The 115,343-nt window shown below is 41.2% G+C and carries 103 protein-coding genes, 4 pseudogenes and 1 riboswitch (1 of these 108 running past the window's edge); of the genes and pseudogenes, 88 read left to right on the plus strand and 19 right to left on the minus strand.

Annotated elements, in window-relative coordinates; translation table 11 throughout:
• A pseudogene (locus AC4ME5_RS04035) lies at positions 1–573 on the plus strand (IS3 family transposase); the annotation flags it as partial.
• Between the two features lie 251 nt (positions 574–824).
• Here AC4ME5_RS04035 and cysK read toward each other — a convergent pair.
• From cysK to AC4ME5_RS04050, 3 genes and pseudogenes are all read right to left on the minus strand, one after another.
• Positions 825–1,751 (minus strand): cysteine synthase A, encoded by a 927-nt coding sequence (cysK, locus tag AC4ME5_RS04040; protein ID WP_491800084.1) that lies wholly within the window; start codon positions 1,749–1,751, stop codon positions 825–827.
• A 96-nt stretch (positions 1,752–1,847) separates the two neighbouring features.
• Positions 1,848–2,291 (minus strand): annotated as a pseudogene (locus tag AC4ME5_RS04045) (PH domain-containing protein).
• Between the two features lie 14 nt (positions 2,292–2,305).
• Positions 2,306–2,941 carry a YigZ family protein gene (locus AC4ME5_RS04050; RefSeq protein ID WP_491800085.1) on the minus strand — a complete coding sequence of 212 codons (636 nt, stop codon included), beginning with the start codon at positions 2,939–2,941 and terminating at the stop codon, positions 2,306–2,308.
• A gap of 56 nt (positions 2,942–2,997) precedes the next feature.
• Between AC4ME5_RS04050 and AC4ME5_RS04055 the strand changes: the two genes are divergently transcribed.
• The 30 genes from AC4ME5_RS04055 (at position 2,998) to AC4ME5_RS04200 (ending at position 34,671) form a co-directional block, all read left to right on the plus strand.
• Positions 2,998–4,296, plus strand: a complete 1,299-nt coding sequence (locus tag AC4ME5_RS04055; protein WP_007520942.1) for an ATP-dependent helicase ComFA — start codon at positions 2,998–3,000, stop codon at positions 4,294–4,296.
• The gene (locus AC4ME5_RS04060) at positions 4,293–4,955 is read left to right on the plus strand and encodes a ComF family protein (protein WP_007520941.1); all 663 of its coding nucleotides are present in this window, start codon (positions 4,293–4,295) and stop codon (positions 4,953–4,955) included. Before AC4ME5_RS04055 ends, AC4ME5_RS04060 begins: the two co-directional genes overlap by 4 nt.
• A 79-nt stretch (positions 4,956–5,034) precedes the next feature.
• Positions 5,035–5,583 carry a ribosome hibernation-promoting factor, HPF/YfiA family gene (hpf, locus tag AC4ME5_RS04065; RefSeq protein ID WP_000599111.1) on the plus strand — a complete coding sequence of 183 codons (549 nt, stop codon included), beginning with the start codon at positions 5,035–5,037 and terminating at the stop codon, positions 5,581–5,583.
• Between the two features lie 244 nt (positions 5,584–5,827).
• Positions 5,828–7,036, plus strand: coding sequence for an acyl-CoA dehydrogenase FadE (gene fadE / locus AC4ME5_RS04070; RefSeq protein ID WP_000201479.1), 1,209 nt, complete (start codon positions 5,828–5,830; stop codon positions 7,034–7,036).
• A gap of 80 nt (positions 7,037–7,116) precedes the next feature.
• Positions 7,117–7,965 (plus strand): 3-hydroxybutyryl-CoA dehydrogenase, encoded by an 849-nt coding sequence (locus tag AC4ME5_RS04075; protein ID WP_025171502.1) that lies wholly within the window; start codon positions 7,117–7,119, stop codon positions 7,963–7,965.
• An 18-nt stretch (positions 7,966–7,983) separates the two neighbouring features.
• Positions 7,984–9,162 carry an acetyl-CoA C-acetyltransferase gene (locus AC4ME5_RS04080; protein ID WP_007520939.1) on the plus strand — a complete coding sequence of 393 codons (1,179 nt, stop codon included), beginning with the start codon at positions 7,984–7,986 and terminating at the stop codon, positions 9,160–9,162.
• Between the two features lie 320 nt (positions 9,163–9,482).
• On the plus strand, positions 9,483–10,262 hold the full coding sequence (locus tag AC4ME5_RS04085) for an enoyl-CoA hydratase-related protein (protein WP_007520938.1): 780 nt from the start codon (positions 9,483–9,485) through the stop codon (positions 10,260–10,262).
• Positions 10,263–10,279: 17 nt separating this feature from the next.
• On the plus strand, positions 10,280–11,002 hold the full coding sequence (locus AC4ME5_RS04090) for a CoA transferase subunit A (protein ID WP_007520937.1): 723 nt from the start codon (positions 10,280–10,282) through the stop codon (positions 11,000–11,002).
• Position 11,003: 1 nt separating this feature from the next.
• Complete coding sequence (locus tag AC4ME5_RS04095) at positions 11,004–11,657, plus strand: 3-oxoacid CoA-transferase subunit B (RefSeq protein ID WP_007520936.1); 654 nt, start codon at positions 11,004–11,006, stop codon at positions 11,655–11,657.
• A gap of 193 nt (positions 11,658–11,850) precedes the next feature.
• Complete coding sequence (locus tag AC4ME5_RS04100; protein WP_158084714.1) at positions 11,851–12,759, plus strand: LysR family transcriptional regulator; 909 nt, start codon at positions 11,851–11,853, stop codon at positions 12,757–12,759.
• Between the two features lie 15 nt (positions 12,760–12,774).
• Positions 12,775–13,887: an acyl-CoA dehydrogenase family protein gene (locus AC4ME5_RS04105; RefSeq protein ID WP_491800090.1), complete on the plus strand. Its 1,113-nt coding sequence runs from the start codon at positions 12,775–12,777 to the stop codon at positions 13,885–13,887.
• Between the two features lie 3 nt (positions 13,888–13,890).
• Positions 13,891–14,808 (plus strand): MBL fold metallo-hydrolase, encoded by a 918-nt coding sequence (locus AC4ME5_RS04110; protein ID WP_084939483.1) that lies wholly within the window; start codon positions 13,891–13,893, stop codon positions 14,806–14,808.
• 46 nt (positions 14,809–14,854) lie between these two features.
• Entirely contained in the window at positions 14,855–15,853 is a 999-nt protein-coding gene (locus AC4ME5_RS04115; RefSeq protein WP_269139764.1) for a nitronate monooxygenase, read from the plus strand.
• Positions 15,854–16,026: 173 nt separating this feature from the next.
• On the plus strand, positions 16,027–18,000 hold the full coding sequence (locus AC4ME5_RS04120) for a GGDEF domain-containing protein (RefSeq protein WP_491800093.1): 1,974 nt from the start codon (positions 16,027–16,029) through the stop codon (positions 17,998–18,000).
• On the plus strand, positions 17,997–18,449 hold the full coding sequence (gene rplI / locus AC4ME5_RS04125; protein WP_000864211.1) for a 50S ribosomal protein L9: 453 nt from the start codon (positions 17,997–17,999) through the stop codon (positions 18,447–18,449). Before AC4ME5_RS04120 ends, rplI begins: the two co-directional genes overlap by 4 nt.
• Before the next feature lie 43 nt (positions 18,450–18,492).
• Entirely contained in the window at positions 18,493–19,845 is a 1,353-nt protein-coding gene (dnaB, locus tag AC4ME5_RS04130) for a replicative DNA helicase (RefSeq protein ID WP_491800095.1), read from the plus strand.
• 1 nt (position 19,846) lies between these two features.
• Positions 19,847–20,122, plus strand: a complete 276-nt coding sequence (locus AC4ME5_RS04135) for a Veg family protein (protein WP_045617919.1) — start codon at positions 19,847–19,849, stop codon at positions 20,120–20,122.
• Between the two features lie 90 nt (positions 20,123–20,212).
• Positions 20,213–21,322, plus strand: coding sequence for an SH3 domain-containing protein (locus AC4ME5_RS04140; protein WP_491800098.1), 1,110 nt, complete (start codon positions 20,213–20,215; stop codon positions 21,320–21,322).
• A gap of 84 nt (positions 21,323–21,406) precedes the next feature.
• Complete coding sequence (polA, locus tag AC4ME5_RS04145; RefSeq protein ID WP_223326768.1) at positions 21,407–24,040, plus strand: DNA polymerase I; 2,634 nt, start codon at positions 21,407–21,409, stop codon at positions 24,038–24,040.
• 103 nt (positions 24,041–24,143) lie between these two features.
• Positions 24,144–24,246, plus strand: a riboswitch (TPP riboswitch).
• 73 nt (positions 24,247–24,319) lie between these two features.
• The gene (locus AC4ME5_RS04150) at positions 24,320–24,610 is read left to right on the plus strand and encodes a thiamine-binding protein (protein ID WP_000647686.1); all 291 of its coding nucleotides are present in this window, start codon (positions 24,320–24,322) and stop codon (positions 24,608–24,610) included.
• The gene (locus tag AC4ME5_RS04155) at positions 24,573–25,331 is read left to right on the plus strand and encodes an ABC transporter permease (protein ID WP_491800100.1); all 759 of its coding nucleotides are present in this window, start codon (positions 24,573–24,575) and stop codon (positions 25,329–25,331) included. The genes AC4ME5_RS04150 and AC4ME5_RS04155 overlap by 38 nt, the downstream gene beginning before the upstream one ends.
• A gap of 37 nt (positions 25,332–25,368) precedes the next feature.
• Positions 25,369–26,376 (plus strand): ABC transporter substrate-binding protein, encoded by a 1,008-nt coding sequence (locus AC4ME5_RS04160; protein ID WP_000754552.1) that lies wholly within the window; start codon positions 25,369–25,371, stop codon positions 26,374–26,376.
• A complete protein-coding gene (locus tag AC4ME5_RS04165) occupies positions 26,376–27,104 on the plus strand; it encodes an ABC transporter ATP-binding protein (RefSeq protein WP_000136202.1) in 729 nt (242 codons plus the stop codon). The genes AC4ME5_RS04160 and AC4ME5_RS04165 overlap by 1 nt, the downstream gene beginning before the upstream one ends.
• A 118-nt stretch (positions 27,105–27,222) precedes the next feature.
• Positions 27,223–27,681: a CtsR family transcriptional regulator gene (locus tag AC4ME5_RS04170; RefSeq protein WP_001211263.1), complete on the plus strand. Its 459-nt coding sequence runs from the start codon at positions 27,223–27,225 to the stop codon at positions 27,679–27,681.
• A 1-nt stretch (position 27,682) separates the two neighbouring features.
• A complete protein-coding gene (locus AC4ME5_RS04175; protein WP_096421479.1) occupies positions 27,683–30,115 on the plus strand; it encodes an ATP-dependent Clp protease ATP-binding subunit in 2,433 nt (810 codons plus the stop codon).
• 143 nt (positions 30,116–30,258) lie between these two features.
• Entirely contained in the window at positions 30,259–31,317 is a 1,059-nt protein-coding gene (locus AC4ME5_RS04180) for an AAA family ATPase (protein WP_491800102.1), read from the plus strand.
• Between the two features lie 9 nt (positions 31,318–31,326).
• Entirely contained in the window at positions 31,327–32,106 is a 780-nt protein-coding gene (gene pnuC / locus AC4ME5_RS04185) for a nicotinamide riboside transporter PnuC (RefSeq protein WP_084939475.1), read from the plus strand.
• Between the two features lies 1 nt (position 32,107).
• Positions 32,108–32,881, plus strand: coding sequence for an NUDIX domain-containing protein (locus AC4ME5_RS04190; RefSeq protein ID WP_491800104.1), 774 nt, complete (start codon positions 32,108–32,110; stop codon positions 32,879–32,881).
• A 293-nt stretch (positions 32,882–33,174) separates the two neighbouring features.
• Positions 33,175–33,858 carry a hypothetical protein gene (locus AC4ME5_RS04195; RefSeq protein WP_084939474.1) on the plus strand — a complete coding sequence of 228 codons (684 nt, stop codon included), beginning with the start codon at positions 33,175–33,177 and terminating at the stop codon, positions 33,856–33,858.
• Between the two features lie 126 nt (positions 33,859–33,984).
• Positions 33,985–34,671, plus strand: coding sequence for a YoaK family protein (locus AC4ME5_RS04200; RefSeq protein WP_045617903.1), 687 nt, complete (start codon positions 33,985–33,987; stop codon positions 34,669–34,671).
• A gap of 56 nt (positions 34,672–34,727) precedes the next feature.
• On the opposite strand, the gene dusB is transcribed toward AC4ME5_RS04200, so the two are convergent.
• Together dusB and hslO are read right to left on the minus strand one after the other, a co-directional pair.
• The gene (gene dusB, locus AC4ME5_RS04205) at positions 34,728–35,708 is read right to left on the minus strand and encodes a tRNA dihydrouridine synthase DusB (protein ID WP_000183314.1); all 981 of its coding nucleotides are present in this window, start codon (positions 35,706–35,708) and stop codon (positions 34,728–34,730) included.
• Positions 35,695–36,567, minus strand: coding sequence for an Hsp33 family molecular chaperone HslO (gene hslO / locus AC4ME5_RS04210; RefSeq protein ID WP_248025533.1), 873 nt, complete (start codon positions 36,565–36,567; stop codon positions 35,695–35,697). The genes dusB and hslO overlap by 14 nt, the downstream gene beginning before the upstream one ends.
• A 286-nt stretch (positions 36,568–36,853) precedes the next feature.
• Here hslO and AC4ME5_RS04215 point away from each other — a divergent pair, with 286 nt between their 5' ends.
• The 11 genes and pseudogenes from AC4ME5_RS04215 to AC4ME5_RS04265 all read left to right on the plus strand — a co-directional run bounded on the left by AC4ME5_RS04215 (position 36,854) and on the right by AC4ME5_RS04265 (position 49,342).
• Positions 36,854–36,985, plus strand: coding sequence for a teichoic acid D-Ala incorporation-associated protein DltX (locus AC4ME5_RS04215; RefSeq protein WP_029692964.1), 132 nt, complete (start codon positions 36,854–36,856; stop codon positions 36,983–36,985).
• A 20-nt stretch (positions 36,986–37,005) separates the two neighbouring features.
• Complete coding sequence (gene dltA / locus AC4ME5_RS04220; RefSeq protein ID WP_491800108.1) at positions 37,006–38,556, plus strand: D-alanine--poly(phosphoribitol) ligase subunit DltA; 1,551 nt, start codon at positions 37,006–37,008, stop codon at positions 38,554–38,556.
• Positions 38,553–39,797 (plus strand): D-alanyl-lipoteichoic acid biosynthesis protein DltB, encoded by a 1,245-nt coding sequence (gene dltB / locus AC4ME5_RS04225; RefSeq protein ID WP_076984234.1) that lies wholly within the window; start codon positions 38,553–38,555, stop codon positions 39,795–39,797. The genes dltA and dltB (AC4ME5_RS04225) overlap by 4 nt, the downstream gene beginning before the upstream one ends.
• A 13-nt stretch (positions 39,798–39,810) precedes the next feature.
• Complete coding sequence (gene dltC, locus AC4ME5_RS04230) at positions 39,811–40,050, plus strand: D-alanine--poly(phosphoribitol) ligase subunit DltC (RefSeq protein ID WP_061588543.1); 240 nt, start codon at positions 39,811–39,813, stop codon at positions 40,048–40,050.
• Entirely contained in the window at positions 40,043–41,311 is a 1,269-nt protein-coding gene (gene dltD, locus AC4ME5_RS04235) for a D-alanyl-lipoteichoic acid biosynthesis protein DltD (protein ID WP_084939465.1), read from the plus strand. Before dltC ends, dltD (AC4ME5_RS04235) begins: the two co-directional genes overlap by 8 nt.
• A 141-nt stretch (positions 41,312–41,452) precedes the next feature.
• A pseudogene (gene nt5e, locus AC4ME5_RS04240) lies at positions 41,453–43,516 on the plus strand (cell surface ecto-5'-nucleotidase Nt5e).
• 148 nt (positions 43,517–43,664) lie between these two features.
• Positions 43,665–44,105, plus strand: coding sequence for a zinc-dependent transcriptional regulator AdcR (gene adcR, locus AC4ME5_RS04245; protein WP_084939464.1), 441 nt, complete (start codon positions 43,665–43,667; stop codon positions 44,103–44,105).
• Entirely contained in the window at positions 44,105–44,809 is a 705-nt protein-coding gene (locus AC4ME5_RS04250; RefSeq protein WP_491800112.1) for a metal ABC transporter ATP-binding protein, read from the plus strand. Before adcR ends, AC4ME5_RS04250 begins: the two co-directional genes overlap by 1 nt.
• A complete protein-coding gene (locus AC4ME5_RS04255) occupies positions 44,802–45,608 on the plus strand; it encodes a metal ABC transporter permease (protein WP_061588547.1) in 807 nt (268 codons plus the stop codon). Before AC4ME5_RS04250 ends, AC4ME5_RS04255 begins: the two co-directional genes overlap by 8 nt.
• Before the next feature lie 9 nt (positions 45,609–45,617).
• Positions 45,618–47,123 carry a zinc ABC transporter substrate-binding lipoprotein AdcA gene (gene adcA / locus AC4ME5_RS04260; RefSeq protein ID WP_061588548.1) on the plus strand — a complete coding sequence of 502 codons (1,506 nt, stop codon included), beginning with the start codon at positions 45,618–45,620 and terminating at the stop codon, positions 47,121–47,123.
• Between the two features lie 539 nt (positions 47,124–47,662).
• Positions 47,663–49,342 (plus strand): alpha-L-fucosidase, encoded by a 1,680-nt coding sequence (locus AC4ME5_RS04265; RefSeq protein ID WP_491800430.1) that lies wholly within the window; start codon positions 47,663–47,665, stop codon positions 49,340–49,342.
• Positions 49,343–49,378: 36 nt separating this feature from the next.
• Here AC4ME5_RS04265 and AC4ME5_RS04270 read toward each other — a convergent pair whose 3' ends face one another.
• Positions 49,379–51,466, minus strand: a complete 2,088-nt coding sequence (locus AC4ME5_RS04270) for a GH92 family glycosyl hydrolase (RefSeq protein ID WP_061588549.1) — start codon at positions 51,464–51,466, stop codon at positions 49,379–49,381.
• Positions 51,467–51,636: 170 nt separating this feature from the next.
• Here AC4ME5_RS04270 and AC4ME5_RS04275 point away from each other — a divergent pair, with 170 nt between their 5' ends.
• The 18 genes and pseudogenes from AC4ME5_RS04275 (at position 51,637) to AC4ME5_RS04360 (ending at position 72,151) form a co-directional block, all read left to right on the plus strand.
• The gene (locus AC4ME5_RS04275; RefSeq protein ID WP_491800114.1) at positions 51,637–52,917 is read left to right on the plus strand and encodes a glycoside hydrolase family 125 protein; all 1,281 of its coding nucleotides are present in this window, start codon (positions 51,637–51,639) and stop codon (positions 52,915–52,917) included.
• Between the two features lie 97 nt (positions 52,918–53,014).
• Complete coding sequence (locus tag AC4ME5_RS04280) at positions 53,015–55,660, plus strand: alpha-mannosidase (protein WP_491800116.1); 2,646 nt, start codon at positions 53,015–53,017, stop codon at positions 55,658–55,660.
• Between the two features lie 99 nt (positions 55,661–55,759).
• Positions 55,760–56,629, plus strand: coding sequence for an ROK family protein (locus AC4ME5_RS04285; RefSeq protein ID WP_491800118.1), 870 nt, complete (start codon positions 55,760–55,762; stop codon positions 56,627–56,629).
• Positions 56,623–58,503 carry a beta-N-acetylhexosaminidase gene (locus AC4ME5_RS04290; RefSeq protein WP_491800119.1) on the plus strand — a complete coding sequence of 627 codons (1,881 nt, stop codon included), beginning with the start codon at positions 56,623–56,625 and terminating at the stop codon, positions 58,501–58,503. The genes AC4ME5_RS04285 and AC4ME5_RS04290 overlap by 7 nt, the downstream gene beginning before the upstream one ends.
• A gap of 200 nt (positions 58,504–58,703) precedes the next feature.
• Positions 58,704–59,633: an ABC transporter permease gene (locus tag AC4ME5_RS04295; protein WP_000714584.1), complete on the plus strand. Its 930-nt coding sequence runs from the start codon at positions 58,704–58,706 to the stop codon at positions 59,631–59,633.
• A gap of 13 nt (positions 59,634–59,646) precedes the next feature.
• Positions 59,647–60,570 carry a carbohydrate ABC transporter permease gene (locus tag AC4ME5_RS04300; RefSeq protein WP_000818344.1) on the plus strand — a complete coding sequence of 308 codons (924 nt, stop codon included), beginning with the start codon at positions 59,647–59,649 and terminating at the stop codon, positions 60,568–60,570.
• 107 nt (positions 60,571–60,677) lie between these two features.
• Complete coding sequence (locus tag AC4ME5_RS04305) at positions 60,678–62,162, plus strand: ABC transporter substrate-binding protein (protein WP_221160302.1); 1,485 nt, start codon at positions 60,678–60,680, stop codon at positions 62,160–62,162.
• Positions 62,163–62,322: 160 nt separating this feature from the next.
• Positions 62,323–62,990: pseudogene (locus AC4ME5_RS04310) on the plus strand (CPBP family intramembrane glutamic endopeptidase).
• Positions 62,991–63,058: 68 nt separating this feature from the next.
• Positions 63,059–63,355: a bacteriocin immunity protein gene (locus AC4ME5_RS04315; RefSeq protein ID WP_491800123.1), complete on the plus strand. Its 297-nt coding sequence runs from the start codon at positions 63,059–63,061 to the stop codon at positions 63,353–63,355.
• A gap of 131 nt (positions 63,356–63,486) precedes the next feature.
• Entirely contained in the window at positions 63,487–64,473 is a 987-nt protein-coding gene (gene trhO, locus AC4ME5_RS04320) for an oxygen-dependent tRNA uridine(34) hydroxylase TrhO (protein WP_020899966.1), read from the plus strand.
• Positions 64,474–64,593: 120 nt separating this feature from the next.
• On the plus strand, positions 64,594–65,454 hold the full coding sequence (locus tag AC4ME5_RS04325) for a DUF4299 family protein (protein WP_491800125.1): 861 nt from the start codon (positions 64,594–64,596) through the stop codon (positions 65,452–65,454).
• 154 nt (positions 65,455–65,608) lie between these two features.
• Positions 65,609–66,532, plus strand: a complete 924-nt coding sequence (locus AC4ME5_RS04330; RefSeq protein ID WP_109289559.1) for a helix-turn-helix domain-containing protein — start codon at positions 65,609–65,611, stop codon at positions 66,530–66,532.
• Positions 66,533–66,674: 142 nt separating this feature from the next.
• On the plus strand, positions 66,675–66,896 hold the full coding sequence (locus AC4ME5_RS04335; RefSeq protein ID WP_109289560.1) for a hypothetical protein: 222 nt from the start codon (positions 66,675–66,677) through the stop codon (positions 66,894–66,896).
• Complete coding sequence (locus AC4ME5_RS04340) at positions 66,893–67,486, plus strand: TlpA family protein disulfide reductase (RefSeq protein WP_109289561.1); 594 nt, start codon at positions 66,893–66,895, stop codon at positions 67,484–67,486. Before AC4ME5_RS04335 ends, AC4ME5_RS04340 begins: the two co-directional genes overlap by 4 nt.
• Before the next feature lie 472 nt (positions 67,487–67,958).
• On the plus strand, positions 67,959–68,822 hold the full coding sequence (locus AC4ME5_RS04345) for an ATP-binding cassette domain-containing protein (protein WP_084939961.1): 864 nt from the start codon (positions 67,959–67,961) through the stop codon (positions 68,820–68,822).
• A gap of 23 nt (positions 68,823–68,845) precedes the next feature.
• Positions 68,846–69,538: an ABC transporter permease gene (locus AC4ME5_RS04350; protein WP_084939962.1), complete on the plus strand. Its 693-nt coding sequence runs from the start codon at positions 68,846–68,848 to the stop codon at positions 69,536–69,538.
• Between the two features lie 11 nt (positions 69,539–69,549).
• Positions 69,550–70,128 carry a hypothetical protein gene (locus tag AC4ME5_RS04355; RefSeq protein WP_491800129.1) on the plus strand — a complete coding sequence of 193 codons (579 nt, stop codon included), beginning with the start codon at positions 69,550–69,552 and terminating at the stop codon, positions 70,126–70,128.
• Positions 70,121–72,151, plus strand: coding sequence for an ATP-binding cassette domain-containing protein (locus AC4ME5_RS04360; protein WP_491800130.1), 2,031 nt, complete (start codon positions 70,121–70,123; stop codon positions 72,149–72,151). Before AC4ME5_RS04355 ends, AC4ME5_RS04360 begins: the two co-directional genes overlap by 8 nt.
• A 228-nt stretch (positions 72,152–72,379) precedes the next feature.
• On the opposite strand, the gene AC4ME5_RS04365 is transcribed toward AC4ME5_RS04360, so the two are convergent.
• The 6 genes from AC4ME5_RS04365 to AC4ME5_RS04390 form a co-directional block, all read right to left on the minus strand.
• Complete coding sequence (locus AC4ME5_RS04365) at positions 72,380–73,342, minus strand: DUF6574 domain-containing protein (RefSeq protein WP_491800132.1); 963 nt, start codon at positions 73,340–73,342, stop codon at positions 72,380–72,382.
• A gap of 62 nt (positions 73,343–73,404) precedes the next feature.
• Positions 73,405–74,334: a DUF4097 family beta strand repeat-containing protein gene (locus AC4ME5_RS04370; protein WP_216733729.1), complete on the minus strand. Its 930-nt coding sequence runs from the start codon at positions 74,332–74,334 to the stop codon at positions 73,405–73,407.
• Positions 74,327–74,920, minus strand: a complete 594-nt coding sequence (locus AC4ME5_RS04375) for a DUF1700 domain-containing protein (RefSeq protein ID WP_033630476.1) — start codon at positions 74,918–74,920, stop codon at positions 74,327–74,329. The genes AC4ME5_RS04370 and AC4ME5_RS04375 overlap by 8 nt, the downstream gene beginning before the upstream one ends.
• Positions 74,907–75,233 (minus strand): PadR family transcriptional regulator, encoded by a 327-nt coding sequence (locus AC4ME5_RS04380; RefSeq protein WP_084852814.1) that lies wholly within the window; start codon positions 75,231–75,233, stop codon positions 74,907–74,909. The genes AC4ME5_RS04375 and AC4ME5_RS04380 overlap by 14 nt, the downstream gene beginning before the upstream one ends.
• Before the next feature lie 187 nt (positions 75,234–75,420).
• Positions 75,421–77,472 (minus strand): retron Ec67 family RNA-directed DNA polymerase/endonuclease, encoded by a 2,052-nt coding sequence (locus tag AC4ME5_RS04385; RefSeq protein WP_084853147.1) that lies wholly within the window; start codon positions 77,470–77,472, stop codon positions 75,421–75,423.
• Between the two features lie 299 nt (positions 77,473–77,771).
• Positions 77,772–78,938: a CynX/NimT family MFS transporter gene (locus tag AC4ME5_RS04390; RefSeq protein ID WP_491800136.1), complete on the minus strand. Its 1,167-nt coding sequence runs from the start codon at positions 78,936–78,938 to the stop codon at positions 77,772–77,774.
• 221 nt (positions 78,939–79,159) lie between these two features.
• Between AC4ME5_RS04390 and AC4ME5_RS04395 the strand changes: the two genes are divergently transcribed.
• Positions 79,160–79,990: a glycosyltransferase gene (locus tag AC4ME5_RS04395; protein ID WP_096421523.1), complete on the plus strand. Its 831-nt coding sequence runs from the start codon at positions 79,160–79,162 to the stop codon at positions 79,988–79,990.
• A 75-nt stretch (positions 79,991–80,065) separates the two neighbouring features.
• Positions 80,066–81,916, plus strand: a complete 1,851-nt coding sequence (locus AC4ME5_RS04400) for a nucleoside-diphosphate sugar epimerase/dehydratase (RefSeq protein WP_061588568.1) — start codon at positions 80,066–80,068, stop codon at positions 81,914–81,916.
• Positions 81,917–82,011: 95 nt separating this feature from the next.
• On the opposite strand, the gene AC4ME5_RS04405 is transcribed toward AC4ME5_RS04400, so the two are convergent.
• From AC4ME5_RS04405 to sdaAB, 3 genes are read right to left on the minus strand one after another with little or no spacing between them, the layout of a single operon-like run.
• Entirely contained in the window at positions 82,012–82,641 is a 630-nt protein-coding gene (locus AC4ME5_RS04405; protein ID WP_491800138.1) for an HAD-IA family hydrolase, read from the minus strand.
• A gap of 27 nt (positions 82,642–82,668) precedes the next feature.
• Complete coding sequence (sdaAA, locus tag AC4ME5_RS04410; protein WP_491800140.1) at positions 82,669–83,541, minus strand: L-serine ammonia-lyase, iron-sulfur-dependent, subunit alpha; 873 nt, start codon at positions 83,539–83,541, stop codon at positions 82,669–82,671.
• An 8-nt stretch (positions 83,542–83,549) separates the two neighbouring features.
• Complete coding sequence (sdaAB, locus tag AC4ME5_RS04415) at positions 83,550–84,221, minus strand: L-serine ammonia-lyase, iron-sulfur-dependent subunit beta (protein ID WP_001191177.1); 672 nt, start codon at positions 84,219–84,221, stop codon at positions 83,550–83,552.
• 241 nt (positions 84,222–84,462) lie between these two features.
• On the opposite strand from sdaAB, the gene apf reads away from it, so the two are divergent.
• Positions 84,463–85,095, plus strand: coding sequence for an aggregation-promoting factor (gene apf / locus AC4ME5_RS04420; RefSeq protein WP_270747181.1), 633 nt, complete (start codon positions 84,463–84,465; stop codon positions 85,093–85,095).
• Between the two features lie 51 nt (positions 85,096–85,146).
• Here the strand turns inward: apf and AC4ME5_RS04425 are convergent, their stop codons facing one another.
• Positions 85,147–86,010: a helix-turn-helix domain-containing protein gene (locus AC4ME5_RS04425; RefSeq protein WP_491800143.1), complete on the minus strand. Its 864-nt coding sequence runs from the start codon at positions 86,008–86,010 to the stop codon at positions 85,147–85,149.
• A 385-nt stretch (positions 86,011–86,395) separates the two neighbouring features.
• Between AC4ME5_RS04425 and AC4ME5_RS04430 the strand changes: the two genes are divergently transcribed.
• From AC4ME5_RS04430 to mnmG, 9 genes are all read left to right on the plus strand, one after another.
• A complete protein-coding gene (locus tag AC4ME5_RS04430) occupies positions 86,396–86,680 on the plus strand; it encodes a lactococcin 972 family bacteriocin (RefSeq protein ID WP_084939443.1) in 285 nt (94 codons plus the stop codon).
• 54 nt (positions 86,681–86,734) lie between these two features.
• The gene (locus AC4ME5_RS04435) at positions 86,735–88,843 is read left to right on the plus strand and encodes a bacteriocin-associated integral membrane family protein (RefSeq protein WP_491800145.1); all 2,109 of its coding nucleotides are present in this window, start codon (positions 86,735–86,737) and stop codon (positions 88,841–88,843) included.
• Positions 88,840–89,469 (plus strand): ABC transporter ATP-binding protein, encoded by a 630-nt coding sequence (locus AC4ME5_RS04440; protein ID WP_491800147.1) that lies wholly within the window; start codon positions 88,840–88,842, stop codon positions 89,467–89,469. The genes AC4ME5_RS04435 and AC4ME5_RS04440 overlap by 4 nt, the downstream gene beginning before the upstream one ends.
• 227 nt (positions 89,470–89,696) lie before the next feature.
• Positions 89,697–90,503 carry an ABC transporter substrate-binding protein gene (locus AC4ME5_RS04445; RefSeq protein ID WP_491800149.1) on the plus strand — a complete coding sequence of 269 codons (807 nt, stop codon included), beginning with the start codon at positions 89,697–89,699 and terminating at the stop codon, positions 90,501–90,503.
• 15 nt (positions 90,504–90,518) lie between these two features.
• Positions 90,519–91,715, plus strand: coding sequence for an argininosuccinate synthase (locus AC4ME5_RS04450; protein WP_000031908.1), 1,197 nt, complete (start codon positions 90,519–90,521; stop codon positions 91,713–91,715).
• Positions 91,716–91,742: 27 nt separating this feature from the next.
• Complete coding sequence (gene argH, locus AC4ME5_RS04455) at positions 91,743–93,134, plus strand: argininosuccinate lyase (RefSeq protein WP_491800151.1); 1,392 nt, start codon at positions 91,743–91,745, stop codon at positions 93,132–93,134.
• 318 nt (positions 93,135–93,452) lie between these two features.
• Positions 93,453–94,574: a tRNA 2-thiouridine(34) synthase MnmA gene (gene mnmA / locus AC4ME5_RS04460; RefSeq protein ID WP_491800153.1), complete on the plus strand. Its 1,122-nt coding sequence runs from the start codon at positions 93,453–93,455 to the stop codon at positions 94,572–94,574.
• A gap of 140 nt (positions 94,575–94,714) precedes the next feature.
• A complete protein-coding gene (locus AC4ME5_RS04465; RefSeq protein WP_491800155.1) occupies positions 94,715–95,170 on the plus strand; it encodes an NUDIX hydrolase in 456 nt (151 codons plus the stop codon).
• Positions 95,171–95,178: 8 nt separating this feature from the next.
• On the plus strand, positions 95,179–97,092 hold the full coding sequence (gene mnmG / locus AC4ME5_RS04470) for a tRNA uridine-5-carboxymethylaminomethyl(34) synthesis enzyme MnmG (protein ID WP_491800157.1): 1,914 nt from the start codon (positions 95,179–95,181) through the stop codon (positions 97,090–97,092).
• Between the two features lie 37 nt (positions 97,093–97,129).
• On the opposite strand, the gene rnjA is transcribed toward mnmG, so the two are convergent.
• Both rnjA and AC4ME5_RS04480 read right to left on the minus strand, forming a co-directional pair.
• The gene (gene rnjA, locus AC4ME5_RS04475; protein WP_070569451.1) at positions 97,130–98,809 is read right to left on the minus strand and encodes a ribonuclease J1; all 1,680 of its coding nucleotides are present in this window, start codon (positions 98,807–98,809) and stop codon (positions 97,130–97,132) included.
• 1 nt (position 98,810) lies between these two features.
• Complete coding sequence (locus AC4ME5_RS04480) at positions 98,811–99,044, minus strand: DNA-dependent RNA polymerase subunit epsilon (protein WP_000639585.1); 234 nt, start codon at positions 99,042–99,044, stop codon at positions 98,811–98,813.
• An 802-nt stretch (positions 99,045–99,846) separates the two neighbouring features.
• Here AC4ME5_RS04480 and tsaB point away from each other — a divergent pair.
• From tsaB to dltD (AC4ME5_RS04555), 15 genes are all read left to right on the plus strand, one after another.
• Entirely contained in the window at positions 99,847–100,530 is a 684-nt protein-coding gene (gene tsaB / locus AC4ME5_RS04485; RefSeq protein ID WP_386704984.1) for a tRNA (adenosine(37)-N6)-threonylcarbamoyltransferase complex dimerization subunit type 1 TsaB, read from the plus strand.
• Positions 100,527–100,964 (plus strand): ribosomal protein S18-alanine N-acetyltransferase, encoded by a 438-nt coding sequence (gene rimI / locus AC4ME5_RS04490; protein WP_491800161.1) that lies wholly within the window; start codon positions 100,527–100,529, stop codon positions 100,962–100,964. The genes tsaB and rimI overlap by 4 nt, the downstream gene beginning before the upstream one ends.
• Positions 100,954–101,964: a tRNA (adenosine(37)-N6)-threonylcarbamoyltransferase complex transferase subunit TsaD gene (gene tsaD, locus AC4ME5_RS04495; protein WP_491800162.1), complete on the plus strand. Its 1,011-nt coding sequence runs from the start codon at positions 100,954–100,956 to the stop codon at positions 101,962–101,964. Before rimI ends, tsaD begins: the two co-directional genes overlap by 11 nt.
• Positions 101,965–102,067: 103 nt before the next feature.
• Positions 102,068–102,931 carry an XRE/MutR family transcriptional regulator gene (locus tag AC4ME5_RS04500; protein WP_491800164.1) on the plus strand — a complete coding sequence of 288 codons (864 nt, stop codon included), beginning with the start codon at positions 102,068–102,070 and terminating at the stop codon, positions 102,929–102,931.
• A 115-nt stretch (positions 102,932–103,046) separates the two neighbouring features.
• Positions 103,047–103,712, plus strand: a complete 666-nt coding sequence (locus tag AC4ME5_RS04505; protein ID WP_491800166.1) for a CPBP family intramembrane glutamic endopeptidase — start codon at positions 103,047–103,049, stop codon at positions 103,710–103,712.
• A gap of 70 nt (positions 103,713–103,782) precedes the next feature.
• A complete protein-coding gene (locus tag AC4ME5_RS04510; protein WP_491800168.1) occupies positions 103,783–105,009 on the plus strand; it encodes an MFS transporter in 1,227 nt (408 codons plus the stop codon).
• Positions 105,010–105,167: 158 nt separating this feature from the next.
• The gene (locus tag AC4ME5_RS04515; RefSeq protein ID WP_081730819.1) at positions 105,168–105,863 is read left to right on the plus strand and encodes an AzlC family ABC transporter permease; all 696 of its coding nucleotides are present in this window, start codon (positions 105,168–105,170) and stop codon (positions 105,861–105,863) included.
• Positions 105,853–106,176, plus strand: a complete 324-nt coding sequence (locus tag AC4ME5_RS04520) for an AzlD domain-containing protein (protein WP_000253936.1) — start codon at positions 105,853–105,855, stop codon at positions 106,174–106,176. The genes AC4ME5_RS04515 and AC4ME5_RS04520 overlap by 11 nt, the downstream gene beginning before the upstream one ends.
• Before the next feature lie 103 nt (positions 106,177–106,279).
• Positions 106,280–107,110, plus strand: a complete 831-nt coding sequence (locus tag AC4ME5_RS04525) for an amino acid ABC transporter substrate-binding protein (RefSeq protein WP_000724973.1) — start codon at positions 106,280–106,282, stop codon at positions 107,108–107,110.
• Between the two features lie 154 nt (positions 107,111–107,264).
• Entirely contained in the window at positions 107,265–108,119 is an 855-nt protein-coding gene (locus AC4ME5_RS04530; protein ID WP_007520850.1) for a MetQ/NlpA family ABC transporter substrate-binding protein, read from the plus strand.
• Between the two features lie 118 nt (positions 108,120–108,237).
• Positions 108,238–109,611, plus strand: a complete 1,374-nt coding sequence (locus AC4ME5_RS04535; protein WP_491800172.1) for a M20 family metallopeptidase — start codon at positions 108,238–108,240, stop codon at positions 109,609–109,611.
• Positions 109,604–110,665 carry a methionine ABC transporter ATP-binding protein gene (locus AC4ME5_RS04540; protein ID WP_096421553.1) on the plus strand — a complete coding sequence of 354 codons (1,062 nt, stop codon included), beginning with the start codon at positions 109,604–109,606 and terminating at the stop codon, positions 110,663–110,665. Before AC4ME5_RS04535 ends, AC4ME5_RS04540 begins: the two co-directional genes overlap by 8 nt.
• 1 nt (position 110,666) lies before the next feature.
• Positions 110,667–111,359 carry a methionine ABC transporter permease gene (locus tag AC4ME5_RS04545; protein ID WP_000137507.1) on the plus strand — a complete coding sequence of 231 codons (693 nt, stop codon included), beginning with the start codon at positions 110,667–110,669 and terminating at the stop codon, positions 111,357–111,359.
• A 160-nt stretch (positions 111,360–111,519) separates the two neighbouring features.
• Positions 111,520–112,674 (plus strand): D-alanyl-lipoteichoic acid biosynthesis protein DltB, encoded by a 1,155-nt coding sequence (gene dltB / locus AC4ME5_RS04550; RefSeq protein ID WP_491800174.1) that lies wholly within the window; start codon positions 111,520–111,522, stop codon positions 112,672–112,674.
• Between the two features lie 47 nt (positions 112,675–112,721).
• Positions 112,722–113,894: a D-alanyl-lipoteichoic acid biosynthesis protein DltD gene (dltD, locus tag AC4ME5_RS04555; RefSeq protein WP_000593504.1), complete on the plus strand. Its 1,173-nt coding sequence runs from the start codon at positions 112,722–112,724 to the stop codon at positions 113,892–113,894.
• 174 nt (positions 113,895–114,068) lie between these two features.
• Here dltD (AC4ME5_RS04555) and AC4ME5_RS04560 read toward each other — a convergent pair whose 3' ends face one another.
• Positions 114,069–114,638, minus strand: a complete 570-nt coding sequence (locus AC4ME5_RS04560; RefSeq protein WP_007520842.1) for an MptD family putative ECF transporter S component — start codon at positions 114,636–114,638, stop codon at positions 114,069–114,071.
• Between the two features lie 133 nt (positions 114,639–114,771).
• Here AC4ME5_RS04560 and AC4ME5_RS04565 point away from each other — a divergent pair, with 133 nt between their 5' ends.
• Positions 114,772–115,343: the 5' portion of a YesL family protein gene (locus AC4ME5_RS04565; RefSeq protein ID WP_000514462.1), read on the plus strand. 43 nt of this gene lie beyond the right edge of the window; the window shows 572 of its 615 coding nt (coding positions 1–572); its start codon is at positions 114,772–114,774; the stop codon falls past the right edge of the window.

Raw genomic sequence — 115,343 nt, forward strand, 5'->3', positions numbered from 1 at the left:
AAACGGAAGTATTCTTCCTACCGAGGAGAGATTGGCAAGAAAGCAGATAATCTCATTCAACTCCAGTTTGAAGCAACCAAACCAATGGAAAAGTGCTATACAGATGTAACGGAGTTTGCCATTCCAGCAAGTACTCAAAAGCTTTACTTATCACCAGTTTTAGATGGCTTTAATAGCGAAATTATCGCCTATAATCTTTCAACTTCACCAAACTTAGAACAAGTGAAGAGTATGTTAGAACAGGCATTCACAGAGAAACACTATGAAAATACCATTTTACACAGCGACCAGGGCTGGCAACACTAACACGATTTTTATCACAGGTTTTTAGAGAGTAAGGGAATTCAGCCATCTATGTCACGTAAAGGTAACAGCCCAGACAACGGCATGATGGAGTCCTTCTTTGGCATCTTGAAATCGGAAATGTTTTGTGGCTATGAGAAGCACTTTAGGTCTTTAGAGGACCTTGAATAAGCCATTGTAGACTATATTGATTATTACAACAACAAACGAATTAAGGTAAAACTAAAAGGACTCAGTCCTGTGCAATACAGAACTAAATCCTTTCAATAATTATTTGTCTAACTTTTTGGGGTCAGTACAAACTCTAGCTTTTTAATTTTGCCCCCTTTTCTTATTGTATTTTAAGAGGTTATTGGCCATGAGTATGAATCCCATGTTAATTCTCACTTGACGCTTACCTCTCAGATCACATCTCTTGTAACTCCAACAAGCCTTTATCTGCCCCAAAACTTTATTTTAAGAATAGGCTCTATATGAGTATATAAAAAGCCCTTTAATAAGGGCTAAGTGTATTTAGGAGGTTACACTTCAAATTCATAGAGTGCTGTAGACAAATAACGTTCGCCGTTATCTGGTGCTAAAGCAAGGACTTTCTTACCTGTACCTAATTTCTTAGCAACCTCAATTGCCCCGTAAATTGCTGCAGCTGAAGAAATCCCAACCAGGAAGCCTTCTTTTCCACCAATTTCACGGCCAAGCGCTAGAGCATCATCTGACGTTACGCGGACGATACCATCATAGGCTTTTGTATCAAGTGTTTCAGGAATAAATCCAGCTGAGATGCCTTGAATTTTGTGAGGTCCTGGTTTTTCACCAGACAAGATAGCTGACTCGTCTGCCTCAACTGCATAAACTTGAATGTTTGAATTTGCTGCTTTAAGAGCGTGAGAAACACCTGAGATCGTTCCACCGGTGCCAACACCACCTACAAAAGCATCTAGTCCATCAGAACCGAAAGCAGCCAGTATTTCAGCTCCTGTTGTTCTTTCGTGTACTTCTGGATTAGCTGGATTATTAAATTGGAGTGGAAGGAAGCCGTCTCGTTCAGCGGCGATTTTCTGAGCTTTGGCAATAGCCCCTTTCATTCCTTCGCTACCAGGAGTAAGGACGAGTTCAGCACCATAGGCTTGGATAATCTTGCGTCGTTCCACACTCATCGTTTCAGGCATGACGATAACAACTTTATATCCTTTAGCGGCACCAACCCATGAAAGACCGATACCAGTGTTTCCACTCGTTGCTTCAACAATAGTAGCTCCCGGTTTTAGAATACCATCTTGTTCTGCTTTTTCAATCATGCTAAGGGCAATACGGTCTTTTACTGACGATCCAGGGTTAAAAGCTTCTAGTTTAACATAGACATCTGCAGCACCCTCTGGAATAATATTGTTAAGTTTAACAATCGGTGTTTGTCCAATTAGTTCAGTGATATTATTATAAATAGTCATAGATATACCTCTTTGTATAAGATGATACTAGTATAACGCGCTCAAGGCTATTTGTAAAATATAGAAATCCTATCAAAGTGATAGGATTTTTTTATATCAAAGGTCTAAGCTATTAATTTTTAATCGATTGTGATAAGCCAATTCTAATAAATAGGTGTAAAGAGGGAGGATGTCTGTTTTTTTAGGAAATTCAAATTTATGGAAACTCAGATGCTCATTATGTGCTTTTAGAAAGACATTTTATAAATAAGTGATTGTAATCTCACTATCATCTATACCTGCTCTAGCAGTTTCCATTTTAAGGTTTACAATGTTCATCAAAAAGAGTGACTTAACAGATACCTTGCGACCAGTGGCATCTTGCTTATCTGTAAAAATAATACGGATATTTGTAAAGATGATTGAATCTCGAATAAGTTTATACCCGCTTTGAATTTCTTCATTCTCTAGTAGATATTGTCCATATTCTTTAATAAGAGTCTCTTTGTTTTCCTCGCTAAAATTTCCAGCAAGTCCTTGAATAAATTTTCCAAAAGCCATAATTTTTCCTTCATTTACACTAAGTTTACAGGAACTTCAACTTCTCGTAAACCTTGATCTGTTAAAGTAACCTTTCCATTAAAAAACTCTACAAGAGCAGACTTGATATTTTCTTTCTCTTCCTTATCAACATAAATCATTGTATCAACTTGATCTGTAAAGTTTGTATCCAGCTCCATGAGATGATGTTCTTTAAGAAAATTGCCATATTCTTGATACTGAGCGTAAGACATCTGAAGGGCTATGCCAGCCTGTTCTTTGATTTCAATAATGCCCATTTCTTTGACAGCCAAGGCTACACTTCCTGCGTAAGCACGAATCAAACCTCCAGCGCCTAACTTAATTCCACCAAAGTAACGAGTAACTACTACGCAGACATTGGTAAGATTATGATTTTCTAAGACGCCAAGCATAGGGACTCCAGCAGTACCACTAGGTTCGCCATCATCACTCGTACGCTTGATCTCACTGCGTTCCCCTACAATAAAAGCAGAGCAGTTATGGGTGGCTTTGTAGTGTTCTTTTTTGATAGCAGTGATAAAGTCACGAGCTTCTTCTTCACTATAGACACGCTTGGCATGACAGATAAAGCGTGATTTTTTGATTTCTTCTTGGACCTGCCCATCCTCTTTAATTGTTCTAAATTCCATGATTTAATTGTACTAAAAAATTACCTAAAGCGCTATATTTTTACGAATATTAAAGTATGAAAGTAAATCCAAATTATCTCGGTCGCTTGTTTACTGAGAAAGAATTAACGGAAGAAGAACGACAGGAAGCAGTGAGACTGCCAGCAATGAGAAAAGAGAAGGGGAAACTGTTTTGTCAACGTTGTAATAGTTTGATTCTAGAAGAATGGTATTTGCCTATCGGCGCTTACTATTGTAGGGAGTGTTTACTGATGAAGAGAGTCAGGAGTGATCAAGCTTTATACTATTTTCCTCAAGAGGATTTTCCTAAGCAAGACGTCCTCAAATGGCGTGGTCAGTTAACACCTTTTCAAGAAAAAGTGTCAGAGGGACTGCTTCAGGCGGTAGACAAGCAAGAGCCAACCTTGGTTCACGCTGTGACAGGAGCTGGAAAGACAGAGATGATTTATCAAGTTGTGGCTAAAGTGATTGATGATGGTGGTGCAGTTTGTTTGGCCAGTCCTCGAATTGATGTGTGTTTAGAACTGTATAAGCGACTGCAGAATGACTTTGCTTGCGATATAGCGCTACTCCATGGCGAATCAGAGCCCTATTTTCGAACTCCCTTAGTAGTTGCAACAACTCATCAGTTATTAAAATTTTATCATGCTTTTGATTTGTTGATAGTGGATGAGGTAGATGCCTTTCCTTATGTTGACAACACTATGCTTTACTATGCTGTAAAGAATAGTGTAAAGGAGGATGGATTGAGGATATTCCTTACGGCAACTTCTACAGATGAGTTAGATAGGAAGGTTCGCACAGGGGAATTAAAACGATTAAGCTTGCCAAGACGGTTTCATGGAAATCCATTGATTATTCCAAAGCCAGTTTGGTTATCAGACTTTAATCGCTGTTTAGAGAAAAATCAATTGTCAACCAAGTTAAAGACTTATATTGAGAAACAGAGAAGAACAGGTTATCCCTTACTGATTTTTGCATCAGAGATTAAGAAAGGCGAAAAACTAAAAGAAATCTTGAAGGAGCAGTACCCGAATGAGAATATCGGCTTTGTGTCTTCTGTGACAGAAGACCGATTAGAGCAGGTGCAAGCTTTTCGAGATGGAGAACTAACAATACTGATCAGTACGACAATCTTGGAACGCGGGGTTACCTTCCCTTGTGTGGATGTTTTCGTAGTAGAAGCTAATCATCGACTCTTTACCAAGTCTAGCTTGATTCAGATTGGAGGGCGAGTTGGACGCAGTATGGACAGACCAACTGGTGAGTTGCTCTTCTTTCATGATGGATTAAATGCTTCCATCAAAAAGGCAATCAAGGAAATCAAGAATATGAATAAGGAGGCAGGGTTATGAACTGTTTATTATGTGGCCAGACTACAAAGAGTGAGCTGACATTTAGCAGTCTCTTCCTTTTGAAGGATGATTGCAGTTATCTTTGCTCAGCTTGTGCTTCTAGTTTTGAGAGGATTGGTGAGAATTATTGCCCAAACTGTATGAAAACAGGCATGTCAACTAAGTGTCAAGATTGTAAACTTTGGTGTAAAGAAGGAATTCAGGTTGATCATAAGGCAATCTTTACCTATAATCAAGCTATGAAAGACTTTTTCAGTCGATATAAGTTTGATGGTGATTTTTTGCTTAGAAAAGTTTTTGCTTCCGTTCTTGCTGAGGAACTGAAAAAGTATAGAGGTTATCAATTTGTTATCATTCCCCTAAGTCCTGAAAGATTGCTTGAGAGGGGGTTTAACCAAGTCGAGGGTTTGGTTGAGGCAGCAGGCTTTTCTTTTAAAGATATACTAGGAAAAAGAGAAGAGAGTGCTAGTTCTTCTAAAAGCCGTTTAGAAAGGTTGGCTACTGAAATTCCATTTTTTATTAAAGATGGAATCTCACTTCCTAAGAAGATTTTGCTGATTGATGACATCTATACAACAGGGGCTACTGTGAATCGTGTGAAACGACTTTTGGCAGAAGCAGGTGCTTTGGAAGTTAAAACTTTTTCCCTTGTAAGATGAGGAAAAAATTTGCAAAATGAAAATGAAAGCGTTATAATATAGTTAGAAAAACAAAAATGTTTAGAAAGAAGGTACTTATATGATTAAATATAGTATCCGTGGTGAAAACCTAGAAGTAACAGAAGCAATTCGTGATTATGTAGTTTCTAAACTCGAAAAGATCGAAAAGTATTTCCAACCTGAGCAGGAGTTGGATGCACGTGTGAACTTGAAAGTTTACCGTGAAAAAACAGCAAAGGTTGAGGTAACAATTCCACTTGGATCTATCACTCTTCGTGCTGAAGATATTTCTCAAGATATGTATGGTTCTATCGATCTTGTAACAGATAAAATTGAACGTCAGATTCGTAAAAATAAGACTAAAATCGAACGTAAGAATAAAAATAAAGTTGCGACAAGTCAACTCTTTACAGATGCTCTAGTTGAGGATGCAAATGTTGTGCAACCAAAAGTTGTTCGTTCAAAACAAATTGATTTGAAGCCAATGGATTTAGAAGAAGCCCTTCTTCAAATGGATTTGTTGGGACATGATTTCTTTATCTATGTAGACGTAGAAGATCAAACAACAAATGTTTTGTATCGTCGTGAAGATGGTGAAGTTGGTTTGCTCGAAGTAAAAGAATCATAAAATTGAAATAACTAACAAAAGTGGTTTACTGATTTGTAAACCACTTTTTCTTGTGCCTAAGTAAGTAGAAAAACGAGGAAATCCTTGATAAACAGTCAGAATCAGCCCCTATAATCTGAACTTATAGGGGTGTTTATATTTATTAAGTAGACAAAATAATACCCTAAGGGATAGAATGGTGTTGTCAACAAATAGCGAATACAAAAATGTAAGCGCTCTTATAACAAATAAAGGAGTCATAACTATGGCAACAAAAGAAGAAATTTTACGCGAACTATATCCTGAAGACCTTTTTCACTATGCGGATGGTCTAACTTTGGGAGAAGCAGAGGTTTTACAAGAAACTCGCCGTTTGATTGAGAAACATCTCCGTCCGGTTATTAATGAATACTGGGAAAAACCTGATTTTCCTTTTGAAGAATTCTATGCTGTAGCTAAGGGCGCTCAAATTATGAACAATCCAAAATTGTTTGAGGGACGTGAGGGTAGCTGGAAACCTTCTGAACTTTATATTGCTTTCTTGTATCTTGAACTTGCTCGCTTCGATGCTTCTATTGCAACATTCTACACCGTTCATGGCGGACTTTGCTACAACACAATTCTCTTGGGTGGTGATGAGCGTCAACAAAAAGAATTTCTTCCAAAACTAGCTGCATTTGATTGGCAAGGTTGCTTCGCTTTAACTGAACCTCTTTCAGGTTCTGATATTGCTGGAGGACTTGCGACTACTGCAGAACGTGTTGGAGACAAGTGGATTCTAAATGGTGAAAAACGCTGGATTGGTGGTTCAGATACTGCGGATGTTGTTCCTGTATTTGCTCGTGATGTTGCGGATGGCAAGGTGAAATGCTTTATCGTTCGTAAGGGAGCTCCTGGATATCATGCAGAACCAATCCCACACAAGATTGCTCTTCGTTGTATCCGCAATGGCCATATTACCATGAAGAATGTAGAGGTTCCAGATTCAGACCGTTTGGTAAATATCAATGGTTTTGGTGATGTAGCCCGTATCTTGACCTTCACTCGCGCGGACGTTGCTCACATTGCTATGGGAGTGACTTGTGGATCGTATGTTGCAGCTCTTAAATATGCTAAAGATCGTGAACAGTTCAAACGTCCAATTGCTAAATTCCAAATTGTTCAAGAAAAATTGGCTCGTATGCAAGCGAATGCTGTAGCAGTTATTGCGTATTCAACTCGTATTGCTGAGATGCAAGAGAAAGGTAATGAATTGATGCTTAACTCTGCTCTTGCTAAAATGCACAATTCCTTGGTGATGCGCGAAACAGTTGCCCTTGCTCGTGAAACTTGCGGAGGTAATGGTATTACACTTGAGACAGACGTTGCTCGTTTCTTTGCAGATGCTGAATCAATCTATACCTATGAAGGTTCACACGAAGTGAATGCCTTGATTGTTGGTCGTGAGATTACTGGATTAGGTGCCTTTGTTTAATGTCAGAAAGGCGATTGAAGGATTTCTGTTCAATCGTCCTTGCTTCATGCACTGGATTTTTGTAAAATAAGAAGGAGAAAATAATGATATCTAAGGTGATGATTATTGGTTCTGGTCAAATGGGAAGCGGAATTGCTCAAGTATTTGCTCAGGCTGGTTTTACAGTTTACTTAAACGATATTAAAGAAGAATTTGTTCAAAGAGGTTTGAACAATATCACAAAACAATTGGAACGTTCAGTTGAAAAAGGACGGATGTCTGCGGATGAGAAGAATCAGGTATTGGCCAATTTGCTTCCATCTGTTTCATATGAAGATGCGAAACAAGTCCAATTGGTGATTGAAGCTGCAACTGAGAATCGTGAGATTAAGTTGAATATTTTCAAACAATTGGATGAATTGACTGATCCTAAAACTATCTTAGCATCAAACACATCCTCTTTGTCAATCACGGATATAGCTGCTGCTACTAAACATCAGGAGCGCGTGATTGGAATGCACTTTTTTAATCCTGCCCCAATCATGAAACTTGTAGAGGTTATTAAGGCCTTGCAGACTTCAGAAGAAGTGGTTCAGGCGGTTCGTGAACTGACAGTGAAAATTGGTAAAACACCAGTTGATGTTAAAGATTCTTATGGTTTTGTTGTGAACAGAATTTTGATTCCTATGATCAATGAAGCCATTTACATTCTAGGTGAAGGAGTGGCTAGTGCCGAGGAAATCGATGAAGCGATGAAACTTGGTGCAAATCATCCTATTGGACCTTTGGCTCTTGCTGACTTGATTGGATTGGATGTTTGTTTGGCTATTATGGGCGTCCTAAACCAAGGGTTTGGCGATCAAAAATACCGTCCTGCCCCTCTTCTTAAGAAAATGGTCGAAGCAGGAAAATTGGGACGGAAGACAAAAGAAGGCTTCTTTACTTACTAGACACTGATGGAGGTAGTCATGAAAGACGTAGTTATTGTTTCGGCAGTGCGAACACCTTTAGGTTCCTTTGGCGGGAGCTTGAAGAATGTTTCTGCTGTTGATTTGGGATCTTTGGTAATTAAGAGTGCTTTGGAAAAAGCGAATATTAAACCAGAACAGGTAGATGAAGTGATTATGGGGAATGTCCTAGGCGCAGGTTTAGGCCAAAACGTGGCTCGCCAAATGAGTATTCATGCTGGGCTTCCTGAATATATACCAGCCTTTACCATTAATAAGGTTTGTGGTTCCGGTTTGAAGGCAGTGCAGTTAGCTGCTCAAGCGATTAAGTGTGGAGATGCAGATATTGTCGTGGCTGGTGGTGCAGAAAACATGAGCCAGGCTCCATATGTTTTGCCAAGCTTCCGTTGGGGTGGCCGTATGGGAGATTCGAAAGTGGTAGATACCATGATTAAGGATGGTTTGTCTGATGCCTTTAATGACTACCATATGGGGATTACAGCTGAGAATGTGGCAGAAGAATATGGTATTAGCCGGGATGATCAAGATGCGCTTGCTTTGGAATCACAGAAACGAGCAGTGGCGGCTATAGAATCTGGACGCTTTAAGGAAGAGATTGTTCCAGTGGTTATTCCTCAACGTAAAGGCGATCCTATCGTCTTTGATACAGATGAATTTCCTAGAAAAGATGCTAGCTTGGAGAGTCTGTCTAAGCTACGTCCTGTTTTCAAAAAAGACGGTTCTGTTACAGCGGGGAATGCCTCAGGTATCAATGACGGAGCGGCGGCTGTCTTGGTCATGAGTGCTGAAAAAGCTGAAGAATTGGGACTTCCAGTCATTGCTCGCATTCGTTCGTATGCAAGTGCAGGTTTGGATCCTAAGATTATGGGATGTGGACCGATTTATGCGACTCGCAAAGCTCTTGAAAAAGGCAATTTGACAGTTGATGATCTCGACTTGATTGAGTCAAATGAAGCCTTTGCTGCTCAGGCTTGTGCGGTTGGTAAAACACTTGGTTTTAACACAGATATTGTCAATGTCAATGGTGGCGCGATTGCTCTTGGTCACCCAATTGGGGCTTCAGGTTGCCGTATCCTAGTGACTCTGGTACATGAGATGATGAAACGTGATGCTAAAACTGGTTTAGCAACTCTCTGTATCGGAGGAGGGATGGGAACAGCCCTCATCGTTGAACGTTAGTTATTAGAAAACTGAACGTCATTTCCTCTTTTTCAATATTATGATTACAAAATGAGATTTTGATCCGATCTCATAGTTACATACCTTATCAAGTGTCTTTCTCTAAAAGGGCTTGATAAGGTATTTTTATTTTTCCTAAGACTTTAAGGATGGATTGGACGACCATATTCTATAAGCTGAACTTATAGAACTATAAATAATGATTAAGTAGACGGATGGAGAAAAAAGGGTTATGATGAAAATGTAAGCTCTTACATTTTGTGTTGGTATTTGTTGACGCTGTACTCTGTACTCAAAATAAATCAAGTAGGAGCAGAACAATGAGTAAAACTGTTTTATTAGAGGTTAAGAATGGTCTTGGCTATCTAACAATTAACCGTCCATCGGCTTTGAACGCCTTAAGTTCAGAAGTCTTAAAGGATTTGAATCTCGTTCTAGACCAAATTGAAGCAAGCGATGACATTCGTGTTGTCATTGTGACTGGTCAAGGGGAGAAAGCATTTGTCGCAGGCGCAGACATTAAAGAGATGGACCAAATGTCTCCAATTCAGGCTCATGAATACATGACCTATGCGAACGATACCTTTACCCGTTTATCTGAATTGACCCAGCCAACTATTTCAGTATTGAATGGTTATGCTTTGGGAGGCGGTTTGGAATTAGCTCTTTCAACTGATATCCGAATCGGCTATGACAAGACAATGGTTGGCTTCCCTGAAGTTGGCTTGGGAATCATTCCTGGTTTTGCAGGTACCCAAAGAATGTCTCGTTTGATTGGTACTAGTAAAACAAAGGAATTAATCTTTACTGCTAGAATGGTTAAAGGACAAGAAGCATATGATCTTGGAATTCTTAACAAGTTGGTAGCAGCAGAAGAACTATTGCCTGCAGCAGAAGAGCTGGCGGCAGCGATTATGAAAAATGCCCCGCTAGCAGTTGAAAAAGCTAAACATATTATCCAAGTTGGCTCAGAACTCCCACTACAAAACGCAATTCGTTTGGAGACAGAAGCTGAAGCTCTTCTCTTCTCTACAGAAGATAAAGTTGAAGGAATGCGCGCATTTGTTGAAAAACGTAAAGCTGTCTTTCAACGTAAATAAGAGAGAGGAGATAGGTTATGAAAGTTGTAACATTGTCTGAAGCTATTTCCTTGATTCATTCAGGAGATAAAGTTGGTATTTCTGGATTTCTCGGAGTGGGAGAACCACTTGAGTTAATTGAGGAACTGGTTCGTCAAAACCAGCAAGATTTGACCTTGGTGTCTGTTGTAACCTCTCAACCCGGTAAGGAAGTTGGAGTTGGTCGTCTTTGTGAAAACCATCAGGTTACAAAATACATTGCAGCCCATGTAGGGACATCTGCTGCTGCTCAGCATGATTATTTCTCAGGATTCATGAAAGTGGAGTTCACTCCGATGGGAACTGTTGTAGAACGCTTGCATGCTGCGGGAGCGGGTCTTGGAGCAGTCTTAACGCCAACCGGTGTGGGAACAATTCTTGAAGATGAGCACGAAAAAGTGACTCGAAACGGAAAAGAATATTTGATTTATGATCCATTGAAAATCGATGTTGCCTTAATTAAAGCTACTAAGGCGGATAAGTATGGCAACCTTTATCTAGATGGGACTACTAAAAATATCTCCCTTCAACTCGCTCTAGCGGCTGACACAGTCATTGTTGAGACAAACGAGCTGGTTGAAGTCGGAGAAATTGATCCAAATGATATTTACATCCCTGGTATCCTTGTTGACTATGTAGTCCAAGGCTTAACTCCAGAAGAACACCATAAAATGATGGGCGACCTCTGGACAGAGACAAAAAAACTGGCGGGGGTAAAATAATATGAAACCAAAAGAAATTATTGCAAGACGTGTTGCTCTTGAATTTAAAGATGGTGATGTTGTAAACCTTGGATTTGGTATTCCAAATGCTTCTGCAGACTTCATCCCAGAAGGTGTTAACGTAATTCTTCAAGCTGAAAATGGTGCCCTTCGATTTGGGGAAACACCAACTAAAGATAACTACAATCCAAACCTAGCAAACTCAGGTGGTGCGCCAATCACTCTTCTTCCAGGAGCTGCTTTGTTTGATTTGCAAACATCATTTGCAATTATTCGTGGTGGTCACGTTGATGCGACTGTTCTTGGAGCTCTTGAAGTAAGCCAAGATGGAAGCATTGCTAACTGGATTATCCCAGGAAAATTTGCACCTGGTATGGGTGGAGCGATGGATCTTCTCGTTGGTGCTAAAAAAGTTATCGCTGCCATCCAACATACAACTGTTGATGGACAGTCAAAGCTGCTGAAAGAGTGCACATTGCCTCTATCAGCTAAAGGAGTATTGGATCTTGTCATAACAGAACTAGCTGTTTTTGGATTCCAAGATGGTAAATTCTTATTGAAAGAGTTGGCTCCTGGTGTGACATTAGAAGAAGTTCTTGAAAAAACAGCTGGGGAAGTCATTGTCTCAGAAGACTTAAAGACGATGCCGATTTAAGCAAAAAAAGTGCTATTTTTTACTCAGTGTGTTATGATATAAACTAGATAGTATTGTAAGCGCTTTATATACAACGTTAAATGAAGTATTCGAAATGTTATTTCGATAAGAAAGTCAGTAGACAACTATCAAACACTAGAATAGTTGTCTACTGACTTGCTAAAATAGTGAAGGAAAGCTAGGTGATGGGTAAGTGGATATTATCCAAATGAACTATTTCATCAATATCATAGAATGCGGATGCAACCTTTCCATTGCTGCAAAGAAGATTCACATTAGTCAATCAGCCTTGAGTCAATTCGTGACAAATTTTGAAGCAGCTGAAGGGGTTCAATTATTCAATCGCAAGAATGGAAGATTAGAAAGTTTAACAGAGGCGGGACGCAAGATTTATCGTTATGCGACCGAGATTGTGAATCGACATGAAGAAATGCTTTCCATGATCCATATAGAAGCTCAAAAGCAAAAAGGCACCATTAACCTTGGTATTCCGTCCTTGATTTTACGAGTTTATTTTGCTAGTGCCTTGCCGCATTTTCTGAAAAATAATCCTCATATCCATATCCAGGTTACGGAAGGTGGAGGGAAGGAAATTCGTCAAAAAATGGTTGATGGAGATTTGAGTCTCTCTATTTTGATAGAGCCTACAAGCTTGGATGCTAAAAAATATGAGCAACATATCATTCAATTGGATGAATACGTTGCTTATATGGATAAGGATCATCCGTTGGCTCAGAAAAGCTTATTGGAATGGTCTGATATTGTTAGTTATGAATTGGCAACCTTCAACAAAACATTTACGACTTATGATTTAGTGACAGAAAAACTTCGTTCGCAACGAATTGAGGCTAAATTTGCTTATCTTTCCTCTACCTGGGACTTCCTAGTTGAATCAACTTATCAGACAGATTTGATTGCCCTTTTGCCAAGGCCGGTTGAATATTTTGTGGACAAGAGTCGTTTTAAGGCGGTTAGATTCAAGGACCCGATTCCATTTAATATTTGGTTTTGTAGACCCTATAAAAACTCCTACAATGAAGTAGAGTCTTATGTGTATGAAGAATTGTTGAAAGATTATTACCAACCGTTTTCTGACAACTAAGATGAGGTGAATGCGATGACCTATAATGACGTGCTGGCGCGAGAATTGAAGGCAGACGTGAAAGTGTTGATTCGGGACTATTTCAAGTCTCGTGAGGATGAACAACAGTTCCCTAGAGAATTACTTTATCAGTTTATCGAGCAATTTGATATCTTTTCCTTGCTTTTAGATAGTCAAGATTCTGTTTTGAGAACCGAGTTTTTGACCTTTATTCGCTTGATTTCAAAAGATTTCCCTGCTTTTTCTGCTGTTCTACTAACTCAGGCATGTTATGGTATCTATCCTATTTTACGATATGGGAGTCAGGAACAACAATCGCGTTATGTAGAACCCTTAGTAAGGGGAGAAATCTTAGCTGGCTTGGGATTTTCTGAAGGAAAATTGATGGACAGATTGGAGGTTATTGAAACAACTGCAAGGAAAACAGAAACAGGTTGGTCTTTAACTGGGAAGAAGTCAATTGTATCAAATTGCCGCTATACAGATATTTTGTTAATCTTAGCCAAGGTTCAGGAAGCTAACGGACAAGATGGATACGGATTTTTCATTGTTGATACGACTCGACCGGGAGTTGCTTTTGGAGATGATATTACAAAACCTGGTTTACAGGGCTTACCTGTGAATTCGGTAACTTTTGATCAGGTCAAATTGCCAGAAGATAGTTTGCTAGGATTGACCTTAAATGGGGAAAGTCAGTTAAATGATATTATCAAAAAATTACAGCTAGGATTAAGCGCAATCTCTATCGGTATCGCTGAGGGAGCTTTTGAAAAAGGTCTGGCTTTTGTAAAGGTCAAAAGAGGATTTGGGAAACGATTAATCGATGCGACAGTCTATCAACATCAATTTGCAGACTTGTATACTAAGCTGTGTGCGGCTGAATCTTACTTTGCCTCCTACAAGGATAGGATAAAGGAGGATTCACTCTTTGTATCTCAGATAAAACTTTATACGACAAAAGTAGCAATTGAGATTTCTGAGGAAATTATTAGATTAATTGGACCTCTTCAAACCTTGGATGACATCCCCATAGACCGTTATCTAAAGGATGCCAAAACAATTGAAATCTATGGAAAATCTGGGGATTCGATTCACAAAAGAATAGCAGCCCAATGGATAAAGGAGTAAAGCATGGCAGAACTCACCTTACAGGAATATCAATTTCATGATATGAAACTGATATGGCTACGTGGAGCCGATAAATTGACGGATGCAGGGACTCTTTTTGGTCCGGTTCCGAAAGTTGTGTGGTCTCGTTACTACCCAACAAATGATGCTAATATGATGGCGGAATTGACGGATCCTATTTTGATCCAGTACAAGGGTAAAAATTACTTGATAGATGCAAGTTTTGATACGGCAAAATTATCCGATAAACAAAGGCGCAACTTAGGAATCTTGTCTGAAAGTCGTATAGAAGAAAGTTTAGCTCTTTTAGGACTCTCGCCTGAAGACATTGACATCGTGCTGATGACACATATGCATCATGATCATTCTGGTGGCTTGACGCATGTGAATGATCAAGGGAAGCTGGTTTCCAAGTATTCAAACGCCAAGATTATTGTGAATGATGTCGAATGGTATGAGATGAGAAACCCTAATAATCGAACGCGGGGAACTTATCTGAGAGAAAATTGGGAACCGATTCAAGATCAGGTGACGACTTTCTCAGAGTATATCAATGTCATTCCAGAAATCCAAATGATTCACACAAGTGGTCACAGCAATGGCCACAGTATTATCTTGCTCAAACAGGGGAAAGATACGATGATCCATATGGGGGATTTGATGTTATCACATGTTCATCGAAATCCTCTCTGGGTTCCAGCAGTTGATGATTATCCTATGAAGTCAATTTTAGCCAAAGAGAAGTGGTTGCGTCAGGCTTTTGAGAATCATTACAAGTTTTTCTTTTACCATGATCAATTTTTCGCGGTAGTAGAGTTTGACAAGGAAGGGAAGGAATTTGTAGATTATGTTCTACGTTCTCGCCCCCCACTGATTCCTTTTACAGATCAGCAGGATCGTAAGCCAGACTTCTTAGGATAGCAGAATATGAGGAGACAAATGTAACATTTTCTTGTTGACGGGGATAATGGTGCATCATGCATCCATTTGCCAACAAGAATCAACAGAAAATAGAAGGAGGACTCATATGTCAATTACAAAACTTTTACAGATTCAATATCCAATTTTCCAAGGGGCTATGGCTCAAATCTCACACTATCAACTGGCAGCAGCTGTTTCTGAAGCTGGAGGTCTGGGAATTATCGCTTCAGGTGGTATGACCGGAGAACAGTTGCGAGAAGAAATTCGTGAACTGAGAAAGTTGACAGATAAGCCTTTTGGTGTCAACATCATGTTGATGATGAAAAATATCAAGGATATTGTGACTGTTATCATCGAAGAAAAGGTTCCAGTGGTAACTACAGGTGCAGGAACTCCTAAACATATCATGCCTTACTTAAAAGAAGCTGGAATCAAGGTTATTCCAGTTATTGCCAGTGTCAAGCATGCTCAAAAAATGCAAGAATTGGGAGTTGATGCTGTAATTGCTGAAGGTTCAGAAGCTGGTGGCCATATTGGAGAGACTAATACAATGGCTCTTATCCCACAAATCGTTGATGCGGTAACGATCCCAGTCATTGCTGCTGGAGGTGTGGCAGATGGTCGTGGACTTGCTGCTGCGATTGCCCTAGGTGCACAAGGTGTTCAAATGGGAACAGTTTTTCTTGCTTCAGAAGAATGCCCAATTTCTCCAGCCTATAAAGAAGCTATTTTGGCGGCAAGTGATACAGCGACTGCGGTTACAGGCCGCATTGCGGGAGCGCCAGTTCGTTGTATTCGCAATGAGATGACGGATCACTACATTGAATTAGAGCAGAAAGGTACAAACAGAGAGAAACTGGAAGAAATTACGATCGGTTCTCTATCTAAAGCTGTCTATGAAGGTGATACAGTTCATGGTTCAATGATGAGCGGACAAATTGCGGGTTTGGTGAAAGACATCAAGCCATGTAAGGCTATTTTAGAATCAATTGTGAAACAGGCGCAGGAGCGTCTAAAAGAAATTCGACTAGAATTAGGTGAATAATTTAATCTAGGCGGAAGATTCAGCACTGATGAGGAAAAAGGAGAGCGAGGTATTTGTTCTCCTTTTTTATATATGGTTTTTGAGAGAATCTTGCTATAATAAAAGCAGTACTCTCTCTTTAAAGGTCGCTTTTTAAGGGCATTTGTGATATAATAATGCGCAAGAGGTTTAGAATGAAAAAAAATAATTTAACTCCGAATTCTGCGATTCTACTAGGGATTGCAACTTTCGGAACCGTAACAATGCTGATTATTTTTTCACAAAATCATGTTGTAACAATCAGTGTCTTGTTTTTATTTGTACTTCTTTATCTGCTTTTATTCATCTGGCAAAAAAAACAGTATGAAAAGAGCGAAATTGAACAAATCCAATACGTAAATCATCAAGCGGAAGATAGCTTAAACACGCTACTCGAACAAATGCCGGTTGGTGTTCTGAAATTAGACTTATCTACTGGAGAAGTGGAATGGTTCAATCCCTATGCTGAGCTGATTTTGACTACTGAAGAAGGCGAAATTGATGTTGAGTTAATTCAAACCATTATCAAGGCTTCTGTGGGGGCCCCTGGTTCTTACGCTACCTTGGGGGAAACACGATATGCCGTTCATATGGACAAGGCTTCGGGTGTCCTTTATTTCTTTGACGTTTCAGGGGAATACGAAGCAACTGTTGAATTGGTAACGAGTCGACCAGTGATTGGGGTCATCTCGGTAGATAACTATGATGATTTGGAGGATGCGACATCTGACTCTGATATCAGCCATATCAATAGCTTTGTAGCCAATTTTGTCTCAGAATTTGCTAGTAAGTATGCTATGTTCTCTCGTCGTGTGGGGATGGATCGTTTTTATGTATTCACAGATTACACAGTACTAGAGGAATTGATGAATGATAAATTCTCTGTTATTGATACTTTCCGAGAAGAATCAAAACAGAGGCAGCTAGCCCTAACTTTAAGTATGGGATTTTCTTATGGTGATGGAAACCATGAAGAGATAGGGAAAATTGCCTTGCTCAACTTGAACTTAGCAGAAGTTCGCGGTGGTGACCAGGTGGTGGTCAAGGAAAATAACGAAACCAAGAATCCAGTTTACTTCGGTGGAGGAACTGCTGCGTCTATCAAACGTACTCGTACACGTACCAGAGCCATGATGACAGCTATTTCAGATAAAATTCGCAGTGTAGACCAAGTATTTGTAGTTGGTCATAAAAATCTAGATATGGATGCTTTAGGCTCTGCTGTTGGTATGCAGTTGTTTGCAAGTAATATTATTGAGAACAGTTATGCTGTCTACGATGCAGACCATATGCCAGCAGATATCGAACGTGCTATTCAGTTCTTGAAGAAGGAAGATGTCACGAAACTTTTATCTCTTACAGATGCGATGAAGCTAGTTACAAACCGTTCATTATTGATTCTGGTGGATCATTCCAAGACGGCTTTGACCTTGTCGAAAGATTTTTATGATTTGTTCACTCAAACTATTGTTATTGACCATCATAGACGTGATCAGGATTTCCCTGATAATGCAGTCATCACCTATATTGAAAGTGGGGCAAGTAGTGCTAGTGAGCTGGTCACAGAATTGATTCAGTTCCAAAATTCTAAGAAGAATCGTTTGAGTCGTATGCAGGCCAGTGTTTTGATGGCTGGTATGATGCTGGATACCAAGAATTTCACATCTCGCGTGACGAGCCGAACCTTTGATGTGGCTAGCTATCTGAGAACACGGGGAAGTGACAGTATTGCTATCCAGGAGATTGCTGCGACAGATTTTGAAGAATACCGCGAAGTGAATGAACTCATTTTACAAGGTCGTAAGTTGGGTTCAGATGTCTTAATTGCCCAAGCTAAGGATTCGACCACTTATGACACAGTTGTCATCAGTAAGGCTGCCGATGCTATGTTGGCCATGTCCGGTATTGAAGCCAGCTTCGTTCTAGCGAAAAATACACAAGGATTTATCTCAATCTCAGCTCGAAGTCGCAGTAAAATCAATGTTCAACGCATTATGGAAGAGTTGGGCGGCGGTGGCCACTTTAATCTAGCTGCTGCGCAAATCGAGAATATGAGTCTGTCAGAAGCAGGAGAAAAATTGACTCAACTTGTCTTGGATGAACTAAAGGAAAAGGAGAAAGAAGAATGAAAGTAATCTTTTTAGCAGATGTCAAAGGAAAAGGGAAAAAAGGCGAAATCAAGGAAGTGCCAACTGGTTACGCTCAAAATTTCCTGATTAAAAAGAATTTGGCCAAGGAAGCAACTGCTCAAGCAGTAGGCGAGTTGCGTGGAAAACAAAAATCTGAAGAAAAAGCCCATGCAGAGATGATTGCTGAAGCAAAAGCCATCAAGGCCAAGCTAGAAGCAGAAGAAACTGTTGTAGAGTTTGTTGAAAAGGTTGGGCCAGATGGTCGTACATTTGGTTCCATCACCAACAAGAAGATTGCAGAAGAATTGCAAAAGCAATTTGGTATCAAGATTGACAAGCGCAATATTCAAGTGCAAGCACCAATTCGAGCAGTAGGTTTGATTGATGTACCAGTGAAGATCTATCAAGATGTTACAAGTGTCATCAATCTTCGTGTAAAAGAAGGTTAAGTTTACAACTTCTTGACAAGATTGTAAAAGGAAGGAAAGTCGGATGGCAGAAGTAGAGGAACTGCGAGTTCAACCTCAGGATATTTTGGCAGAACAATCTGTTTTGGGGGCTATTTTCATAGATGAGAGTAAGCTCGTTTTTGTCCGAGAATACATTGATTCTCGTGACTTCTTTAAGTATGCCCATCGGTTGATTTTCCAAGCGATGATAGACTTGTCGGATCGTGGGGAAGCGATTGATGCGACGACGGTTCGGACGGTTTTGGATAGTCAAGGTGATCTCCAAAATATTGGTGGCCTGTCCTATCTTGTCGAAATTGTCAACTCTGTACCAACTTCAGCTAATGCAGAATATTATGCTAAAATCGTAGCCGAAAAGGCTATGCTACGTCGCTTGATTTCCAAGTTGACAGAGTCTGTCAACCAAGCCTATGAGGCTTCTAAGCCTGCAGATGAAATCATCGCTCAGGCTGAAAAGGGACTCATTGATGTTAGCGAAAACGCCAATCGTAGTGGGTTCAAGAATATTCGCGATATTTTAAATATCAACTTTGGGAACTTAGAAGTTCGGTCACAACAAACAACGGATATCACTGGTATTGCAACGGGCTATCGAGATTTGGACCATATGACGACAGGTCTCCACGAGGAGGAGCTAATTATCCTAGCGGCGCGACCAGCGGTTGGTAAGACGGCCTTTGCCTTGAATATTGCTCAGAACATTGGGACTAAGTTGGACAAGACGGTAGCTATCTTTTCACTGGAAATGGGTGCGGAAAGTCTAGTAGACCGTATGTTGGCGGCCGAAGGCTTGGTGGAGTCTCATTCTATCCGTACAGGTCAATTGACTGATGAGGAGTGGCAAAAGTATACCATTGCTCAAGGGAACCTAGCCAACGCGAGTATCTATATCGATGATACGCCAGGGATTCGAATCACGGAAATTCGTTCGCGCTCACGTAAACTGGCTCAAGAAACAGGCAATCTAGGCTTGATTTTGATCGACTACCTACAGCTTATCACAGGGACTGGTCGTGAGAACCGCCAACAAGAAGTCTCTGAAATTTCTCGTCAGTTGAAAATCCTAGCTAAGGAGCTAAAGGTTCCAGTCATTGCTCTCAGTCAGTTATCTCGTGGTGTGGAACAGCGTCAGGATAAGAGACCAGTCTTGTCTGATATTCGTGAATCGGGTTCCATTGAGCAGGATGCGGATATCGTAGCCTTTCTATATCGTGACGACTATTATGATCGTGCGGGTGAAGAAGAGGAAGGAATTCCAAATAACAAGGTAGAGGTTATCATCGAGAAAAACCGTAGTGGGGCTCGTGGAACGGTGGAATTGATTTTCCAAAAAGAATACAATAAATTTTCAAGTATCTCAAAGAGGGAGGCATAAGATGTCAGATGCATTTACAGATGTAGCCAAGATGAAAAAAATCAAAGAAGAGATCAAGGCGCATGAGGGACAAGTCGTTGAAATGACTTTGGAAAATGGCCGTAAGCGCCAAAAAAACAGACTGGGTAAGTTAATTGAGGTTTATCCATCTTTATTTATCGTTGAATTTGGGGATGTTGAAGGAGACAAACAAGCCAATGTCTATGTTGAATCCTTCACCTACTCAGATATCTTAACAGAGAAGAATTTGATTCATTATCTAGACCAAGAATCCTAAAATGAAGTGAGCTTTGCTCACTTTTTTCTTTTTCTTTCGAATAGTATAAACGAGGGTAACCTCGGAAATTTATATTATTAAGGAGAATGAATGACGTTTTTTAAATCAGGAGTTAAGAAGAATGGATATACTCAGTTGGGTGTAGGGCTGGCTACTTTGTTGGTTACGAGTGCTTTTTTGTTTGGTGGGGAATCGGTTCAGGCCGACAGTGTAGCGCGTGGAGATGACTATCCGCTTCACTACAAAAATGGTAGTGTTGAAATTGATCAGTGGCGGATGTATTCTCGTCAGTGTACCTCTTTTGCGGCCTTTCGTTTGAGTAATGTAAATGGCTTTGAGATTCCTCCTGCCTATGGAAATGCAAATGAATGGGGGCATCGTGCAAAGCGAGAAGGCTACCGTGTTGACACGAAGCCAGAAGTTGGATCTATCGCCTGGTCTACGGAAGGTTACTATGGGCATGTGGCCTGGGTATCTAATGTATCAGGGGATACGATTGAGATTGAAGAGTACAACTATGGTGTTAGGGAGAAATACAATCGTCGAAACGTAAAAGCTAGCTCTATGACAGGCTTTATCCATTTTAAGGACTTGGTAGGGAATGATGGTAGAACTGGAAGCCCTATAGGATCAGGGTTGGCGTCTAGTGGGATTCATACGTTTACTCAAAAGTCTGCCATTCGAAACCAGCCGTCAAGTACAGCACAAGTTATTGACTACTACTATCCTGGTGAAAATGTTAGCTACGACCAAATCGTAGAAAAGGACGGTTATAAATGGCTCAGCTATCTATCTTACAGTGGTGCTAGACGATACGTCCAGCATACGGAAACAGAATCGGTGGAGAATGGTTGGAAGAAGCAAAACGATATTTGGAATTACCGTGAGAACGGGAAACTCTCGACTGGTTGGAAGAAAATAAATGGCAGTTGGTATCACTTCAAAGAAAACGGGACCATGTCAACAGGTTGGGTAAAGGATAATTCGCATTGGTACTACCTAAAGGCATCAGGGGAGATGCAGACAGGTTGGCTCAAGGAAAATGGAACATGGTACTATTTGGAAAGTTCAGGGGCTATGAAGTCTAGTCAGTGGTTCCAGGTAGGCGGAAAATCTTACTACGTCAATGCTTCAGGGGCTTTAGCAGTGAATACTACAGTGGATGGCTATCGAGTGGATAGTAATGGAGCTAGAATCTAGAAAGAATATAAAAAAGAGAACTTCACTACCATTTGCCTATTCTTTCCGATGGTATTTTTCCTTGCTTTCCTTTATAATGGGTGTATGGACAAGAAAAAATTATTATTAATTGATGGATCTTCTGTTGCTTTTCGAGCTTTTTTTGCGCTCTATCAGCAGTTGGATCGTTTTAAAAATGCTAATGGCCTTCATACCAATGCAATCTATGGCTTTCAACTCATGTTGAATCATGTCTTAGAGCGAGTTGAGCCTAGTCATGTTTTGGTAGCTTTTGATGCAGGTAAGACGACCTTTCGAACAGAGATGTATGCAGACTACAAGGGTGGGCGTGCGAAAACTCCAGATGAGTTTCGTGAGCAATTTCCCTTCATTCGTGAGTTGCTAGACCATCTTGGAATTCGCCATTATGAGTTGCCGCAGTATGAAGCGGATGATATCATCGGGACTCTGGGTCGCTTGGCTGAAAATGAATCTTTTGATGTAACAATCGTCAGCGGAGATAAAGACTTAATCCAGTTGACGGATGAGCACACAGTGGTCGAGATTTCCAAGAAAGGTGTGGCTGAGTTTGAGGCCTTTACACCAGCTTATCTTATGGAGAAGATGGGACTCACACCGTCTCAGTTTATAGATCTCAAGGCCCTTATGGGGGATAAGTCTGATAATATCCCTGGCGTCACTAAGATTGGTGAAAAGACGGGTATCAAGCTCTTGCTAGAACACGGTTCGCTAGAGGGTATTTATGAAAATATCGATGGCATGAAGGCTTCGAAGATGAAGGAAAATCTCATCAATGACAAGGAACAAGCCTTCCTGTCTAAAACCTTGGCGACTATTGAGACTCAGGCACCGATTGAGATTGGCCTTGATGATTTGCTCTATAGTGGACCAGATGTGGAAAATCTCGGAAAATTCTACGATGAGATGGGCTTCAAACAGCTCAAGCAAGCCTTAAATATTTCATCAACGGATGCGCCTGAAAACTTGGATTTCACTATTGTTGACCACGTCAGTCAAGACATGCTGAGTGCAGACTCTATCTTCCACTTTGAGCTTTTTGGTGAGAACTACCATACAGATGACTTGGTTGGTTTTGCATGGTCTTGTGGAGACAAGCTCTATGCTACAGATAAACTTGAGCTCTTGCAGGAACCGATTTTCAAGGAATTTTTAGAAAAAACGCCTCTGAAAGTGTATGATTTTAAGAAAGCCAAAGTCCTCTTAAATCGTTTTGGTTTGAATTTACAGGCCCCTGCTTTTGATAGTCGCTTGGCCAAATACCTTCTCTCTACTGTCGAGAATAATGAAATTTCAACAATCGCGAGTCTCTATGGTCAAACTTACATGGTCGATGATGAGACCTTCTACGGCAAGGGGGTCAAGAAGGCCATCCCTGAGAGAGAGAAATTCTTGGAGCATTTGGCTCGCAAGGTTACTGTATTGGTTGAGACCGAACCTGTTTTACTTGAAAAAATCAGTGAACATGGACAGTTAGACCTTCTCTATGACATGGAGCAGCCTCTGGCCTTTGTCCTTGCCAAGATGGAAATTGCTGGTATCAAGGTCAAAAAAGATACTTTGATCGAGATGCAGGCTGAAAATGAACTTGTCATTGAAAAACTGACTCAAGAGATTTATGAGCTGGCTGGTGAGGAGTTTAATATCAACTCGCCTAAACAGCTTGGTGAACTACTTTTTGAAAAGTTAGGTCTCCCCCTCGAATACACTAAGAAAACCAAGACAGGTTACTCAACAGCGGTGGATGTGCTAGAGCGCCTAGCCCCTATTGTGCCAATTGTTAAGAAAATTCTAGACTACCGTCAGATTGCTAAGATTCAATCGACTTATGTGGTTGGCTTGCAGGATTGGATTTTAGATGATGGCAAGATTCACACGCGCTATGTACAGGATTTGACCCAGACAGGTCGTCTGTCTAGTGTGGATCCAAACTTGCAAAATATTCCTGTTCGTTTGGAACAAGGTCGCTTGATTCGTAAGGCTTTTGTGCCAGAGTGGGAGGATAGTGTACTACTCAGCTCGGACTATTCACAGATTGAGTTGCGCGTTTTGGCGCATATCTCTAAGGATGAGCACTTGATTAAGGCTTTCCAAGAGGGAGCCGATATCCATACCTCAACAGCTATGCGTGTTTTTGGAATTGAACGCCCTGAGGATGTGACTCCAAATGACCGTCGCAATGCCAAGGCTGTTAACTTTGGAGTGGTTTACGGGATTTCAGATTTTGGTTTGGCAAACAATCTTGGTATTAGTCGTAAGAAGGCCAAAGCCTACATTGATACCTATTTTGAACGTTTTCCTGGAATCAAAAACTATATGGAAGAAGTGGTACGTGAGGCGCGTGATAAGGGCTATGTAGAGACCCTTTTCAAGCGCCGTCGAGAGCTACCAGATATCAATTCGCGCAACTTTAACATTCGTGGTTTTGCAGAGCGGACAGCTATCAACTCTCCTATCCAAGGTTCGGCGGCGGATATTCTCAAAATTGCTATGATTCAGCTAGACAAAGCTCTAGTTGAAGGTGGCTATCAGACCAAGATGCTCTTGCAAGTGCATGATGAAATCGTCCTTGAGGTTCCAAAATCAGAACTAGAAGCCGTCAAAACTCTAGTGAAACAAACCATGGAAGAAGCCATCCAGCTCAGTGTCCCACTCATTGCTGATGAGAATGAAGGAGCAACCTGGTACGAGGCTAAATAAGAAAGTTATGAAAGAGTTTGAAGCATTTGCCTTCAAACTCTTTTTCATGGTTTTCTGTAAGCAGTTTCCTTGACATCTTACTTGTTTTGCGTTATCATATGTCCATATAATATACGGGAGTCTGTGTACAGTCTGAGAGGAAGTGTTAAACTTCGACCGCACCTGATCTGGGTAATGCCAGCGTAGGGAAGGATACTTAGTCGAATTCTGCACCTTTTCCGTATATATGGGAAAGGTTTTTCTTTTTGTCAAAAGGAAACCTGAGAAAAGGAGGTTTTTATGAAAGCAAGCATTGCCTTGCAAGTTTTGCCCTTATCACAGGGGATTGATCGAATTGGTATTATCGATCAAGTGATTGCTTATCTGCAAGCTCAGTCCGTGACCATGGTGGTGACACCATTTGAAACGGTCTTGGAAGGGGAGTTTGATGAGCTTATGCGCATTCTCAAAGAAGCGCTTGAAGTGGCCGGGCAGGAGGCAGATAATGTCTTTGCCAATGTCAAAATAAATGTGGGAGAGATTTTAAGCATTGATGAGAAACTTGAAAAGTATGATGAGACGACAGATTAGTCTTTTGGGATTTCTCGGAGTCTTGTCGGTCTGGCAGTTAGCGGGAATATTCAAACTTTTACCCAAGTTTATCCTGCCAACTCCTTTTGAAATTCTCCAGGCCTTTGTTCGCGACAGAGAATTTCTCTGGCACCATAGCTGGGCGACCTTGAGAGTGGCTTTACTAGGTCTAATTTTGGGAGTTTTGATTGCCTGTCTCATGGCTGTGCTCATGGATAGTCTGACTTGGCTTAATGATCTGATTTACCCTATGATGGTGGTTATCCAGACCATTCCGACCATTGCGATAGCTCCTATCTTGGTCTTGTGGCTAGGTTATGGGATTTTGCCCAAGATTGTCTTGATTATTCTGACGACAACCTTCCCTATCATTGTCAGTATCTTGGACGGTTTTAGACATTGTGACAAGGATATGCTGACCTTGTTTAGTCTGATGCGAGCAAACCCTTGGCAAATCCTTTGGCATTTTAAAATACCAGTCAGCCTGCCCTACTTTTATGCGGGATTGAGGGTCAGTGTCTCCTACGCCTTTATCACAACCGTGGTGTCTGAGTGGTTGGGAGGTTTTGAAGGTCTTGGTGTTTATATGATTCAGTCTAAAAAACTGTTTCAGTATGATACCATGTTTGCCATTATTATTCTGGTGTCGATTATCAGTCTTCTAGGTATGAAGCTGGTCGATATCAGTGAAAAATATGTGATTAAATGGAAACGTACTTAAAATAGAGCGTTTTTGAAAAAGAAAAGAGGAAATGAAAATGAAGAAAACATGGAAAGTGTTTTTAACGCTTGTAACAGCTCTTGTAGCTGTCGTGCTTGTGGCTTGTGGTCAAGGAACTGCTTCTAAGGACAACAAAGAAGCAGAAGTTAAGAAGATTGACTTTATCCTAGACTGGACGCCAAATACCAACCACACAGGTCTTTATGTAGCAAAGGAAAAAGGCTATTTCAAAGAAGTTGGAGTGGATGTTGACTTGAAATTGCCACCAGAAGAAAGTTCTTCAGACTTGGTGATCAATGGCAAGGCACCATTTGCTATCTATTTCCAAGACTACATGGCTAAGAAATTAGAAAAAGGGGCAGGCATCACTGCCGTTGCCGCTATCGTTGAGCACAACACATCAGGAATCATCTCACGTAAATCGGACAATGTCAGCAGTCCAAAGGACTTGGTTGGGAAGAAATACGGAACTTGGAATGACCCGACTGAACTTGCTATGTTGAAAACCTTGGTGGAATCTCAAGGTGGAGACTTCGAAAAGGTCGAAAAAGTACCAAACAACGACTCAAACTCCATCACACCAATTGCCAATGGCGTCTTTGACACTGCTTGGATCTACTATGGGTGGGACGGTATCCTTGCCAAATCTCAAGGTGTAGACGCCAACTTCATGTACTTGAAAGACTATGTCAAGGAATTTGACTACTACTCACCAGTTATTATCGCAAACAACGACTATCTCAAAGACAACAAGGAAGAAGCTCGTAAAGTCATCCAAGCCATCAAAAAAGGCTACCAATATGCTATGGAACATCCAGAAGAAGCTGCGGATATTCTCATCAAGAATGCACCTGAACTCAAGGAAAAACGTGACTTTGTCATCGAATCGCAAAAATACTTGTCAAAAGAATACGCAAGTGACAAGGAAAAATGGGGACAATTTGATGCTGCTCGCTGGAATGCCTTCTACAAATGGGACAAAGAAAATGGTATCCTTAAAGAAGACTTGACAGACAAAGGCTTCACTAATGAATTTGTAAAATAATGACAGAAATTAGACTAGAACACGTAAGCTATGCCTATGGCGATGAAAAGATTTTAGAGGACATCAACCTGCAGGTGACTTCGGGTGAAGTGGTTTCTATCCTAGGTCCAAGTGGTGTTGGAAAGACCACTCTCTTTAACCTAATCGCTGGGATTTTAGAAGTCCAGTCTGGGCGAATTGTCCTTGATGGCGAGGAAAATCCTAAGGGGCGCGTGAGTTATATGTTGCAAAAGGATCTCCTCTTGGAGCACAAGACGGTGCTTGGCAATATCATCCTGCCCCTTTTGATCCAAAAGATTGATAAGGCAGAAGCCATTGCTCGAGCGGATGACATCCTTGCGACCTTCCAGTTGACAGCTGTACGGAACAAATATCCTCACGAACTTAGTGGTGGAATGCGCCAGCGTGTGGCCTTGCTTCGTACCTACCTTTTTGGGCACAAACTCTTTCTTTTAGACGAAGCCTTTAGCGCCTTGGATGAGATGACCAAGATGGAGCTTCACGCTTGGTATCTGGAGATTCATAAGCAGTTGCAGCTAACGACCTTGATCATCACGCATAGTATCGAGGAGGCCCTCAGTCTCAGCGACCGCATCTATATCTTGAAAAATCGCCCTGGGCAGATTGTTTCAGAAATTAAACTAGATTGGTCTGAAGATGAGGACAAGGAAGTCCAAAAGATTGCCTACAAACGTCAAATCTTGGCAGAATTAGGTTTAGATAAGTAGAAAAATAGGGAGTCGGTGAAGATTATTCTTTACTTGCTCCCTTTTCCTTTTAAAAAATCAAAAATTTCGGTATAATAGTCAAAGATAGTCAAGGTTCAAAGAAGGAGTTTGATTTACTATGAGATTTAAAAATACATCAGATCATATCGAAGCCTATATCAAGGCAATTTTAGACCAGTCTGGTATCGTGGAATTGCAGCGGAGTCAGTTGGCGGATACCTTTCAGGTTGTGCCAAGTCAGATCAACTATGTCATCAAGACACGTTTTACGGAAAGTAGAGGTTACTTGGTTGAGAGTAAGCGAGGTGGTGGAGGCTACATTCGCATTGGGCGGATTGAGTTTTCCAGTCATCATGAGATGCTCCGCGATTTGCTTTACTCGATTGGTGAGCGAGTTAGTCAGGAGATTTATGAGGATATTCTCCAGCTTTTGGTGGAGCAGGACTTGATGACCAAGCAGGAAATGACCTTGCTGACTTCAGTAGCAACAGATCGTGTCCTAGGGGAGGAATCCTCAGTTGTCCGTGCCAATATGCTCCGGCAGCTATTACAAGAGGTAGATAGAAAAGAGAAGTAAGATGAATTATTCAAAAGCATTGAATGAATGTATCGAAAGTGCCTACATGGTTGCTGGCCATTTTGGAGCCCGATATCTAGAGTCTTGGCATTTGTTAATTGCCATGTCCAATCACAGTTACAGTGTGGCAGGTGCGACTCTAAATGATTATCCTTATGAAATGGACCGTTTAGAAGAGGTTGCGTTGGAACTGACTGAAACGGACTATAGCCAGGATGAAACCTTTACAGAATTGCCCTTTTCCCATCGTTTGGAGGTTCTCTTTGCAGAAGCAGAGTATGTGGCCTCAGTGGTCCATGCTAAGGTGTTGGGGACAGAGCATGTCCTCTATGCGATTTTGCATGATGGCAATGCCTTGGCGACTCGTATCTTGGAGAGGGCTGGTTTTTCTTATGAAGACAAGAAAGATCAGGTCAAGATTGCTGCCCTTCGTCGCAATTTAGAGGAACGTGCAGGATGGACTCGTGAAGACCTCAAGGCTTTACGCCAACGCCATCGTACGGTTTCTGATAAGCAAAATTCTATGGCTAATATGATGGGCATGCCTCAGACTCCAAGTGGCGGTCTAGAGGACTACACGCATGACCTGACGGAGCAAGCGCGCTCTGGCAAGTTAGAGCCAGTCATCGGTCGGGACAAGGAAATCTCGCGTATGATTCAGATTTTGAGTCGGAAGACCAAGAACAATCCGGTCTTGGTTGGGGATGCTGGTGTCGGGAAAACAGCTCTGGCACTTGGACTTGCCCAGCGTATTGCTAGTGGTGATGTGCCTGCGGAAATGGCCAAGATGCGTGTGTTAGAGCTTGATTTGATGAATGTCGTTGCGGGAACACGTTTCCGTGGGGATTTTGAAGAGCGCATGAACAATATCATCAAGGATATTGAAGAAGATGGCCAAGTCATCCTATTTATCGATGAACTCCATACTATCATGGGTTCTGGGAGCGGGATTGACTCGACTCTGGATGCGGCTAATATCTTGAAACCAGCCTTGGCTCGTGGAACTTTGAAAACTGTTGGTGCGACTACTCAGGAGGAATATCAAAAACATATCGAAAAGGATGCAGCCCTTTCTCGTCGTTTCGCCAAAGTGACGATCGAAGAGCCAAGCGTGGCCGACAGTATGACCATTTTACAGGGCTTGAAGGCTACCTATGAGAAACACCACCGTGTGCAAATCACAGATGAAGCGGTTGAAACAGCTGTCAAGATGGCGCATCGTTACTTGACAAGCCGTCACTTGCCAGACTCTGCCATCGATCTATTGGATGAGGCGGCAGCAACAGTGCAAAACAAATCCAAGCATGTGAGAATGGATGAAACCGACTTGAGTCCAGCTGACAAGGCCTTGATGGATGGCAAGTGGAAACAAGCAGGCCAGCTAATCGCAAAAGAACAAGAATTGCCTGTCTATAAAGACTTGGTGACAGAATCTGATATTTTAACCACCTTAAGTCGCTTGTCAGGTATCCCAGTCCAAAAGCTGACGCAAACAGATGCTAAGAAATACTTGAACTTGGAAGCAGAACTGCATAAACGCGTCATCGGACAAGATCAAGCTGTTTCAAGTATTAGCCGTGCCATTCGCCGTAACCAGTCAGGTATTCGCAGTCACAAGCGTCCGATTGGCTCCTTTATGTTCCTAGGACCGACGGGTGTCGGTAAGACCGAATTGGCTAAGGCTTTGGCAGAAGTTCTTTTTGATGACGAATCAGCCCTTATCCGCTTTGACATGAGTGAGTATATGGAGAAATTCGCAGCCAGCCGTCTCAATGGAGCTCCTCCGGGTTATGTGGGCTACGAAGAAGGGGGGGAGTTGACCGAGAAGGTCCGCAATAAACCATACTCCGTACTCCTCTTTGACGAGGTCGAGAAGGCCCACCCAGATATCTTTAATGTCCTCTTGCAGGTCTTGGATGATGGAGTTCTAACAGACAGCAAGGGGCGCAAGGTTGACTTTTCAAATACCATTATCATCATGACGTCAAACCTTGGTGCGACAGCCCTTCGTGATGACAAGACTGTCGGTTTTGGGGCCAAGGACATTCGTTTTGACCAAGAAAATATGGAAAAACGAATCTTCGAAGAGTTGAAAAAAGCTTATCGACCAGAGTTTATCAACCGTATTGATGAAAAGGTGGTCTTCCACAGCTTGGATAGCGAACACATGCAGGAAATTGTCAAGATCATGGTTAAACCATTGATTGCTAGCCTAGCAGAGAAAGGCATCGACTTGAAACTGCAAGCTTCGGCACTGAAGTTACTAGCTAGTCACGGTTACAATCCAGAAATGGGAGCTCGTCCACTTCGCAGAACACTGCAAACAGAAGTGGAAGACAAGTTGGCAGAACTCCTCCTTAAGGGAGAACTGGTAGCAGGTAAGACCCTCAAAATTGGTGTCAAAGCTGGACAATTGAAATTTGATATTGCTTAAAAATGAGAATCAGGAGGAATCCTGATTCTTTTTTATCACTTTTTTATAAAAAATAATAAAAACCCTTGAAAAAATAAAAATATAAGATATAATAAAAACATAGAAAATAAAAATATCAAAAATTATAAAAAGGTAAAATGTTTATGAAAAAGAAAACAGCAGTAGTATTTGGGACCTTTGCCCCTCTTCATCAGGGTCATATCGATCTGATCCAGCGAGCGAAGCGTAAGTGTGACCAGGTCTGGGTAGTCGTTTCAGGCTACGAGGGAGACCGAGGGGAGCAGGTAGGTTTAAGTCTTCAAAAACGATTTCGCTATATCCGAGAGGCTTTTCGTGATGACGAATTGACCTCTGTCTGCAAGCTGGATGAGACCAATCTTCCCCGTTATCCTATGGGCTGGCAGGAGTGGTTGAACCAGATGTTAGAGGAGATTTCCTATGATGAAACCCAGCAAGAACTGACTTTCTTTGTGGGAGAAGAAGAATACCAGCAAGAACTAGCTAAACGTGGATTTGGCACTGTCTTGCAAGAAAGAAAGTTTGGTATCTCAGCGACTATGATTCGAGAAAATCCAAGCAAATATTGGAAATATATTGCTCAACCCTTCCGTCGTCAGTTTACTAAGAAAGTGTTAATTATGGGAAGTGCTAGCAATGGGAAGACCACTCTGGCCAAGGATTTGGCAAGGTATTACGATGCGCCCGTTAGTCTGGAATACGCGCGTGAGTACCAGATCAAAAACAATGTCCGCGACGATGAATTGACTCCAAAAGATTACTATTATCTCCTTTTAGGGCAGTATGACCAGACCTCCAAGCTAATCGATAGCAATGCCAATCGAGGCCTAGTGATAGCCGATACCAACTCCTTGGTAACCAAGGGTTACTATGACTATTACATGGAGACTGAGGACCAAGAGGACTTATCAGGAGAAACCTTTGACAATCTCTTTGCCTCCATCTTGGCCAAGGAAAAATGGGATTTGATTCTCTTTTTGCAGCCTGTTGGCTCCTATGTCAATGACGGATTTAGAGATATGACCATGGCAGAAGACCACATTCGCTACAGTTTTTCCCAGCATTTGGATCAGATGAGGGAGCGATATTTAACGACCATTCCTTTAGTTTATCTAGCGGAGGATTACCTAGGCAATTATGAAGCAGCAAAAGTGGCTATTGATGCCATTTACCAAGCAGATTAGGAGAAAAATATGAAAAAACTAACTGAAAAAATCACACAATTTATCGAAAACTTTAAAAATGTCCATGCAGAAGCCCGCAAGATTGGTTTTGTAGGAATCATGCACTTGCTCTGGAAAGATCTCTTTGTCGGCCGTAGCCTCTTCCAATGGTTGTATCTCATCGCCTTGTCAAGTGTTCCCTTGATTTTGGAATTCACTCAAAATACAGATAGTCACGATTGGTTAAGCTTGTTTGCATCTTGGACTGGGATTGTCTGTGTTATCTTGGTAGCAGAAGGGCGTGCAAGCAATTATCTCTTTGGAGCCATTAACTCGGCTATCTATTTGATTTTAGCTATGAATGCGACTTTTTATGGCGAAGTCTTGACGACTGTTTACTTCTTTGTCATGCAGCCGATTGGTCTCTATGCTTGGTTGTCCAATCGTATCAACGACCAAGGAAAACCAGAAGAATCCCACTTTGAAGCCAAGAAACTGTCTTTGGTGGACTGGCTCAAGTACTTGGTCTTGACTGCCATCATCTGGATTGGTATGGGCTTGGCTTATCAAAGTATCCATAGCGCTCGCCCTTTCCGTGATAGTGTTACCGATGCGACCAATGGTGTCGGTCAGCTCTTGATGACACGTCTCTACCGTGAACAATGGATTTTCTGGATTGCAACCAATCTCTTTAGTATCTACCTCTGGTGGGGTGAAAATATCCACATCCAAGGGATGTACTGGGTTTACACACTCAATAGTCTAGTGGGATGGTACCAATGGACCAAGGCAGTTCGAAAGGAGGCTTAAAATGGTAGACACGAAGATTCCAGAAGGAATGACGGAAAAAGAATATTATGAAATTCATGCCAGTCAGGAGGAGTTTTTAGACTGGTACTACAAGCAGGAACTCCCTCAATATGAAAAACCTAGTGTGACGGTGGATATGGTGGCCTACTGCTTCGTCGAAGGAAAAATCAAACTCTTGCTAATCCGTCGCAAGGCCCACCCTTATCAAAACTGTTTGGCCTTAGTTGGAGGCTTTATGGACAAGAGAGAAGATGCTGCACATGCCTGTCAGCGCGAAGTGAGAGAAGAAGTCAATCTCGATCTACCTTTGGAAAAAATCGAGCAATTGATGACCGTCTCGACTCCCGGGCGTGATCCACGGGGCTGGACAGTGACCATTGCCCACTTAGTGTACCTACCTAGTCGTGCCTTAGATCTCGTTCAGGCAGGAGATGATGCCAAGGATGTCGTTTTTGTAGATGTCGATTTTCAGACAGGCAAATGCTATCTTGAGGGAGTAGAGTTGGAGGAGCAAGCCTTCGCCTTTGACCATTATGCCATTATCCAAGAATCCATCAAACGAATTCAAGGCCGTCTCGACTGGAATCCGACCTTCCTTTATCTGCTGGAGGAAGAGTTTACTGTCTATGAAGGAACCGAACTGGTCAATCTCATCAACCCAGGTCGGCCCATCGTCAGCAATAACTTTCTCGTAAAATACGGCGAATATGTAGAAGAAGTCGGACTCAAACGAGTGCCTAAAAAGAAGCCAAGAAAAACCTATCGATTGAAATAAAGAGGTCGGGACCAAAATCCCGACCTCCTTGTTTACTATTATTAGATTGCTTTTCTGTTGCGACTGTTTTTATTATAGAACAATGCAAGCGATTATATAAGTACGATGCAAAAAATAGGACTCTAATCTAGGAAATTTTTCTATTTTTTCGTTTCAATTACGAATTGAAATAGTGGAGGGAACAATTTTTAAAATAGGTTCTCTAAATAGTTGACAGATTCAAAGCCCAATGTTACAATTATATTACAAAAAGATTTCTTAACATTTTAAAAATGTTACAAAGGAGTAGAAAAATGAAAAAGAAAACCTATATCAAATTGATGGCAGCGACTGTATTGGCTTCTACCTTGCTACTGGGAGCTTGTGGAAATAAAAACGAAACCACTCAAACCAGTAGCTCTGCAAAGACAAGTCAGTCATCAAGCTCCAAAGCAGCTTCTTCTAACAAAGAAAGCAAGACTCAAAAATCTTCAAGCACAGCTTCATCTGAAAAAGCTCAAGCATCTTCTGATCAGTCTTCTACAACAGCAGATCAGTCACAAGCGAAACCAGCCTCTGAATCAAGACAAGAACAAGCAACTCCTAGTCAACCAGCCCCTTCTCAGGCTCCGTCAACTCAACAAGGTTCTCAAGCCCAGTCTAACCAGTCAAACTATGATCCAACAACTGACCGCAAACTTCAAGACAAGCAAGCAGAACACAACAAACGCTACAAGGGAGTTTTAACCATGGTGGATGGTGACTTCTCAGCAGCTGCAGGCAACTGGAAGGGAGCGAATGGCGAAACGATTACGGTTTCATCAGGGGGGCAATTCACAGTAGAAACTGCAGATGGAAAGAAAGAAAACTATTCTATCAGAGGCTACTCTTACACTCTTGATGATGGCAAGTATAATGCCAAAATCGGAGGAGGAAAAATCATCCAAATTACAACAGGTGCGGATGGTAAAGTTTCGAGTGTTGCCTTGATTCAATAATAAAATTTGGTGTTTTAACTTTTACTAGAAATCGTTCTGTAAAAGAGTGAGTCAACTGTTTTTCACTTAGTTTCTCCAAGAGAAAGTGGTATAATAAAAAAATCAAAGGAAAACGAGTGATAATACATGGCGGATAAATTAATCTTACCTCAAAACACACGATTGATGGGAGTATTTCTTGGATTTGTAGGTGGTTCTTTGGATGTGTTTTGCCATATTCAATACCATAGTTTGGTAGCGACACAGACAGGGAATATTCTCCTACTGATATCTGATTGGCACGACTCAAATGTCATCAATACGATGCTACGATTCTGCTCTATTATTTTCTTTTCTCTAGGATTTCTGTTTGCATTGCACATGAAAGAATACCGCAAAACGGCCTACTGGCGGGTTAAGATGCTGCTCCCTTTATTTATTGGAACTCTTATTCTCCCTTTCTTTTCACGATTTCCTCTAATAGAAGTTCCTTGCATCGCTTTTGGAACAGGAATGATGATGTTAACATTTACGGGCAGTTTGATTGAAGATCATCCCTATGTCATTTTTATGACGTCTGGAAATTACCGAAAGATGTTGACCGCTTTGTATCGCATTGCTAGAAGAGAAGGAAATATCCAAGAATACCGTCGTCAGGCCTTAAATTATGGGATTGTTGTGGGAAGTTTCATAGTGGGCGCAATCAGCTTGGCTGTATTGATGCATTTTCTTCATGAATGGTCTATATGGATTGTCAGCCTCAATTTGTTTTTGATTATGTCCTATTATATAGCTAGAGTGAAGCAATTAGATTTACAAGATGAAAACATATAAAAAACGGCAAGACTCATTTTTGAGCTTTGCCGTTTTTTTGAGTTGTAGATGTGGGACTATGCTTTGTCTAGTTGCAAGAGGGCCTCAATTTCTGCAAGAGTGCTAGCTTGTGAAATAGCTCCACGAAGTTTGGCTGCGCCAGATGTACCACGAAGGTAGTGAGGAGCGAGGCCACGGAATTCACGGACTGCAATTTTTTCTCCTTTGAGGCTAATCAAGCGTTTTAAGTGTTCGTAGGCGATTTTCATCTTATCTTCAAAGGTCAAATCAGGAAGGATTTCTCCTGTTTCAAAGTAGTGGTTGATTTGATTGAAGAGGTAGGGATTTCCCATGGCTGCTCGGCCAATCATAACTGCGTCAGCACCGACTTCTTCGATACGCTGTTTAGCATCTTGAACTGTACGGATGTCACCGTTGGCGATAAATGGAATCTTGGTTAGGGCCTGAGCGACATCATGAAGGGTCTCAAGGTCAGCGTGACCAGTATACATTTGTTCGCGGGTACGGCCGTGCATAGCGAGGGCAGAGACACCTGCAGCCTCAGCTGCCAGGGCATTCTCCACGGCTAGGGATGGATCAGACCAGCCTGTACGCATTTTGACGGTGAGGGGGATATCAAGGACAGATTGGACCTTGTTGATGATAGAGTAGATCTTGTCTGGGTCCTTGAGCCACATAGCGCCAGCTTCGTTTTTTACGATTTTGTTGACAGGGCAGCCCATGTTGATATCGACGATATCGGTCTTGGTGTTTTCTTGGATGAATTCTGCTGCGCGTGCGAGGCTGTCTTCATCGCTACCAAAGAGTTGGATAGAAACGGGATTTTCGCCTTCATCGATGTGAAGCATATGCAAGGTTTTTTCATTGTTGTATTGGATTCCCTTGTCAGAGACCATTTCCATGACAACGAGTCCAGCCCCGAGCTCTTTTGCGATGGTACGAAAGGCTGAGTTGGTGACACCAGCCATGGGTGCTAAAACAGTACGATTGGGAATCTCAACATTGCCAATCATAAAAGGTGTATTAAGATTTGTCACGAATGAGTTCCTCCAGGTCGTTTTCATCAAAGTTATAAGTCGTTTGGCAGAATTGACAAGTGATTTCGGCCCCGTGGTCTTCCTCTTTCATTTCCTCTAAGTCTGAGCTTGGAAGGCTGGCAAGAGCATCCATGAAGCGTTCTTTACTGCAGTCACATTGGAAACGGATTTCTTCTTCGGAAAGTCGTTTGTAGGATTCGTCACCGTAGATAGCCTTGAGGAGGGCTTCGATATGGTCATCGCTTTCCAGAAGGGTTGAGATAGCTGGCATCTCTTGGATTCGTTTTTCAAAACGTGCGATTTCTTCCTCTTTGGCATTTGGTAATACTTGGAGCAAAAAGCCACCAGCAACCTTGACCTTGTCTTCCTCGTCCAAAAGGACATTGAGGCCGACTGCTGAAGGGGTTTGTTGGCTTTCAGTCAGATAAAAGGCCAGGTCTTCACCGATTTCTCCAGAGATGAGAGGAGTCATAGAGTTGTAAGGATTTCCAGTACCATAGTCTGTGATAACGAGAAATTGACCATTGCCGACAAAAGGTCCGACTAGAACTTCACCAGTTGCAGTTTTTTTGATATCTACACCGGGATTTTGCACATAGCCTTTGACGTTGCCCTTTGTATCTGCGACCGTGATGATGGCACCGAGAGAGCTCGTTCCAAGAACTTTTACAGTAATCTTGGTATTTCCTTTTTCATTGGCTGCGAGAATCTGGCTTGCGATAAGGGTACGGCCAAGTGCGACAGTTGAACTGGCTTGAGTTTGATGTTTTTCTTGAGCAGTGCGGACGGTTTCCGTGCTGTCAAGAACAAAAGCACGAAAGGCTCCGCTTTCTGATATAGTTTTAATAATCTTATCCATACCTTCTATTTTAGCATAAAAATGCTCAAAGGGGGAGCCGTGTGTTTGCTGTCATTCTTTAAACTGTTTAATTTCTAATGATTGGTATAGGAGATTTATAGAAATGGAAATTTTTGTTCACATTTACTGTTAACATTTTAATTTATCTTAAAATAACCTAAAACGAACTTTTAAGTTATGGTAAACAGTTGAAAAAAAGGTTGATAAAGTGGTAAAATGTTAGGAAGATAAATCACTAATAGTTCGTATTTGTAGTCGATAGAAATGATATATTAATGGATAGCTTATGAAAAAACAACGAAATCTACATATATTCTTAGGCCGAACGGCCCTATATTTTGTAATCTTGCTTGGCCTGCTTTATTTTTTTAGTTACCTTGGGCAGGGACAAGGTGGCTTTATTTATAATGAGTTCTAGTTTAAAGGAGAAAAGGAACAGTGTCTAATAAACCGATAAAAGATATGATTGAAACGATTGAGCACTTTGCTCAAATACAACCAACATATCCTGTCTATAATGTTTTAGGTCAAGAGCATACTTATGGTGATCTGAAGGCTGATTCAGATAGTTTAGCTGCAGCTATCGATCGACTTGACTTGCCTGAGAAATCTCCAGTCGTCGTTTTTGGTGGTCAGGAATATGAGATGTTGGCTACCTTTGTAGCGCTAACTAAGTCAGGTCATGCCTACATCCCAATTGATAGCCATTCGGCCTTGGAACGAGTTTCTGCTATCGTAGAAGTTGCAGAGCCAAGTTTGATTATTGCCATCTCAGATTTTCCATTAGAGCAAACTATCACACCGATGCTGAATTTAGAGCAAGTCCATGAAGCTTTTGCTCAAGCTTCCAGCTACGAGATGACCCATCCAGTCAAGGGAGATGACAACTACTACATCATCTTTACTTCTGGTACGACTGGTAAGCCTAAGGGAGTGCAGATTTCCCATGATAATCTTCTCAGCTTTACCAACTGGATGATTACAGATAAGGAATTTGCGACGCCAAATCGTCCACAAATGCTGGCTCAGCCCCCTTATTCTTTTGACCTATCTGTCATGTACTGGGCGCCAACCTTAGCACTGGGTGGTACGCTTTTTGCTCTTCCTTCAGCCATTACTCAGGACTTCAAAAAACTCTTTGCGACGATTTTTTCCTTGCCCATTGCTATCTGGACCTCAACACCATCCTTTGCAGATATGGCCATGTTGTCAGAAGACTTTAACAGTGAGAAAATGCCAGGAATCACGCATTTCTACTTTGATGGTGAAGAATTGACAGTCAAAACAGCTCAAAAACTACGCGAGCGATTCCCAAATGCCCGTATTATCAATGCCTACGGACCAACAGAAGCGACGGTAGCTTTGTCAGCAGTTGCCGTCACTGATGAGATGTTGGCGACTCTCAAACGCCTGCCAATCGGCTATACTAAGGCTGATTCTCCAACCTTTATCATTGATGAAGAAGGTAAGAAAGTTCCAAATGGTGAGCAAGGAGAAATCATTGTTTCTGGGCCAGCTGTTTCAAAAGGCTATATGAATAATCCTGAAAAAACAGCAGAAGCTTTCTTTGAGTTCGAAGGTCTTCCAGCCTACCACACAGGGGATGTAGGAACCATGACAGATGAGGGATTGCTTCTCTATGGTGGACGCATGGATTTCCAGATTAAGTTTAATGGTTATCGCATTGAGCTTGAAGATGCCTCTCAAAACCTCAACAAGTCTCGCTTTATCGAGTCTGCTGTTGCTGTCCCACGTTATAACAAGGACCACAAGGTACAAAATCTACTGGCCTATGTCATCCTAAAGGATGGTGTCCGTCAGCAGTTTGAGCGTGATATCGATATTACCAAGGCTATTAAGGAAGATCTAGCAGATATCATGATGTCCTATATGATGCCTTCTAAGTTTCTTTATCGAGATAGTTTGCCGCTAACGCCTAATGGTAAAATTGATATCAAGGGCTTGATCAATGAGGTAAACAGCCGATGATGGAGCTTTATAAACAGCTACCTCATTTGGAACCTTATGGTGATCTTCAGTACTTTTTATACGTAATTGCTGCGACTTTACCTATCTTTATTGGTCTTTTTTTCAAGAAACGTTTTGCCTTGTACGAGGTGCTCGTTAGTCTCTTCTTTATCGTCACCATGTTGGTCGGTGGAAAGACGAATCAAATAAGCGCTCTTATCCTTTATGTTATCTGGCAAGTACTTCTTGTATCTTTCTACAAAAGGTACAGGAAACAACGGGATAGTAAATGGATATTTTACCTGGTTAGCTTTCTATCCCTATTGCCAATCGTCTTTGTGAAAGTATCTCCTGCTATTCATGGTCCTCAATCTTTGTTTGGATTTTTAGGGATTTCTTACTTAACCTTTCGTGCAGTTGGGGTTATCGTTGAGTTGAGAGACGGTGTCATCAAGGAATTAACGATTTGGCAATTCTTGCGTTTTCTTCTCTTTATGCCGACTTTCTCAAGTGGTCCCATTGATCGTTTTAAACGCTTCAATGAAAATTACGAGACCATTCCTGAACGGGATGAGTTGATGGACATGCTAGAAGAGGCTGTCAAATATATCATGCTTGGCTTCCTCTACAAGTTTATCTTGGCTCACATTTTAGGAGAGACATTATTGCCTCCGCTGAAAAATTTGGCCTTGCAGACAGGTGGTTTCTTTAACCTCTACGCTTTAGCGGTCATGTATACCTTTGGTCTGGAGCTCTTCTTTGACTTTGCGGGCTACTCAATGTTTGCCTTAGCTATTTCAAACTTGATGGGTATTCATAGTCCTATCAACTTTAACAAGCCCTTTTTGTCAAGGGATTTAAAAGAGTTTTGGAATCGCTGGCACATGAGTCTGTCTTTCTGGTTCCGTGACTTTGTCTTTATGCGGATGGTCATGGTGTTGACCAGAAAGAAGGTCTTTAAAAATCGCAATGTGACCTCAAGTGTAGCCTATATTCTCAATATGCTGATTATGGGATTTTGGCATGGTGTGACCTGGTACTATATCGCCTACGGACTTTTCCATGGGATTGGGCTAGTCATCAATGACGCTTGGGTTCGTAAGAAAAAAGCGCTCAATAAAGAACGGAAAAAAGCTGGAAAGGGTTCCTTACCTGAGAATCGCTGGATTCAGTTGCTTGGCATGGTTGTCACCTTCCATGTCGTGATGGTTTCATTCTTAATCTTTTCTGGATTTTTGAATGATTTATGGTTTAAAAAATAAAAGGATATAAAAAATGGATATCAAATCAGAAGTTATTGAAATTATTGATGAGTTATTTATGGAAGATGTTTCTGACATGATGGATGAAGATCTTTTTGATGCCGGTGTCTTGGATAGCATGGGAACGGTTGAATTGATTGTGGAGATTGAAAACCGTTTTGACATTCGTGTTCCAGTGACGGAGTTCGGTCGTGATGACTGGAATACGGCTAATAAAATCGTAGAAGGTATTATGGAGTTGAAGAATGCTTAAACGCTTGTGGCTGATCTTCGGTCCTATCTTCATTGCTGGCCTTTTGATTCTTTTACTCATCTTTTTTTATCCAAGTACAACAAGTCATAATCTGACGGAGGAGAAGTACTCAGCGGCTTCTGTTAGTGCAGAGAGTTTTAAAGAGAGAAGCCAAAAAGTAAGGGCTCTTACGGATCCAAATATGCGTTTTATTCCTTTTCTAGGGTCTAGTGAATGGATTCGATTTGATAGTGTCCATCCAGCTGTTTTAGCGGAAAAATACCATCGTCCCTATCGTCCTTACTTTCTAGGTCAAGCAGGAGCAGCCTCTCTAAATCAATATTTTGGTCTACAGCAAATTTTGCCAGAAATAGAGAATAAGCAGGCTGTATTTGTGATTTCGCCTCAGTGGTTTACGGAGACAGATTATGAACCCGCAGCGTTTCAGAGATTTTTTAACAGTGACCAATTGACAGCTTTTTTGGGAAATCAATCTGGTGACATTGCTGCAAAGCATGCGGCTATTCGATTGTTAAAGCAGAATCCTAATGTTGCATTAAAAGGCATTGTTCAAAAACTGTCAAAGGGTGAAGAATTATCAGAGGTTGATCAAGTTGCTATTGATATTTTTGCGCGATTCAATGAAAAGCAATCCGCTCTCTTTGGACAATTCTCCATTCGAGGAAAACTCAAGTACAAGGAACACGTGGAGAACTATTTAAAGGATCTTCCGGATCAATTTTCTTATGATGAGTTAGAAAAAATTGTTCGTAAGGACGCAGAAGCAAATACGACCAATAACGATATGGGGATGGAAAATCATTTCTATACGAGAGAGGTTCAAAAGGATTTAAAAAAATGGGAAGGGTATCAAAAAAATTACAACTTCCTCAAGTCCTCTGAATACAATGATTTGCAGCTGGTCCTCAATCAATTTGCTAAGTCGAATGTCAATGTGCTCTTTGTCATTCAGCCGGTTAACAAGAAGTGGATGGAGTACACAGGACTCAGCGAAGAGATGTACCAGCATGCAGTGGAGAAAATTCGTTACCAATTAGAAAGTCAGGGTTTTACCAATATTGCTGATTTTTCAAAAAATGGAGGGGACCCTTATTTTGTTAAGGATACCATTCATCTAGGATGGTTAGGTTGGCTGGCTTTTGATAAGGTTGTCAATCCTTTCTTGACGGATCCGAAACCAGCTCCAGACTACAAGATGAATGACCGCTTCTTTAGCAAGGACTGGGCGACCTATGATGGGAACATCAAAGATTTCCAATAAAATCAGCTAAAAGTTTGGGATTTAAACCCAAGCTTTTTTGTTTAATTAGCGAATGTTTTAGATGAAAATAAGTCAAAGGTTTCAAATTTTCTAGAAATATCGTATAACATAAAGGAAAAAAGAAAAGAAAAGGATTTCAAAATGAATAAACGTTTCTTATTACCTGTCTTGTCGACGGCCCTATTGGCCCAAGCCTTTTTAGCTGGATAAGTCTACGCTGAGGAAGCAACAACTCCTGCAGAAAGTTTAGCTGTTGTAGCGACTCCTGCTACGTCGGAGACTCCTACTTCTGTGTTGAACCCTGCAGCGCCAGCAACTCCAACAAATGAGGTAGAGACTCCGGCAACCGTTGCATCTGCAGAAGCTCCGTCAGCTCCTGCTGAATCTACTAAAAGCGAAGAAAAGGACACCGTTATCTTACACACCAATGATGTCCATGGTCGTATTGTAGAGGAAAAGGGAGTAATTGGAGATGCCAAGTTAGCGACTGTCATTGAGCAGGAACGCGCGAAATCAAATCAAACGACTCTCGTCGTAGATGCTGGAGACGCCTTCCAAGGTTTACCGATTTCCAACTCTACAAAGGGTGAAGCGCGTGCTGAAATTCTCAATCAGATGCAGTATGATGCCATGGCGGTAGGAAACCGTGAGTTTGACTTTGGTTTGGACGAAGCTAAGAAATACAAGGAAATCTTGAAATTCCCATTACTTAGCTCAAATACCTACGTCAATGGAGCTCGTCTTTTTGAAGCTTCTACAATTGTTGATAAAGATAAGACTGTGGAAGGTGATGAATTTGTTGTGATCGGTGTAACAACACCTGAAACTGCTACAAAAACCCACCCGAAAAACATTAAAGGGGTAACTTTTACAGATCCAATCTCTGAAGTCAATAAGGTCATCGAAGAAGTTCAAGCCAAGGCTCGTGCAGAAGGTAAGGACTACAAACACTATGTTGTGCTTGCTCACCTCGGTGTAGATACCACAACTCCAGTCGAGTGGCGTGGTTCAACCTTAGCAGAAGCTCTATCTAAAAATCCTCGTCTCAAAGGCAAACGTGTGACAGTTATTGATGGGCATTCTCATACAGTAGCTTCCACAACTTATGGCGACAATGTTACCTATAACCAAACAGGAAGCTACCTTCATAATGTTGGGAAGGTTATCTACAAATCACGTCAACTTTTGGGTAATCCTACGTTGATTGCAGCTGCTGACGCCAAGAAACTGACTGCCAATCCAACAGTTGAAAAACTAGTCAAAGACATTAAACAAAAATACGATGCTGAAAATGCTGTTGAAGTCGTTTCAAACAGCCCTGTGGAACTAAACGGTGATCGTGAAAATGTTCGAGTTCGTGAAACCAACCTCGGAAACGTCGTAGCGGACTCCCTCTATCAGTATGGTCAGACAGGATTTAGCCATCCGACAGACATCGCTGTGACAAATGGTGGTGGCTTGCGTGAAACTATTGCAAAAGGCAAACCGATTACCAAAGGAAATGTCATTGCTGTTCTTCCATTTGGAAATACCATCTCACAAATCCAAGTGACTGGGCAACAAGTATTGGATATGTTTGAAAAGTCACTCGGTTCTATCTTACAGGTCAATAAGGATGGCAAGAAGGTCTTGGATGAGAACGGACAACCATTGCTAGAGCCAAGTGGTGGCTTCTTGCAAGTTTCAGGTGTGAAGGTCTACTATGATACCAACCTACCATCAGGTAAACGTGTCTTGGCCATCCAGGTCAAAAACCGCACGACTGGTCGTTATGATCTCCTAGACCTCGCAAAAACTTACTATCTTGCAACCAATGATTTCTTAGCTGCGGGTGGTGATGTCTACACTATGTTAGGTGGCGCGCGTGAAGAAGGCCCATCTATGGATGCAGCCTTTGAAGAGTATCTGAAAACCGCTGATTTGACCCAGTATGAAAAGATCAATCCGAACTCACGGACGATTTCTGTGGATTCTACAACTTCTAGTTTACCAGTAGAAACGCCTCAAACGAATGCAGCTGCTAACGATGCGACTACAAATGTGCCATTGACTTATGAGGTGGCAGGTCAATTTAGCAAGAAGGCAGTTGTCTCAGAAAAAGCTCTCCCAAATACAGGAAGTGAACAATCCATCTTCTTGCTCTTGATGGGTATGGTAGCTGGATTGTCAGGTATCTTATCGAGCCGAAAACCAAAGCTAAAATAGGTTAAATTTCACATCTAAAAGAGTCTAGGGAAACGTTTTTACGCCTTTTTCCCTTGACTCTTTTTTGGTTTATGATATAATTAACCAGTAAAGAATCGGTGGCTATCTAAGTTTTTTACGAAAAAGATAGCTAGGGAAGGAGTAACACATGAGACAGCTTGCACAGGAAATCGATAACTTTTTAAACGAGGTGATCTTGAGATCTGAGAACCAGCATGAAATTCTGATCGGGCATTGCACAAGTGACGTAGCCTTGACCAACACTCAGGAGCACATCCTCATGCTCTTGTCAGAAGAATCCCTAACTAACTCGGAGTTGGCCCGTCGCCTTAATGTCAGTCAGGCGGCAGTGACCAAGGCTATCAAGTCTTTAGTCAAAGAGGGTATGTTAGAGACATCCAGAGATCCTAAGGATGCGCGTGTAATCTTTTATCGACTGACAGAGCTAGCTCGACCAGTAGCGGCAGAACACCACCACCACCATGAGCACACACTCTCAGCCTATGAACAAGTAGCAAATCAGTTTACTCCAAATGAACAAGAAGTGATTCAGCGGTTTTTAACTGCTTTAGTAGGAGAAATCAAATAATGCGGTATATTACAGTAGAGGATTTGTCTTTCTATTATGATAAAGAACCTGTCCTCGAGCACATCAACTACAGTGTTGATAGTGGGGAGTTTGTCATCCTGACTGGTGAAAATGGAGCTGCCAAGACGACGCTTATCAAGGCGAGTCTAGGCATCTTGCAACCAAGATTTGGCAAGGTAACCATTTCAAAGACAAATACTCATGGAAAAAAGCTAAGGATAGCTTATCTTCCCCAGCAGATTGCTAGTTTTAATGCTGGTTTTCCAAGTACAGTTTATGAATTTGTCAAGTCGGGTCGCTATCCGCGAAAGGGCTGGTTCCGTCGTTTGAATGCCCACGATGAGGAGCATATCAAGGCCAGTCTAGACTCAGTTGGTATGTGGGAACATCGTGATAAACGAATTGGCTCCCTATCGGGAGGGCAAAAGCAACGAGCAGTGATTGCACGGATGTTTGCTTCTGACCCAGACATCTTTGTCTTGGATGAGCCGACGACAGGGATGGATGTGGGGAGCAAAAATGAATTTTACGAACTCATGCACCACAGCGCTCATCATCATGGCAAGGCCGTTTTGATGATTACCCATGATCCTGAGGAGGTCAAGGACTATGCGGATCGCAATATTCATCTAGTTCGTAACCAAGATTCGCCATGGCGTTGTTTCAACGTTCACGAAAGCGACCAGGAGGTGGAACATGCTTAGTTTGTTATCCTATGACTTTATGCAGCGTGCCTTCTTGGCGGTCATTGCCATGAGTCTCTTTTCTCCAGTTCTTGGTACCTTCCTTATCTTACGTCGTCAGAGTCTCATGAGCGATACCCTCAGTCACGTTTCTCTATCAGGAGTAGCCTTTGGTCTGGTTTTGGGAATTTCTCCAACTATTTCAACCATTGCCATTGTCTTGATCGCTGCGGTCTTTCTGGAGTATCTCCGTACGGTTTACAAGAACTTTATGGAAATCGGGACTGCCATCCTCATGTCAACAGGACTTGCAGTGTCTCTGATTGTCATGAGTAAGGGTAAAAGTTCTAGTTCTATGAGTTTGGACCAATATCTCTTTGGTTCGATTGTGACCATTAGCCGGGAGCAGGTGATTTTCCTCTTTGCCATTGCGGCGGTCGTTTTATTCTTGACTTTCTTATTCTTGCGACCAATGTACATCCTGACCTTTGATGAGGATACGGCCTTTGTGGATGGCTTGCCCGTTCGTACCATGTCCATTCTTTTTAACATGGTGACAGGGGTAGCCATTGCCCTTATGATTCCTGCGGCAGGAGCTCTTCTGGTATCGACCATCATGGTTTTGCCAGCTAGTATTGCCCTGCGTCTGGGGAAAAACTTTAAATCCGTTATGTTACTAGCCAGCGTTATTGGCTTTTTGGGAATGGTGGCAGGACTTTATATTTCCTACTATGCGGAAACCCCTGCCAGCGCTAGTATTACCATTATCTTTGTAGCTGTCTTTTTATTAGTCAGTCTACTGAAACGTTTTATCAAATAGGAGAATGAAATGAAAAAACTGAGCTTACTACTAGCTAGTCTATGTGCCCTGTTTTTAGTGGCTTGTTCCAATCAAAAACAGGCAAATGGGAAGCTAAATATCGTGACAACCTTTTACCCTATCTACGAATTTACCAAGCAAGTCGCAGGAGATACTGCTAATGTAGAACTTCTAATCGGTGCTGGTACAGAACCTCACGAATACGAACCGTCTGCCAAGGCAGTTGCCAAAATCCAAGACGCAGACACCTTCGTTTATGAAAATGAAAACATGGAAACATGGGTTCCAAAATTGCTAGATACTTTGGATAAGAAAAAGGTGAAAACCATCAAGGCGACAGGCGATATGTTGCTCTTGCCAGGTGGCGATGAAGAAGAGGGAGACCATGACCATGGAGAAGAAGGCCATCACCATGAGTTCGATCCCCATGTTTGGTTATCACCAGTCCGTGCCATTAAACTAGTAGAGCATATCCGTGACAGCTTGTCAGCAGATTATCCTGATAAAAAAGAAACCTTTGAGAAGAATGCTGCTGCCTATATCGAAAAATTGCAAGCCTTAGATAAGGCCTACACAGATGGTTTGTCTCAAGCCAAACAAAAGAGCTTTGTGACCCAGCACGCTGCCTTTAACTACCTTGCCTTGGATTATGGTCTCAAGCAAGTATCCATCTCAGGTCTCTCACCAGATGCTGAGCCATCAGCAGCACGTTTGGCAGAATTGACAGAGTACGTCAAGAAAAATAAAATCGCCTATATTTACTTTGAAGAAAATGCCTCACAAGCCCTAGCCAATACACTTTCAAAAGAGGCAGGTGTCAAAACAGATGTCCTCAATCCTTTAGAAAGTCTGACAGAAGAGGACACCAAGGCGGGAGAAAATTACATCTCTATCATGGAGAAAAACCTCAAGGCTTTGAAACAAACAACAGACCAAGAAGGATCGGAAATCGAGCCAGAGAAGGAAGAAAACACCAAGACAGTTCACAATGGTTACTTTGAGGATGCAGCTGTCAAGGACCGTACCTTGAGTGACTATGCTGGTAACTGGCAGTCAGTTTATCCTTTCCTTGAAGATGGAACTTTTGATCAAGTCTTTGACTACAAGGCTAAGTTAACTGGCAAGATGACAAAGGATGAGTACAAGGCCTACTATAGAAAAGGCTATCAGACAGATGTGACCAAGATTAACATTACTGATAACACTATGGAATTTGTTCAAGGTGGACAAAGTAAGAAATTCACCTACAAGTATGTTGGTAAGAAAATCTTGACTTACAAGAAAGGCAATCGTGGCGTGCGCTTCCTCTTTGAAGCGACAGATGCGGATGCTGGACAGTTCAAGTACGTTCAGTTTAGTGACCACAATATCGCCCCAGTCAAGGCAGAACATTTCCATATCTTCTTTGGAGGTACTAGCCAAGAAGCCCTCTTTGAAGAGATGGATAACTGGCCAACCTACTATCCAGATAACTTATCTGGACAAGAAATCGCCCAAGAAATGTTGGCACATTGATGCAAGAGAGAATCCCGCAAATCTGCGGGATTTTTTGCTGGAAATGATTAGGTTGTTAGGTATTATAGTACCACAGTTGTGCTGTTCACAATGTGATAAAGAGGTCATTTTCTACTGGCTGATTCTCACTAGCTGGCGAATGCAAAAGCTACGATTGTACAAATTATAGAATCTTTTCAGGGGATTTAGGAAGGGAGCTTAGCCATATTGACGCTGCTATCGCTTTTTGTTATAGTCAAGGAGAGAGTGGCCTGAAACAATAGTTTATTCACAAGTTGTGGATAAGTCTGGGCAGAACAGGACATTTAGCTAATATCCTAGAGGGATCTTGAGAATTGCTCCGGAAACTAGTAACGTGCTTATCTTTCTAGTAGAAATCTTAGTCTAGTAGGGATTTGAGCAGGTCTGCCTGAGAGTGACAGGGTTAAAGTCTAAGAGCTGGAGTCTGAAAAAGCTAATTTTTAGGTATGTTTTCTTATCCACAGGTTGTGGATAACTTTTTGAATAAGCAAATTGATAAGAGAAAGAGATATGAGATGATGACGAACATAAAACCAAACGGACCATTACCAAGTCAGGTCCAGCTAACTTATCTGGGCGATGAGCTAGCAGCCTTTATCCACTTCGGTCCTAATACCTTTTATGACCAAGAATGGGGGACTGGACAGGAGGATCCTGAGCGCTTTAACCCAACTAAGTTAGATGCGCGGGAGTGGGTTCGAGTGCTTAAAGAAACAGGTTTTAAAAAGCTGATTTTGGTGGTTAAGCACCACGATGGTTTTGTGCTCTACCCGACAGTTTATACAGACTACTCGGTCAAGGCCAGCCCTTGGAGAGATGGAAAGGGGGACTTGCTCCTTGAAGTATCCCAAGTTGCAACTGAATTTGACATGGATATGGGAGTGTATTTGTCTCCTTGGGATGCCCACAGTCCCCTCTATCACGTGGACCGAGAAGCGGACTACAATGCCTATTATCTGGCTCAGTTGAAGGAAATCTTATCAAATCCTAACTATGGGAATGCTGGGAAATTTGCCGAGGTTTGGATGGATGGTGCTCGAGGGGAGGGGGCCCAGCAGGTCAACTATGAGTTTGAGACTTGGTTTGAGACTATTCATGACCTACAAGGGGATTGCTTGATATTCTCAACAGAGGGAACTAGTATTCGCTGGATTGGTAATGAACGGGGCTATGCAGGGGATCCCTTGTGGCAAAAAGTCAAGCCCGACCAGTTGGGGACAGAGGCTGCATTAGATTATCTACAGCACGGTGATCCCTCAGGAACGCTGTTTTCAATCGGCGAGGCAGATGTTTCCCTTCGGCCGGGTTGGTTTTACCATGAGGATCAGGATTCCAAATCTCTCGAGGAATTGGTCGAAATCTACTTTCACTCAGTGGGGCGGGGAACCCCTCTCTTGCTCAATATCCCGCCAAACCAAGATGGTCTCTTTGATGAACGGGATATCCAGCGACTGTATGAATTTAGAGCCTACCGTGACGAGCTCTATAAAGAAGATTTGGCTTTGGGAGCCAAGGTATCTGGTCCTGCTCTATCAGCAGACTTTGCTTGTTGCCACCTGACAGATGGACTAGAGACCAGTTCTTGGGCTAGTGATGTAGAACTGCCAATTCAGTTAGAGCTCGATTTAGGGGCTCCTAAAGCTTTTGATGTGATTGAGTTAAGAGAAGATTTGAAGTTGGGGCAACGTATAGCTGCTTTCCATGTTCAGGTAGAGCTGGATGGTGCCTGGCAGGAGTTTGGCTCTGGTTATACTGTTGGCTACAAACGTCTCTTACGAGGATCAGTCGTTGAGGCGCAGAAGATACGTGTGACCATTACAGAGGCACAGGCTTTGCCTTTGTTGACCAAAATTTCACTCTATAAAACACCTACCTTGTCGAGAAAAGAAGCTATTCAGCAACTAGAGTTTTCAGAAAAAAGTCTAGCTGTGACCAAGGGAGAAAATGTCCACTTTTCAGTGAAACACATAGAATCTAGCAGTCCTTTAGAAGCTAAGATTTCGATTCAACCAGGGACGGGTGTGCATGGTGTCGCTTATCGGGACGAGATTCAAGTCCTTGCGTTTCAAGTTGGCGAGACTGAAAAAAAGCTAACGCTACCAACCTTGTATTTTGCAGGAGATAAAACCTTGGACTTTTATCTGAATCTGACGGTAGATGGGCAGCTGGTTGACCAGCTTCAGGTCCAAGTTTCATAAAAGAAGAACCTTTGCGCGATGCAAAGGTTTTTTGGGTTAGGAGTGATTTGGTAGCCAGCTGAGGGTGAAGGTCAGTTGTTCAGCTTTCAAGAGGTCTTGGTGTTGAATGCTAGATACTATGGTCTTGTCCAATCGACATTCTTTGACAAAGTTGAAGTGGCTGTGGTTTTGCTCGGCATGGATATCCAGCCATTCATTTTCCTTAGCCAGGTAGATACGGAGATGATTAAAGAGGGGAATTCCGAGGTCATAGCTTGGTTTTCCTGGACAGGTCGGGTAGAACCCAAGAGCTGACCAGATATACCAGGCAGAGAGACTGCCATTGTCCTCGTCGCCAGGGTAGGCATCCCAGCTTGGTTTGAAGGCCTTCTGACGCAGCGTCTTGATGAGAAGGCTAGTGTATTCAGGATAGTTACTGTAGCGGAAGAGATAAGGAATGTGGAAGCTAGGTTGATTAGAAATGGCGATTTGCCCAAAAGGAGCTGTAGCCATCTCGCTCATTTCATGAATCTCGTAACCATAACCAGTTGTTTCAAATAGAGGAGCATCTTGACAGATTTTCAAAAGGTAGCGGCTAAAGTTTTCCTTTCCACCCATCAGTTGACGCAAACCTGGGATGTCATGTAAGACGCCTAAAGTCGCTTGAATAGCAGAACATTCGGCGTAGTCACGTCCCCAACTATAAGGAGAGAAGTCTGGTCGGAAGTTGCCTTGACTATCTCGCGCTCTCATGTAGCCCGTCTCGGCGTCAAAGAGATGGCGGTAATTCTGCGATGCGACCTTATAAGTTTGGGCGATGTCATTTTGACCAAGCTTTTCGGAACAGCTGGCGATACAAAAGTCGCTATAGGCATAGTCAAGGGTGTGGCTGACGCTTTCGTGGTGGTCGGTTGAAAGATAACCTAATTCTTGGTATTGAGCTAAACCGTGGCGACCGTTGATGCCAAGAGGATCAGACTTGGTGGCTGTCTCCAGCATGGCTTGGAGGAGTTCTTCTTCCAAGTCGGGGGCCATTTCCTTGCAGGCGCTATCTGCGATAATGCCGTCTAAAAGAGTGCCAGGCATCATGCCGCGTTCATCTGGGGCTAGCCATTTTGGAAGAAAACCAGTATCGCGGTAGCTATTGAGGAAACCTTCTAGAAAGCGGTGATAGTGTTCTGGTATGATAAGGGCAAAGAGGGGGAAGGTGGTGCGGAAGGTATCCCAGAAACCATTGTTGCTAAAGAGAACACCAGGTTTGATAGTGCCAGTAGAAAAATCCATGTGGATGGCCTGCCCTGACTCGTTCACCTCATAAAATGTCTGTGGGAAGAGGAAAAGTCTGTAGAGGCAGTGATCAAAAAAGGTTCGGTCGGCTTCCCCTGTCTCCACGATATCAAAACGATGGAGGAGATTTTTCCAATCCGCTTGGGCCCTTGATTTACAGTTATTAAAATCTTCTTGAGGTAGATTAAGCAGTGCTTGAGAAGGGGAGATGAAAGAAGTCCCTAGCTGAATCTTGGCATGACTATCTGCGAGGTCAATTCGCCAGTCTCCACTTTCTTGGCTCATAGCAAGAATATCCGTATTCATTTGTAGAGCAGTAAAGAGTATCAGCGGATTTTTATTGGTCTCTGTTTCGCCCTCTTGTCTTAGGGCCAGAGTCCGCTTATCTACTTGCTTGACTGTCAAGTCATCTGCTGTGTGAAGATAGAGGGATAGGGCCTTGCCTTGCTTTTGCTCCAAACGAATAGAAGCGCCATAGCAAGTCGGTGTGAGCTGGATTTCAATCTGAAAGCGCAGGGAGAAAATCTTCAGATAATGAGGTTGGAAAGAGGCCTTATCCATATCATAGGAGGATTGACGGTGAAAGAGGCTATCTCCCCCAAGCTGGCCGGTGACAGGTGTCAGAAGGAGCCAAGAGTAGTCCCCAATCCAAGGACTGGGCTGATGGGTTAATCGAATTCCCTGAAAAATGGGCAGATGCGGATCGAAAAACCAAGCTCCCTCATGGTCACTGGTCTGGGGTACAAAATAATTCATCCCAAAAGGGACGCCTGTGTAGGGCAGGGTATTTCCCCGAGAAAAGGCATGCTTGCTAGCAGTCCCAAAGCGGGTATCGATGGTTTCAAGTAGTGGTTTCATAGTCTTTCCTTTAGCTGTTTTTCTACATTATATCAGAAAAAGAGGGCCTTTAGATATGGGGTTCAAAAGTAAGCAATTTTGTAGAAAAATGACTATCATTTGTGTATGTATTTTCTGTCTCAAAAACTATATACTGAACATGAAACTTGTTTGAAAGAGGAAACTGCACGATGATTTATTCGAAAGAAATTGTTAGAGAATGGCTAGACGAAGTAGCGGAGCGGGCTAAGGACCATCCGGAGTGGGTGGATGTCTTCGAGCGTTGCTACACAGACACCTTAGACAATACAGTTGAGATATTGGAAGATGGTTCAACTTTTGTGCTCACAGGAGACATTCCCGCCATGTGGCTTCGTGACTCGACTGCCCAGCTTAGACCCTACCTTCATGTGGCTAAGAGAGATGCTCTTTTGCGCCAGACAATCGCTGGTTTGGTCAAGCGTCAGATGACCTTGGTGCTCAAGGATCCTTATGCCAACTCCTTTAACATTGAGGAAAACTGGAAGGGCCACCATGAGACTGACCACACGGACCTTAATGGCTGGATTTGGGAACGCAAGTATGAGGTGGACTCGCTTTGCTATCCTTTGCAGTTGGCTTATCTCCTTTGGAAAGAGACTGGTGAGACCAGTCAGTTTGATGACACTTTTGTCGCTGCGACCAAGGAAATCCTTCATCTCTGGACAGTAGAGCAGGACCACAACAACTCTGCCTATCGTTTTGTCCGCGATACGGACCGCAGGGAAGATACTCTGGTAAATGATGGTTTTGGACCTGACTTTGCCGTGACAGGAATGACCTGGTCAGCTTTTCGTCCGAGTGATGACTGCTGCCAGTATAGCTATTTGATTCCGTCAAATATGTTTGCCGTAGTCGTCTTGGGGTATGTGCAAGAAATATTTGCAGAACTAGACATAGCTGATAGCCAAAACATCATGGCAGACGCTAAACGCCTGCAAGCAGAGATCCAAGAAGGTATTGAAAACTATGCCTACACCACCAACAGTAAGGGCGAAAAGATTTACGCCTTTGAAGTGGATGGCCTAGGAAATGCTAGCATCATGGATGATCCAAACGTCCCAAGTCTACTGGCTGCTCCCTATCTTGGTTACTGCCATGTGAATGACGAAGTGTATCAAGCGACTCGTCGTACCATTCTGAGCCCTGAAAATCCCTACTTCTACCAAGGAGAATACGCTAGCGGTCTCGGAAGTTCTCATACCTTCTATCGCTATATCTGGCCAATCGCCCTTTCTATCCAAGGCTTGACGACAACAGACAAGGCGGAGAAGAAATTCTTGCTCGATCAGCTCGTTGCCTGCGATGGTGGGACAGGTGTCATGCATGAAAGCTTCCACGTGGATGACCCAACACTTTACTCTCGTGAATGGTTCTCTTGGGCCAACATGATGTTCTGTGAGTTGGTACTGGATTACTTGGATATACGTTAAGGAGCATGCTTTCGCTCAATTGATTCTAGGAAAGAATCACAAATTCACGTTTAAAACGTTAAAAATAAAAATTTAAGTTAGAATGAGGTTTTACTTCATGGAAAATGTTGTCGTACATATTATCTCACACAGCCACTGGGACCGTGAGTGGTACCTACCTTTTGAAAGCCACCGTATGCAGTTGGTGGAATTATTTGATAATCTTTTTGATCTTTTTGAAAATGATCCTGAGTTCAAGAGCTTCCATTTGGATGGTCAAACCATTGTCCTTGATGACTACTTGGAAATTCGCCCTGAAAACCGTGACAAGGTTCAGCGTTACATTGACGAAGGTAAACTCAAAATTGGTCCCTTTTACATCTTGCAGGATGACTACTTGATCTCAAGTGAAGCTAACGTCCGCAATACCTTGATTGGTCAAGCAGAATGTGCAAAATGGGGCAAATCAACCCAGATTGGTTACTTCCCAGATACCTTTGGAAATATGGGACAAGCTCCTCAAATCCTTCAAAAATCAGGTATTCACGTAGCAGCTTTTGGTCGTGGTGTCAAGCCGATTGGATTTGACAACCAAGTACTCGAAGACGAGCAGTTCACTTCCCAGTTCTCAGAAATGTACTGGCAGGGTGCAGATGGAAGTCGTGTCCTCGGTATCCTCTTTGCCAACTGGTACAGTAATGGGAATGAAATCCCTGTTGACAAGGAGCAAGCCTTGACTTTCTGGAAACAAAAATTGGCAGATGTGCGTGATTATGCTTCGACCAACCAATGGTTGATGATGAACGGATGTGACCACCAACCTGTCCAGAAAAATCTGAGCGAAGCCATTCGTGTGGCAAATGAACTCTTCCCAGATGTAACCTTTGTTCATAGTTCTTTTGATGAATATGTTCAAGCTGTGGAAAGTGCCCTACCAGAGCAGTTATCAACGGTTACAGGCGAGTTGACCAGTCAAGAAACAGACGGTTGGTACACACTTGCTAATACAGCATCTTCTCGTATCTACCTTAAACAAGCCTTCCAAGAAAATAGCAACTTGCTAGAACAAGTGGTGGAACCATTGACTGTCATCACTGGCGGCCACAACCATAAGGACCAGTTGACCTATGCTTGGAAAGTTCTTCTACAAAATGCACCCCATGATAGCATCTGTGGCTGTAGCGTGGATGAGGTTCACCGCGAGATGGAGACACGTTTTGCTAAGGTCAACCAAGTCGGAAATTTTGTTAAGACCAACCTTCTCAACGAGTGGAAGGGTAAAATAGCAACTCAGGAAGCTCAAAGTGACCATCTCTTTACGGTCATCAACACAGGCTTGCATGACAAGGCTGACACTGTCAGCACAGTGATTGATGTGGCGATTTGTGATTTCAAGGAATTGCATCCAACAGAAGGCTATAAGAAGATGGCAGCCTTGACCTTGCCAAACTATCGTGTCGAAGACTTGGAAGGCCATGCTGTAGAAGCGAAAATCGAAGATCTGGGAGCTAACTTTGAGTATGATTTGCCAAAAGACAAGTTCCGTCAGGCTCGTATCGCTCGACAAGTGCGCGTGACAGTACCTGTTCATCTGGCACCACTTTCTTGGACAACCTTCCAATTGCTTGAAGGGGAACAAGAACACCGTGATGGTATTTACCAAAATGGGGTGATTGATACGCCATTTGTAACGGTAAGTGTGGATGAAAATATCACAGTCTACGACAAGACAACTCATGAAGCTTATGAAGATGTTGTTCGCTTTGAAGACCGTGGTGACATCGGAAATGAGTACATCTATTTCCAACCAAAAGGAACAGAGCCTATCTACGCAGAACTCAAAGGCTGTGAAGTCTTGGAAAATACAGCTCGTTTTGCCAAGATCTTGCTCAAGCATGAATTGACAATTCCAGTAAGTGCAGACGAAAAACTGGATGCGGAACAAAGAGGTATCATCGAGTTTATGACGCGTGAAGCTGGGCGCTCAGAAGAATTGACAACCCTTCCTCTGGAAACAGAGATGACCGTCTTTGTTGACAATCCACAAATCCGCTTCAAGACTCGCTTTACCAACACCGCTAAGGACCACCGTATCCGTCTCTTGGTCAAGACTCATAATACGTGTCCAAGCAATGATTCGGAAAGCATTTATGAGGTGGTGACACGACCAAATAAACCAGCAACTTCATGGGAAAATCCTGAAAATCCTCAACACCAACAAGCCTTCGTCAGCCTGTATGATGATGAAAAAGGGGTGACGGTGGCTAATAAAGGACTGCACGAGTATGAAATCCTTGGAGACGACACCATTGCAGTGACCATTCTTCGTGCCTCAGGTGAGCTAGGTGACTGGGGTTACTTCCCAACACCAGAGGCTCAGTGCTTGCGCGAGTTTGAAGTCGAGTTTGCTCTTGAATGCCACCAAGCAGGGGAACGCTTCTCAGCCTTCCGTCGTGCCAAAGCCTTCCAAACACCATTCACTAGTCTTCAAGTTGCTAAACAAGAAGGAAGTGTTGCTGCGACTGGTAGCCTCTTGAGTCATGCGGCACTCAGCTTACCACAAGTTTGCCCAACAGCCTTTAAAGTGGCGGAAAATGAAGAAGGATATGTCCTCCGTTACTACAATATGAGCCAAGAAAATGTTCGCATATCAGAACACCAACAAACCATTTTGGACTTGCTTGAGCGACCATATCCCGTTCATTCAGGACTCTTAGCACCACAAGAAATTCGTACAGAATTGATCAAAAAAGAAGACATTTAACAGTTTTAAAGTGTTTGATAACTAATACTATGAGATAGAAAGGAGGGGCGAAAGAGTAAGGACTAACTACTGATTCGCCCCTTTTTACGGTAAAGAACAATGATCATTGCAACCATTGATATCGGAGGGACTGGGATTAAGTTTGCCAGTCTGACTCCTGATGGAAAGATACTAGATAAGACAAGTACACTGACACCAGAAACCCTAGAAGATTTAATGGTATGGCTAGACCAACGTCTGTCGGAGAAAGATTATAAGGGTATTGCTATGAGTGTTCCAGGCGCGGTCAATCAAGAAACAGGTGTGATTGAGGGAATTAGTGCCGTACCTTATATTCACGGTTTTTCTTGGTATGAGGCCCTTGCTCATCATCAGCTGCCTGTCCATCTAGAAAATGATGCCAACTGTGTTGGACTTAGTGAACTGCTGGCTCACCCAGAGATTGAAAATGCAGCCTGTGTCGTGATTGGGACAGGAATTGGCGGAGCTATGATTATCAATGGTAGGCTTCACCGAGGGCGACACGGCTTGGGGGGAGAGTTTGGCTACATGACAACCATTGCCCCAGCAGAAAAGCTCAATAACTGGTCGCAACTAGCTTCTACAGGGAACATGGTGCGATACGTGATTGAAAAATCTGGTCAGACTGACTGGGACGGACGCAAGGTTTACCAAGAGGCCGCAGCTGGCAATGTTCTTTGTCAAGAAGCCATTGAGCGTATGAACCGCAATCTGGCTCAAGGCTTGCTCAATATCCAGTATCTCATCGATCCAGATGTCATTAGCCTAGGTGGCTCCATCAGCCAAAACCCTGATTTTATTCAAGGTGTCAAGAAGGCTGTCGGTAACTTTGTCGATACCTACGAAGAATACACGGTCGCACCTGTTATCCAAGCTTGCACCTATCATGCAGATGCCAATCTCTACGGTGCCCTTGTCAACTGGCTACAGGAGGAAAACCAATGGTAAGATTTACAGGACTTAGTCCCAAACAAGCGCAAGCTATTGAGGTTTTAAAAAGTCACATTTCCCTACCAGATGTGGAAGTGGCAGTCACTCAGTCTGATCAAGCCTCTATTTCTATCAAGGGTGAAAGCGAATACTATCAACTAACCTATCGCAAACCTCACCAACTCTACCGCGCCTTGTCCTTGTTGGCAACGGCTCTAGCAGAAGCTGACAAAGTAGAGATTGAGGAGCAGGCGGCTTATGAAGATTTAGCCTACATGGCAGACTGTTCCCGCAATGCGGTGCTGAATGTGGCTTCTGCCAAGCAGATGATTGAAGTCTTGGCTCTCATGGGTTACTCGACCTTCGAGCTCTACATGGAAGACACCTACCAGATTGAGGGGCAGCCATACTTTGGTTATTTCCGTGGAGCCTATTCGGCTGAAGAGTTGCAGGAAATCGAAGCCTATGCCCAGCAGTTTGACATGACCTTTGTGCCTTGCATCCAGACCTTGGCCCACTTGTCAGCCTTCGTCAAATGGGGTGTCAAAGAAGTGCAGGAACTTCGTGATGTGGAGGACATTCTCCTCATCGGAGAAGAAAAGGTGTATGACCTGATTGATGGCATGTTTGCCACTCTATCTAAACTGCAGACTCGCAAGGTCAATATCGGGATGGACGAGGCTCACTTGGTTGGTTTGGGGCGCTACCTCATCTTGAACGGCGTTGTGGACCGTAGTCTCCTTATGTGCCAACACTTGGAGCGTGTACTGGATATTGCTGACAAGTATGGTTTCCACTGTCAGATGTGGAGCGATATGTTCTTTAAGCTCATGTCAGCGGATGGCCAGTATGACCGTGACGTGGAGATTCCAGAGGAAACTCGTATCTACCTAGACCGTCTAAAAGACCGTGTAACCTTGGTTTACTGGGATTATTATCAGGATAGCGAGGAAAAATACAATCGCAATTTCCGCAATCACCACAAGATTAGCCAAGATATTGCCTTTGCAGGCGGAGCTTGGAAGTGGATCGGTTTTACGCCCAACAACCATTTCAGCCGTCTCATCGCTATGGAGGCCAACAAAGCCTGTCGTGCCAATCAAATCAAAGAAGTCATCGTGACGGGTTGGGGGGATAACGGTGGCGAGACAGCCCAGTTTTCTATCCTACCCAGCTTGCAAATCTGGGCAGAACTCAGCTACCGCAATGACCTAGACCGTTTGTCTGCACACTTCAAGACCAATACAGGTCTATCGGTTGAGGACTTTATGCAGATTGATCTAGCCAACCTCTTGCCAGATCTACCAGGCAATCTCAGTGGTATCAATCCCAACCGCTATGTCTTTTATCAGGATGTTCTTTGCCCGATTCTTGATAGACACATGACACCTGAACAGGACAAACCGCACTTCGCTCAGGCCGCTGAAACGCTTGCTGCTATCAAAGAAAAAGCTGGTGACTACTCTTATCTCTTTGAAACTCAGGCTCAATTGAACCAGATTTTAAGCAGTAAAGTGGATGTGGGACGACGTATCCGTCAGGCCTACCAAGTAAACGATAAAGAAGGTCTGCAAGAAATCGCCAGACAAGAATTACCAAAACTCAGAAGCGAGATTGAAAACTTCCATGCTCTCTTTAGTTACCAATGGTTGAAAGAAAATAAGGTCTTTGGCTTGGATACAGTCGATATCCGTATGGGCGGACTCTTGCAACGTATCAAGCGAGCAGAAAGCCGTATCGAAGCCTATCTGTCTGATCAGATTGACCGCATCGAAGAATTAGAAGTTGAGATCCTACCATTTACTGACTTCTACGCAGACAAGGATTTCACAGCAACTACAGCCAATCAGTGGCACACTATTGCGACCGCATCGACGATTTATACGACTTAAAGGTCTTTTTTCCGAGTCAGAGTGTTTCTCGTGAAACCTATTTCTTATAAAAAACTTCTCCACATAAAATAATTTGTGGAGTTTTTTCTATAATTAGTAGTTTAAACTATTCTTAAAATAAGAGTATACTAATTATGTAATCGTTATCAAACCTAAAAATTCGATGAAATCAGTTTTTAGGAATAAAAAGGGAGGAAATTATGAAAAAGTTTTCAAAGACCTTGAGAGATAACTGGATCTTTCTCTTGATGGTTTTACCAGGGGCACTCTGGTTGATTCTATTCTTTTACATTCCAGTATTTGGGAATGTGGTCGCCTTTAAAGACTACCATATGACCAGTAATGGTTTCATAGATAGTATTGTGAATAGTAAATGGGTCGGGTTAGATAATTTCAGATTCTTGTTTAGTTCAAAAGATGCCTTTATCATCACTCGAAATACCGTTCTTTATAATCTCGGCTTTATCTTTATCGGTTTGATTGTATCAGTAGGGATTGCCATCATCCTCAGCGAGCTTCGCTCTAAGAGAATGGTTAAGATTTTCCAAACGTCTATGTTGTTCCCTTACTTCCTGTCATGGGTTATCATCAGTTTCTTTACAGATGCCTTCCTAAACATTGACAAAGGGGTCTTCAACCATTTCCTAACATCCATTGGCATGAAGGAAGTCAACTTCTACGCTGACTTAGGCATTTGGCCATACCTTCTCCTTTTCCTAGGTATTTGGAAAGGCTTTGGATATAGCAGTGTCATGTACTATGCGACGATCATGGGGATTGATCCAACCTACTACGAAGCAGCAACAGTGGACGGGGCTAGCAAGTGGCAACGCATTCGCAACGTAACCATTCCTCAGTTGACTCCACTTGTGACAGTTTTGACCATCCTTGCAGTCGGAAATATCTTCCGCGCAGACTTCGGTCTCTTCTATCAAATCCCACACAATGCTGGTCAGCTTTACAATGTAACCAACGTTTTGGATGTATATGTCTTTAATGGTTTGACTCAGACAGCAGATATCGGTATGGCTTCAGCAGCCGGTCTTTACCAATCCGTTGTCGGCTTGATACTGGTTATCCTATCAAACTTGCTTGCAAGACGAGTTGATCCAAACTCAGCTTTGTTCTAGAAAGGAGGAGAATATGGCAGAAAAGAAAATTAAAAAAGAAAAAATCGATAATGTCGGCATTCACTCCTTCAGTAAGAAAGCAGATATCTTCTTTAGTATCATCTCTGGTTTGATCGCTCTTTCTTGTATCTTGCCCTTTATCTTCGTTATCATCATTTCAGTGACAGACGAAAAGAGCATCCTCCAATATGGGTATAGCTTTTTCCCTTCGAAATTTGGTGTAGATGGATTCCAGTTCCTAGCTCAGTTTAAAGATAAGATCCTCCAAGCGCTCTTTATCTCAGTTTTTGTAACTGTAGTCGGAACAGTGACCAATGTCTTCATCACGACAACTTATGCCTACGCCATCTCACGGACAACCTTTAAGTACCGCAGATTCTTTACGATCTTCGCTCTTCTTAGTATGTTGTTCAATGCTGGTTTGGTACCGGGCTATATCGTGGTCACTCGCCTGCTTCAACTTGGTGATACCGTTTGGGCCTTGATTGTTCCAATGCTCCTCTCACCATTCAACATCATCTTGATGCGTTCCTTCTTCAAGAAGACCATTCCAGAAGCCATTCTCGAATCTGCTCGTATCGATGGTGCCAGTGAAGCTCGGATCTTCTTCCAGATCTGTTTGCCATTGTCACTTCCAGGTATCGCAACCATCACGCTTTTGACAGCTCTTGGTTTCTGGAATGACTGGTTCAATGCTCTTCTTTACATCAAGAGTGATAACTTGTATCCACTGCAATATTTGCTCATGCAAATCCAGCAAAATATGGACTACATTGCAAAAGCAGTCGGCCTATCTGGCCAACTGGGAGTTGCTCTACCGAAAGAAACAGGTCGTATGGCCATGGTTGTTGTTGCAACCCTTCCAATCGCGATTCTGTATCCATTCTTCCAACGCTACTTTGTTAAAGGTTTGACGATCGGTGGTGTGAAAGAATAGCACTTGCTGAGAAACACCGTTTCTCTCTTCCCAACTTCATCTTGGTGATTGAAGTAAAAATCATTAAATCGTTTATAAGTTTAAAAACAAAAAAAGGAGTTTTTATCATGAAAAACTGGAAAAAATATGCTTTTGCATCTGCTAGCGTAGTCGCTTTGGCTGCTGGTCTTGCTGCTTGTGGAAACCTTACAGGTAACAACAAAAAAGCTGCTGATACTACTTCAGGTGAAAAACCTGTAATCAAAATGTACCAAATCGGTGACAAACCAGACAACTTGGATGAATTGCTAGAAAATGCAAACAAAATCATCGAAGAAAAAGTCGGTGCTAAATTGGATATCCAATACCTTGGATGGGGTGACTATGATAAGAAAATGTCTGTTATCACATCATCTGGTGAAAACTATGATATCGCATTTGCATCTAACTATGTTGTAAATGCTCAAAAAGGTGCTTATGCTGACTTGACTGATTTGTACAAGAAAGAAGGAGCAGAGCTTTACAAAGCACTTGACCCAGCTTACATCAAAGGGAACACTGTAAACGGTAAGATCTACGCAGTTCCAGTTGCAGCCAACGTTGCATCATCTCAAAACTTTGCCTTCAACGGAACACTTCTTGCTAAATACGGTATCGATATTTCAGGTGTCACTTCATACGAAACACTTGAACCAGTCTTGAAACAAATCAAAGAAAAAGCTCCAGACGTAGTACCATTTGCGGTTACGAAGAACTTTATCCCATCTGATAACTTTGACTACCCAGTACCAAATGGACTTCCATTTGTTATCGACCTTGAAGGAGACACTACTAAGATCGTAAACCGTTACGAAGTGCCTCGTTTCAAAGAACACTTGAAGACTCTTCACAAATTCTATGAAGAAGGATACATTCCAAAAGACGTAGCAACAAGCGACACTTCATTTGACCTTCAACAAGATACTTGGTTCGTTCGTGAAGAAACAGTAGGACCAGCTGACTACGGTAACAGCTTGCTCTCACGTGTTGCGAACAAAGACATCCAAATCAAACCAATCACTAACTTTATCAAGAAAAACCAAACAACACAAGTTGCTAACTTTGTCATCTCAAACAACTCTAAGAACAAAGAAAAATCAATGGAAGTGTTGAACCTCTTGAACACGAACCCAGAACTCTTGAACGGTCTTGTTTACGGTCCAGAAGGCAAGAACTGGGAAAAAGTTGAAGGTAAAGAAAACCGTGTCCGCGTCCTTGATGCCTACAAAGGAAACACTCACATGTCAGGTTGGAACACTGGTAACAACTGGATCCTTTACATCAACGAAAACGTTACAGACCAACAAATCGAAGATTCTAAGAAACAATTGGCAGAAGCTAAAGAATCTCCAGCACTTGGATTCATCTTTAACACTGACAGTGTGAAATCTGAAATCTCAGCAATTTCTAACACAATGCAACAATTCGATACAGCTATCAACACTGGTACTGTAGATCCAGATAAAGCAATCCCAGAATTGATGGAAAAATTGAAATCTGAAGGTGCCTACGAAAAAGTATTGAACGAAATGCAAAAACAATACGACGAATTCTTGAAAAACAAAAAATCATAAGAACGATTGATTTCGTGTATTCATTCCTAATTCCTAAAAATGTGATCACTGCCTTCCTTAGTTCTCTAGGGGAGGTAGTGATTTTTAGGATGAAAAAATGAAAACAGTGGTTCTGAGGGTTTATGCGATGTGATACACATACATCTATAGAGGATTTATTATGAAAAAATATCGTCTTCTTTTCAAAATGAGTGCAGTCTTGTCTTACCTATTTTTCGTATTTGGTCTTTATCAGCTGACGTCTATTGTTCAAAATTATTGGCAATTTTCTTCTCAGGTAGGAAATATCTTCTGGATTCAAAATGTCTTAAGTCTGCTATTTAGTGGAGTCATGATTTGGATTCTGGTTAAGACAGGCTATGGTTATCTCTTTCGCATTCCAAGAAAAAAATGGCTTTGGTATTCGATTTTGACAGTCCTAGTAGCGGTAGTTCATATATCTTTTAATATTCAGACAGCTAGATATGTTCAGTCAACTGCTGAAGGTTGGGCTGTATTGATCGGTTATAGTGGGACCAACTTTGCCGAGTTCGGTATTTATCTAACTCTGTTCTTTCTAGTGCCCCTGATGGAAGAATTGATTTATAGAGGATTACTTCAACACGCCTTCTTTAAACATTCGCGATTTGGCCTTTATTTGCTCTTCCTCATTTTTCAAGCCTGCCTAGTTTGTTAGATATCTTCGTCTTTGCAACATCTGGCATCATCTTTGCTAGTTTGACCCGCTATACCAAGAGCATTTATCCTTCCTATGCGGTGCATGTGATCAATAATATTGTAGCGACCTTGCCATTTTTGTTGACTTTTTTACATAGGGTATTTGGGTAAAATATTAGCATGAAAGTTAGGAATTATAGTGTTTCAATTTATAAGCGAATTTCAGGAGGGAAATGAGTATGACACCATTAAAATGGTTTGCTGGAGGAAGCGAAAGGCGTTGTGAAGCCATGACCATCATTGATCATCTATTGGAAGATATAAAGGCTGCGCCTCAACTTACTCCCCTGAAAAATCAGTTAGTGATTTATAAAAAACGATTAGAGGATGATGGAACCTCTACTCCATTTATTCTGAGCCAAATGAACGTTGACATCTCACGCGTGTTGATTGACAATAAGCTGGGTTTGTCAGAAAGTCAAGCTAAGCAAATCAAAAAATTGAGAGAATTATCTTTTATTCGCTATGGTTACTGATAAAGTGCAGTGGCAGATCTCTCTATACAATTTCCGGTCAAATAAATTGCATTCGTTTTCCCAAGTGGGTATACTAGTATAGTTGAATGAAAAATTCTGAAAATTTAAGAATAGAAAAGAGAACAAATCTTATGGCAAAAGATATTCGTGTCTTACTTTACTACCTTTATACTCCAATTGAAAACGCAGAGCAATTTGCGGCAGATCACCTGGCTTTCTGTAAATCAATTGGTCTCAAAGGCCGTATCCTAGTCGCTGATGAGGGAATTAACGGAACCGTTTCAGGTGACTACGAAACAACTCAAAAATACATGGACTACGTTCACAGCCTCCCAGGTATGGAAGACCTCTGGTTCAAGATTGACGAAGAAAATGAACAAGCCTTCAAGAAGATGTTTGTTCGCTACAAGAAAGAAATTGTCCACCTTGGTTTGGAAGACAACGATTTTGATAACGACATCAACCCACTTGAAACGACGGGTGCTTACTTGTCTCCAAAAGAGTTTAAAGAAGCCCTTCTTGACGAAGATACAGTGGTTCTTGACACACGTAACGATTATGAGTATGACCTAGGACATTTCCGTGGGGCTATCCGCCCAGACATCCGCAACTTCCGTGAGTTGCCACAATGGGTCCGTGACAACAAGGAAAAATTCATGGACAAGCGTGTCGTGGTTTACTGTACAGGTGGAGTGCGCTGTGAGAAATTCTCAGGCTGGATGGTCCGTGAAGGCTACAAAGATGTCGGCCAATTGCACGGAGGAATCGCAACTTACGGTAAAGACCCAGAAGTCCAAGGTGAACTTTGGGATGGGAAAATGTACGTCTTTGACGAGCGTATCGCAGTCGATGTCAACCATGTCAACCCAACCATCGTAGGGAAAGACTGGTTTGATGGAACACCATGTGAACGCTATGTCAACTGTGGCAATCCCTTCTGTAACCGTCGTATCCTAACATCAGAAGAAAATGAAGACAAGTACCTTCGTGGATGCTCACACGAGTGCCGTGTTCACCCACGCAACCGCTATGTTTCAGAAAATGAATTGACACAAGCAGAAGTAATCGAGCGCCTAGCAGCTATCGGTGAAAGCTTGGATCAAGCCGCTACAGTATAAAGCAAACAGCCCCTAAGGGCTGTTTTTCTATGCTTTTTATCTAAAAATCTAAAATTTGTTTCTGTATCTTTCAGGAAAATAGGGTATACTATGTGTAAACGATTTCAAAGGAGGCCAGTTATGGCGAAAACATTTTTTATCCCAAATAAAGAAAGTATTCTAGGACAACAGGAGATCTTGACTGCCAAGTCCATCTTGGCTTTGGTGGAGGGCTTGGAGTCACACAGTTATGATGCGGTTTATCTCCGTCAGCCCCTCAATCGTCTCGAGTATATCGAGTGTGGAATTGTAGGCCAGTCGCAATTTCTCTTCAAGGTGAACTATGCGGATAGTCGAAAAGGCTACCAAGTGGTGATTCCAGACTTCCTTACTAGAGCGGACTGGGAGATTGTAGAAGCTCTCCTCCAAGCCCTATCAAACAAGTTGGGTGAGGCAGTAGAAGGACTAGAAGGATTTGACTTTGAAGCTTATTTCCGAGAAACGGTCAAGAATTATCTAGCGGATAAGGCGGCTCGTCTGGTATACTGCCAAGGACTCTTGTCCCCTATCTATCTCAACAAGGAATACCTCGAGAGCTTTTTGGCTGAGGATGGATTGGCACGTTTTGAAGAGCTAGTCAAGAAGGTTCAAGGATCTGATGCCTACCTTGCCAGTGTGAAATTTTACCCAGACGCCCAAGGCAAGGTACACGGTATCTATCACCTAGCCCAGGGAGTCAAGACGATTTTACCAAAGGAACCCTTTGTACCAGCTCCTTATACCGAGCAGCTGGCAGGCAAGGAGCTTATTTGGGAGATTGACCTAGTGACGATTTCTGGTGATGGCTCAAAAGCAGAAGACTATGAAGCCATCGCTCGCTTGGATTATGCAAGATTCCTAGAGTCATTACCAACAGCATTTTACCACCAACTAGATGCCAATCAACTAGAAGTACAAGCCATTTTGGGAAAAGACTTTGAAGAATTGGCACAAGAAAAGTAAAGCAGGTCAACTGCTATTTAGCATGCGAAAGATAGTTTAGCTTAGTTAGGTTTTGTAATGTGAAATTTCAAAAATTGCTTAGTTCAATGAAAAATAGTATAATATAACAAAAAATAGAATATTGTTCGTTAAATAATGATCAGGAGATCTTGAGATGGATATCAAGAAGGAAGTAGGTAAAAGAATCCGAATGTTGCGAGAGATGAAACATATCACTCGTGAAACTCTTTGTGATGATGAAACTGAGATAACGGTGCGCCAATTAGCACGGATTGAATCAGGGCAGTCTTCCCCAAGTTTATCTAAGGTAGAGTATATAGCTTACAAACTAGGTTGTCCAATTTCACATATAGTAGATATGGATCATATGATTTTACCTTCAGAGTACTTGATAGTAAAGGATAAACTTATTAAGTTTCAAACTTATGGAGATGATGATAGAATCCAGGTTAAGGAAGAGTTGTTTGAAAGAGTTTACGAACACTATTATGACAGTCTACCTGAGGATGAGCAGATTGCTGTTAGTGCCTTACAAGCTAGTTTTGATGTCTTTGTAAGTGAAGATGCAGGGTTTGGCGATGCTTTGCTTGATGAGTATTTTGAGCAAGTAAAGATAAGGAAAAACTACTCGGTGAATGATTTGCTTTTGATAAAGCTGTACTTTGTTTCATGTTTAGCAAGACCGACTGAGTATAATCCTGAACTATTTTGGATGCTTTCTAAAAAACTTATAAGAGAAACAAATTCATCAGATTTAGAGACAGCCTATATGTTAAAAAGAACTGTGCTTGATTCTTTAGCTGTTCAATGGATGGAAAAATCTTACTCCACTTTTGAGCCTTATGTTAAGGCAATGAACACATTGATGACTATATCGCAGGATTTTCAAAACAAGCCAATTGTTGATATGCTAGATGCTATGTGTACCTTATTTCATAAACAGGATAAGGAAAAAGCTATCCAATTATATGACAGAGCTATTGTTTGTGCTCAAGCATTTGGGGACTCAGTATTAGAAGCGCGTATATTAGGAGAAAAAGAAAAAGATTTAAAAACTTTTGAGGAAATGAAGAGCTGACATGACATTTTTGTCATGTTTTTTTCTTTTTGAAAGCGTTATACTTTAATCATAAAGAACAAGAGATAAGGAGGAAAGAAAAATGTTTGGATTTGCAGTATTCTTAAGTCTTAGTTTTTGGTTTTCTGGGTAGGAGATGGAAATGGAAGATTTTAGTATCTCGCTAGAGACTTTTACACAAACTCGCCACAGTTTGATAGTTCGAAATAACACGACTGAGCAAAGGTTGGTACAAATAGAGTTGAACAAGGAACCATTCCGTTTAGCAATTTTAGATGCTGGCGAAGAGCGAGTTTTAATCTTACCAGAAGAATTATCTATTATCGAAAGTTTTAAAATTTCAGAGGTGGAGGACAATCCATGATGTCAAAAAAACATGTTGTAGAGGCAATGTTTATTCTTGTGATAGCTTCTTTATTTTTAGCAGGATTTTACTATAAAAACCAAGAATCTCATCATCAAGAAGAAACAAAACAAGAGCTTCTCTTAAAAAAAGAAGAGGAAATAAAACAATATATTTCAAAAACTAAAAATACAACATTCAAGAATGCATTGTTGACCTCCAATGAGGGAGCGCAGGTTCAACTGTCAGAGTATAAGTTTAGACCAAAGGTTGTGGTATTCTGGGCTAGTTGGTGTCCTGATTGTCAAAAAGAGCTCCCAATCATTCAGCGCCTTTATGATAAATATCAAGATAAAGTTGATTTCTTTATGGTGGATATAGTTGATGGGGAACGTGAAACACTTGAAACCTCTCATCAATTTTTAAGGGATCAGGGTTTTACCTTTCCAGTTTATATAGATCAAGATTTACAAGCTTTTAAGTTCTTGGATGTAAAAGCTATTCCAACTATCTTTATAGTGGATAAAGATGGGATAGTGAAAGAAATTTATGTTGAACAAGGAAGCGAAGAAATGTTATCTAAAGATTTAAAACAGTTAATAAATAACTGAAATGAGAATCTCATTTGGTTATTATAAAAAATTTTTTAAAAGGAGGGTTTTCTGATGAGAAAACTAACTGGACGTGTCAAAAGACACATTGTAGCAGGTCGCTTTTGTATTATAGGTCTTCGATATGGAGTAGGCATATTTTGTTGGGATTAAATAGGAGGATGAAGTAGTGAAAAAACTAAGTAACAAAAATAAAAAGCACATTGTAGCAGGTCGCTTTTGTATTATAGGTCTTCGATATGGAGTAGGTATCTTTTGTTGGGATTAAAAGGAGGGTTAAATAATGAAAAAACTAAGTAATAAACATAAAAGACACATTGTAGCAGGTCAATTTTGTGCTGTTTCACCACTCGGTATTTATGGAATGCTCACAGGTATTGGGTTCTTCTGTTGGAGTTAATGTAAGCTAAAAATCTCTGGCAGGGTTCATTCCTTGTCAGAGACTTTTTTAATATAATGAAGGAGAGAAACTATGAATCGTGTGATTTTAAGTCTTAAAAATATCGATAAAACATATGGGAAAGAACAGGTTCTCCATAATATTTCCTTTGATATTGAACGAGGAGAAATATGTGGTCTTATCGGTGAAAATGGTGCTGGAAAGACAACATTAATGAGAATTCTCCTAGGACTAATTCGAGCTGATAAGGGAGAAATAGAGAGTGTTTCGCAGCATAAGATTGGCAGTATTATCGAATCACCTGCCCTCTATCCAAACTTGACTGGACGTCAACACTTGCAATATTACAAGACAAGATTTGGTTTAAAGACAGATATCACAAAAATGTTGGAATTGGTTCACTTGCCTGAATCGTCATGGAATCGAAAAGTAAAAAACTATTCCCTTGGAATGAAGCAGAGGTTATCGATTGCGATTGCGCTGTTGGATAATCCAGAGCTCATTATCCTAGACGAACCAGTGAATGGTTTAGATCCTCAAGGGATTTCAGATTTAAGAAAAATGATTTTGAATTTAAGGGATCAGTTAGGAGTTACTTTTTTAATCTCGAGTCATATTCTGTCAGAATTGGAATTTATAACAGATAAGTATATCATCATGAAAAAGGGAAAAATTCTAAATGTGATGAGTTCAAAAGAGCTAGCGAATGATTTATCTGAAAAAATTTTCCTAAAGACAAGTGATAATCAGATTCTAAAAATGTTTTTAGAAGAAGAGGGCATTGTTCATTTTGAGCAGGATGACTATCTGGTTGTGGCAGAGAAGGAAAAATTAATGGCTATTTTGCAATATTGTGTTACTTCAAATCTAGTGATACTGGATATTTATATTAAGAAGGAACGCTTTGAGGACTACTATTTGCGTAATATTATCTGATGATTTAAGAAAGGAGGAGAGTCATGAATTCTCTTAAGGCAGATATGTATAAATTTTACTGGGAAAAAAGAGGAGTGCTTCCTAGTTTGTTGATAGGGTTATTAGTTTTGTTATTCTCCTTGTTTTTTAAGTCATCAAATGAAAATGAGCCGGCATTTCGAGTGTTGATTTCAAACGTGAGTGGTTTTATTCCTTTACTTTTCATCTCTGCCAATTTATTTTTCTGGGGAGAAGATTATAGTTTCCGTACGATTAATATTTTGCTCACAAAAGAAAAACAACGATGGAAGTTATTTTTATATAAAACTTTGGGAACCTTTTGTTTGTCTTTATTATATGTGTCTATTTTTTATAGTTTAGCAGCTCTTGTTTATTTGGAAGGGGACATGGTGTTGATTATTTCGACATTTTTACACCAGCTACCATACTATTTGGTTATTATCAGTATCTCCTTATTGATTTTTCAAATATTTGATAAGGTTTATGAATCATGTATGATTTATACACTCTACATTTTACTATTTGATAACCTATTGGCTTACGTCCTTCCAAACTCTGGTGAGAGTGTGAGAGACTATTTACTAATGACTTTAAATTTGAAAGCATCACCAGATATCAGTCAATTTACCCTTACAAACGTATGCTATCCTATAGTGGTGAGTATAGCAGTACTTGTGCTTGCGTTAGCTGTATTTAGTAAAAAAGAATTTAAGTAGGAGGACTAATGATGAAAAAAATAGGAATTGTAATTGGACTGTTGTTACTGTTTGTAGTAGCTGGAATTTTATTAACCTTAAAACGAGGAGAGACAACAATCAGTGTGAAACAATCATGGACTCTCTCTTCTAAAAATATTAAAACGTTAGAGTTTTATGGATCAAAGCAAGCAATTGATGTTAAAGTTGTCAAGAGTGAATCAGATGAAACAAGTGTTCAAATAGAAGGAAAAGTTTCCGAAGAATCAGCGAATAATATATCTAAAAACGTTAAAATGAGTTCAGATAGTCTATATCTACCATTTTCACAACATGGTTTTAATTTGGCTCTGAGTTCAGAAGGAAAAGACAAGTTATATGTAACTATTTCCTTAGGAAAAAATACTACTTTCGAAAAAATATTTATAGATACTCTTGTTGGCGATGTATCTATTACAGTTCCTAAAGATTTTGATGGGATTTATACTTTGCATACAAATAATACCGGGGAAATTTTAAGGGTTCCTACCACAAATCAAACTTCGAATAGCGTCATTGAAGTTGATGGTTATAGTAAGATAAGTGTTGAAAAAGGAGAAAATAATGGTTAGTCACTATAAACAAGCAACTTTGCTGGACTGTGGAATGGCTTGTGTAAAGACAATCATTTCTTATTATTTCCCCAAATTAGAACATTTAGATAGTCTACAATTTGATAATAATAATCACCAAGGACTGTCTTTGTTTGAAATAGAAGATGTATTAAAAAGCTATGGTATTGATGCGGATTCTTATCAAATTGATACTCCTAGTTTATTAAATAACGTATCATTTCCTTATTTGATGGTAGTAGAAAGAGCTGGTTTGCCTCATTATATTGTTGTATTAGATGGAGATAGTAATTCATTGACGGTCTCCGATCCTGCGAATGAAGAAATTGAGAAAATTTCAAGATTAGAACTTTTTAGTCAGAGTGTAGGAGTTGTTTTAATTCCCCAAAAGAGTGAGAGTGTTAATTTAGAAGATAAAAAAGGTGTTGTTACTTTGAGCTATGCAGATAAGTTATATCATAGATTTCTAGCTTCACTTGGTTGGAAGAGGAAGTTTGCAATCTTTTTCTTGGGAATAGCCAAAATTATCTTACCAGTTACTATTGCTTTTTTTCTACAAATAACAATGTCTAATCTGCTTAATATTCAGTTTAGCTTTCAGTTATTTAGTCTCGCTTCAATAATATTAGGTTCATATTTGTATTGGCAGTTTTCTATATTGGAAACAAGATTAAAAGGAAAGATTGAAAATGATTTTTTAAATGATATTCTGTCCTCTTTTTATCAGAACCAATTAAATGATTTTTCTTTAACTAAGAATTATGAGTATGTTAGTAGTTATTTTTGGAATTTATTGTTATCAGCAACAGGTATTATGCAAAAATTTTACTTAAAGGTACAACTTTTAGTGTTTTGCTTGCTACTATTATTGCTATTAAAATTGAATATCATTATTTTCGCAGTTACAAGCTTATCTATAGTTATTCTTGGTTTATATGTAAATTTTGAGATACGAAAAGTTGTAAAAAATCAGCGAGAATTTATTGCTAAGAGTTCTAACTTTAGTTCTCTTGTAGAAAATACAATTTATGGTTTGCAAGATATTATAAGTTTCCAAAAATCTAGCGACTTTATCAAAGAATTTAATGAAAGACTCAATGAACTGTTGGGAACGAAACTAGATAGTACGCATATTACCAATAGATTATTAGCTTCTACTCAGATATTTATAGGTTTAACTGGTTCATTTTTGATTGCTACTATAATTTCTATGAGAGATTATGAACATATAGCAGAGTATGCAAATAGTATTTTGATTCTATTACTTTTATCCAGCATTTTAAGTTCTTTAATTACATCTTGGGTAGCATTGAAAAAAAGTCAATATTCCTTTGAGTTTATTGGAACAGAGGAGGTAGAAGCGAAAAGGGATGTTATTCCTGTTTCAGTAGCTAAAATTAAACAGTTGTCATGTCGGAATTTATGTAAAAAATGGGATGAAAGATTGGTGTTTAATAAATTAAATTTCGAGTTTAATAGTGGTGAATTAACCGTTATTACAGGTGGTAATGGAACTGGGAAATCATCTCTTTTGAATATTATTCAGGGATTATCTTCTCCAACAGAGGGTGATATTGTACTGAATGGAATGGAAAGTTTTTCTACTTTAGAGGAGACTAATATTTTGGATTATTTAAGCGTGTATTCATCTGAATTTCATGTATTCCCTGGAAGTGTTTCAAAAAATATTAATTTCACCCTATTTAATAAGGAAAACTATGAATTAAATAATCTTGATAGTCTGAATCTCAATGTATCTCTGAGTCATCAGATTGATGGGAAAGCCACCAATATTTCGCAAGGTCAGAAACAAAAAATTCTACTCATGAGGAGTTTGTCGCAAGAAAAGGACATCTATCTATTTGATGAGCCTACAGGAAATTTGGACAGAAACTCAACTGAATTATTTCTAAATGAGGTTGAGAAATTAGTGAACGAGGAAAAGATTGTTATTGTCGTGACTCATGATAAGGATGTTATTGCTAGAGCAAGCAAAGTTATTAATATGGATGAATTTCATTAAAAGTTAAAAAATGGAGATTGGTGGTTTCTAATCTTCATTTTACCTATAACTAATTTGCAAAATATTTGGAATAATGAGTTTCATAGCAATGTTATCATACGACTGAACTTTAGGAATAAAACCCATCCTAGGACAAGATTTTGAGGAATTGGCAAGCATCGAGTAGACCTTGTCCAAAAAAGAGTAAGCATAAAAATCCCTGTCATTAACAAATGGCAGGGATTTTAGTTAAAAGAAGGTCAGGATGCGAAGGTAGTCTACTGTCAGCGCGAGCTCTGCAATGAAGAAGGGTAAGAGAATAGCACCATCAAGTAAGACAGCTAGTAAGAAACGATAGAATGGGTCAAGGCCACTAGTCTTACTTGGTTTACTAATCACAAAGAGATTGCCAAGGGCAAAGATGGCCATGCTTAGAAGAGTGAGGATGCCAGCAAATCGTAAGCCACCAAAGAGTGCAAAGAAACTTGCTAGAGCCGTTAGAACAAGTGGGATAGCAAAAAGTCTGCTATACCGATCAAAGGCTTCTTGGAATGTGAAGTCGTTCTCCTGGTCCAGCACACGTCGGACAGTAAAGCCTCCCAGAATGATGGAAAAGTAAAATAGAGCGCTAGCGACCAAGATAGAAAGGCCAGCAAAGAGATCTAAAGGTGGGAACTGGTTAGGAGAACTATTAGCAATAGAAATCATATAGCCATAGTAGAGGTGCTTGATATGATAGATACTAAAGAAAAGGTTGATTGACGACAGCAAGGTGAGTAGGGCAAAGACACTATAACGATGCTTTTGGTCCGTATTCTTGCTGGTAGTTGGTTCTTGGATAGCGTCCAGCAGCCAAGTCCAAAATAGTGCGATTTCTGCTTTTAATCTGGCTGTTTTACGAGGGTCAATATCTGGGATATAGGGGCTTTCTAAAGCCTTGCTGAGGATACTTTTCTCTTTTACAGGTTTTTCTTGCTTGTGTCCCTCTTCAGCTTTCCCTTCTCCCTCTTCCTCTGTTTGGGCTTCTTCTATCGTTTCGGGAGCTTCCTCCTCATGCCTTTCCGACTCTTTAGGTGAGATAGGAGTTTCTTGGCTTGCTTGTGGTTCGGTCTCTACAGTATCCGAAGTCTCTGGTTGGTCGGGCTGGATTTCCGATTTCGTCTGAGCTGATTTCTTCTCAAGATCGGCGCTTTCAAACCATTCTTGTGTCATGGTGGAACCTCCTTTTTTATGATCGTTTTCTATTTTTAGATTAGCAGATGAAAGCGTTTTTGTCAATGGTTTCTAGATGGAGAAGAGTACTCTTCTTTTGGTAGGTAGATATCTTGGTTGGCTTTTGCAATGAGTAGGTCCTTGATATCTGCTTTTTCCGTTTTATAAGGGTTGGCAAGTACATTCTCTTTTTGTCCACGATGTTCTTCTTTGGGTTGACGATAGATACCACCATGCTGAGAAGAAATTTCTAGATTGATACGGTCGGTCTCTTTCTGGGAGAGAATGAGTTGTAGAGTTGAATAAGCCTCTAGCTCGACCTTGCCGTGAACTTGGATATTTTCAGCATAGATGTGTGCTCCCTCCGTCTTGACCTGACTATCTGTCAATTCGGCATCAAAGATATTGATGATATGAGATGCCGTTAATGTGCTGTTCTTGATAGAACTTTCTGTTAGTCTTAAGAGATAGCCTTTTGTTTTGATGGTTGCATTTTCAAGGTTGGCTTGACGAATATTAGTTTGTCCACGATTGGCTGAGACGGTGATAGCTTGCAGCTTTCTTCCTTTGGGTAGGGAGAGAACGACTTCGTCAAAACGATTAGAATAGTTGCTGGCGATACGAAGTAGGCTTTCGATTCCTGAACCGAGAAAACGATGTTGGGAGGCTTGTTTGTCAGTGACGCTCAGTGTTTTGTCACTCATACCAGTAGTCAAATCGTGACGACCAGATACGGAAGGATGATAGGTGATATGGATCTTGTCATCTACAGACTCTGTGATGGTTAGGCTGTGTTCTTCAAGGGTCAAATCAAGTTTTTCCACTTCGCTTCCAAAGGTCACTTCTTCGATACGATTGTCATAGACGGGGTCTTTTGACATGGCAAGCAAACTTTGAATACCATTGGACTGGGCGCCTACAATGATCATGATAAAACCAAGGATTGTAGAAACCACACCAAAGATGAGAAATCCTTTTGTCAATTTACGCATGTCTGTCACCTCTCTTTCCTTTTTTAAGAATCCATTGCACCAAGCGGACGATTAGGAGACCAAAGAAACGGGCTACATAGGAGATACCTAGTAGAACAAGAGAAGAAGCACCGATAGAAAGCAAACCGGCCCCAAAAATCAAGATAAAGGCAGATTTGGCTTCGACCAGAACACTAAAGCTCTCTATGATAAAGAGTCCACCTAGCAGGATACCCGTCACCGAAACAGTGAAAAAGGCTAGAATGACGGAGACAGCTGCGATAAAAATACCGATGATGGCCATGAGGATGCCGATCCCGACCGGAATTCCGATAGGAGCTACTAGCAGAGCCAGGAGGGCAATGTGTAGCAGTTGGCGATCATTCTTTTGAGCAGGTGCCTCATTGACCTTTTTATCGAGAAGATCAGAGAGGATATCATGGGCAGCTTCTTTTGGAGTTCCCAGACTGGCAATGAGTTCTTCTTCGCCCTCTGGACCTGCATCGTCAAATAGTTCCTTAAAGTAGTCCATAGCTTCGATGCGGTCAGCTTCAGGTAGTTTATGGAGATAGGTTTCTAACTGAGTCAGATAGTCAGTTCTTGTCATGGCGGATACTCCCTTCTATGATGCCGTTGACGGTGTCGGTATAGAGCGTCCACTCTTCCTTTAGAGTAATGAGCTGCTCTACGCCCCGATTGGTCAAGGAGTAGTATTTGCGCATACGCCCCTGAAACTCTCTAGAGTAGGTGGTGAGAAAGCCACTGGCTTCCAATTTTTTGAGAATGGGATAGAGCGTAGATTCTTTGATATTGGCGATGAGCTTAATGGTTTGACTAATCTCATAACCATAAGAATCCCCCTGCTCCAGTACAGCCAAGATGAGAAACTCAATCAAGGCAGAGGATGTTGGGAAGTACATGGGAAACCTCCTTTATATTATATAAAAATTTTATATATACTCTTTTCAAATATATTGTATCTCAAGTTGAAAGCCCTGTCAAGAAATATGTGTAAAAATTTTATATATAAAAAACTCCTAGTAAAAACTAGGAGTTTAGAGACTCTGACATCAGCTATTTCACAGAAATTTATATTTTAAAGATAAGCTAGAATAATGATTTATAATCTAGGATATTATCTCTTATGCCGTCTAGCAAAGGGATAAACTCAGTAAAATCGAATTCTTTATAATTCTTTAGAACATACTTTGAAAAAATTTCTTTTCCATAATGATTATCACCACCATCTTTATGAAATTCCTTTCCTTTTAAAATAGGTAGTGAATTTTGAGACGATGAAAATAATAAATCTTCAATATCAGAGGACTTACCGTCATTCATGTGAGGCATTAAAGGTGTCGCCATTATATATAGGCTATCCTTTTTATTAATTCGCCAAGGTTTATCTCTTCTAACTTTTTCTAAATTGTCTGAAATTTTCTCTTCTAATTTTATATTCTTTGAATCTTCCAAGTCTTTATTCTTTGGGATCATCAAGTCTTTTGCATGACTCGCAAATAAAAATAAAGCCGATTTATCATTGCCATTTCTATTATTCGATTCATTATCAAATAAAAATATTGTTGGATAATTGGGAAGACTATTGGTTAATTGTTTGAAATAAGTAATGTAGTTTGTGTATAAAATTCTTTCTTCTGAATTTAGTGCAAAAAATTTTTTTTCTTTTTTCTCATTATAGTAAAATTTATCAGAAAAATAATTATACCAAAATTTAAAACCTTCTCCCCCTTCTGGAACATTAAAAAGGTATTCTATCGTATTGCTACGATTCAGAAATTCAATTTTAAATATAAAGTTATTTCCCTCTTTTTCAATAAGTTCCGGATACTTTTGATAAAGATTTTTTAAAGCCGCTTTAATATATCTAGGATCAGTTTTTCCCTCTGTTATAATTATAGGTTTGTCATTCCCGAAAAAATATTTATAAAATAGAAATTTTTTGTACTCTTTTTCTCTAGAATTAAATAAAGACATGTACGTTTTCTTTTCTTCTTTACCGATACTGTAAAATTCTGTAGGTAAATTATATGTATGATGTTTTGTGTTGTGTAACAATTCTTTTTGTAGGTCTTTATTATAAAAGATATACTTCCAATAATATTTCGACTCTGATTTTCTTGATGAATTTCTTCCTAATAAATACTTTTGCGAATCTAGATTATTTTGCATCAAAGATTTTTTATAAAGTAAATAGTTGTTGTATTGTTCTATTTGAAAAATAAAAGCAAAGCGTCCCGTTAGTTGATTGATCGTTCCTGGTGTTTTATCTATTTCAAAAGCTCCATCTTTGTATAATCGAAAGGCCATTGCGCGAGTATTTTTTACGTATTCTCTTTTTACATTTATTTTTTTGTTGACAACCAGTCCAGTAACTTCTTGACGCTGCATGTTATTACTCAATCGTGTTTTTTTAGGATTGATTTCAAAACCAGATGAGATTATTAAGTCTTCTAATTCCGTTAAAAAGTTTTCTAATTCTTTGCTTGCTCTCAATTTATTAGAGTTTAATTCACGATTTGTTGAAAAAGTCAAATCATCGGCATATCTAGAATATGTAAAACGATATTTTTTAGCAATTTTGACAATCCGATAATCTAATATTCTAGTGATTAAATTTGTGATGATAGGAGAAGACGGAGCTCCTTGCGGTAGCTTACCTTGATAACACGCAATTTGTGCGATTACAGTAGCAATTTCTGGTGAAACGGCAAAATCCCTGTCTTTTATAAAGAAACCTCTTACTCTTCCGAAATTAAAAGAATCAAAAAAGTTTTTCAAGTCAATGTTCAGAATGTATTTCTTGTTTCGATGCATCTGAGAGTTGGTAATAATGCTTTTCCCCTTTTCAAATGCGTGAGACAGAACAGGTGTTTTAAAGTTCTTATCCTTAGATTTAGATTCTATGCTTTCAAGGTAACATTCCCACAAAACATTAGACAATTTTTTCTGAAGGAACTTCAACTCTTTTTTGGGGGCATGTATAACTCTTTCTCCACCATTCTTTTTAGGGATAGGGAAAGAGTTATATAAATTATCAGTTTTTATATTGTACAATAAATAATTGATGTATTTGGCACTTTTCAAGCCAAGTAGCTTAGCAAAATCATCCTTTGTCTGTAGTTGATTAAATTTGGTCATCATTTTTCCTCATACAAAAAGCGTATGATAACTCTTACGCGAACAAGATTGCCAGTAGAAATCCTAATGAATCCTGAAGCTAATAACACCAGATGAAGCCAAACACTCCTATAACATTGTTGTTAATACTTGCGAACACACAAGTCAAAAATCTAATCATACGCAACTTTATTCTATCACAAAATAACCTGTTAATCTAGAATTAAGACATCTTAGACTATAAATTTTTATCAACACCTCAAAAAGCCAGACAGAATCTGGCTTTGCATTGTTTGTATCTGAGAAGTATTTTAGAAAAATTAAAGGATCTTATCCGCCCGATCCACCATAAAGAGTGAGATGGTCATGATGATATCGATGGCTAGAAGGGCAAGGACAGCTGGGATCCAAGATTGGAAAAGTTCAAAACTGTAACCAAACAAGGCGGGTCCAAAAGCAGCTAAGATGTAGCCTCCTGTTTGCGCTAGTCCTGATAGCTGAGCGGTCTTTTCAGGAGAACTGGTTTTAAGAGAAAAACAAACCATGAGGTAGGGGAAGAGGGCACTGCAGGCCGTTCCAATCAAGAGATGGACGACTAACCAGTAGAGGAAATTATTGGTTGGATACAAGAGCATGGCAATTCCTGTCATCCCAGAGAAGGAAATGATTGCCAGCATGATTCGACGGTGACCATCTGATAGACGAGTCGTCAGACTTGGAACAGTCATTGAAAAAGGAATGCTGATCAGTGAGAAGATAGAAGCCAGAAGAGCTGCATCACTATTAGAAATACCAGCACTAACAGCCATAGTTGGCAACCAGGTCATACTTGTATAAAAGAGCAAGGACTGAAGCCCGCCAAAGATAATGATAGCCCAGACATCTTTACTTTTTAGAATATTCTCTTTGACTTGCTTTTCTTTTTGGCTTTCTAGGTGGTGGTTGTGGCGATGATTTGGCAACCAGACTAGCAGAGTGACCAGACAGAGAAAGCTGAGAACGAGGATGAGTCCCTTCCAAGAACTAGCTTGGGTGATAGGGACCGAAAGATAAGAAGCGATGGCTGTCGAAATTCCCATGGCAGTGACATAGAGCGTTGTTAGGAAACTAATCTTTTGAGGCTGATTTGCTTGGATCATACTTGGGAGGAGTACATTGAAGATCGCAATGCTTGCTCCCACAATTAAGGTCCCTAGATAGAGAAGGGGAAGATTGAAAATCCGAATGACAGAGCCAACAGTTAAGAGGAGGAGACAGTAAGTAAAGAGATGTTCCAACCCGATTTTTTGTGCCAAGCGGCTTGCAAAAGCAGAGAAAAGAGCAAACATCAAGAGAGGGAGACTGGTTAAAATCCCAAGAGAGCTAACCTCCACTCCTAGTCCCTGAGCGATATCTCCTAAGATAGTTGGAAGAGCAGTAAAAGGAGAGCGTAAAACGGTCCCGATTAAGACAATTCCTAGAACAAAAAAGAGTGATTGTTTTTTCATAAAAACCTCAATAGGATGATTTTAATAACAGCTTATTTTAAGGTTTTTTCCTTATAATGTCAAGTAATGATAGCCAAGAAAGTTCGATTGATTTAAGCGAGAATAGAGTGAAAGGAGATACATTTCTTTACTAGAATTTTCCTTGATTTGATATAAAAATAGGAAAGTGAGAAAATTTGTGATAAAATAGTGGAAGGAAATCTATATATTGGAGAAAAACGGTGCCTGAAAAGCAAAAAATCAGCGTCTTGATGTCGGTCTATGTAAAGGAAAACCCGACGTTTTTGAGAGATGCTATCAAAAGTGTTCAAAATCAAACCTTGAAACCGAGTGAACTTGTTCTTGTTGAGGATGGGCCCCTCACGCCTGAGCTCTATCAGGTGCTAGATGAAGTGGAAGCTCAGTCAGACATTCCAGTGAAACGGTGCCCCTTAGAGCAAAATCAAGGTTTAGGCTTGGCTCTTCGTTACGGTGTTTTGCAGTGCCAGTATAACATTATTGCTCGCATGGATACGGACGATTTAGCCGTTCCGGATCGTTTTGAGAAACAGCTTCAACTGATGGAGAAAGAAAATCTCGATCTCTTAGGTGGGCAGATTGCAGAGTTTATTGACAATCCAGATGAGATTGTGTCTTATCGTCGTGTTCCAACTCAGCACGCAGACATTGTGGCTTATCAGAGAATGAGAAGCGCCTTTAACCATATGACAGTCATGTTCAAAAAGGACATGGTCCTCAAGGCGGGCAACTACGAAGACGGGCTTTACATGGAGGATGATCTCCTTTGGCTCAATATGATTACGTCAGGTGCCAAGACTGGCAACCTAGATCAAATCTTGTGTAAGGTTCGTGTCGGTGCAGGGATGTTTGAGCGTCGAGGTGGCTTGCGTTACCTTAAATTCTACCGTCAAGCTCGCCAACGGATGCTTGAGCGAGGGCAAATTTCTTACATAGAATATGCTAAAAGTATGTTCATTCAGGCAATTGTTGCACTTTGTCCAGGTTTTGTACGTCAGTTTATCTTTGTCAAACTTTTAAGAAAGAGCAAGTAAGACCTGATAGATTGAACGATTCGGGTTATCATAACAATAGTATCATTTGACTCTTTTAAGGGGGAGTAAATTCCTATGAATAAAAAACTAACAGATTACGTGATTGATCTGGTTGAAATTTTAAATAAACAGCAAAAACAAGTGTTTTGGGGGATATTCGATATTCTGAGTATGGTGGTTTCCATCATCGTATCTTATATCTTGTTTTATGGCCTTATAAATCCTGCGCCTGTGGACTATGTGATTTACACTCTTTTAGCCTTCCTTCTCTATCAAATCATGATTGCATTTTGGGGGCTAAATGCTAGTATCAGTCGTTATAGCAAGATTACGGATTTCATGAAAATCTTTTTCGGAGTGATGCTCAGCAGTGTTCTTTCTTATGGAATCTGCTATGCCTTTCTTCCATTGTTTTCTATCCGTTTCATCGTACTCTTCATTTTGTTGAGTACCTTCCTCATCTTGCTTCCTCGTATCACTTGGCAGCTGATTTATTCTAAGCGCAAGCAAGGTAGTGGAGATGGAGAGCATCGCCGTACCTTCTTGATCGGTGCTGGTGATGGTGGCGCCCTCTTTATGAACAGCTACCAACATCCAACTAGCGAGCTTGAGATAGTGGGGATTTTGGATAACGATGAAAAGAAAAAGGGACAAAAACTAGGTGGAATCCCAGTTTTGGGCTCTTATGATAATCTACCTGAATTGGCCAAACGTCACCAAATCGAGCGTGTTATCGTAGCAATCCCTTCGCTTGATCCATCAGAGTATGAACGTATCTTGCAGATGTGTAATAAACTAGGTGTCAAATGTTACAAGATGCCTAAAGTTGAGACGGTTGTTCAAGGTTTACATCAATCGGGTAGTGGTTTCCAAAAAATTGATATCACGGACCTTTTGGGCCGTCAGGAAATTCGCCTTGACGAATCACGTCTGGGTACTGAGATTACAGGCAAGACCATCTTGGTGACAGGAGCTGGTGGTTCGATTGGTTCGGAAATTTGTCGCCAGATTAGCCGCTTCAACCCAGAGCGTATCGTCTTGCTTGGACATGGTGAAAATTCAATCTACCTTATTTATCATGAGTTGATTCGTAAATTCCAAGGGATTGATTATGTTCCTGTCATTGCAGATATTCAGGATTATGATCGTCTTTTACAAGTGTTTGAACAGTACAAACCAGCTATCATCTACCATGCTGCAGCCCACAAACATGTTCCAATGATGGAGCGCAATCCAAAAGAAGCCTTCAAGAACAATATCCTCGGGACCTACAATGTTGCCAAGGCTGTTGATGAGGCCAAAGTACCTAAGATGGTCATGATTTCGACTGACAAGGCGGTTAATCCGCCGAATGTTATGGGGGCGACTAAGCGCGTGGCAGAGTTGATTGTCACTGGCTTTAACCAACGTAGCAAATCAACCTACTGTGCAGTTCGTTTTGGGAATGTTCTTGGTAGCCGTGGTAGCGTGATTCCTGTTTTTGAACGCCAGATTGCTGAAGGTGGCCCTGTAACGGTGACAGACTTCCGTATGACACGTTACTTCATGACCATTCCAGAGGCTAGCCGTCTGGTCATCCATGCTGGCGCTTATGCCAAGGACGGAGAAGTCTTTATCCTTGATATGGGCAAACCGGTCAAGATCTACGACTTGGCTAAGAAAATGGTCCTTCTAAGCGGGCACACGGAAAGTGAAATTCCAATCGTTGAGGTCGGTATCCGACCAGGTGAAAAACTCTATGAAGAACTCTTGGTTTCGACCGAATTGGTTGATAACCAAGTCATGGATAAGATTTTCGTTGGTAAGGTTAACGTCATGCCTCTAGAAGCCATCGATCAAAAGATTGAAGAATTCCGTTCACTCAGTGGAGATGAGCTCAAAGAAGCAATTATTTCCTTTGCAAATGAGACAACCCATGCTGAGTAAGGGTGACTAATTAACTAATTATAAATAAAAGGCCAAGGTTCTGTTTGTACAGGACCCTGGCCTTTTTACTCTGTAATTTCAAATCGTTGTATTATTTATAGTTGCCTAATGATATCGTCAATGGTACGGGCAATCCAATCAGGTTGATAGCTGAGCAAATCAGCCTCTTCTCCAAATCCCCAAGTAACAGCAAACTTTTTAATGCCAGTTTCTTGGGCTCCAATCATATCAAATTTGGTGTCCCCGATGATGAGGACTTGGTCTGCAGGGAGTCGATACGTCTGTAAGGCGTAACGGATGACATCCGCCTTGTGAGGCGTTTCAGGACTGGAACCGAAAATGTCATCAAAGAAATGATGGATTCCCAGATTTTTAGTCATATCATGAGCAGTAGGAGTATTCTTTGTTGTAGTGATGTAGAGAGGGTAGTTTTGCGAAAGCTCTTGGAGTAATTCCGTTATTCGGGGGAAGAGTTGGGCTTCGTGGATTCCTTTTTTCTTATAGTAAGAACGATAGATTTGAACAGCTTCTGAGATTTGTTCTTTTGGAAGGCAGGTCGCAAAACTACTTTCAAGCGGCGGGCCCATAAAACCACGAATAGTTTTGGCATCAGGGCTTGGAACTCCTAGTTGTTCAAAGGTATAGGTGAAGGCATTGTGGATCCCAATGGAGCTGTCAACCAGGGTTCCGTCTAGATCAAAAAAGATAGCTGAGATAGAGGACATGATTTCTCCTAATAGATATAGATAAGCTTATTCTCCGAAGATTTCTTTTTGTAGGCGACGACCAGTCGGAGTGGCTGCAAGTCCACCTTCAGCCGTTTCACGAAAGGCAGTTGGGAGGCTGGATCCGACTTGGTACATGGCATCGATAACTTCATCGACAGGGATTTTAGATTCGATACCTGCCAAGGCCATATCAGCCGCGATAAAGGCAAAGCTGGCTCCCATGGCATTTCGTTTGACACAAGGAACTTCAACCAAACCAGCAACAGGGTCACAGATGAGACCTAGCATATTTTTAATGACAAAGGCGATGGCTTGGCTAGCCTGATAGAGCGTTCCACCTGCGGCCAAGGTCAAGGCTGCGGCACTCATGGCAGAGGCAGAGCCGACTTCGGCCTGACAGCCACCTTCAGCACCTGAGATAGAAGCGTTATTTGCGATAACCAATCCAAAGGCACCCGCGGCAAAGAGGAAATCGAGTTGTTCTTCGTGGCTGAGGTCAAGTTTTTGGATAGCAGCAGTAAGAACGGCTGGCAGACAGCCGGCACTTCCTGCGGTTGGAGTGGCGCAGACCAAGCCCATCTTCGCATTGTGTTCATTAACTGCGATGGCATTACGGGCTGCTGATAGGATGGTAAAGTCCGACAAGGCCTTGCCACTTTTGAGATGGCGGTCTAGTTTGGCCGCGTCTCCACCCGTTAGGCCACTACGGGATTTATTTTCACTAAGGCCAAGCTCGACAGAGGCTTTCATGACTTCTAGATTGCGCTCCATCAGGAGGAGAACTTCTGGCCGTTCTCGACCGGTTAGTTGATATTCTGTCGCAATCATGAGTTCTGCGACATTTCCTTGGAAGTCTAGATCTGCTTGCTCAACCAATTCTTTGATAGAATAAAACATGTTTCCTCCTACTTAAAGAAATTGACATTGTGGAGATGAGGGATTTTTCGGATTTCTTCAATCGCCTCTTCGCAACTTCGACTATCGACTTCGATAATCATAATGGCTTTTTCTCCAGCTTTTTCTCTAGTCACATTCATCTGAGCGATGTTGATATCAAAACGAGAGAGGGCTTCTGTAACATGGGCAATCATACCCGGAATATCCTGATGCACGATGATGATGGTCGGGGTATTCATGTTGAGAGAGACGGCAAAACCATTGAGTTCCGTAACTTGGATATTTCCCCCACCGATGGAAATCCCTGTCACACTAATGGATTTATGGTCATTCTTTACAGTGATTTTAGTGGTGTTAGGGTGAGGAGCATTGCTGTCTTTCTGAATGGTCCAGACAATCTTGATGCCCCGTTTATGGGCAATCTCGAGACTGTTTGGGATGTCGGGATCATCCGTATCCATACCTAAAATACCAGCTACGAGAGCGAGGTCCGTTCCATGACCACGGTAGGTCTTGGCAAATGAGTTAAATAATTGGAATTCTACCTCTGTTGGCGTATCGTCAAAGATGGAAGAGACGATTTTTCCGATACGAACAGCTCCAGCAGTATGGCTACTTGATGGGCCAATCATGACAGGCCCGATAATATCAAAGACAGATTGAAAACGAAGTGATTGCATCTGTTTCCCCTTACAAAGATTCTTATATCTATTATATCAAAGAATGAACCTCTGCGCTTATTTCACTTATCAAAACCTCAAAATGATTAAAGATGGTATAAAATAAGGTCTTTTGTGACAAAAACCTCCGTAAAACGGTAAATATAAAACATTTTTGTAATATTTCTACATATAACCGTTAAACAACAGTAACATTTAAAAGGTATCATAGATATATTCAATAGAAGGAGAATTTTTAGATATGTCATTAACAACTAAAAAAATCAAAACAACTATCGCAGGAGTAGCAGCTTTGCTTGCTTTCTTTGCCCCAGCTCTTGCCTCTGCACAAGAAACTGTAACTTACACAGTTAAATCAGGTGATACTCTTTCAGAAATCGCTGAGAAGTACAACACAACTGTTGAAAAATTGGCAGCAAAAAACAACATCAAAGATATTCACCTTATCTTTGTTGACCAAGTTTTGGTTATCGAAGGAACAGCTTCTACTGTAGCTCCAGCAGCAACAACGGAAGAAACAGCTCCAGTAGCTACAGAAACAGTTGAAGAAGCTCCAGCAGCAACAACAACTTATGAAGCCCCAGCTGCACCTGCAACTCCTGCAGCACCAGCAGCAGAAAGCAACACTGCAGCAACTTCTACTGTAAGTGGTTCTGAAGCAGAAGCCAAAGAATGGATCGCTCAAAAAGAATCAGGTGGTAGCTACACTGCTACAAACGGACGTTACATCGGACGTTACCAATTGACAGATTCATACTTGAACGGTGACTACTCAGCTGAAAACCAAGAACGTGTAGCAGATGCCTACGTTGCAGGACGTTACGGTTCATGGACAGCTGCCAAGAACTTCTGGCTTAACAATGGTTGGTATTAAGAACGAACTAACAGAATAAGAAGTAAAAGTTGAGGAATTTCCTCGACTTTTTTATATTTCCTTTGGTTGATAATAGGTCTCTACTTCTTTTTGGAGATGAGATAGCATGGAGGTCTCATTGGTTAGCTCCAGAAGGGAGAAACCTTTTTGGATAAGTTTAGGATCATCCGTACAAATCCCAATACGGACATAGCAGATAGCAAGTCTATCGTAGTTTTTCTTGTTCTTGGCGTCCTCCAGTAAAGTGTAGCAGATTTGTTGACACATGTTTTTATCTTGATTGTATAAGTAAATGGTAGAGAGGTTGAGTAGAATTGCCATTCGCAAGTCATATAAATGTTGATAGTTTTTATAGACTTCTAAGCGGTGCAAGATTTTTCCAGTGATGAGATGGATATGTTCTATAGGAAAGGTAAAGAGAATGGTATTGAGAATTTTTAAGTCATTCTCGTACCAAGTGTCCTGCTTTTCTATCTTCTTCCATAGCTTCTTTACAGTATTGTTAACTTCGATTGACAGTTTTTTAGTCCCATTTTGGCGAATATAGATAACAATTTCTAGCATATCTCGTATCTCTTTGATGGGGAGGTCGTGGTGAGGTTTGAGGTAGTCTTGACATTTTTGAAATAGTTTTTCGAGTTCATTAGTCCCTAGGATTGAGCTCATATTGAGATAGGTTTGCATAATTTCTGTGCGTTGACTTGGTTGATAAAGTTGACAGATATATTCAAACTCTTCAAAACTCATATTGACTTGTCGGAGAAGAAACTCCATATTCTCATATTTAGGAGTTGTTTTCCCGCTTTCGATTTTTGATAGGCTGGTTCTTGAGAGAATATCCCCACAGACCTCCTCTTGAGTTAACCCTTTTGATTCACGGATTTCTTTATAAACATTTCCAAAATCGTATCGCATGATCTCCTCCTTGTTCGTGAAAAAAGTTAACATATTTTATTGTGTTATTAAAAATATTGTATCATAAAGACATAAAAAGTAAAGTAAAGTAAAAATCTACAATAATTTTGTGAAAAAGCTGACAAGAATCTTTGACGTTAAGAAAAGAGTTATAATATAGCTATAAAAAAGGTAGGAGAAAAATTATGGATAAAAAAGTACTTCGTTTTTTGGTCTTTCTTGCATTCTTGGTTGCCATAGCTTCACAGTTTCCGTGGAATTGGCCAATATAATGCGCTAGTTGTAAAAACGAAAGGAAGGTGAGTCCAATGGACTATGATACTTGTTGACACATTATTATAGCTGTTTTTAGGGCATAGCTCTCAACAAACAGGAGAAATAAATCATGAAAAAATTAGTTAAAATTGGTGTTGCATCTTTAATGGTATGTGGTTTACTTGCTACTACAAATGCTTTAGCAGTATGGGTTGATGGTGGTCAATGGAATTATGGAGTAGGTTGGACAGGAACTTTTGGATATTCTGATTATTTACATTCTACTCGCTCTCATACAGCAACGGTCCGACATGGTAGTAGAATCTCTAAGGATCGTGAAGCTCCCGAGGTTTGGGCTCAAGCTTCCCTCACAAAGATTCCGCCAACAGGATTAGAATATTTCTATGGATTTTAAGTGGAATTTTCCCTCTCCTATTAGGAGAGGGAGAACTTTATTGGAGGTATCTTTATGAAAAAAATCAGTCATCTTTGTATGTCTCTGCTGTTGTTGTGTACCACTTTTTTTGTTTTTAATATAAACTACACACGTGAAGTGGTTCGGATTCGGGAAATGGGAAAGACTGTAGATTCTTTGGATTTGTATTTGAAAGATATTAACGAACCTGCAGTATCTGTTCTTCGATTTTTTGAGGATGTATCAAAGGAGTACAAAGTCTCCATCATCAAAACAGACAGTGGTGATGAGGTGGTCAAGTCTGGTGTTTTTGATAAAGATACCTTTCCCTACCAAGAGTTTGGGATTTCTTCTCTTGATTTTACCACAGATGGTGAGGGAGTTTACAGTAATAAAGAAATTTCCAATAAACTTGGTACGATTCCGACTTTTCTAAAAGCCAAGCCTATTCAGCTTATGACTTTTCAAACCTATATCAAGGATACATCTCGTAGTTTAAATGGTCGCTATACGATAACTTCTACACAAGAGATGGACAAGGATAGGATTGTACAGAAATGGAGCGATTTTTTCAAGATAGACCAGGTTACCTTGTTAGAGCCGACCTACAAAAGTGCAGTGGAAGTCATAAATCGAGATTTGCTTTTATCTACCATTGTTTTTGTCTTGGCTATTTTACTTCTTGTGTTAGTGACAGTGTATCAGCCAATGATGGAGATGAAAAGAGTTGGGGTACAAAAATTACTTGGTTTTCAAGACAGGGCTGTTTTAGCTGATGTTGTGAAAGGCAATCTCTACCTCCTCCTAGGTGGGGCGCTTGTGATCAATCTAGGAGTGTGTTTCTTGCTTGATTACAAGCCAAAAGATTTGTTCCCAATGTTATGGTTGTCGCATTTTTTGCTTTTGCAACTTTATCTCTTTATCAGTTGGTTGACCTATCTCTTGATCCAAAAAATGACAATCAGCTCTCTGCTGAAAAGTTTTTCATCTTTTAAATTTGGTTTACTCTTTAATTATTTGATGAAAATTGGAACTACCATTTTACTGACAGTCTTGCTAGTTGGGGTAGGAAAAAGTTTGGAGCAAGAAAACAAAGAGTTGGATTACCAGAAACAGTGGATCAGTCAAGGAAATTATCTGACCTTGGAAACTTTCCAACTCAACGATAACCTGTGGCAAGAGCAGTTGGCAGGCTCAGAGCAAGCAGTGGATTATTTCTATCGATTTTATCAAGACTTGGTAGAAAAAACGCAGGCAGGCTATGTGCGAAGTAGCAGTCTTCCTGTAAAAAATTTTGTCAAATCAGAACAGATTCAGCAATATCAGTTAACAGATACGGTGGATGTTTACTATGCTAATAGCAATTTTCTAAAGAGCAAGGGATTCAAGCTACCAGATACCGGCACTAAAAAAATTATTTTGATGCCAGCAAGTACGAAAGGTGAAGAAGATAAAAATCAGCTCTTGGGGAAGTTAATTGCCTATCATTCGATGAAGTATGAAGAGCAGCAAAAACGAACGATAGAGGAGATGGATGTCGAGGTTGCCTATTATGAAGGAGATTGGTCATTTTTTCCATATAGTGAAAAGCAAAAGGAAAATCTCTCCAATCCAATTATTAGCTTGGTCAATGATTCTGATATGATGTGGGATGAAAAAGCCTCCCTGTCAACAACAGGTTTAAATAACCCCATTAAAATCGAAAATACGGTACAATATCAAAAAGACATTACAGAGTTAGTTGAGAAATTGTCAGATGGGAACTATCTTAAGTTTTCATCTATTCAAGCCATTCAACAAGAGAAGGTGGATAGTTATCGAGATGCTGTTCGGAATTTTAACCTACTCTTTGCTTTGTTTGGTCTCCTTAGTATGATGATTTCCTACTTCTTACTAGTAACAACTTTCTTGTTGAAGCGAACAGATATTATTACCAAGAAGTTTATGGGCTGGAAATTAATAGATCGGTATCGTTCCTTGCTGGGTCTTCTATTAGCTGTCTATAGCCTTCCTTTTATGGTCTTGCTATTCTTTACACAGGCACTTTTCCCGCTCCTACTTTTTGCAGGATTTACAGGCTTAGATATCCTGTTTGTACTTTTCTTGGGCTCTAAGATGGAACAAAGAAATGTAGTGCAGTTATTGAAAGGGGATCACTTATGATAAAGTTGGAAAATGTTACGAAAACCATTGGGAAAAAAGTTATTTTGGAGAACTTATCTCTAAAAATTAACCAAGGAGATTTAGTTGCCATTGTTGGGAAAAGTGGCAGTGGCAAGTCAACCTTGTTAAATCTTTTGGGTTTGATAGATGGCGATTACAGTGGACATTATGAAATTTTCGGTCAGCAAAATGTACCTGTCAATTCTGTTAAGTCGCAAGCGATTATCCGCGAACATATCTCTTATCTATTTCAAAATTTTGCTCTGATTGACAATGAAACGGTAGAGTATAATCTCATGCTCGCTCTAAAGTATGTGAAATTGTCCAAGAAGGACAAAGTCAAAGGGATAGAAGAAATTTTAGAGAGAGTGGGGTTGCCATCAACTCTACATCAGAAGGTTTCAGAGTTATCTGGAGGGGAACAGCAGCGAATCGCAGTTGCTAGAGCCATTTTAAAACCCAGCCAGCTCCTTTTAGCAGATGAACCAACCGGTTCTCTAGATCCTGAAAATCGAGATTTGGTTTTGAACTTTCTCTTAGATATGAACAAGGAAGGTAAAACGGTCATTATCGTTACCCACGATGCCTATGTGGCCGAACAGTGCCATCGAGTCATTGAATTGTGAAAGAGAATGTGGAGAGTTCGTTGATCTCTTCATCTTACCTGTAATTGGACAATTGTATTTTTAAAAAATCAAATAGTATAAATAAGCTTATTATATGTAAAAATATATCATATAATGAGTTTTTCTTGATTAAAATGAAATAAAATACAGTTTTTCCTTGACAAACGAGAACGAGAAGAGTATTATTTATACAATAATAAAGTATAAAAATGAAAGTAGGCTCTTCTATGAATAAAGTGAAGAAGGTGTTGATGGCGATGTTTGGTTTGCTTATGTTTCCCTTATTATTTGCTTGTAGTAACACTCAATCCCAAGGTGTTGAAGCCATTAAGGCTAAAGGAAAATTGGTGGTGGCCCTAAATCCAGAGTTTGCTCCATTCGAATACCAGAAATTGGTTGATGGGAAAAATCAGATTGTAGGTTCAGATGTTGAACTAGCCAAAGCCATCGCAAAGGAACTGGGTGTAGAAGTGGAGTTCTCTCCAATGAGTTTTGACAATGTACTGGCTAGTCTTGATTCAGGTAAGGCCGATCTTGCCATATCAGGTGTTTCTAAAACGGAGGAGAGAAGTAAAGTTTACGATTTTTCGATTCCCTACTACACTTCGAAAAATAAGGTTATCGTAAGAAAATCTGAATTAACGAATTACCAATCAGTCAAGGATTTGGCTCAGAAAAAGGTTGGAGCGCAGAAAGGTTCTATCCAGGAAACTCTGGCTAAAGAAACCTTGCAGAATTCTTCTCTCGTTTCACTTCCTAAAAATGGAAATTTGATAACAGACTTGAAATCAGGGCAACTGGACGCGGTTATCTTTGAGGAGCCAGTGGCGAAAGGATTTGTAGAGAATAATCCAGACCTAGCCATCGCTGAGTTTGATTTTGACAATGACAAAGAAGATTCCTACGCTGTTGCGATGAAAAAAGACAGTAAAGAATTGAAAGAGGCGGTTGACAAAACCATCCAGAAATTGAAGGATTCTGGGGAGTTGGACAAATTGATTGACGATGCTTTTAAAGCCTCTATCGAAAAATAGAAAGAAGGAAGAGAAATGAGTAAGGAAAAAGTTATTTTAGCCTATTCAGGTGGATTGGATACATCAGTTGCTATTACATGGTTAAAAAAAGACTATGATGTGATTGCTGTTTGTATGGATGTGGGTGAAGGAAAAGATTTGGAGTTCATCCATGATAAAGCTCTCAAGGTTGGGGCTGTTGAGTCTTATGTCATTGATGTTAAGGAAGAATTTGCTAATGACTATGTTTTAGTGGCCCTTCAGGCTCATGCCTACTACGAACAAAAGTACCCCTTGGTATCTGCTCTGAGTCGCCCTCTTATTTCAAAAAAACTCGTTGAAATAGCTCATCAGACGGGGGCAACCACAATTGCCCATGGTTGTACAGGTAAGGGAAACGACCAAGTTCGGTTTGAAGTCTCTATTGCAGCTTTGGATCCCAATCTAAAGGTAGTTGCGCCTGTTCGTGAGTGGAAATGGTCTCGTGAAGAAGAAATCCAATATGCCAAAGAAAATGGCGTCCCAGTTCCTGCTGACCTTGATAATCCTTACTCTGTCGATCAAAATCTTTGGGGACGTGCAAATGAATGTGGTGTTTTGGAAAACCCTTGGAACCAAGCACCAGAAGAAGCATTTGGAATCACATCTTCTCCAGAAGAGGCACCAGACAGTCCAGAATTTATTGACATTGAGTTTAGCTGCGGGGTGCCCATATCCCTCAATGGAGAGAAGATGAAAGTGGCGGATTTGATTCAAAAGCTAAATGAAATTGCGGGCAAACACGGTGTTGGTCGTATTGACCATGTGGAAAATCGCCTAGTCGGTATTAAGTCAAGAGAGATTTATGAGTGCCCAGGTGCTGTGACTTTATTGGCAGCTCATAAGGAGATTGAAGACTTGACTCTTGTGAGAGAAGTGGCTCATTTTAAACCTATTATCGAAAATGAGTTGTCCAATCTCATCTATAATGCCTTGTGGTTTAGCCCAGCAACTCAGGCTTTGATTGCCTATATCAAGGAGACACAGAAAGTTGTCAATGGAACTGCAAAAGTTAAACTTTATAAGGGGAACGCCCAGGTAGTGGCGCGGAAATCTCCAAATTCTCTTTACGATGAAAATTTGGCGACTTATACCAGTGCGGATACCTTTGACCAAGATGCGGCTGTGGGATTTATCAAGCTTTGGGGGCTTCCGACTAAGGTTTATTCAGAAGTTCAGAAAAATGTTGAGTAGTGACGCGATAGAAAGGGACGACAGGATATGTCGAGAAATACAAAATTATGGGGTGGTCGATTTGAAGGCACTGTGGAAGATTGGGTAGAGCAGTTCGGTGCGAGTATTTCCTTTGACCACCAGCTGGCAAAATTTGATTTGATGGGTTCCCTAGCTCATGTTCAAATGCTAGGACAGACTGGCATTTTGAGTTTGGAAGAGGCAGAGCAGATCCAAGATGGTCTGCAAGCTTTATTGCGAGATTTAGAGGCAGGAGAGCTTCATTTTGATATTGCAAATGAAGATATTCATATGAATATGGAAGTGTTGCTGACAGAAAAAATCGGTCCTCTGGCTGGGAAACTACACACAGCTCGTTCTCGGAATGACCAAGTCGCAACGGATATGCACTTATATCTAAAGGAGCAGCTTGGCCATGTCTTGGATAAGTTGGCGAATCTTAATAGTGTTTTGCTGGATTTGGCTGAAAAACATGTGGAAACCATCATGCCAGGCTATACCCATTTGCAGCACGCCCAACCGATTAGTTTTGCCCATCATCTCATGGCTTATTACAATATGTTTCAAAGGGACAGCGAGCGATTCGCATTTAACCTGAAACATACGGACCTATCTCCCCTGGGTGCGGCTGCCTTGGCGGGGACAACTTTTCCAATCAATCGTCAATTATCGAGTGATTTATTGGGCTTCCAACAACCCTATACCAATTCCTTGGACGCAGTGAGTGACCGTGATTTTATCTTGGAATTCCTGTCAAATGCCAGCATTTTGATGATGCATATGAGTCGTTTTTGTGAAGAAATCATCAATTGGTGCAGTTTTGAGTATCAGTACATTAGCTTGTCTGATAGCTTTTCGACGGGTTCGTCTATCATGCCCCAGAAGAAAAATCCTGATATGGCCGAGTTGATTCGAGGGAAGACAGGACGGGTTTACGGGCACTTACTTGGGCTATTGACTGTCATGAAGTCTTTGCCTCTGGCATATAATAAGGATTTGCAAGAGGACAAGGAAGGCATGTTTGATACAGTAGAAACGATTTTGAATTCTCTGGATGTGTTGGCAGGTATGCTATCGAGCATGAAGATCAATAAGTCTAAAATGCAGCAATCTACAGAGAATGATTTTTCGAATGCGACCGAACTGGCAGATTATTTGGCTGAAAAAGGCCTCCCCTTTAGAGAAGCACATGAAATTGTAGGGAAATTGGTTCTAGATTCTATCAAGCATGGTAAAAATATCCAAGATTGGGATCTGGAGGAGTTGCAAGTCTACCATCCCTTGATTGAAGAGGATATTTATATCTACTTGCGCCCAGAAACCGCTGTTCAGAGACGGAATTCCTTAGGAGGAACCGGCTTTGAGCAAGTGAAATACCAGATAGAACAAGCGAAGAAAGAACTTAAAGGGGAAAATTGATTCGTTTGCAAAGTAATAAAGAGAGGCTGAGATGATTTATCAGCCTCTTTCTTGTCTTCTCCAACCAAGCGTGTTATAATGAATACTGCTCAAGCGACCTTCAATCGTTAAGCACACACGACCTTCAATCGTGAACTAGTCATTTCGTTTATCTTTTATTACGTCGTTAACTCGTCTTACCTAACTCAAGTTATGCCTGCGACTCGTTGCCTAGTCCTAAAAGCAAACGAAAAGACTATACTCAAAGAAATTCTATTGAAAGTCATAGTAAATAGAATTTTGAGGGGTATAAATAAACGAATAGATGGGAGACTTACCATGAGTGATAACTCTAAAACACGTGTTGTCGTGGGGATGAGTGGTGGTGTTGATTCGTCGGTGACGGCTCTCTTGCTCAAGGAGCAGGGCTACGATGTGATCGGTATCTTCATGAAGAACTGGGACGATACAGATGAAAACGGCGTCTGTACGGCGACCGAAGATTACAAGGATGTGGCTGCGGTGGCAGACCAGATCGGCATTCCTTACTACTCTGTCAATTTTGAAAAAGAGTACTGGGACCGCGTCTTTGAGTATTTTCTAGCGGAATACCGTGCAGGGCGCACGCCAAATCCAGATGTTATGTGTAACAAGGAAATCAAGTTCAAGGCCTTTTTGGACTATGCTATGACCTTGGGGGCAGACTATGTAGCGACTGGGCATTATGCTCGAGTGGCGCGTGATGAGGATGGTACTGTTCACATGCTTCGTGGCGTGGACAATAGTAAGGACCAAACCTATTTCCTCAGCCAACTTTCGCAAGAACAACTGCAAAAAACCATGTTCCCACTGGGACATTTGGAAAAACCTGAAGTTCGCAGACTAGCAGAAGAAGCAGGCCTTGCGACTGCTAAGAAGAAAGACTCGACAGGGATTTGTTTTATCGGAGAAAAGAACTTTAAAAACTTCCTCAGTAACTATCTACCAGCCCAGCCTGGTCGCATGATGACAGTGGATGGCCGTGATATGGGCGAGCATGCAGGACTTATGTATTATACGATTGGTCAGCGTGGCGGACTTGGTATCGGTGGGCAACATGGCGGTGACAATGCCCCTTGGTTTGTTGTCGGAAAAGACCTAAGCAAGAATATCCTCTATGTAGGCCAAGGTTTCTACCATGATTCGCTCATGTCAACCAGCCTAGAGGCTAGCCAAGTTCACTTTACTCGTGAGATGCCAGAAGAGTTTACGCTCGAATGCACGGCTAAATTCCGCTACCGTCAGCCTGATTCTAGGGTGATCGTCCATGTCAAAGGAGACAAGGCAGAGGTCATCTTTGCGGAGTCACAACGCGCGATCACGCCAGGTCAGGCAGTTGTCTTTTACGATGGTGAAGAGTGTCTCGGTGGCGGTTTGATTGACAATGCCTACCGCGACGGACAAGTTTGTCAGTACATTTAGATTGACAAATTTTCTCAATTTGCTACAATAATAAAAGCAATAGAAATGATGGTCAAAGCTCATGGATGTTGCAGGTCTTTTTGTCCTGCACTTCTTACGAGTTTTGACTGTTTTTGTGTCGTTTAAGGGAAAGGATAAAAATGACTCAACCAGACTTTCGGACAAAAGTGGGAAATACTGTTTTTGGTGTTCGGGCGACAGCCTTGATTCTCCAAAATGGCAAGCTCCTAGTTACCAAAGACAAGGGTAAATATTACACTATCGGTGGTGCGATCCAAGTCAATGAAAGAACGGAAGAAGCGGTAGTCCGTGAAGTGAGGGAAGAACTGGGTGTCAAAGCTGAGGCTGGGCGACTAGCCTTTGTAGTTGAGAATCGTTTTGAACAGGACGGTGTTTCCTATCACAACATCGAGTTTCATTATCTGGTGAACTTGCTTGAGGATGCCCCATTGACCATGCAGGAAGATGAAAAAACGCAGCCCTGTGAGTGGATTGATTTGGATCAGCTCCAGAATATTCAACTCGTTCCAGCCTTTTTAAAAACAGCCCTACCCGATTGGGACGGCCAACTAAGACACATTCATCTTGAGGAATAGGAGAGAAAATGACTTATAATTTTACGGAAGAATACGATATTATTGTAATCGGTGCGGGACACGCTGGGGTGGAGGCTTCCTTGGCTGCCAGTCGAATGGGCTGCAAGGTCTTGCTTGCGACCATCAACATTGAAATGCTGGCTTTCATGCCTTGTAACCCTTCTATCGGTGGTTCTGCCAAGGGGATTGTCGTGCGTGAAGTCGATGCCCTGGGTGGTGAAATGGCCAAGAACATTGACAAGACTTACATCCAGATGAAGATGCTCAACACAGGGAAGGGACCAGCTGTCCGTGCCCTCCGTGCGCAGGCTGACAAGGAGCTTTACTCTAAGGAAATGCGCAAGACGGTTGAAAATCAAGAAAATCTGACTCTCCGTCAAACCATGATTGATGAGATTTTGGTGGAAGATGGCAAGGTCGTCGGTGTTCGTACAGCGACCCATCAAGAGTATGCTGCCAAAGCGGTTATCGTGACGACAGGGACTGCCCTCCGTGGGGAAATCATTATCGGAGACCTCAAGTATTCGTCAGGTCCTAACCATAGTCTAGCTTCTATAAACCTAGCTGACAATCTCAAGGAACTGGGGCTCGAAATTGGTCGTTTCAAGACAGGAACCCCTCCACGTGTCAAGGCTTCTTCTATCAACTACGATGTGACAGAGATTCAGCCAGGAGACGAGGCACCAAATCACTTCTCTTATACTTCCTGTGATGAGGACTATGTCAAAGACCAAGTGCCATGCTGGTTGACCTACACCAACGGTACCAGTCATGAGATTATCCAAAATAACCTCCACCGCGCGCCTATGTTTACAGGTGTGGTCAAGGGAGTGGGACCTCGCTACTGTCCATCAATTGAGGATAAGATTGTACGCTTTGCGGACAAGGAACGCCACCAACTCTTCCTTGAGCCAGAAGGGCGCAATACAGAGGAAGTCTATGTTCAAGGTCTTTCAACCAGTCTGCCTGAGGATGTCCAACGTGACTTGGTTCATTCTATCAAAGGTTTGGAAAATGCTGAGATGATGCGAACTGGTTATGCTATCGAGTACGACATGGTCTTGCCTCACCAGTTACGTGCCACTCTGGAAACCAAGAAAATCTCAGGTCTTTTCACTGCTGGTCAGACAAATGGTACATCTGGTTACGAAGAAGCAGCAGGTCAAGGGATTATTGCTGGTATCAACGCAGCTCTGAAAATCCAAGGCAAGCCTGAGTTGATTTTGAAGCGAAGTGACGGCTATATCGGGGTCATGATTGACGACTTGGTGACCAAGGGAACTATTGAACCCTACCGTCTCTTGACCAGTCGTGCTGAATACCGCCTCATCCTCCGTCATGACAATGCCGATATGCGTTTGACAGAGATGGGGCGCGAGATTGGCCTTGTGGACGATGAACGTTGGACTCGCTTTGAAATCAAGAAAAATCAATTTGACAATGAGATGAAGCGTCTAGACAGCATCAAACTCAAGCCAGTCAAGGAAACCAATGCTAAGGTTGAGGAGATGGGCTTCAAACCGTTGACAGATGCGGTGACAGCCAAGGAATTCCTTCGCCGTCCAGAAGTTTCTTACCAGGATGTGGTGGCTTTCATCGGACCTGCAGCAGAGGACTTGGACGACAAGATTATCGAATTGATTGAAACAGAAATCAAGTACGAAGGCTATATTTCCAAAGCCATGGATCAGGTTGCTAAGATGAAACGCATGGAAGAAAAACGGATTCCAGCCAATATCGACTGGGATGATATTGATTCTATCGCGACAGAAGCTCGCCAGAAGTTTAAACTCATCAATCCAGAAACTATCGGCCAAGCCAGCCGTATTTCGGGAGTAAATCCAGCAGATATTTCTATTTTGATGGTCTATTTGGAAGGTAAAAACCGTAGTATTTCTAAAAATCAAGAAAAGAAAGCATAGAGAAAAACAGCTCCGAAGACGGGGCTGTTTTGTTGACTTATTCTTCATCTGGTGTGAGGATCATCGGGATGATGATCGGTTCACGTTCTGTATTTTCATAGAGGAAGGGGCGAATGGCGTTGACAATAGCACCATTGACAGATTGCACGCTAGCATCTTTGTTTTTCAATGCGATACGAATGGCATTGAAGAGGATGCGCTGGCTTTGGCGAATCAAGTCACCAGATTCTCTCATGTAGACAAAGCCGCGGCTGAGGATATCTGGTCCAGATAGAATCATCTGCGACTTAAAGTCAACAGTTGCGACTGCTAGAACGACACCGTCTTCTGATAGATCACGACGGTCTTTGAGGACAGCCGCACCGATTTCACCGATACGATTTCCATCGACATAGATATCTTGGGCATTGAAGTGGCCTGCGATACGAGCAGAGTTAGCAGTAAGGGCAAGCACATCACCATTGCTCATGATAAAGATATTATCCTTCTCGACACCCGTATCTACCGCTAGTCCAGCGTGGACTTTCTGCATACGGTATTCACCATGGACAGGCATGAAGTATTTGGGTTTAATCAAGCGGAGCATGAGTTTTTGCTCTTGCTGACCACCGTGTCCAGAGGTGTGGATATTGTTAATCTTTCCGTGGATGACTTCGACACCAGCTTCTGAGATAATGTTAATCAACTTGTTGACGCTAGTGGTGTTTCCAGGGATTGGGCTAGAAGAGAAGATAACGGTATCGCCGGGTTGGAGTTGCACCTGACGGTGGGTTCCGTTAGCGATACGAGAGAGGGCAGCCATAGGCTCACCTTGACTACCTGTACAGAGGATAAGAACCTCGCCTGCAGGGTAGTCTTTGATTTCATTTGGCTCGATAAAGGTTCCCTTAGGAGCTTTGATGTAGCCAAGTTCGATACCGTTGACAATGGCCTTTTCCATCGAACGTCCAAAGACCGCAATCTTGCGTCCAGTCTTAACAGCAGCATCCGTTGCTTGCTGGAGACGGAAGATATTTGAGGCAAAGGATGCAAAGATGATGCGTCCTTCGATGCCTTGGATAATCTTCATGATGGACTGACCAACGACTTTTTCAGAGTTGGTAAAGGTTGGAACTTCTGCATTCGTCGAGTCAGACAGGAGACAGAGTACGCCTTCTTCCCCAAGGGCTGCCATACGGTGCAAGTCCGCTGGTTCACCAACTGGTGTAAAGTCAAACTTAAAGTCACCCGTACAGACGATTTTTCCTTGCGGGGTATGAATGACAATCCCCAAAGGCTCTGGAATAGAGTGAGTGGTTCTAAAGAAAGTTGCCTTGAGATTTTTAAAGGTCAACTCAGTGTTGTGGTTGATTTCGTAAAGTTTGGCGTTGCGCAAGAGACCGTGTTCTTCGAGTTTTCCACGGATCAAAGCTAAGGCAAGTGGTCCAGCGTAGATAGGGACATTTGCTTGCTTGAGCAGGAAAGGAATCCCACCAATGTGGTCCTCGTGTCCGTGTGTGATCAAAACAGCCTTGACGCGGTCGATATTGTCCACGATGTAAGAGTAATCAGGAATGACATAGTCGATACCCAGCAAGTCATCTTCTGGGAATTTAATCCCAGCATCGACGATAATAATCTCGTCTTGGTATTCAATTCCGTATGTGTTTTTTCCGATTTCTCCCAGACCACCGATGGCAAAAACGCCGACTTCTTCAGGTTTAAGAGTGTAGGCCATATTAGAACTCCGTAATCTCGAAAGCGCCAGTTTCTTTTTCGTAATCTAGCAATTTGTCAGACAAGAGTTCGATGAATTCGATGTTGTACTCTGGGCGGTTTTCTTCGACAAGTTGGCGAGCAGCGATACGGCCCTCAAGTTCTGAGCTGGCATCGATGTCTAGGTAAAGTGAGCGTGTTGTTTCACGACGTGGGCTACGTTCTTTTGTTTCTTGATAAAAAACTTTGTAAATCATATAGTTCCTTTCTATTTACAGGTCAGCTTATTCCAAACTTTTAGCAGAGATTTGCTTGATTTCATTCCATTTTGTGTCTAGATTGACCTTGATTCGTTACAATTATTTCAATTATACCATAAAATGAAAAATTAGTAAAAGACGGAAAATGAGAAAGTAAAGGCTGACAAAAGCGTAAAACTTGGATGACAAGATGAAATAAAATTGTTTTGAGCAAAAAAGAAAAAGCCCTTAACCGAAGTCAAGAGCCTACTAACAACACTGGGGGCGAATTATTCAATCGCAATTTCAGTTCTTTAGAAACCAAAGTTTCAGGGGTAGTACTTGCAACCCGAAGAATCAAAGATTCAACCTGCATTTCCTACCAGTGTGCAATTATATTTTAACATTGATGGTTAAAAGAGTCAAAGAATTTGCTGTCTTTAATTCCCTCTTTTTTCTCAGCAAAAATCGAGTTAAAACATAAAAAGAAAATAATGCAAATAGATGAATCAACTGGTAAGGGTGTAACGATTATGTTTAAATCATTGAAAATGATGAGCAAACTATAAGAGATGAAGAAAATAACATTCATCCTTCTAAAAATGTGTCTTTTATCTAGCATAATTGATCCAAATTTCTTACGAAAAGCCTTCCTTTTTATCCTTCACTTATTCTATTCGAAAAAATAAGAAAATCTAAAAAATTTTTTGCACCTTGCTACTCATTTACTGGCAGGTCCTTTTGTTTCAAAACAAAGAAAATTCCCATGCGCTGGCTTTTGTAGTATAATAGTAAACAGACAAAAAGATAGGAATGTGTTATGAAAGTATTAGCTTTTGATACGTCCAGCAAGGCTCTTTCTCTCGCTATTTTAGAGGACAAGCAGGTTCTTGCCGAGACGACGATTAATATTAAGAAGAATCACAGTATTACCCTCATGCCAGCCATCGATTTTTTGATGGCAAGTTTGGATTGGACACCCAAGGATTTGGATCGAATCGTGGTAGCTGAAGGACCAGGTAGCTACACAGGTTTGCGAATCGCGGTAGCAACTGCCAAGACCTTGGCTCATACCCTGAACATTGAGTTAGTTGGCATGTCTAGCCTCTTGGCTCTGGTACCGCGCCAACAAGAAGGCTTATTTGTTCCCCTGATGGATGCACGTCGTAACAATGTCTATGCAGGATTTTATGAAAATGCTCAGCCTGTCTTGCCAGAAGCGCACTTGTCTTTTGCGGAAGTGCTAGAGCAGGTCAAGGATGCTGAACAGGTAACCTTTGTCGGAGAAGTTGGAGCCTTTGTGGAACAAATCCAAGAACAACTACCACAAGCTAGCTACCAAGAAACCTTGCCAAATGCAGCTAATCTAGCTCTTTGGGCCTGGGACAAGGAAGCAGACTCCTTGCACGACTTTGTGCCAAATTACCTCAAACGTGTTGAGGCTGAGGAAAACTGGCTCAAGAACCACTCCGAGTCTGGCGAGTCCTACATTAAACGCCTATGATAAAGATCAAACGAATCCAACAGCAACCTGACTTAGCTCAAGCTATCTATGCTGTTATGGTAGATGTTTACCCAGTCAGTCCGTGGACGCTGGAACAAATCCAAGCAGACCTGTCCCAAGACCAGACTTGGTATGCTCTGGCTTATGATGGGGAAGAAGTGATTGGATTTCTAGCAATTCAGGAGAATAACTTTGAAGCAGAAGTCTTGCAAATCGCTGTCAAAAAAGCCTATCAGGGTCAGGGAATTGCGTCAGCCTTGTTTGCAACATTGCCGACAGATAAGGAGATTTTCCTCGAAGTCAGAAAGTCAAATCACCGAGCGCAAGCATTTTACAAGAAAGAAAAGATGGCGATCATCGCTGAGAGAAAGGACTATTACCATGACCCAGTCGAGGATGCCATCATCATGAAGAGAGAAATAGATGAAGGATAGATATATTTTAGCATTTGAAACATCCTGTGATGAGACCAGTGTCGCTGTCTTAAAAAACGACGACCAGCTCTTGTCCAATATCATTGCTAGTCAAATTGAGAGCCACAAACGTTTTGGGGGCGTAGTGCCAGAAGTAGCTAGTCGTCACCATGTCGAGGTCATTACAGCCTGTATCGAGGAGGCTCTAGCAGAAGCAGGAATTACAGAAGAAGATGTGACAGCCGTTGCCGTTACCTACGGACCTGGCTTGGTTGGAGCTCTACTAGTTGGCTTGTCAGCTGCCAAGGCCTTTGCTTGGGCGCATGGTCTGCCACTTATCCCCGTCAACCACATGGCTGGGCACCTCATGGCAGCTCAGAGTGTGGAGCCTTTGGAGTTCCCCTTGCTAGCTCTCTTGGTCAGCGGTGGACACACCGAGTTGGTCTATGTGTCAGAGGCTGGTGATTACAAGATTGTTGGGGAGACACGAGACGATGCAGTTGGGGAGGCTTATGATAAGGTCGGCCGTGTCATGGGCTTGACTTATCCAGCAGGTCGCGAGATTGATGAGCTAGCTCATCAAGGTCAGGATATTTATGACTTCCCACGTGCTATGATCAAGGAAGATAATCTGGAGTTTTCATTCTCAGGTTTGAAGTCTGCCTTTATCAATCTTCACCACAATGCTGAGCAAAAGGGAGAAAGCCTGTCTACAGAGGACTTGTGTGCGTCCTTCCAAGCTGCTGTCATGGATATTCTCATGGCAAAAACCAAGAAGGCTTTAGAAAAATATCCCGTAAAAACCCTAGTTGTGGCAGGTGGTGTAGCAGCCAATAAAGGTCTCAGAGAACGCTTGGCAGCTGAAATCACAGATGTCAAGGTCATCATTCCACCCCTGCGTCTCTGCGGGGATAATGCAGGTATGATTGCCTATGCCAGTGTCAGCGAATGGAACAAAGAAAACTTTGCAGGCTTGGATCTCAATGCCAAACCGAGTCTCGCCTTTGATACCATAGAATAAAGAGTCAGCTAGAGGCTGGCTTTTTAACTCCGAAAAATGTCAGAATATTTTGACATAACTGTAAAAATGATGATATAATATGTAAAAATTAGGAGGTGCTCAGATGATTGAGAGAATGGAATTGGGAGAATTTTACAAGGAATTGCGGCTGGCGAGAAAGCTCAAGCAGTCAGATGTGGCTTGTGAGGGTCTAACAGCATCCCAGCTATCTAAGTTTGAACTAGGGCAGTCTATGCTGTCTGCGGATAAACTGATACTAGCTATCCAAGGGATAAATGTGACCTTCGATGAGTTTGGACACAAGCTTAATAATTACCAGGAATCCCCACATATGCGAATCGGTCGAAAGGTTGTAAATCGTTTTGCCCATCAAGATATAGCTGGCTTAGAGAAACTATTAGAGGAAGTCGAGCAAGAACAGATGGCACATACCTATCGTCGTTTAAATGCTATTGTGATCAAAGATGCCATTCATTCCTTGGATAAAAACTATCTGCTAGAAGAGGAGGATAGCGAGTTTTTGACTACTTACCTCTATGCTATTGAATCTTGGACCTGGTTTGAACTCTATCTTTTTTGCAATACCATGCCCTTCTTGAGTAATCAAGATTTGATCTTTTTATCTACCTCTTTACTCGAAAAATCCAAGGAATTTAAAGAGTTAGTACACAATCAATTGTATATGAAAAGTGGTTATCTTAATATCATCTCAGAGCTCATGGAGCGCAAACTTTTTTCCTATATCCCAATCTTTGAAGCCGAGTTGGGGAGCATGCTCCGACCATATGATGTTTTCGAGAAAGTATCATTGCAGTATTTAAAGAAATTGAGCATTTTCCTTCAAACCAAAGGAAGTAATCAAAAAGAGATTGAAGACTTTATCCAATCTCTACAAGTATTAGAAAATCCACAATTAACAGCTCTTTTTGAACTACGCTTACAGCAATATAAAGACCTTATCGATTAACAAACAATCGCAAAAATGAAATTTCTATAAGAAAAAATGTCAAATATGCGATTTTCTAAAATAGGGCATTTTTCGTGTTATACTGTCTTTATTTCATAGTATAGGAGAAAATAAAATGAAAAAGATAATCTCACGCTACTACTTGTTTGTAACTATTCTACTTGTCATTGCTGACCAGTTCTTCATTCGTTTACTTTTACATACCGATCTTGCTGCTGGTCTATCCGACTTTTCCTATTATTTGTCGGATATGCTGTTGAATTTTCTTGTGGTTCTGCTTGCTATTATTGTTATGGTTTGGTCAGGTAAATGGCAGAAAATTAACAGTCGAAAATTTAGAGGTTCCTATCTTTTTTATTCCTTTTTAGCTCTTCTTGCTTTTGTTATTTGGAATTTCGTCACATTTTATCTTTTCCCATCTACCAAAAATGAAATTGCTTATCAACTGGATGTCCCTACTTTTACAGGAGCTACAGCATTTTTGATGTATTTTTTCTATCCTGTGATTGCAGGTCCTATTTTTGAAGAGATGATTTATCGTGGGTTGGTGATGACCGCTCTGGAAAAAGGGAAGAAGTGGGGACTGGATGTGCTCGGTTCGGCTGCTTTGTTTGGAATCTTGCACATTAGTAACCACGGTTGGGTCTTGACGGACTTTTTCGTATATATGGGTGGCGGTCTCATATTTGCAGTCTTATTTAGAGTGACAAAGTCCATTTATTGGCCTATTGGGCTGCACATAGTCTACAATGGCATTGGTCAAATTTTACCGTTGCTGTAATTTTAGGTGCTCGGCAATATCGGTCTATCCTTGGGGAGAACTTCCCATTTGAACTCAAAAAGGAGTTGCGATGAAAGTATTTATTCAAAATAGAGATTTTAGGCAATTAACCATCAACCAGTGGATTTCAACGGTTGGGGATACGATTTTTTATCTTGCTTTTTTGAATTATGTGGCAGACGCTTCGTTTGCCCCCTTGGCAATTTTACTCATTACGATTTCAGAGACTGTTCCTCAAGTTCTGCAAATTTTTATGGGAGTTTTGGCTGACTTTCAACACCATCGTGTTCTAAAGTATACGGTTATTAGTTTTGTCAAATTTGTACTTTATTCTATAGTGGCGCTTTCGCTTTCAGGGCAGCCCTTTTCCTTATGGCTTGTATTCTTTATTTGTTTAATGAACCTTTTGTCGGATACATTGAGTTACTTTTCAGGAGCCATGCTTACTCCTATTTTTATAAGAATCATTGGGAAAGAACATCTGACAGAAGCTATTGGCTTTAAACAATCAACAGTTAGTTTAGTTCGGACAATCAGTAATATTCTAGGAGGGGTTTTACTAGGAATTCTTTCCATTCAGTTCATTTCCTTGCTAAACGCTCTGACGTTTCTGATAGCATTTGTAGGTATTCTTCTCATAAAAAATGATCTTTTGAAAGTTGAAAAAACAATTAGCTATCAAGAAGGTCTTTCTATAAAATCGTTTTGCCAGCATTTGTTCCAATCATCAAAATTGATCTGGAATATGGATAGAGTGATCTTCATTTTATTTATCGTCTCTATCAGCCAAGCGGTGATTAATGTTACTGTTCCTATTTCAACTCTTTTTTTAAGAAACCAACCGTTTTTGGATTTACAAACTGGTCAATCACTCGCTTTGTTATCAACACTAGAATTGTTAGCACTTATTGTCGGAAGCCTTGTAAGTGGCTATCTGAAAAATACGATTTCTATAAAAACAGCTCTATACGCTTCGGTCGTCATCCAGTTACTCCTTCTAGTAGGATTTGCCACAGTTCATTTTGGTTTGATTCTGCTTTTCAGCTCCTTGGATGCCTTCATCGCAGGGTTACTCTCTCCTAGATTGCAAGAACTCGTCTTTAAACAAATACCTGAGGAGTCAATGGGAGCGGTTCAATCCTCTATTGGTGCTATTACGGTTGTCTTACCAAGTCTATTCACAATCGTTTTCGTAACGATTGCTACAAGTTTTGGGGTCCTAGCGGTCAGCTTTATTCTATTGCTATTACTCCTAACCGCATTTGTCATGCTCTTGAATATTCGTGAGAGCATTTAGAGGAGAATTTGTATAATAGGTGTTTGAGACTGGATCGCCAGTCTTTTTATGACGGCCAAAATCAGCAGACTTTTTTCTCTTCTTTGAATATGTTATAATAGTCCGTGCTGTGGCTGTGATGATGAACAGCCTCAACTGGAGAAAATATGAGGAGAAGGATGAAAGAAAAAGGATTTTGGGAAGGTGTACATGCGGCCATGCCGACTGCCCTCGGCTATGTTAGTATCGGTCTGGCTTGTGGGATTATCGGTGCGCCCTATGTGACACCTGTTGAGATGGGCTTGATGAGCCTCTTTGTTTATGCCGGGAGCGCCCAGTTTGCCATGTTGGCACTGATTGCGGTACAAGCGCCTGTGGCAGCTATTGCTATGACGGTCTTTTTGATCAACTTGCGACTCTTTTTGCTGAGCTTGCATGCATCGACCTACTTCCGTCATACTAGTCTCTGGCAAAATATCGGCATGTCTAGTCTCCTGACAGATGAGACCTATGGCGTTTTGATGGGAGAATTAGCCCATACAGATAAAGTCCATCCTATGTGGATGCACGGGAACAATCTCAATAGTTATGTAGCCTGGTTTATTGGGACAGTGGCGGGGACGGCTTTAGGTGGCCTTCTTCCAAATCCTGAAGTCTTTGGCTTGGACTTTGCCCTTGTTGGGATGTTTATCGGGATTTTTACTTCACAATTTCAGATTATGCAAAGACGGGTTCCTGTACGGAATCTGCTACTAATCCTAGCCGTTGTTGCGGTGTCCTTCTTTTTGCTCTTGACAGTAGTGTCTCAGTCGCTAGCTGTTTTGTTTGCGACCTTGCTAGGTTGTACCATGGGGGTGGTCTTAGATGGTCAGTAAATATCTTTTGTTAGCCGTTATCTTTTCAGGCCTAGTGACTTGGATTCCCCGTATGATTCCCTTCATCTTGGTTAAGTACAAGGGCTTGCCAGCTATCGTCGAGCGGTTTTTGAAGTTTTTGCCTGTTTCCATTATCTTTGCCTTGATCCTTTCAAGCGTAGTGACTGGCAAAGTTGGCAGTCTCCCTCAAATCAAATGGCTGGACTTTTTAGCAGTCTTTCCAACGGCTTGGGTAGCCTTTCGCTACCGCAATCTAGTAGGTACGGTTCTTTTTGGGGTAGTCTTGATTGCAGTCTTGCGTCTGGTCTTTTAAATCAGCCATAAAAAAAACCTATCACCGAGATAGATATCATATAATGGCAAAAAAAAATATTTTCTGTTAAGATAGTAAAGTATTCTATTTTGGAGGAAATGACATGAAAAAAATCGTTAAATACTCATCTCTTGCTGCTCTAGGACTTGTGGCTGTAGGTGTGTTAGCAGCTTGCTCAGGTGGTGCGAAAAAAGAGGGAGAAGCAGCTAGCAAGAAAGAAATTATCGTTGCAACTAATGCTACACCAAAACCATTCAACTATGAAGAAAATGGCGAATTGACTGGTTACGAAATTGAAGTGGTTCGCGCTATCTTTAAAGACTCTGACAAGTATGATGTCAAGTTTGAGAAGACAGAGTGGTCAGGAGTCTTTGCAGGACTTGATGCTGACCGTTACAATATGGCTGTTAGCAACATCAGCTACACTAAAGAACGTGCTGAAAAATACCTTTATGCAGCTCCAACTGCTAAAAACCCTAACGTTCTTGTAGTGAAAAAAGATGACCCTAGCATCAAATCGCTTGATGATATCGGTGGAAAATCAACAGAAGTTGTTCAAGGGACAACTTCTGCTAAACAGCTAGAAGACTACAACAAACAACATTCAGATAATCCAACTGTCCTAAAGTATACTAAAGCGGACTTCCAACAAATCATGGGACGCTTGAGCGATGGCCAGTTTGACTACAAGATTTTTGATAAAATCGGTGTTGAAACAGTCATCAAGGACCAAGGTTTGGACAACTTGAAAGTCATTGAACTTCCAAGCGACCAACAACCTTACGTTTACCCACTTCTTGCTAAAGGTCAAGATGAGTTGAAAACATTTGTAGACAAACGTATCCAAGAACTCTACAAAGACGGAACTCTTGAAAAGTTGTCTAAACAGTTCTTCGGAGACACTTATCTCCCAGCAGAAGCTGATATTAAATAGTCGTATGAAATCATCCAGTCTGAGAAAGGCGGATGATTTCTCAATTTTTAGGTATATAGTTTCAAACTATATGTCTGCCTATCTAATAACAATTTGCTAAATCAAATAAAGTATGAGATACTAGTACGGTATTATTTTTAAAGGAGATAGAATCATGAAAATCAAAAAATGGCTCGGTGTAGCAGCTCTTGCTACAGTCGCAGGTTTGACTCTAGCAGCTTGCGGAAATTCAGAAAAGAAAGCAGACAACGAAACAGTTGTTAAAATCGCAACAGTTAACCGTAGTGGTTCTGAAGAAGCACGTTGGGACAAGATTCAAGAGTTGGTTGAAAAAGATGGAATTAAATTGGAATTCACAGAGTTTACTGACTACTCTCAACCAAACAAGGCAACTGCTGACGGCGAAGTTGACTTGAACGCTTTCCAACACTACAACTTCTTGAACAACTGGAACAAAGAAAACGGGAAAGACCTTGTAGCGATTGCAGATACTTACATCTCACCAATCCGCCTTTACTCAGGTAAAAATGGAGAAGAAAACAAGTACACTAAAGTGGAAGAAATCCCAGATAACGGTGAAATCGCCGTACCAAACGATGCAACAAACGAAAGCCGTGCGCTTTACTTGCTTCAATCAGCTGGTTTGATCAAATTGGATGTTTCTGGAACTGCTCTAGCAACAGTTGCTAACATCACAGAAAATCCAAAGAACTTGAAGATTACTGAATTGGACGCTAGCCAAACAGCTCGTTCATTGTCATCAGTTGATGCTGCCGTTGTAAACAATACCTTCGTTACAGAAGCAAAATTGGACTACAAGAAAGCACTCTTCAAAGAACAAGCTGATGAAAATTCAAAACAATGGTACAACATCATCGTTGCGAAAAAAGATTGGGAATCATCACCTAAAGCGGATGCCATCAAGAAAATTATCGCGGCTTACCACACTGATGAAGTGAGAAAAGTCATCGAAGAAACATCAGACGGTTTGGACCAACCAGTTTGGTAATAAGACACAGGGAGGTGGGAGAGAGTTTCCACCTCTTGCTTTTGTATAGAGAGTTGATTTTAAAGAGGAACTTGTTGTCGTTTTGAAGACGCAAGTACGTAGTAGAAAGAGAGAGAAAATGGTTTTTCCTAGCGAACAAGAGCAGATTGAAAAATTTGAGAAGGATCATGTGGCCCAACATTATTTTGAAGTCTTGCGCACCTTAATTTCCAAGAAATCAGTCTTTGCCCAGCAGGTTGGACTCAAGGAAGTCGCAAACTATCTGGGTGAGATTTTCAAGCGTGTGGGGGCTGAAGTGGAGATTGATGAGAGCTACACGGCTCCCTTTATCATGGCGCATTTCAAGAGTTCGCGTCCGGATGCCAAGACCTTGATCTTCTATAACCACTATGACACTGTGCCGGCGGATGGTGACCAGGTGTGGACAGAGGATCCTTTTACCCTTTCTGTGCGAAATGGCTTTATGTATGGGCGTGGGGTTGACGACGACAAGGGCCATATCACGGCTCGTTTGAGTGCTCTGAGAAAGTATATGCAGCACCATGATGACCTGCCTGTCAATATCAGCTTTATCATGGAGGGAGCGGAGGAATCCGCTTCTATGGATCTAGATAAGTATTTAGAGAAACATGCAGACAAACTTCGTGGGGCGGACTTGCTAGTCTGGGAACAAGGGACCAAGAACGCCTTGGAGCAGCTAGAAATCTCTGGTGGGAACAAGGGGATTGTGACCTTTGATGCCAAGGTAAAAAGCGCTGATGTCGATATCCACTCTAGTTATGGTGGAGTTGTGGAATCAGCTCCTTGGTATCTCCTTCAAGCCTTACAGTCTCTTCGTGCTGCAGATGGTCGTATCTTGGTCGAAGGCTTGTATGAGGATGTCCAAGAGCCGAATGAACGAGAATTGGCCTTGGTGGATACTTACGCCCAACGAAATCCAGGGGAAATTAGTCGCATTTATGGTTTGGAATTGCCTCTCTTACAAGAGGATCGTGTAGCCTTCCTAAAACGTTTCTTTTTTGAGCCAGCCCTTAATATCGAAGGGATTCAGTCAGGCTATCAAGGGAAAGGCGTTAAAACGATTTTGCCAGCAGAAGCCAGTGCTAAACTAGAGGTTCGTTTGGTTCCTGGCCTAGAACCGCACAATGTCCTGGAAAAAATTCGGAAACAGCTAGACAAAAATGGCTTTGATAAGGTAGAATTATACTATACCTTGGGAGAGATGAGCTATCGAAGCGATATGAGCGCACCAGCCATTCTCAATGTGATCGAATTGGCCAAAAAATTCTATCCACAGGGCGTTTCAGTCTTGCCGACTACAGCAGGGACAGGACCTATGCATACGGTCTTTGATGTCCTAGAGGTACCAATGGTGGCCTTCGGTCTAGGAAATGCCAATAGCCGAGACCATGGTGGAGATGAAAACGTGCGAATCGCCGATTACTACACCCATATTGAATTAGTAGAGGAGCTGATTAGAAGCTATGAGTAGAGATATTATCAAGTTAGATCAGATCGATGTGACTTTTCACCAAAAGAAAAGAACCATCACAGCGGTCAAAGATGTGACTATTCACATCCAAGAAGGGGATATCTACGGAATCGTTGGATATTCTGGAGCAGGGAAATCAACCCTTGTACGGGTGATTAACCTCTTGCAAAAGCCATCTGCAGGAAAAATTACCATTGATAACGACGTCATTTTTGATGGCAAGGTGACCTTGACGGCAGAGCAGCTGCGTCGTAAACGTCAGGATATCGGGATGATTTTCCAGCATTTTAACCTGATGAGTCAAAAGACGGCAGAGGAAAATGTAGCCTTTGCCCTTAAACACTCTGGACTCAGCAAGGAAGAAAAGAAGGCCAAAGTAGCTAAGTTGTTAGACTTGGTTGGCTTGGCGGATCGTGCTGAAAACTACCCTTCACAACTATCAGGAGGGCAAAAACAGCGTGTGGCCATTGCGCGTGCCTTGGCCAATGATCCAAAAATCTTGATTTCAGATGAGTCAACGTCTGCTCTTGACCCTAAGACAACCAAGCAGATTTTGACCTTATTGCAAGATTTGAACCAAAAATTAGGTTTGACTGTTGTTTTGATTACACACGAAATGCAGATTGTCAAAGACATTGCTAATCGTGTGGCAGTCATGCAGGATGGCCGTTTGATTGAAGAGGGTAGTGTCCTTGAAATCTTCTCAGACCCTAAACAATCTTTGACCCAAGACTTCATCTCTACTGCAACAGGTATTGACGAAGCCATGGTCAAGATTGAGAAGCAAGAAATCGTAGAGCATTTATCTGAGAACAGTATCTTAGTGCAGCTCAAGTATGCAGGGGCTTCGACAGACGAGCCACTTTTGAATGAATTGTACAAACATTACCAAGTAACGGCTAATATCCTTTATGGAAATATCGAAATTCTCGATAGCACTCCTGTTGGAGAATTGGTTGTGGTCTTGTCAGGTGAAAAAGCAGCGCTAGCAGGTGCTCAAGAAGCTATCCGTCAAGCGGGTGTCCAGTTAAAAGTATTGAAGGGAGGACAGTAGAATGACAGAGTTGATTCAAACTTACTTACCAAATGTCTATAAGATGGGCTGGGCTGGTCAAGCAGGCTGGGGAACAGCCATTTATCTAACCCTTTATATGACAGTTCTTTCCTTCATTATTGGAGGGTTCTTGGGGCTTGTTGCAGGTCTTTTCCTCGTCTTGACAGCACCAGGCGGTGTCTTGGAAAATAAGGTTATCTTTTGGATTTTAGACAAGATTACCTCTATTTTCCGTGCGGTTCCTTTCATCATCCTCTTGGCAATCATGTCGCCACTGTCTCACTTGATTGTAAAGACTAGTATCGGGCCAAATGCAGCCCTTGTCCCACTTTCTTTTGCAGTCTTTGCCTTCTTTGCCCGTCAGGTGCAGGTGGTCTTGGCTGAGCTGGATGGTGGTGTCATTGAGGCGGCGCAGGCTAGTGGAGCGACATTCTGGGACATCGTGGGTGTTTACCTATCAGAAGGTTTGCCAGATTTGATTCGTGTGACGACTGTGACCTTGATTTCCCTTGTTGGGGAAACAGCTATGGCGGGAGCGGTCGGAGCTGGTGGTATTGGTAACGTAGCCATCGCTTATGGATTTAACCGCTACAATCACGATGTGACTATCTTGGCAACCATCATTATCATCTTGATTATCTTTACAATCCAATTCTTGGGAGATTTCTTGACCAAGAAATTAAGTCATAAATAAATGGAAGGAGCCCAACGGGACTCCTTTTTGTTTTCTTACCGAAATGCAAGAAGAGTAAAGTTTCTTTTTAGAAATATGCTATAATAAAGAAAGGCCTCTCAATTAGCAAATCGGAAAGTTTGCTGTAGGAGGGATGATAATGTAAAGGAGTTTGTCTGGTATGAATTATTTCGAGGGGAATGAGTTTTTCCTTCTCTTGTTTGTAGTTTTACTGATTGGTTTTGTGGTAAACTTTTTTGAAAAACGTAAGGACTACTATATTTTGACGCTCTCCCTCTTATTTGCAGGAGCTATCTATGGTAAGAGTCGAGCGATGATGGTATATTTGCTCGCCTTTGTCGTTTACCAGTATTTTCTGGTTTTTCTAGCACAGAGGATAGAGGTAAAGCGGCTGAAACCACTGGTTTTCCTTTCCATTCTTCCTTTGGTAATCAATAAAGTCTTTGCCCTGACTTCTCTGCATTTGTTGGCCTTTATTGGAATTTCTTACATGTCCTTTAAGACCATTCAGATCATGCTAGAGATATCGGATGGCTTGATCAAAGAAAAAATCAGTGTAAAAGATTATCTACAGTTTTTGCTCTTTTTTCCAACAGTTAGTGCTGGTCCGATTGATCGGAGTAGGAGATTTTTAAAAGAGATAAACGAGGTCATGCCCCGAAAAGAGTATCTAGAGTTAGCAGGGGACGGTGTGTATCGTATCGTTCTAGGCCTTCTTTATAAGGTTGTTTTATCAACCTATGTTTACCAGATGTTACTCGCTCTAAATAATACTGGCACAGTCGTTTACTCAATCAAGTATATGTACCTCTATACCTTGTATCTGTTCTTTGACTTCGCAGGCTATAGTCTAATGGCCGTTGGAAGTAGTAACATTCTAGGTATTCAGACACCGATGAACTTTAACAAACCTTTCTTGAGTGTTGATATCAAGGATTTCTGGACCAGATGGCATATCACCTTGTCGACTTGGTTGAGAGATTTTGTATTTTCAAGAGTATTGATGCAGGTTATCAGGAAAAAATGGTTTAAAAATAGACTACACAATGCAACCTATGCCTATATGGTCAATATGTTGGTCATGGGTTTTTGGCATGGTCTTAGTGTTAGTTACATTGTCTATGGTTTTTACCATGGTGTCTTGATGGCTGGATTTGAAGTGTATCAAAAGAAAAGCAATTTTTATAAGAAAAATAAAAACAAAAACTGGTATAAGCTACTAAGTTGGTTTGTGACCATGAATTTGGTTATGATTGGTTTCTTTATCTTTTCAGGTGAACCCTATAAAATCTTGCTTACGATTTTAAAGAGATAAGAGATTGAAAAGAAATCGGCTAGATCGAAGGGATAGGATAAAACGAGATGATTAAATTAAAAGCATTTTTACTATCGCTTGTGCTCGTAATTGCGACGCTTGCCCTTTTAAATGTGACGTATGTCAAGAAGATTGATGATTATTATAAAGTCAAGGATAACAGTATTCGTTATAGCACCTCGTATGAAAAGTATAAAAGTAGAGATATTATAACAAGCAATATCACCCCCAATACACTGGTTCTAATGGGTTCTTCAGAGTTGGTTGCGACGATAAATGAAGACTATCATCCAAATAAAATTTTTAACTACAACGATTTTAATATCATGCAGATTGGGACTAGTTATTCTCAAAACATCATTCAGGCTACGACCTTGGGCTCTATTGAAGGATCTATGAGTAAGCGAAAAGTAGCTATAGTAGAGTCGGTTCAGTGGTTTGAAAAAGATGGGACCCATCAAGATGCCTTTTTGAACAAGGCTTCTCAGGAACATATTTTCCACATGCTAGATAATGACAAGATTAGTAAGGAAACGAAAGAAAAACTGATCAATCGTATTATTGAAATCACCAAGGGAAACAAGCAACAAAATGACATCTATAAAAAATATAAAAGTTATTTCATAGATGGAAAAGGAACTATTGTTGATAAAAAACTATTAGAGTTAGATAACGCGATGTATTCCTTTAAGCTCAAACAGACTTTTTATCAAAAGCATGCCAAATCAGATTATCCTTCGCTAGGAGACAAAACCCCAGACTATGATTGGCAGAAGATGACGGATCAGTTTGTGGAAGAGGTCAAAAAGAAAACAGACAATAATGACTATGCTGTTGATAATAACTACTACAATACTTACTTAAAAGACCGCTATGCATCACTGAAAGATTCTAATAAAGATTTGAGTTACCTAGAGTCACCAGAATATTCAGATATGGAACTTTTCTTGACAGTTGCTAAGGAATTGGGCATTGAAGTTGAGGTTATTATTTTCCCAGTAAACGGGAAATGGAACGACTACACTGGTGTCTCAAGAGAAATGCGAGAAAAAACTTATAAAAAAATAGAAGATGTCGCAAAAAGCCATGGTGCAACGGTACTAAACTATGGAAACAGAGAGTATGATGATTACTTTTTATTTGACGTGATGCACGTTGGAGTGAAAGGATGGATGGAAGTTGAAAAAGAACTTTACAAATTTGCAAACCAAGCTAACTAACACACAGCGTTTAATCTTGTGGACACTATTTTTCTATACGGTTATCTTAAGCATCGTGATTTACTGTTTTGTGACCGATTTTTCGAATATTCAAGAATTTATCTATAGTGAATTTTAGGATTGTATACAAAAAGGCCCTGGAACTAGGCATTGCTAGTCTTCAGGGCCTTTAGCTTATAGTTTATCAGCTATTTTTTGACTTAGAAATTGGCCAATAACAGCTCCCATCAAGGCGCCTAGGAGGATACTTATGACAAAGAGAAGGATTTTGTCCAACTCTGGAGCGACCATGATACGGTCAATGTATTCTTGGGATTTTCCACGCGCGAGTAAGGTGGCCACGTAAGCTTTGGGGCTGATCCACATGAGGAGGATAGGGCCACTTGTGCTGAAAGCAAAGACGAAGAAGGAGAGGGTGTTTTTGATTCGATCTTTGTAGTTACCGAGACGAGCGATGGCATCTGCTGCAAGACCACAGATGATACCTGGAAGAAAGGTACCAGCACCATGTTTGCTAGCTAGGAAAAAAAGTGCCATAAAAAGACCTAAAGTGGTGATAGCGCCAAAACGAGGGACCTTCGTCAAAAGAAGCATGTAGACACTGCCACCGACAAGGGCAGAAAAGGCAGGTGCGTAGAACATATTACCTGTCTGGTCGACCAGGTGTCCTAGGAAGACTCCAATCCCCACACAGAGAAAGTAGAGGACGGCGGCTAAGAGGGTGGTTAAGATATTTTTCTTCATGAGGATCTCCTTGATGCAAACTAACAAAACCAATTGTATCACGCTTTTTAAGGATTGTAAATGAGAACTCTATATTTTTGAAAACGCTTGAAATATGATATAATGGTTACATTGTTAGTTTAAGGAGAGTAACATGGGAAAATTTCTAGAATTCGTCTTTAATCGTATCTTTTTAGGAATGATTGCGACAGCTTATTTCTGGCTATTAACACTAGCAGGAGGAGTGGTCTTTGGTTTGGCACCAGCTAGTGCCACCCTTATGAGTTTGTATGCGGAGCACGGTTATACCTATCGAGCATACCATTTGAAGGAAGCTTGGGAATTGTATAAGAGCAATTTTGTCAAGAGCAATCTGACTTTCTATAGTTTTGTGTTTGTGGATCTTGTACTGGTTTATGGTTTGTATCTTCTAGTTCAATTGCCCCACCAGACGATTTTCCACCTCTTGGCGACCTTTCTCAATGTCCTTGTAGTTGCTCTTGTCTTTCTAGCCTACACTGTTTCCTTGAAACTTCAGGTGTACTTTGATTTATCCTACCAAAATACTTTGAAACTGTCCCTTATCGGGATTTTCATGAGCTTACCTGCGATTACCAAGGTTTTACTCGGGTCCGCTCTCCTTGTAGGAGTTGGTTATTATATGCCTGCCTTGCTCTTTTTTGTAGGAATTGGAATGTGGCATTTCTTTATCAGTGATATGTTGGA

This window comes from Streptococcus sp. A69, assembly GCF_058556195.1.

What these genes read in the sequence shown, in the direction of transcription:
- cysK (WP_491800084.1), bottom strand. Translation starts at nt 1,751, where the DNA reads ATGACTATTTATAATAATATCACTGAACTAATTGGACAAACACCGATT.
- AC4ME5_RS04050 (WP_491800085.1), bottom strand. Translation starts at nt 2,941, where the DNA reads ATGGAATTTAGAACAATTAAAGAGGATGGGCAGGTCCAAGAAGAAATC.
- AC4ME5_RS04055 (WP_007520942.1), top strand. Translation starts at nt 2,998, where the DNA reads ATGAAAGTAAATCCAAATTATCTCGGTCGCTTGTTTACTGAGAAAGAA.
- AC4ME5_RS04060 (WP_007520941.1), top strand. Translation starts at nt 4,293, where the DNA reads ATGAACTGTTTATTATGTGGCCAGACTACAAAGAGTGAGCTGACATTT.
- hpf (WP_000599111.1), top strand. Translation starts at nt 5,035, where the DNA reads ATGATTAAATATAGTATCCGTGGTGAAAACCTAGAAGTAACAGAAGCA.
- fadE (WP_000201479.1), top strand. Translation starts at nt 5,828, where the DNA reads ATGGCAACAAAAGAAGAAATTTTACGCGAACTATATCCTGAAGACCTT.
- AC4ME5_RS04080 (WP_007520939.1), top strand. Translation starts at nt 7,984, where the DNA reads ATGAAAGACGTAGTTATTGTTTCGGCAGTGCGAACACCTTTAGGTTCC.
- AC4ME5_RS04085 (WP_007520938.1), top strand. Translation starts at nt 9,483, where the DNA reads ATGAGTAAAACTGTTTTATTAGAGGTTAAGAATGGTCTTGGCTATCTA.
- AC4ME5_RS04090 (WP_007520937.1), top strand. Translation starts at nt 10,280, where the DNA reads ATGAAAGTTGTAACATTGTCTGAAGCTATTTCCTTGATTCATTCAGGA.
- AC4ME5_RS04095 (WP_007520936.1), top strand. Translation starts at nt 11,004, where the DNA reads ATGAAACCAAAAGAAATTATTGCAAGACGTGTTGCTCTTGAATTTAAA.
- AC4ME5_RS04105 (WP_491800090.1), top strand. Translation starts at nt 12,775, where the DNA reads ATGACCTATAATGACGTGCTGGCGCGAGAATTGAAGGCAGACGTGAAA.
- AC4ME5_RS04110 (WP_084939483.1), top strand. Translation starts at nt 13,891, where the DNA reads ATGGCAGAACTCACCTTACAGGAATATCAATTTCATGATATGAAACTG.
- AC4ME5_RS04115 (WP_269139764.1), top strand. Translation starts at nt 14,855, where the DNA reads ATGGTGCATCATGCATCCATTTGCCAACAAGAATCAACAGAAAATAGA.
- AC4ME5_RS04120 (WP_491800093.1), top strand. Translation starts at nt 16,027, where the DNA reads ATGAAAAAAAATAATTTAACTCCGAATTCTGCGATTCTACTAGGGATT.
- rplI (WP_000864211.1), top strand. Translation starts at nt 17,997, where the DNA reads ATGAAAGTAATCTTTTTAGCAGATGTCAAAGGAAAAGGGAAAAAAGGC.
- dnaB (WP_491800095.1), top strand. Translation starts at nt 18,493, where the DNA reads ATGGCAGAAGTAGAGGAACTGCGAGTTCAACCTCAGGATATTTTGGCA.
- AC4ME5_RS04135 (WP_045617919.1), top strand. Translation starts at nt 19,847, where the DNA reads ATGTCAGATGCATTTACAGATGTAGCCAAGATGAAAAAAATCAAAGAA.
- AC4ME5_RS04140 (WP_491800098.1), top strand. Translation starts at nt 20,213, where the DNA reads ATGACGTTTTTTAAATCAGGAGTTAAGAAGAATGGATATACTCAGTTG.
- polA (WP_223326768.1), top strand. Translation starts at nt 21,407, where the DNA reads ATGGACAAGAAAAAATTATTATTAATTGATGGATCTTCTGTTGCTTTT.
- AC4ME5_RS04150 (WP_000647686.1), top strand. Translation starts at nt 24,320, where the DNA reads ATGAAAGCAAGCATTGCCTTGCAAGTTTTGCCCTTATCACAGGGGATT.
- AC4ME5_RS04155 (WP_491800100.1), top strand. Translation starts at nt 24,573, where the DNA reads ATGAGAAACTTGAAAAGTATGATGAGACGACAGATTAGTCTTTTGGGA.
- AC4ME5_RS04160 (WP_000754552.1), top strand. Translation starts at nt 25,369, where the DNA reads ATGAAGAAAACATGGAAAGTGTTTTTAACGCTTGTAACAGCTCTTGTA.
- AC4ME5_RS04165 (WP_000136202.1), top strand. Translation starts at nt 26,376, where the DNA reads ATGACAGAAATTAGACTAGAACACGTAAGCTATGCCTATGGCGATGAA.
- AC4ME5_RS04170 (WP_001211263.1), top strand. Translation starts at nt 27,223, where the DNA reads ATGAGATTTAAAAATACATCAGATCATATCGAAGCCTATATCAAGGCA.
- AC4ME5_RS04175 (WP_096421479.1), top strand. Translation starts at nt 27,683, where the DNA reads ATGAATTATTCAAAAGCATTGAATGAATGTATCGAAAGTGCCTACATG.
- AC4ME5_RS04180 (WP_491800102.1), top strand. Translation starts at nt 30,259, where the DNA reads ATGAAAAAGAAAACAGCAGTAGTATTTGGGACCTTTGCCCCTCTTCAT.
- pnuC (WP_084939475.1), top strand. Translation starts at nt 31,327, where the DNA reads ATGAAAAAACTAACTGAAAAAATCACACAATTTATCGAAAACTTTAAA.
- AC4ME5_RS04190 (WP_491800104.1), top strand. Translation starts at nt 32,108, where the DNA reads ATGGTAGACACGAAGATTCCAGAAGGAATGACGGAAAAAGAATATTAT.
- AC4ME5_RS04195 (WP_084939474.1), top strand. Translation starts at nt 33,175, where the DNA reads ATGAAAAAGAAAACCTATATCAAATTGATGGCAGCGACTGTATTGGCT.
- AC4ME5_RS04200 (WP_045617903.1), top strand. Translation starts at nt 33,985, where the DNA reads ATGGCGGATAAATTAATCTTACCTCAAAACACACGATTGATGGGAGTA.
- hslO (WP_248025533.1), bottom strand. Translation starts at nt 36,567, where the DNA reads ATGGATAAGATTATTAAAACTATATCAGAAAGCGGAGCCTTTCGTGCT.
- AC4ME5_RS04215 (WP_029692964.1), top strand. Translation starts at nt 36,854, where the DNA reads ATGAAAAAACAACGAAATCTACATATATTCTTAGGCCGAACGGCCCTA.
- dltB (WP_076984234.1), top strand. Translation starts at nt 38,553, where the DNA reads ATGATGGAGCTTTATAAACAGCTACCTCATTTGGAACCTTATGGTGAT.
- dltC (WP_061588543.1), top strand. Translation starts at nt 39,811, where the DNA reads ATGGATATCAAATCAGAAGTTATTGAAATTATTGATGAGTTATTTATG.
- dltD (WP_084939465.1), top strand. Translation starts at nt 40,043, where the DNA reads ATGCTTAAACGCTTGTGGCTGATCTTCGGTCCTATCTTCATTGCTGGC.
- adcR (WP_084939464.1), top strand. Translation starts at nt 43,665, where the DNA reads ATGAGACAGCTTGCACAGGAAATCGATAACTTTTTAAACGAGGTGATC.
- AC4ME5_RS04250 (WP_491800112.1), top strand. Translation starts at nt 44,105, where the DNA reads ATGCGGTATATTACAGTAGAGGATTTGTCTTTCTATTATGATAAAGAA.
- AC4ME5_RS04255 (WP_061588547.1), top strand. Translation starts at nt 44,802, where the DNA reads ATGCTTAGTTTGTTATCCTATGACTTTATGCAGCGTGCCTTCTTGGCG.
- adcA (WP_061588548.1), top strand. Translation starts at nt 45,618, where the DNA reads ATGAAAAAACTGAGCTTACTACTAGCTAGTCTATGTGCCCTGTTTTTA.
- AC4ME5_RS04265 (WP_491800430.1), top strand. Translation starts at nt 47,663, where the DNA reads ATGACGAACATAAAACCAAACGGACCATTACCAAGTCAGGTCCAGCTA.
- AC4ME5_RS04270 (WP_061588549.1), bottom strand. Translation starts at nt 51,466, where the DNA reads ATGAAACCACTACTTGAAACCATCGATACCCGCTTTGGGACTGCTAGC.
- AC4ME5_RS04275 (WP_491800114.1), top strand. Translation starts at nt 51,637, where the DNA reads ATGATTTATTCGAAAGAAATTGTTAGAGAATGGCTAGACGAAGTAGCG.
- AC4ME5_RS04280 (WP_491800116.1), top strand. Translation starts at nt 53,015, where the DNA reads ATGGAAAATGTTGTCGTACATATTATCTCACACAGCCACTGGGACCGT.
- AC4ME5_RS04285 (WP_491800118.1), top strand. Translation starts at nt 55,760, where the DNA reads ATGATCATTGCAACCATTGATATCGGAGGGACTGGGATTAAGTTTGCC.
- AC4ME5_RS04290 (WP_491800119.1), top strand. Translation starts at nt 56,623, where the DNA reads ATGGTAAGATTTACAGGACTTAGTCCCAAACAAGCGCAAGCTATTGAG.
- AC4ME5_RS04295 (WP_000714584.1), top strand. Translation starts at nt 58,704, where the DNA reads ATGAAAAAGTTTTCAAAGACCTTGAGAGATAACTGGATCTTTCTCTTG.
- AC4ME5_RS04300 (WP_000818344.1), top strand. Translation starts at nt 59,647, where the DNA reads ATGGCAGAAAAGAAAATTAAAAAAGAAAAAATCGATAATGTCGGCATT.
- AC4ME5_RS04305 (WP_221160302.1), top strand. Translation starts at nt 60,678, where the DNA reads ATGAAAAACTGGAAAAAATATGCTTTTGCATCTGCTAGCGTAGTCGCT.
- AC4ME5_RS04315 (WP_491800123.1), top strand. Translation starts at nt 63,059, where the DNA reads ATGACACCATTAAAATGGTTTGCTGGAGGAAGCGAAAGGCGTTGTGAA.
- trhO (WP_020899966.1), top strand. Translation starts at nt 63,487, where the DNA reads ATGGCAAAAGATATTCGTGTCTTACTTTACTACCTTTATACTCCAATT.
- AC4ME5_RS04325 (WP_491800125.1), top strand. Translation starts at nt 64,594, where the DNA reads ATGGCGAAAACATTTTTTATCCCAAATAAAGAAAGTATTCTAGGACAA.
- AC4ME5_RS04330 (WP_109289559.1), top strand. Translation starts at nt 65,609, where the DNA reads ATGGATATCAAGAAGGAAGTAGGTAAAAGAATCCGAATGTTGCGAGAG.
- AC4ME5_RS04335 (WP_109289560.1), top strand. Translation starts at nt 66,675, where the DNA reads ATGGAAGATTTTAGTATCTCGCTAGAGACTTTTACACAAACTCGCCAC.
- AC4ME5_RS04340 (WP_109289561.1), top strand. Translation starts at nt 66,893, where the DNA reads ATGATGTCAAAAAAACATGTTGTAGAGGCAATGTTTATTCTTGTGATA.
- AC4ME5_RS04345 (WP_084939961.1), top strand. Translation starts at nt 67,959, where the DNA reads ATGAATCGTGTGATTTTAAGTCTTAAAAATATCGATAAAACATATGGG.
- AC4ME5_RS04350 (WP_084939962.1), top strand. Translation starts at nt 68,846, where the DNA reads ATGAATTCTCTTAAGGCAGATATGTATAAATTTTACTGGGAAAAAAGA.
- AC4ME5_RS04355 (WP_491800129.1), top strand. Translation starts at nt 69,550, where the DNA reads ATGAAAAAAATAGGAATTGTAATTGGACTGTTGTTACTGTTTGTAGTA.
- AC4ME5_RS04360 (WP_491800130.1), top strand. Translation starts at nt 70,121, where the DNA reads ATGGTTAGTCACTATAAACAAGCAACTTTGCTGGACTGTGGAATGGCT.
- AC4ME5_RS04365 (WP_491800132.1), bottom strand. Translation starts at nt 73,342, where the DNA reads ATGACACAAGAATGGTTTGAAAGCGCCGATCTTGAGAAGAAATCAGCT.
- AC4ME5_RS04370 (WP_216733729.1), bottom strand. Translation starts at nt 74,334, where the DNA reads ATGCGTAAATTGACAAAAGGATTTCTCATCTTTGGTGTGGTTTCTACA.
- AC4ME5_RS04375 (WP_033630476.1), bottom strand. Translation starts at nt 74,920, where the DNA reads ATGACAAGAACTGACTATCTGACTCAGTTAGAAACCTATCTCCATAAA.
- AC4ME5_RS04380 (WP_084852814.1), bottom strand. Translation starts at nt 75,233, where the DNA reads ATGTACTTCCCAACATCCTCTGCCTTGATTGAGTTTCTCATCTTGGCT.
- AC4ME5_RS04385 (WP_084853147.1), bottom strand. Translation starts at nt 77,472, where the DNA reads ATGACCAAATTTAATCAACTACAGACAAAGGATGATTTTGCTAAGCTA.
- AC4ME5_RS04390 (WP_491800136.1), bottom strand. Translation starts at nt 78,938, where the DNA reads ATGAAAAAACAATCACTCTTTTTTGTTCTAGGAATTGTCTTAATCGGG.
- AC4ME5_RS04400 (WP_061588568.1), top strand. Translation starts at nt 80,066, where the DNA reads ATGAATAAAAAACTAACAGATTACGTGATTGATCTGGTTGAAATTTTA.
- AC4ME5_RS04405 (WP_491800138.1), bottom strand. Translation starts at nt 82,641, where the DNA reads ATGTCCTCTATCTCAGCTATCTTTTTTGATCTAGACGGAACCCTGGTT.
- sdaAA (WP_491800140.1), bottom strand. Translation starts at nt 83,541, where the DNA reads ATGTTTTATTCTATCAAAGAATTGGTTGAGCAAGCAGATCTAGACTTC.
- sdaAB (WP_001191177.1), bottom strand. Translation starts at nt 84,221, where the DNA reads ATGCAATCACTTCGTTTTCAATCTGTCTTTGATATTATCGGGCCTGTC.
- apf (WP_270747181.1), top strand. Translation starts at nt 84,463, where the DNA reads ATGTCATTAACAACTAAAAAAATCAAAACAACTATCGCAGGAGTAGCA.
- AC4ME5_RS04425 (WP_491800143.1), bottom strand. Translation starts at nt 86,010, where the DNA reads ATGCGATACGATTTTGGAAATGTTTATAAAGAAATCCGTGAATCAAAA.
- AC4ME5_RS04430 (WP_084939443.1), top strand. Translation starts at nt 86,396, where the DNA reads ATGAAAAAATTAGTTAAAATTGGTGTTGCATCTTTAATGGTATGTGGT.
- AC4ME5_RS04435 (WP_491800145.1), top strand. Translation starts at nt 86,735, where the DNA reads ATGAAAAAAATCAGTCATCTTTGTATGTCTCTGCTGTTGTTGTGTACC.
- AC4ME5_RS04440 (WP_491800147.1), top strand. Translation starts at nt 88,840, where the DNA reads ATGATAAAGTTGGAAAATGTTACGAAAACCATTGGGAAAAAAGTTATT.
- AC4ME5_RS04445 (WP_491800149.1), top strand. Translation starts at nt 89,697, where the DNA reads ATGAATAAAGTGAAGAAGGTGTTGATGGCGATGTTTGGTTTGCTTATG.
- AC4ME5_RS04450 (WP_000031908.1), top strand. Translation starts at nt 90,519, where the DNA reads ATGAGTAAGGAAAAAGTTATTTTAGCCTATTCAGGTGGATTGGATACA.
- argH (WP_491800151.1), top strand. Translation starts at nt 91,743, where the DNA reads ATGTCGAGAAATACAAAATTATGGGGTGGTCGATTTGAAGGCACTGTG.
- mnmA (WP_491800153.1), top strand. Translation starts at nt 93,453, where the DNA reads ATGAGTGATAACTCTAAAACACGTGTTGTCGTGGGGATGAGTGGTGGT.
- AC4ME5_RS04465 (WP_491800155.1), top strand. Translation starts at nt 94,715, where the DNA reads ATGACTCAACCAGACTTTCGGACAAAAGTGGGAAATACTGTTTTTGGT.
- mnmG (WP_491800157.1), top strand. Translation starts at nt 95,179, where the DNA reads ATGACTTATAATTTTACGGAAGAATACGATATTATTGTAATCGGTGCG.
- rnjA (WP_070569451.1), bottom strand. Translation starts at nt 98,809, where the DNA reads ATGGCCTACACTCTTAAACCTGAAGAAGTCGGCGTTTTTGCCATCGGT.
- AC4ME5_RS04480 (WP_000639585.1), bottom strand. Translation starts at nt 99,044, where the DNA reads ATGATTTACAAAGTTTTTTATCAAGAAACAAAAGAACGTAGCCCACGT.
- tsaB (WP_386704984.1), top strand. Translation starts at nt 99,847, where the DNA reads ATGAAAGTATTAGCTTTTGATACGTCCAGCAAGGCTCTTTCTCTCGCT.
- rimI (WP_491800161.1), top strand. Translation starts at nt 100,527, where the DNA reads ATGATAAAGATCAAACGAATCCAACAGCAACCTGACTTAGCTCAAGCT.
- tsaD (WP_491800162.1), top strand. Translation starts at nt 100,954, where the DNA reads ATGAAGGATAGATATATTTTAGCATTTGAAACATCCTGTGATGAGACC.
- AC4ME5_RS04500 (WP_491800164.1), top strand. Translation starts at nt 102,068, where the DNA reads ATGATTGAGAGAATGGAATTGGGAGAATTTTACAAGGAATTGCGGCTG.
- AC4ME5_RS04505 (WP_491800166.1), top strand. Translation starts at nt 103,047, where the DNA reads ATGAAAAAGATAATCTCACGCTACTACTTGTTTGTAACTATTCTACTT.
- AC4ME5_RS04510 (WP_491800168.1), top strand. Translation starts at nt 103,783, where the DNA reads ATGAAAGTATTTATTCAAAATAGAGATTTTAGGCAATTAACCATCAAC.
- AC4ME5_RS04515 (WP_081730819.1), top strand. Translation starts at nt 105,168, where the DNA reads ATGAAAGAAAAAGGATTTTGGGAAGGTGTACATGCGGCCATGCCGACT.
- AC4ME5_RS04520 (WP_000253936.1), top strand. Translation starts at nt 105,853, where the DNA reads ATGGTCAGTAAATATCTTTTGTTAGCCGTTATCTTTTCAGGCCTAGTG.
- AC4ME5_RS04525 (WP_000724973.1), top strand. Translation starts at nt 106,280, where the DNA reads ATGAAAAAAATCGTTAAATACTCATCTCTTGCTGCTCTAGGACTTGTG.
- AC4ME5_RS04530 (WP_007520850.1), top strand. Translation starts at nt 107,265, where the DNA reads ATGAAAATCAAAAAATGGCTCGGTGTAGCAGCTCTTGCTACAGTCGCA.
- AC4ME5_RS04535 (WP_491800172.1), top strand. Translation starts at nt 108,238, where the DNA reads ATGGTTTTTCCTAGCGAACAAGAGCAGATTGAAAAATTTGAGAAGGAT.
- AC4ME5_RS04540 (WP_096421553.1), top strand. Translation starts at nt 109,604, where the DNA reads ATGAGTAGAGATATTATCAAGTTAGATCAGATCGATGTGACTTTTCAC.
- AC4ME5_RS04545 (WP_000137507.1), top strand. Translation starts at nt 110,667, where the DNA reads ATGACAGAGTTGATTCAAACTTACTTACCAAATGTCTATAAGATGGGC.
- dltB (WP_491800174.1), top strand. Translation starts at nt 111,520, where the DNA reads ATGAATTATTTCGAGGGGAATGAGTTTTTCCTTCTCTTGTTTGTAGTT.
- dltD (WP_000593504.1), top strand. Translation starts at nt 112,722, where the DNA reads ATGATTAAATTAAAAGCATTTTTACTATCGCTTGTGCTCGTAATTGCG.
- AC4ME5_RS04560 (WP_007520842.1), bottom strand. Translation starts at nt 114,638, where the DNA reads ATGAAGAAAAATATCTTAACCACCCTCTTAGCCGCCGTCCTCTACTTT.